This is a genomic window from Sorangium sp. So ce1153 (genome assembly GCF_051521595.1).
In the GTDB taxonomy this organism is placed as follows: Bacteria; Myxococcota_A; Polyangia; order Polyangiales; family Polyangiaceae; genus Sorangium.
In genome coordinates this window covers 8,050,720-8,166,062 of record NZ_CP150361.1, presented here as the reverse complement: position 1 = coordinate 8,166,062, position 115,343 = coordinate 8,050,720, and the positions used below count along the sequence as shown (strand labels likewise).

Sequence of the window (115,343 nt, the reverse complement as noted above, 5' to 3'; positions counted from 1 at the left end):
GCCGATGCGGAGCGCGTCCGCGCTCACGAGGAAGGTCGCGCGGTGCTCGCCGTGCTCGCTGTTCACCGGCACCCAGCTGATGGGCGCCAGCAGGCCTGCCTGCACCGCCTCGAGAAGGGCGTCCTCGCGCGCCGCGCAGGCGCGCTCGGGAAGGCGTGCGATCCAGTCCGTGCCCCGTACGACGTCTGCCATGCTGCCCCCGGCGAGCGCGCCCCGATCGGCCGCGGCCAGCGCGGCGCCGTCCGACGGGCTTCGTGGCTGATCGGCTCGCCCGATCATTGTGTGGAGCGCGCTGGATCCGCGCAAGGCGCGCGGGCGCGGCCGATCGCGCACCTCGACTCCTCTTTGCGCAGCTCGGCCGCCAGCCCTAAGCTCCGCCCATGTCGCCCTCGGCGAGCCGGTCCTCGTTGCGCCATCCCAGGCGGCTCCGCGCCTTCCGCCTCCTCCTGGTCGCCGGCGCCGCCGCCCTCGCCGCGCAGGTCGCCGGCTGCGGCTCCGGCGGGGCCCAGGTCTCCGGCGGGACCGCCGCCGAGATCGCGTCGATCGACGCGCGCCTGCGCGGCACCTTCCGGCTCGTCCGCTTCGACCCCGAGGTGCCGCTCGAGCCGATGCTCGCGTCGATGCTCGAGTTCCAGTACGCGCACCTGGTGATCCGCTTCGACGGCGATCGCATCCTCGCGGACTCGCCCGGCCTCCACGTCGACCGCGCCTACGAGATCCGCGAGCCCGCGTGGAACCGGTTCAAGCTGATCTCGTACGACGAGGCGGGGGTCGCTTACGAGGCGGTGTGCGAGTTCTCCGGGGAGAAGGAGCTCATCGTCCACGCGCAGACGCCGCCCTGGAAGGGCGTGGCCACGCTTCGACGGGCGCAGTAGCGGCGCAGCAGCGGGCGGGCGGCCGCGCCGCCCGGGCCTCCACGTGGCCGACCGCCGGCCGGATCTGGTGTACAAGTCGGCGCGACGTGGCCGAATCGAGAGCGCAGCAGAGCAGCGATCCGCACGGGTGGCGCCGGGAGGGGAAGGATCTGACCGCGGCGGTCGCCGGCGGGGCGATCGTGGGGATGCCCCTGCTGTACACGATGGAGATGTGGTTCCACGGGATGATGCTCCCGGCGTGGCACCTCGGCGGGATCCTCGTGTTGACGCTGGTCGTGACCTTCCTTTGCTCGCTGGAGTCCGGCTTCCGGAACGAGGACACCCTCCTCGGCGTCGCCATGGAAACGGTGACGTCGGTCGGGATCGGCATCGTCCTCTCGGCCGCGATCCTGGCGCTGATCGGCGAGATCACCCTGGATCGCGCGCCCCGCGAGGTCGTCGGCAAGGTCATCCTGCAGGCGGCCGCGGTGAGCCTCGGGGTGGCGTTCGCGAACGCGCAGGTCCGGGACAAATCCCGCACGGGGGATGACCAGGAGGAGCAGAAGCCCCCGGAGGGGGACCCGGAGGCGCTGCAGCTCAGGGCGGACCTGCGGGACTTCTCGGCGGCGGCCGCGGGCTCGCTGCTGTTCACGTTGAACATCGCGTCGACGGAGGAGGTCGTGATGATCGCGTCGCGGCTCTCCCCCTGGCGGCAGCTCGCGATGCTCGGGGTGAGCGTGGCGCTCTGCTACATCATCCTGTTCGCCTCGGGGTTCGAGCGACACGAGGTGTACGTCAAGGGCGTGTTCCAGAGCCGGTCGTTCGAGACGCTGATGACGTGCGCGGTCTCGCTGCTGATCGCGCTGGCGCTGCTCTTGTTGATCGGCGAGCGCGAGGCGACGAGCGACCTCCCGACGCTGGTGGCCAGCGTGGTCACGCTCGGCCTCCCGGCGATCGTCGGCGGCGCGGCGGGGAGGTTGATTGTGTGAGCGCGGCGAAGGGGAAGGGGCAGGAGCCCGGCGAGGGGCAGGAGCCCGGCGAGGGGCAGGAGCCCGGCGAGGGTCGCAAGGGCCGGCGGATCGGAAGGCGCCTGGCCGAGTGGGTCTCGCTCGCGGTCAGCGCGGCGTTGATCCTCGCCCTGGTCGTGTTCCTTGTGTACGAGGGGCTGACGAGCTCCAAGGGCTCGGTCGTGCCGGAGGTCCGGGCGCTGCCTGAACGCGCCGAGCAGCACGGCGAGGCGTGGGTCCTGCCGGTCCGGGTGAAGAACGCAGGCAGGCAGATGCTGGGCGACCTCGGCGTGGAGCTCCGGTACACGCCGCCGGGCGCCCGCGAGCCGGAGCGCGTCGAGGCGACGATCGACTACCTCGGCAAGCGATCCGAGCAGGAGCTGTACTTCTATGTGCCGGGCGATCCGCGCGGCATGTCGGTCGAGGCGCGGGCGCTGCACTACCAGGTGAAGTGAAGGCCTCGCCCACGGCGCGCCGCCGTCGGGCGCGGCGCGCGGTGGCGCGGTCACCCCCGCCGCGCCTTCCTCTCCAGCCACGCCCGCTCGCCCCACGGGCACGCGAACTCGAGCGGCTTCGTCAGCACCCAGAGCACCGGCAGCGGCGGCGGCGCCGGCGGCGTGGGCCCGGCGCCGTCCGTGAAATAGATCACCCCCGACACCCGGCGCGCCGCCAGGAACTCCGGCGCGAACACCGGCCGCAGGTCGGTCCCGCCGCGGCCGGCCACGTCGCCGAGCCGACCCTCGAAGGCGTACACGCGCGCCACCTCCGTGTCGCACTCGGCCACGGTGATGCGCGCGACCTCGCTCATCGCCTGGAGCTGCCGCGCGATCTCCTCCAGCTCGTCGCGGCGCATGCTCATCGACGTGTCGATCGCCACGAGCACCGACGGCTTCGCGATCGCCCGCGGCGCGTACGTCCTGCCGGGCACCTCGCCGATGCGGCCCGGGAAGCGCCGGTTGGGCCGCGCGTACGTGTGCACGGGCGCGCGCTCCCGCGCCACGAACATCCGCAGCGCTGTCTTCCAGTCGAGCGGGTGCGCGCGCGGGCCGAGCACGTCGGTGAGCTCCTCGACGAGCCGGCCGGGCGTCTTGCCCGCGAGCAGCAGGCCGGGCAGGTCCGCGGGGTCGCCGTCGCCCGCCAGCGCGTCCGCCTCCTCGGCGGCGCGCAGCAGGAGCTGCCGCGTCTGCTCCACCGCGCCCGGCTCCCGCGACGGGCGGCGGAGCACGCGGTGGTCGTCGACCGCCTCGCCGCCCCGCTGCGGCAGCTTGCCCTCCCGCGCGGCGCTCACGAGCAGGTCGTAGCGCTCGAGCGTGCTCTGGCCGCCGCGCAGGCCGATCGGCGCGTAGGGCTGCCAGCGGATCGGGTCGGGCAGCGGCTCCTCGATGTACTCGTTGGCCGACATCTCGAGGGCGAGGTCCATCAGCTCGGGCTCGTCCGCGCCCGCGAACTTCGGGTGGCAGAGGTGCCCGAGCGCCACGTGGTGCACCTCGTGCAGCAGCACGCCCCGCAGGAACACGGGCTCGCTCATGAACGACTCCACGTTCACGTGGAGGAAGAAGCGGCCGTCGAACAGCGAGACCGCCATGCGCTTCACCGACGGGTCCGCGACCGGCGCGAGCCGCGCGAGGATCGCCGCGTAGCAGGGGTACCGCTCCAGGAACCCCGGATCGCGCACGAACGCGTCGAGCCACGCCGCGAGCGCGTCCTTGCGCTCGCCCTCGCCGCCGGGCCCCGCGGGCTCCGGCGCCGCGGCGCCGCGTGTCGAAATGTCCAGTATTTTCGCTGGCTTATCCTTTTTCTGCGCCGGCCTTCCGGCCCCCCCGGCCCCCTTCATTGCGGCCGGATCGGCGTGACGCCGTGCTTCTTCAGCGCCCCCGCCAGCCGCAGCGCCCAGCGCTCGGGCAGCTGCGCGAGGAGCTGCCCGAGGCACGCCCGCGCCACGTTGCTCCGCCGCACCTCCACGAGCTTCGCCTGCTGCGCGAGGTGCGCCGACAGCGCCGTCACCACGAGCCCGATCCGGTGCTGCCGCACCGGGTCGGCGCGCCACGCGAGCACCTTCTGCTCGGCGGGGCTGCCCGCGTAGTTCTGGAGCAGCTCCTCGGGCCGGACGTCCACGAGCTGCGTCGCCGTCGCGTTGCCGCCGAGCGCGTCCTGGAGGCGCTCGCGGTGGTCGCCGGGCAGGTCCGCGAGCAGCGCCTCGAACGCCGCCAGCGACAGCTTCCGCTGCGCCGCGAGCACGCCGACCTCGGGCCCCTCGAGCAGCGGCGCGAGCCGCGTCGTCACCTCGTCGAAGCGGTCGGTCTCCCCGCGCTCGCGCGCCGCGCGCAGCGCCTTGCCCGCGGGCGAGGTCGGCCCGTAGTCGGCGAGCAGCGCGCGCAGATCGAACGGCAGCCGCGTCGACCACGACTCCTTCGACGCGAGCAGCAGCTCCACCCAGCTCGGGGGCAGGTAGCCGCCGAGCGCGTCGCGCAGCAGCACGCCGTCCGCGAGCTCCTCGGGGCGGAGCGCGCCCAGCACGTGCGACGCATACGTCCAGGTGCGCGGCGGCACGTCGTCCAGGATGCGCTCGTGCGCCTGCGCCAGCGCGATGACGCCCGGGTGGATCCCGCTCTCCTGCGCCCACGCGAGCCACGACGCCCGGTCCGCGCGCACGCTCAGGTTGAGGAACCTCGCCCGCAGCGCGCGATCGAGGGGCGTCACCTGGTAGTCGGCCGACTCGGGGTTCACGGCGGCGAAGCACACCCAGCCCGCGGGCAGCTCGTACTCGTGCAGCCGCCGGGCGCTGAGCAGCTGGAGCGCCGGCTGCTGGATGTACCGCTCCGCCCGGTTGAGCTCCTCGAGCATCAGGATGCCCGCGCCGTCCTGCGGCAGCACCGAGGGCGCCGCGTACGCGGTCCGGTTGTCCCGGATGACCGGCAGGCCCACGAGGTCGGGCGGCTCGAGGAGGCTCAGGTCGAGCACGACGGTGGCGATGCCGAGCCGCTCGGCGAGCTGCCGGACGAGCTCGCTCTTGCCGATCCCCGTCGGCCCCTCGAGCAGCACCGCGCGCCGGGCGCGGTAGGCGAGCTCGAGGACGGCCTCGAGCCGCGGTCCGACCGGGATCGGCGCGGAGCGCCCCTCGAGGAGGCTGGGTGAGGTCGCCGCGGCCGGCCTGCCCGGCGCGTTGCCATCGGATCTGGGCTTCGTCACGGAGTTGAAGGAGTTGTGCGGGGCGGGAGGCGCGAAGAGGGGACCGCCAGGGCCCGGGGCGCAGGGGCCGGCGCGTGCTCGGCCTTTTCCGTGCCCGGCGGGCTCTCGGCTCTCTCCTGCCAGGTGGACCCGAGCTCTAGCAGCCGCTGCGCGGCCTGTCATTCGCCAGCGACGAGATGGGAGGCGCCGCGCTCAGGCGCCGAGGAGCAGCCCCAGGGCGGTCGCGAGCGCGGCGTCGCTCCACGACGACAGCCCGCGGGGCAGGAGGACGGTCACCTGGTACGGCTGGCCTCCGCAGCTGCGCGGCCCCTCGTAGTACCGCCCCGACCGGGTGAGCTCGTAGCTGCAGCGCCCGATGACGCCGGCGATCTGCCGCTCGTCCACGCGGTAGTCCGAGAGGGCACCGCGGACGAGGCCGCGCGCGCGGAGCCCCGTGTCTGCCCGGGTCACCGAGAGCGCCAGCGGCGCGCCGCCGACGATGCCTGTCGCGCCCTCGCGGGTCGCGGTGACGCTCACCGCCTGGTTGAACGCGACGCCGCGGACCGCCTGCCCGTCGCGCCCGCCGTCCGCGGCGTACACGCCCAGGTTCACGTCCGGCCCGAGGACGCGCCCCGGCTCGATGTCGGCGCTGACGAGCTCCCCCCTGGCGGTGAGCAGGATGAACTCGCCCGGCCCCGCGGCGCCGAGGATGTCGGTGCGCGCGGCGTGATCATCGCCGGCGGCCGCCCCGCAGCCCGCCGCGAGCGAGGAGCCGAGCGAGAGACAGAGCACAGGGAGCAGCCTCGACCGCATTGCAACACCTCCGCGGCGCGTCGACGCTCCCAACATGATACCTGCGCCGCGCGCCCGGTAGATGCAGAGGCCCTGTACCGCCGGGATCGCGTCCCGCTGGATCCGTTCCTGGTCTCACCGGGAAAGCATGAATCAAGGGGCCAGAGAGGCGCGATCGCGCGCGGGGTGGCCGCGCCGCGCTGCGGGGGGGGGGGCACGGTGCCGCGTGCGGTGCTGCCGTGGTAGCCTGCAGCGCATGTCCACCTCCGCGAGCCGGACGCCTACCCGCGCCACCGTGGCGGACCTGCTCGCCATCCCGGAGGACCAGCGCTACCACGAGATCATCGGCGGCGAGCTGATCCGGAAGGCCACCCCGAGCGGTGAGCACGGCGGGACCCAGGCGGCCCTCACCGGCGTTCTGTTCGACCCCTTCAACCGTCGCCCCGGCGGTCGCCGCCCTGGCGGCTGGTGGTTCCTCACCGAGGTGGAGGTGGAGCTGGAGCCCGGTGAGGTCTACCGCCCGGACGTGCTCGGCTTCCGCCGCGAGCGCGTCCCCGAGCGCCCGACGGGCAACCCGCTGCGCGTGCGGCCTGACTGGGTGTGCGAGGTGCTGTCGCCCACCAACGCGCGCCACGACACGGTGAGGAAGATGCGTGTCTACCACCGCTGCGAGATCCCCCATTGCTGGATCCTCGATCCCAGGGAGGAGACGCTGGCGGTTCATCGATGGACGCGCGAGGGCTACCTGACCGCGCTGCTCGCGGAGCGCGGGGAGCGGGTCCGGGCGGAGCCGTTCGACGCGATCGAGCTCTCGGTGGGGGTGCTCTTCGGCGACGACGCCGAGGAGTGACGTGCCGATCCTGCTCGGCTGGCGGGCGCAGCCGCGCCCTCAGCAGGCGCTCACCGAGGCTGCTCGACGGGGGCGCAGGTCGACACCCCGGCGCCGACGATGCGGAAGCCGATGTTGGTCATGTAGGCCGTATCGATGGAGCCGTCGGAGGGGCGGTAGCGGCTCACGTTCGTCGTGCGCGACGGGGAATTGCCCGGGGCGGTGTAGAAGTAGAAGTCCCCGCCCCAGAAGGTGAACGCCCACGCGCTCGGGGTCTCGATGCCCGGCAGCGGCGTCGCCTCGATGATCTCGCCGGTCTCCTTGTCGATCTCGGCGAGCTGGACCGGCGAGGTGGTGAAGAAGCCGAAGAGGCGCCCATCTCCGGTGCCGGTGAGCTCGGCCGATTCGCCGCGCAACGAGCCGCTGAACTCGCCGACCGGCGTCACCGACGTGCCGTCGATCTTCCCGAGCCCGATGCCCGGCGTGCTCGTGGTCCCGGCCACGAACAGCTCCTCCGCGTCCGGGCGGGAGAGATCGCTCGAGAAGCCCATCCCGAGCCGGGCCCACCCTTCCGAGAGCGAGGTCCCGGTGGGCTCGCAGCTCGCGTCCTCGGTGCTGACCTTGAACAGCGTCCCCTCGCTGTCGTCGCCATAGACGTAGTTGACCCACGCCACCGCGTCGCGGTCCACCGCCATCGAGTTCGGTTGCATGTCGGTCTGGCAACCGAGGACCCCGATCCTCGTGAATTCCTTGCGATCGGGCCTGAAGCTGTAGAGCTCGTTGTCCTGTGAGAGCACGTACACGAAGGACGCCCGCTCGATGCACCCCTTCTCCGTATCCTCACCGCCGCTGCCCGCGCCGCTCCCGCCGGTCCCGGCGCCGGCGCCGAACGTGCCGTCGTCGCCGCCCGCGCCGCTCCCGCTATCGCCGCCGGGGGTCCCCGAATTCGTCCCCCCGGAGGTCTGGTCCGTGTCCGTCGCGGACGTGCCGCCCTCGGACGCGCTGCAGCCGCTCGCCGCGAGCGCCATCCAGAAGCACCATCGTGCGATTCGCATATCCGCTCTCCCTTTCGCGTGATTCGCTCTTATAGCCGCGAAGCGAGGCCCCCGGTACACGAAGTCGCTCGTCTTTTCCACATGGCACCGACGTGGCGCCGCGCGCTCTGCGAGGGACGCAGGCGCGCGCCCGCGTCAAACGAGGTTCATGGCGGGCGGGTTCATCAGGGCACGGGGATGACCTCGTTGGACTGACAGCAGAAAAATGATGCGCTCTTCGGCGTCGCCTCGCCCTGGGCGACGCCGCCGGTCGGCGCGCAAGCGCCTGGCTCGTCCCTGAGCCACCGGGCATCCATGCTCTCGAGCCGCAGATCCGGCCCCGCGACGCACTTCGGCCCGGCGAGCGTCACCGTCTCTGCGCCGAGGAGCTGCTCGCAGCTGCCGTCCTCGTGGACCGACACGAGCGCGGAGCAGGCGCTGCCCTCGATCGGGCCGCACCCGCACGGCGTGCAGCTGCGCGTGTCGTCGAAGCCCTGGTAGAGCTCGCGCAGCTCGGGATACTCCGCCGGGCACGCCGGGACGCCGGGGCGGAGGTAGCGGACGCACACGGCGAAGCCTGCCGGCAGCGGCGCCGGCGACGCGACGCACATGTCCGACGAGTCCTCGCACGTGCGCTCGTCCACCGAGCCCACGCAGCCGCGCGCCCGGACGCTCCAGGGGACGGGCAGCTCGGGCGGCGCTCCGGCTGGATCGAGCGCCGGCGCGCAGCCGCTCACCGTCGGCGCCGGGATGAGCAGCGAGCCGAGCTCGTCCGAGCTCACCGCGGCCGGCGCCGTGCACGCGCCGTCCCACCCCGCGGGGGCGTCGAACGACGTGGCCCCCGTCCCGTCGCACGCGGCCGAGGCGCTCCCCACGAGGCTCCGCGGCAGCTCACAGGACGGCTCGGTGCAGCGGCACGCGGGGCAGGTGTGCGCCTCCTCGAAGCCGCCGTACCCGTCGAACACGAGATCCGGCGCCTCGGCCGGGCACGCCGGCACGGACGCCTCGTCGGTCGTGTCGCCGGTCCAGAGCAGGATGGGATCGGCGAACCCGAGGGGCGGCGGGAGCACGCACCCGCCCTCGCACTTGGCGCACGGATCATCGCACTCGTAGAGAGGGCGGCCGCCGCACGGGTCCTCGCACGTTTCTATCTTCATCCCGACCGAACCGTTGAAAAAGCAGCTCGCGAGACACCCGGCGGCGGCGACCGCGATCACGAAACGAGCTTTCGTCATGGGCATGGCCCTTCTCTGGCTTTGTGTCGGTTCACCCAGGACCCTTACTAGGACTGACGCAGACAGGAAAGCTCAATCCTGCTCGCCGACTCGATGTCTCGATGTCTCGGTGTCTAGACTGCATTCCGGATGGGCGGTCCGGATTATCAAATGTCGTGTGCTGCGCGTGTTGGTTGAGATTCTCGCCCTGGGTGCCGGAAAGCGCCCGTGGAGGCCTGGGCGGCTCCAGAGGCGTATCAGGCGACTCCGGACGGGCGACTTCGCCCGGGGGGCGCTGCTCGACCGGGGGTAGTGGTCTCATTTGCCCAGAGAGAGTTCACATGAAGGCGGGAAGGCGGGAAGATCATTGAGCTTTTCTTCCCGCCCTCCCGCCTTCATGTTCAAATCCGACCACCACCCGACCGGGTGGAGGCGGCGACGGGGTACTAGCGGCGCGAGCGCTCGAGAGCGTCCACGGCGTCCAGCTCCGCCCGGATCTGCGCGCGGTCCTCGCCGGAGAGCGGCAGCTCGTCGAGCTCGGCGCGCAAGGCGCGCGCGCGCGCCTCCTCGCCCAGGGCGACCGAGATCTCGAGCCGGGCGGCGAGGGCGCGCGCGCGCTCGATCGGGGCGGCCGGCTCGCTCCGGGCGAGCGCCAAGTCGAGGACCCTGGCGGCCATGTCGTCGTCGTTCCTGAAGTCGCGCAGCCGCGCCGCCGTGCGCAGCGCGCGACCGAGGTGGGAATCCGAGCCCGCCCCGGCGGCGCCCTCGTCGTAGTCGTCCGGCGCATTCCGCTTGATGAAGACGACCGAGTTGCCCGCCACATCGACCACCGTGAAGCGACTCTGCCCCTTCTTCATGCGCGAGATCCGGGGCAGACCGGCGGTGGGCAGCTTGCCGTACGCCCTCCGCAGGCCCTCTGCGAAGGTCTCGTGGAGGTGCTCGACCTCGGGGACGATCACCAGGCACGTGCTGTACGCCGCCCGGGGATCCAGCTTCTTGATGCCCATGAAGTGCAAGTGGACCTCGCCGCGGCGCGTGGCCGCGTACACGTTCGGCTTCGTCTGCTGGTGGGTCACCTCGAAGCCCAGGGCGCCGTAGAACGCCAGGGTCTCGGGCATCGACACGCACGGAAGCACGGGAATCGTCATCACCTCGCTCATCGTATTGACCCCTCTTCCTTCCCGCGCGCTCGTCACGCGCGTTCGTCACGCGCGCTGGCCCGCCCGCCCGCGGAAGCGGCGGAAGAACGCGCGCACGTCGCCGATGAACAGGTCGGGCTCCTCCGTGGCCGCGAAGGTGCCCCCGCGATCGAACTCCGACCAGTGTACGATGTTCGTGTTGTCGCGGGCGGCGAACCTGCGGACCGGAGCGATGATGTCCCGGGGGAACACCGCGACGCCGGTCGGCAGCGTCGAGGGCTTCACGTCGGCGGCGAGGTCCGCCTCGTCCGGGGTGTCCGGCGTCTCCACGAACGAGCGGGCCGACGAGCCAGCGGTGTTGGTGAGCCAGTACAGCATCACGTTCGTGAGGATGCGATCGCGATCGATGGCGTCCTCGGGGGTGTCCTTGCAGTCGGTCCACTCCTTGAGCACCCCCACGATCCAGGCGAGCTGGCCGACCGGCGAGTCGGCGAGCGCATAGGCCAGCGTCTGGGGCCGGGTCGACTGGATCTTCTTGTAGCCGTACAGCTCCCGCATGTAGTAGTCGGCCGCTCCCAGCCGGGCCTGCTCGGCGTCGGTCAGGCCGACCAGCTCCTCGGGATCTCCGGAAGGCCACGAGACGAGCCCGTTGGTGTGCACGCCGATCACGCGCTCCGGGTCGACGAGGCCGACCTCGCGGGAGATCCACGTGCCCCAGTCGCCCCCCTGGGCGCCGTAGCGCGGGTAATCGAGCCGGCGCATCAGCTCGGCCCAGGCGCTGGCGATCCGGCGCGCGCCCCACCCGGCCTCGCGGGTCGGCCCGGAGAGGCCGTATCCCGGCAGCGAGGGGATGACCAGGTGGAACGCGTCCTCCGGATCTCCGCCGTGCGCGCGAGGATCGGTGAGCGGGCCGATGACGTCGAGGTACTCCACGACGGAGCTCGGCCAGCCGTGCGTCACGATCAGCGGCAGCGCGCCGGGCTCGCGCGAGCGCACGTGGAGGAAGTGGATCCTCTGGCCGTCGATCGTCGTCGTGAACTGCGGGTGCTCGTTCAGCCGCGCCTCGTGCCGGCGCCAGTCGTAGGCGGTGCCCCAGTACGCGGCGAGCTCCTTCAGGTACGCGAGCGGGACACCGTACGACCAGTCCCTCGACGACAGCGAGGGCAGCTCGTCGGGCCAGCGCGCGCGGGCGAGCCGGTCGCGCAGGTCGTCCAGCGCAGCCTGCGGGGCGTCGATGCGAAACGGCCGGATGTCGCTGTCCACCACGGGCAGGGTCAAGTTCATGCGTACCATATACCGTACAGAGTACGGTTCGTCAACCGGAGGGCGCTCGGCGGGCCACGGGATCCCAGGTTTGCAAGCACGCTCTCAGGATCGAAAGGCTCGGGGGTGTCCTTAAGGGGGTAAACGCAGGAAACCTGTCAGGCCGAGCCCTGGCCCGCGTCCTGCTATCAGGGGAGACCAGAGCGCCCGTGACGGCTTCCCCCCCCCGCCGTCGAATGGGCGCTCTTTTTTTTTGTCTCCGTGGCGCGGAGCCGGTCGCCGGTTGGCGGTCGCGCGGCGCGGCAGACGTTCCGTCGATGGTGCGACGAGGCTCGTCTCGGTGGCCCACCGGGCGTGGCGCCGCCCTGGCTTTCGCCGGGCGGCTGGATTTGCTAACTCCCGGCGTCCTGGTGCTGCAACTCTCCCCGTTGCCGGCGGCGCATCAGCGAACTCCGCGTGAGATCCCCCAGCGCACTCCTCGCCATCACGCTCGCCGTCGCCGCCAGCTTCCACGCGGGCGAGGCGCGCTCCCAGCCCGCGACCAGCCCGGCCGATCCCGAGCCGGCCCCGTCCCCTGGCGCGGCTCCACCGGCGCCCGCCGCGCCGCCGGCGCCTCCGGTCGACCCGCCACCGGCCGCCGCGCCCGCCGCGCCCGCCGGGATCGAGGTGACCGTCGAGGGCAACCGGGCCCCGCCGGGCTCGGTCTCGCTCTCGCGGCGCGACATCCGCGAGCTGCCCGGCGCGCTCGGCGACCCCTACCGCGCGATCGAGGTCCAGCCCGGCGTGACCACCATCGCGAGCGGCATGCCGTACTACTACATCCGCGGCGCGCCCCCGGGGAACATCGGCTACTTCTTCAACGGCATCCAGGTCCCGCTCCTGTTCCACGTGGGCGCCGGCCCCAGCGTCATCCCGGCCTCCATGGTCCAGCGCGTCGAGATGCACCTCGGCCCGTATCCCGCGGACATCGGGCGGCTCGCGGGCGCGGCGATCGAGGCCGAGAGCGCGCCGCCGTCCGACGTCTGGCGCGGCGAGGGGAGCCTCCGGTTCGTCGACCTCGGCGGCGTCGTCGAGGGGCCGATGGACAGGGACACCCAGGTGCTCGTCGGCGGCCACTACGCCGCCGGCGCGGCGCTCGCGTCGGCGCTCGTGCCGAGCGTCGACGCGAGCTACGCCGACTACCAGGCCCGGATCGTCCACCGGCTCGGGCCAGAGGAGCGCTTCACCGTCCTCGCGTTCGGCGCGTACGACTACCTTGCCAGCATCGACGAGGACGACGGCGCCGACGCGCGGAACGTCCTGCTCGACAGCGACTTCCACCGCCTGGACCTGCGCTACGACCGCGACGACGCCGCCTCGGGCGCGCGCGTCCGCGCGGCGCTCACCCTCGGGCTCGACGAGTCGCGCGGGGTCGGCGTGGAGAGCGCGCAGGCCTGGAAGCTCAACGCGCGGATGAGCCTCGTCCGGCCCCTCCTCGGCGGGCGCGCGCTCCTGCGGGCCGGGGTCGACGCCGCCGTCGACCGCTACGACGTGACGCCGCGCCCCAGCCCGCCGGGCGAGGAGCCCGCCACGCCGGACGACGAGCCCGCCGAGGGCACGGCCCAGCTCGACGAGAGCTTCCCCGAGCTCTTCCGCAGCCGGCTCGACCTCGCCCTGGGCGCGTGGGCCGACGCGCTGCTCGTGCTCGGCGAGCGGTCGACCCTCACGCCCGGCGTGCGCGTGGACCACTACACCTCGCTCGGCCGGACCGCGGTCGCCGTGGACCCGAGGGTCGTGGGCCGCTTCGGCGTCGGCGACCACGTACAGCTCATCCCGGCGTTCGGCCTCGCCTCGCAGCTGCCCGGCCTCGCCCCGCTGCCGGCGCTCCAGATCGGCGGCATCCCGGGCGGCCTCCAGCGGAGCCTCCAGTCGAGCTTCGGCGTCGAGGTGAGCGCCGGCCCCGTCAACCTGGGCGCCACGGTGTTCCGACAGGTGACCTTCGGCCTGAGCGATCCGATCGGCACCGGCCGCGGCACGAACCTCAGCACGGAGCGGTTCCTCACGCGGAGCCTCGGCGACACCTACGGCCTGGAGCTCGGCGCGCGCGGCGCGCTCCGCCGCGACATGTTCTTCCTCGCGTCGTACACGCTGTCGCGCTCCACCCGCACGCGGGGCGGCACGACGATCCCCTCGGCCTACGACCGGACGCACGTGGCGCACGTCGCGCTGCTCTACGACCTCGGCAAGGGCTGGCGCGGCGGCATCCGCCACGTCTTCTACACCGGCTTTCCGGCCGACGAGGCCTCCCCGGGCCGCCCCCCGCGCGAGCACCCCGAGCGAATCCACCCGTTCTACCGGCTCGACCTGCGCCTGTCGAAGCGCTGGGCGCTGAGCGAGCGGAGCTACCTCGGCCTGGTGTTCGACCTGCAGAACGCGACGCTCACGAAGGAGGTGTTCGACGTGAGCTGCGATGAGAGCGGGTGCACCCCGAAGGCGATCGGGCCCATCACGATGCCGGGGCTCGCGATCGAGGGCGGGTTCTGAGAGGAAGGCGCCGCGCTCGCGGGCGCTCGCGCTCGCGCTCGCGGGCGGGCTCTCTGCGCTCAGAGCGAAAGCGCGCGCATACGGTGCTCGAGAAGATCGGCGGACGCTCGCATCAGGCGCTCGGCGATGACGTCGACATGGCGGTTGCGCCAGTCTTCCAGATCCGTCCCCTTCGCCCATTGGTTGAAGGCGCCCATGGCCGGCCCGCAGTGGACCTGGTAATTCACCCGGTGCTCCTCGTCCCCTCGCCGGGCCAGCTCGGAGCTGTGGGTGAAATACCGCCGGAAGACCAGGGCCATCCTGTGCTTCGGGTCGCGCTCTGCCCTGGTCGCCTCCGCCGGACGCGTCCTCAGCCGGAGCGACAGCGCATCCCGCCAGACCTCGTCGAGATCGCGCCTGAAATAGTGCTTTTCAAGCTGATCTCTGGTCCTTCCGTCGAGCGCGTCCAGGGACGGATGGTGCCGGTAGAGCTCGTACAGGCGATTGGCCCGCGCCGGGAACAGCACGCCACGCTTGAGGACCTGAACCCGGCCTCCCAGCTCGAACAGGTCGCCGGCGGGCGCATACGCGGTGTCGTGCACGCTCGCGGTCTGCAGCATGTCCTTGACCCGGTCGCTCGTGCTCGCCTCCGGCGAGCACTGGTTCACGGAGTTCGTGACGATGAAGTCGGCCCCCAGCATGAACGCGGACGCGATCGCCTCCGGAGCGCCGAGGCCGCCGGCCGCGCCGACGCGGATCGGCCTGGCGTACCCGGACCGCGCCATCATGTCATCGCGCAGCCGCGCCATGGCGGGCATCAGCACCGCTGTTATTCCCATGTCCGTGGGGCCGCCGGAGTCGGCGTGCGCGCACAGGTCATCGCTGACGGGGAGCTCTCGGCCGAGCGCGCCCTCCTCGCGCGTGAGCCGCCCATCCTTCACGAGCTGATCGAGGACGTGATCCTCAGCAGGGCTCATGAACGCACGGGCGACATCGAGGTTGGAGACCCTGGCGAGCACGCGTCGAGGCGCCACCGCCCTGCCGCGGTGATCGCGGTAAGCTCCCTTGAGGCGATAGTAGACCAGGGCAGGCGTTATCTGCAGGTAGGCGACCGCTTCGATGTACCGGATATCGTGCTTGAGGTAGAGCGCGACGCTCTGCCATTCCAGAGGCGGATCGTCCAGGTCGCACCACAGGCTCACCCCGTAGCTCTCACCGTCGCGGAGCTCGCGCTGGATGTGGAGGATCGACTCCTCGACGGCATCCAGCGCCACCCCCTTGGTCCCGAGGTAGCCGATCAGGCCCGCCTTGCCCATGCGCACGACCACCTCTTTGGAGGAGATCCCATCGATGAGCGAGCCCGCGACATAGGCGTAGCGCAAGCGGTAGTCCTCCCGAAACGAGGCGCTGCCCAGCACGTCGAGCGACATCCGCCTGGTCCCCCTCGCCGCGGGCGCCGAAGCTGCGGGCGGCGCCGGTCGGGGCGGCGAGGGGGCCGGCGGCGACGCTGCGGGCGGCGCCGGTCGGGGCGGCGAGGGGGCCGGCGGCGACGCTGCGGGCGGCGCCGGTCGGGGCGGCGACGCTGCGGGCGCCGAAGCTGCGGGCGGCGCCGGTCGGGGCGGCGAGGGGGCCGGCGGCGCCCCCTTCGCCGCGGGCGTCGCCAGCTCCCAGGAGCCGCGCCCGACGTCCGGCGGCCGGCCCTCCGCAGACGACCCCCGCCGGTCCAGCCCGCTCGCGCCATCCTCCTCGACGACGAGCGGCTGAGCGTCTCGACGGATCTGGGAGTACAGGCCGGTCAGGACAATGCCGTGGCCGCACTCCACGAACTCCTTGACGCCCCTGCCCATCAGGTAACGTATCGACTCGCTCCACCGGACCGGACTGGCGATCTGCTCGCCCAGGGCCGCGCGGATGCGATCCGCCTGCAAGGGACGGGCAGTCACGTTGGAGATCACCGGGATCTTCGGAGGCGCGAACTCATAGCCCTCCAGGAAGCGACCGAACTCGACCATGGCCGGTCGCATGAAACGGGAATGGAAAGCGGCGCTCACGCGCAGGACGGCATACTTCTTCGCCCCGGCCGCCTCCAGGGGGACCTGAAGGCGGGCGATCTCGTCCTTCGCGCCCGAGATCACCACCTGAGATGGGCTGTTGAGGTTGGCGATGTCGATGGCCGTGGCGCCGTTCTGCTCGAGGAGCTCGCGAACCCGCTCCGCGTCCAGACCGATGACCGCGGCCATCCCGCCGCCGCGGGCAGCGCCCATCAGCTCTCCGCGCTTCTTCACCAGCGCAAGGCCGGTCTCGAAGTCGAACACCCCCGCAGCGAACAGGGCGCTGAACTCGCCCAGGCTGTGGCCGGCCAGGAAATCGGGGGGAGCCTCCACCTCGCGCCGCTTCAAGTACGACAGGGCGTTGACCACGTAGAGGGCCGGCTGCGTGAACTGCGTCTCGTTCAAGCGCTGATGAGGATCGTCCTGGCACAGCGCCCGGATGGAGTAGCCCAGAACTCCATCCGCCCTGGCCGCGAGCGCGGGGAAGGCGTCGAACAGCTCCCGTCCCATGCCCTTCGCCTGAGACCCTTGCCCGGGAAACATGTACGCTTTCATTGAATCTTCCTCGACCCCCGAGGCCACCGCAGGGTTCTTGCAGACCAACGGACGCGCGCCGGCAGGGAGCCCCTGCCGTCGCGCCGCGCGGAGGAGGCGCGCCGCGCCGCCGCGACGTGCCCGCCAGGGCCTCGTCGCGGCGCGCGCGGGCTACGCCCAGCTCTGCGTCTTGAACGACGGCACCCAGGGACCTTTCTCGTGGGCATCACGGAGGATGCCCTCCGCGTGCGTCTCGCGCACGGACGGGACCTGGAACATCCGACACACCTCTTCCACCTGGAGCGGGAGCAGCTCCTCCCACGGGGCGCTGAGGGGGATGCGCGAGCGGCGGCCGCGGATCCACACGTCGCGCAGGTAGGATACGTTGCGAAGCTTTTGGTCCTGCGGCGCCGTGACCGCCGCGAGCCCGGTGATGAACGAATACACGACCCCGCTCCGGTACGGCGGGTAAACCGCCGCGAGGTAGAGACCCAGCGCCACTTCGCCCGCGAGGTCACGCCCGTACCCCGTGAGCGCATGGGCGACGTCGTGGAGCACCGCGCCGCGGAAGCTGAACCACTGGCGAAGGGGATCCGGCGCCACCTCATGGAAGGTCGGGACCGCCTTCATCACGTGGATGATTCCATTCACCTCGTACCCGTCTCGCTCCGTCATCTCCTTGTAGGTGCGGCCCAGGCTGCCCTCCGGCATCGATCCGAGTAGATCGGTGTCGGCCAGCGTCGCGGCCAGGTCGGGCTGCTTCAGGATCAGCGCGCGCGCCCCCGGCTCGGCGAGGAAGTCTTGAAACATGCGCTCGGTGGCCCCGCCGTCGAGCGACAAGATGAGCTCGTAGGAGAGCTCGGCCGTGAAGGGCTTTTGTGTGCACTCCTTTGCGAGCCGAAACGCCTTGCCCCACTCCAGCCCGCGCGGGGGCAGCGGAGCGGTGTGGGGGAGCTCATCGTGGATGTTCAGGTGTCGCGCCGTCGATGTCATGCAGAATCCCGTCCGTTAAAGAGCCTTGTCGGCTGATTGTCTGTCAGGTTTCTCGATAGTCAACGCAGTGCGGGGCGCTCGGGCGCCGCGCTCGCGGGGCACGGGCGGCCCGCTCGCCTGTCATGCCAGCGCCTCGCGGACGTGGGCGACCACCTGGTGGAGCGCCGGGGGCTCCAGGAGGTCGACGTGGGCGCAAGGCAGCTCGACGACCTCCAGGCCTCCGCGTATCCACTGGCGCCACGGGGTCACGTAGTCATAGGAGGAGAAGACGTCCAGGATGGGCAGCCCCAGCGGGTTCGCTCCGCCGAAGAAGCCTTTCTCGGCCTTGAAGAACAGGACGTCCACGGCGTCGAGGATCCGGGGTTGGTACTTCCTGCAAGCGAGGTCGAGGTGCTTGTAGACCGCGATGTTCCCGTTGAGCATCCTGTAGATCTGATCGCGGCTGAGCGCGGTGCGGCTCCGCTCCTTGATCAGCTGCACCGCCCGTGGGAGCTGCATCGGCGGAGGGAGCCCGGCGAGGTCGTCGGGCTTGATGGCCGTGTCCCCATCGCGATCGAAGCTGACGAAGGAGTTGGCCATGAGCAGGAGCGGCAGGATCGGGTCGATGTCGCCCGGCGTCTCCTGCGCGAGCCCGGCAACGGCGGGGTAGGTGTCGAGCATGACCACCCGAGAGACGCGCTCCCCCAGCGAGAGGAGCTGCCGGGCCATCTCGAAGGCGATGATGCCGCCGGAGGACAGCCCACCCACGACGTAAGGCCCGTTCGGGCGGAGCTGCCGCAGGCAGGCGACGTAATAGGCCGCGGTCTCCTCGATGCTGGTGAAGGGCATGGCGAGCCCGTCGACGCCCCGGGCCTGGAAGGCGAAGAACGGGTAGTCTGCGCCGAGCGCAGCAGACAGGGGATAGAGCGGCTGCGCGAGCCCCGGCGCGCCGTGCACCCAGAACGAGCTTCCGCGTGAGCCGCGCGGGTTGATGACGACGAGCTCGTCGGGATTGGGCCCCGGCTCGAGCGGCGGGGCGAAGCTGTCCGCGCCGGGCAGGACGTCCGCAGCGCGCGGATCAGGCACCCCGGCCTCGCGGAGCGCCGCCGGGGTTGCGGAGGCCGCCGGGGTTGCGGAGGCCGCTGGGGTTGCGGAGGCCGCCGGGGTTGCGGAGGCCGCCGGGGTTGCGGAGGCCGCCGGGGCTGCGGAGGCCGCCGGGGTTGCGGAGGCCGCCGGGGCTGCGGAGGCCGCCGGGGTTGCGGACGCCGCCGGGGCATCGGCGATCGACGGCGAGGTCGCCGTGAGGGGCGCGGCGGACGGGAGCCTTGCTGCGCCGTTGTTGCTCACGAGACCATGAACGTGGGCCGTGAGCTGGTTCAGGGTGGGATGGGTGTGCGCGGCGCTGAGCGGCACGCTGGACCCGTACCGCTGTTGCACCGACCGCATGAAGGCGGCAGAGAGGCGGGAATCCATGCCGTAGTCGCGGAATGCCTCGTCGCCATCGATGTCCATGGCCTGCATCTTGAGCACATCGCAGAGCATCGCCGTGAGCTCCTGCGCGACGACCTGCCGGGCCACGCCGCCCGGAGGCGCGCTGCCAGGCTCCTCGGGCAGCGCCGCGCTCGGAGGATCCGCGCTCCGCACCGAAGGCGCCGCGGTCGCGCTCCGGGCGGCGCCGTTCGGCAGCGCCTCCTCGTCGAGCCAGTGGCGGTTGCCGGCAAAGGGGTAGTGAGGCAGCGACAGGGGCCTCGGCGTCGATCCGCCGTAGAGCGCCCGCCAGTCGATCGGGGCGCCGCTCACCCAGAGCCGGGCCAGCTTGTCGTGGCGACCGTCCTCCACGAGGATCGAGAGGAACGCCTGGCCCTCGCGGCCGTCGAGCATCAGGGCGGAGATCGACGCCGCGCCGCTGCCCACGTGGAGATCGTCGACGTCCGTCAGGCCCTCGGCGAGCTGCTTCAGCTTCTTGATGAGATCGCCGAGGCTCGTGGTCACGATCGCCGAGCGCTCGTTCATGGCCTCTCGCCCGACCTGAAGGGTATAGGCCACGGCGGTCAGGTCGCGATCGGCGAGCGCCTGCCCGTCGTCGCCGCGCGGGCGCGAGCGGCGCTCCAGGTCGTCCGCCAGCGCCGCGGCGTACGCGCGCAGCTGCCCCGCGGTCCGGGCGGAGAGGGGGACGATGACCGCGCCGGCAGCCGCGCCCTCGTCCCTCCGGTCGTCCGGGGGGGGCTCCGCCGCGTACTCCTCGACGAGGAGGTGGGTGTTGGCGCCGCCTGCCCCGAACGAGCTGATCGCGGCGCGGCGCGGGAGATCCGCGGTGCCCCCCTCGCCGGCGAGGGGCGGCGTCGTCCACGGGGCGAGCTCTCGCTGGATATAGAACGGGCTGTCCCTCAGGTCGATGCTCGGGTTGTGCGGCTCGGCGTGGAGCGTGGGAACCAGCGTCCGGTGCTGGAGCTGGCAAAGCACCTTGGTGAGCTGAGCGATGCCCGACGCGGCCTCCGGATGGCCGATGTTGGACTTGACGGAGCCCACGGCGCAGAAGTGCTTCCGGGCGGTGAACCGGCGGAACGCCTGCGTGAGACCCGCGAGCTCGATCGCGTCGCCCATGGAAGAGCCGTTGGCGGCGACCTCGATATAGCCGATGGTCCCGGGATCGATGCCCGTTCGGCGCAGGGCTGCCGCGATCAGGTCGGCCTGGGCGCCGGGGCTGGGGACGCCGTACCCGGCGGTCTTGCCGGCGTGGTTGGTGAAGCTCCCCTTGATGACGCCATAGATGCGGTCGTTGTCCGCGACGGCGCGATCGAGCGGCTTGAGCACGACGGCGCCGACCGCCTCGCCGGGCACGTAGCCGTCCCCGTCGCCGAGGCTCTTGCTGGCGGCGCCGCTCCCGAGCAGGCCCAGGCGATCGAGGGCGACGTACTTGTGAGGGTGGAGGTGAAGGTTGACGCCGCCGGCCAGCGCGAGGCAGCACTCGCCCCGGCGCAGGCTCTCGCAGGCCAGGTGGAGCGCGGTGAGGGACGAGGCGCACGCCGTATCCACGGCGAGGCTCGGCCCGTGCAGATCGAAGAAGTAGGAGACCCGGTTGGCGATCGACCAGAAGGACGACGAGGCCCCGGCGTCAGGCGTCCGGGCGAGCGTGGAGTACTGCTGGTACATGCTGCCGACGAACACGCCGGCCCCCACCCCGGCGCGCGCCTGCTCCTCGGCGAGCCGCTTGCGGGTGTAGACCGCGTCCTCGAAGGCGCACCAGGCGACCTCCAGGAACAGCCTCTCCTGGGGATCCATGCTCGCCGCCTCGCGCGGTGAGATGTTGAAGAGGAGCGCGTCGAAGCGATCGACGCGATCGAGGAAGCCACCCCAGCGCTGGCGGGTCTTGCCGGAGCCTCCCGCGGGGTCGAAGAGCGCGGCAGCGTCCCAGCGATCGGCCGGCACCTCGGTGATGCTGTCGCGCCCCTGGCGCAGGTTGTTCCAGAAGGCGTCGATGGTGTCGGCGCCGGGGTAGCGGCCGCTCAGGCCGACGACGGCGATGTCGAAGCTATCGAGAGGTGCGGCCGGCGTGCGGGCGGGAGCAGGCGCGGCCGAGCTCTCTCTCGCCGGCGCGCGACGCGCTGCGGGCTCTGCGGGGAGCGCGCCCGGCGACGCCGTGGGCTCCACGCCTCGCCGCGGGAGGTCGAGGCGGCGGAGGAGCGCGTCGCCGCGGTGGGCGACCAGCCAGTCGGTGAGGGCTGCCAGGGTGTGGTGCTCGAAGAGGAGGGTCTTCGGCAGCTCACCGAGGAGCGCCTCGAGCCGCGCGGAGAGCTGGGCGATCAGCATCGAGTTGAGGCCATAGCGGTCCAGGGGGACCTCGGGATCGAGGCTGCGGCGCGGGATCTCGGCGACCTCGGCGAAGGAGGAGGACAGCAGGCCGAGGGTGGCCTTGCGCAGGGCGGGATCCGCCGTGGCAGGCGCCAGGGGGGAGGGCACGTCCTCGCCGGTCCGGCGCGAGGGCACGTCCTCGCCGGTCTGGCGCGAGGGCACGTCCTCGCCGGTCCGGCGCGAGGGCACGTCCTCGCCGGTCCGGCGCGCGACGGCGGGGGCCGCAGCGTCTCCGCCTCCGGCGGGCCGACCGAGCCAGTGAGACGGGCGGGCGAAGGGATAGGTGGGGAGAGGCACGCGGCGCCGCGTGCCCTCGCTGTAGAGGTCGTGCCAGGCGATGGATGCTCCGTTCACCCAGGCCCGCGCCAGCGCAGGGAGCGGCGCGTCCGGGGACAGCGGCGCTCGATCGCGCGGCGACGAGGCGCGGCCCCGGAAGACGCGCTCGCCGTCGTCGCCGTGCCCGCCGAGGAAGCCTTGCAGGCGGGCCTCGAGCTCGTCCAGGTCGCCTGCGAGGATGGCGAGGCGCTCGTCCATCGCGCGGCGGCCCACCTGGAGGGTATGAGCGATGTCCGCGGCCGCGATCGGCGACGCGAGGTCGAGCGACCGCGCGGTCGAGCGCTCATGCAGGTGCTCCGCCAGCGCGCGGGCATGGGCCTCGAGCTGCTCGGCGGTGTCCGCGGAAAGCACGAAGAGCTCGGGGCCGGCCGTCGCGGGGGCCGGGGCCCGGCGACGAGGCCGGTACTCTTCCACGACGGCGTGAGCGGACGATCCGGTGGCGCCGAATGCATTGATGAGCGCCCGCCGCGGGGGCGCGTCCGCCCCGGCGGCCCTGGGCCAGGGGGACAGCTCGCGGCTGATCCGGAAGGGCGTGCCGTCGAGCTGGATCAGCGGGTTGCGCGGCTCCGTGTGCAGCGTCGGGGCGATCTCGCCGTGCTCCAGCTGGAGGATCACCTTGGTCAGCTGGGACAAGGCCGAGGCGGACTCGAGGTGGCCGATGTTGGGCTTGACCGACCCGAGGACGCACGGCGGGCCGTCAGGGCTCCGCCCCTCGAACGCCTGTTTGAGCGCGTCGATCTCGGAGGCGTCCGCGATGCCGGAGCCGGTGGCGGCGCACTCGACGTAATCGATCTCCGACGCGGCGACCTCGCCGTCCGCGAGGGCGTCACGGATCGACCTGGCCTGAGCGCGCGTGCTCGGCATGCCGTACCGCGGCGCCTTGCCGGCGTGGGCGAGCGCGGTGCCCCTGAGGACGCAGCGGATGTGCTCGCCTCGCGCCTCGGCCTCGGGCAGGCGCCGCAGCAGCACGGCGCCGACGCCCTCGCCGGGCACCCAGCCGGTGCCGCCGGCGCCGAAGGCGCGCGTCTTGTCGTCGCTGGAGGTGAGATTGAGGCCTTCGAGCAGGTCGGGGTGGAACGGGTGACCAAGGAGGTTGACCCCGCCGACCAGGGCCACGTCGCACTCGCCGAGCCGGAGGCTCCGGCTCGCCAGGTGGAGCGCGGTCAGGCCCGAGGAGCAGGAGGTGTCGATCGCCACGCTCGGCCCGTGGAGGTCGAAGAGATAGGAGATCCGGTTGGCGATGGAGGAGTGGAACGCGACGGCCTTCGCGCGGCGGTCCCGCTGCCACGCCTCCAGCCCCACGCTCTGGTAGTCGCTCCACATGGCGCCGACGAAGACGCCCACCCGGGGGGCAGCGCGACGGAGCTCCTCGGGGGTGTACCCGGCGTCCTCCAGGCACTCCCAGGCCACCTCGATGAACAGGCGCTCCTGGGGATCCATGAGCTTCGCCTCGGCGGGCGAGATGCCGAAGAAGAGGCTGTCGAAGCGGTCGAGCCGCTCGAGATAGCCGCCCCACCCCGGGGAGGCTCCGGCGCCTCGGGGCTCGTCGCCCTGCGGGGCGCTCGCGCCGAAGCGCCCGGCGGGCGGCCGGGTCACGGCGCTCTGGCCGCTTCGAAGCGCTCGCCACAGCTGATGTGGCGTGTCCGCGCCGGGGTAGCGGCCGGCGAGGCCGATGACCGCGATCTCGCGCGAGCCGGCGGGAGCCTCGCGCTCGCGGCGGGAGGCGTCCGCCTTCGCGGCGGTCGCCTCGTGCGAGCCGTCCGCCCCCGCGCGCTCGAGCAGCCTCGCGCGGCCCTGCCGCCCGCCACCTTCGTGATCGACGCGGCCCCCGAGCATGCAGGCGATGTACCGGTGTCCACTCCCGAGCTTGAAGTCGGCGCGGATGGCGTCGAAATCGAGCCCTCCCATGGCGCACAGGCCAACGTTCGCCTCCGCCTGATGGCTCATGAGCGCCTGGATCATCGCGCCTGCCTCGATCGCGGCGAAGGTGAGGGTCTGATCGCCGTAGATGGGCTGGATGGCGTCGGTCTGGGCGATGAAGAACAGCCCGAACCCGGCGCGGTCGAAGTGCTCGCGGTTGTAATAGAAGTGGTGTATCCGGCGGATGGTGGGCCGATCGCTGATGAGCACGAGCTCGTTGCGGTCCGGGTGGTAGTAGTAGATCCCGGCCGAGAGGCGCTCGATCGCGCCCTCCTTCACGTGAACATAGGTCTGCACGGCGTAGGTGCCGCCGGCGGAGGGATAGCAGAGCTGGGTCTGCTGGCCGCCCGGGTACCGCCGGAGGACGGCGAGGAGGCGCGAGAGGTCGTCGAACGAGGTGGGCTCGGGCCGGTAGTCGCGGCGACTCCCGCGTTGGCGGTAGAGGGGCGGGGCCACGGGAGCGTCGGCCAGCGCCACGGTCGGGAGGCCCTCGAGGCCGTGACGCAGGTGGAGCTGCTGTTGCTTGAAGCGTTCCCGATCTTCCCTGGAGAAGAAATCGATCGGGCCGGGGGCCGCTCCGGCGGACGCTGGGGGCGCGGGCGTCGCGGGAGGCGCGGGCGTCGCGGGAGGCGCGGGAGGCGCGGGCTCGGGCGCGACGGCGGCCGTCCGCTCGGCGACGTGCCGCGCGATGGCGTCGAGGGTCGGCTCGGCCAGGACGACCTCGACCGGCAGCCCGACGCCGAAGCGCTCCTCGATGTGCTGTGACGCCTGCACGATGGTGAGCGAGGTGGCGCCCAGCTCGAAGAGATCTGCGCCGGGATCGAGGCGGGTGAGGTGCAGCGCCTTGCCGAGGATGCGCTGGAGCTCTTCCTGGGCGGCCTCTCTCGAGACGCCCGCTGGCCGCCGGGCCGGGGCGGCGCCCGGAGGCGCCCCGGCCGGCAGGGGCTCCGGCTGGGCTGCGGGAGACGGCACCGGCCAGGGCAGGGCCTTGCGGTCAAGCTTGCCGTGGGCCGTCACCGGGATCTGGGCGAGCGCCACGAAGCGGTTCGGAACCATGTAGTCGGGCAAGCGCTCCTTGAGGTAGGCCTTGAGGGCGCCGGGCGCTGGAAAGGGCCGGTCGCCCGTGACCAGATAGGCGACGAGCTTGGGGTCCTCCGTGTGAGCGTCCTGCACGGCGACCACGGCGCCCTGCACGGCCTCGTGGGCGCTCAGCGCCGCCTCGATCTCCCCGAGCTCGATGCGGAACCCACGCAGCTTGACCTGGGCGTCGAGCCGGCCCAGGTACTCGATGTCCCCGTCGTCCAGGTAGCGCGCGCGATCCCCGGTGTTGTAGAGGCGGGCGCCGGGGTTGAAAGGGCTCGGGACGAACCGCTCGCGCGAGAGCTCGGGCCGGTTGAGGTAACCGCGGGCGAGGCAGACGCCGCCGATGTAGAGATCACCCTCGGCGCCCGCGGGGACGGGCCGCAGCGCGCCGTCGAGGATGTGGATCTCGACGTTCGAGATCGCGCGGCCGATCGGCACCTTGCGATCGGGCCGGCGCTCGCACGGCCAGTAGGTGACGTCCACCGCGGCCTCCGTCGGACCGTAGAGGTTGTGGAGCCTGGCCGGGGAGCGGCGCAGGAAGGTGTCCATGACGTCGTAGGACAGGGCCTCGCCGCTCGTGAACACCTGGCGGAGGTGCGTGGGGAGCGCCGGCTCCTTGAGGAAGAAGTTCAGCATGGAGGGGACGAAGTGACATGTGGTGATCCGCTGCTCCTCCATGACCCGGACCAGGTAGGCGACGTCCTTGTGCCCCTCCGGCCTGGCCATCACCAGGGTCGCGCCGGCGATGAGAGGCAGAAAGAACTCCCACACGGAGACGTCGAACGTATAGGGGGTCTTCTGCAGGACGCGGTCGTCCGACGTCAGCCGGTACTCGTCCTGCATCCAGAGCAGCCGGTTGCAGATCGCGTCATGAGGGATCATGCACCCCTTCGGCTTGCCGGTGGATCCGGAGGTGTAGATGACGTAAGCGAGGTGATCCGGCCCGGCGGTGGGGCCGAGGTCGTGCTCCGCCTCGCCGTCCAGGAGGTGCCGCTCGGTGGAGAGGCACAGCTGGGCGCCGCGGAACGACGAGAGCCGGCGGCGCTCCTCCGCGAGCAGGAGGACCGAGAGGCCGGCGTCCTCGGCGATGAAGTCGATCCGCTCGCGAGGGTACGTGGGGTCGATGGGCACGTACGCCCCACCCGCCTTGAGGATCGCCAGGAGGGCGATGACCATCTCGGTGGATCGGTCGGCGAGCACGCCGACCAGGGTGTCGGGCCCGACGCCGAGCCGCTTCAGGCGGCGCGCCGCCTGGTTGGCCCGGCGATTGAGCTCCCGGTACGTGAGCCGGTCGCGCTCGAAGATCAGGGCGACGTGGTCGGGGCACAGGCTCGCGCGCTCCTCGATCAGCCGGTGCAGGGTCGTCCGGTACCGGGCGGCGCCGGGCGCGGGGTCACGGCTCTCCGGCGCGGGCAGGGGCGCGGGCAGGGGCGCGGGGCTGGCGGGGGCGCGCGGCGGCGCGTCGAGCCGGGGCTCGTGCCAGGCGGCGTGGTCGCGGGCCAGCCGGTTGAGGATGCGGCAGTAAGCGTCGAACATCGATTCGATGAGCCCCTCGGGGAAGACGCCCTCGACCGAGTCCCAGTGGAGCCGCAGCGCGTCGTCGGCCTCCATGCTGATGTTGTCCAGGTAGACCTGGGGTGTCTGGGTGATGCGGTATCCCAGAGAGACGGTGCCGGGGAGGTCGCCCCTGAGGCTGGGCCCGAGGCCGGTGAAGACCACCGGGAACGTGAGGAACTGCCTGTTCCGGGACTTGATGGCGATCTGCTGCAGCACCCGGGAGCCGCTGACAAGGCGGTGCTCGCGATCCTCGGAGAGCGTGCGCTCGAGGTGCTGGACGCGCTCGGCGAAGGTCTCGCCCGGCGGCGAGACGATCCAGCTCACCGCGGTGAAATCGCCGACCACGGCGCCGATCTCCGGGTGCACCGGCGGCCGATCCCAGCGCACCACGACCACGGTGAAGGGTCGCCGGCTGGAGCGGCTGCCCAGGACCTCGAAATAGGCGCCCAGCAGCACGGCCTCGGCCGACACCCCGAGGACCGCGGCGCCCTCCTGAAAGCGCGACCACTGCTCCAGGATGCCGTCGAACTGCCGGCGCCGCAGGCGGTCGCCCCGGCTGTCGGGCAGGCGCATGCCGAGCTCGGGGCCGCCGGGGAGATCGGCGAGCCTCCGGCGCCAGTAGGAGACGCCGAGCGCGTGGCTCGCGGTGCGCTCGTGGTCCTTGAGCGCGAGCTGGTAGTCGCGGAAGGAGAGCTGCGGCGCGGCGCACGGCCCCTCGGGCCGCTCGTACAGGGTGAAGAGCTGCTTCAAGACGAGGTGGATGCTGGTCGCGTCGGCGAGGAGCAGATCCATGCTCAGGTGGAGGACGGCCCTCGACGGCTCGGTGAGCGAGAGCCGCAGATCGAAGAAGGGCCACTGATCCAGGGGGAACACCCGGTTGACCATGGTCTCCCGCGTCCCGGCGAGGGCCTCTGCGCGGGCGTCGGGCGACGCCGCGCGGAGGTCCGAGACCTCGATCACGTAGCGCGGGACCTCGGCGCGGATGCTCTGGGTGCCGTCGGCGTGAATGACCGCGCGCAGCATCTCGTGGGCGTCGATGACGCGCCGCCACGCCCGATCGAGGCGGGCGAGGTCCGGATCGCGGAGCTCGATCTCCTGGTACATCTGGCAGCTCACGCCCCCGTTGGCGGCGAACGCGGTGCGGCCGACGAAATAGGCCTGCTGCAGATCGGACAGGGGGAACCTCTGGTAACGATCCTCCGGCCGGGCGATGATCTCGAGACCCTCGGCGACCGGCGCCGGGGAGGGCCCGGGGGGCTCGCCGCCGCGCGGGGGTTGCGGGCGCAGGATCTCCTCGCGCCGTCCCGGCGACGTCCAGCGCGAGGGCTCCGCCGCGAGCGCCTCGAGCAGCCTCGAATACGCGTCGAAGAGGGCGTCGATGCACCCAGGCGCGAAGACGGCGTCGACGACATCCCAGGTGAAATGCAGGCCGCCGTCCTTCTCGTAGACCTGATGGTCCAGGTAGACCTGCGGGGTCTGGGTGACCGAATAGGCGATCTGATCAAGGAAGCTCCGCCCCTGCTGCCGGGCTTCTCTGCTCACGTTGTGGAGGACGCTGGTGAAGACCACCGCGCTCGCTGGGGGCGCCGCGCGCCTCGCCCTGAGGGCGCGGAGCGCGGAGATGCTGTCGGCGCGGTCATGGTCCATGTCGCGCCAGAGCTGTCGCTGGCTGCGGTGGACCTTCTCCTGCAACGTGAGGTCGGGGGCTCCCTCGACGAGGAAGCGGTGGGTGGAGATGAGCGGGCCGAGCAGGAGCTCGATGTGCGGGTGGATCGGCGGGCGATTGAAATACGTGAGCGTGAGGGAGAACGGCCCGGGCGCGCTGTGGGAGGCGAGGGCCTCGGAGAAGAGGGTGAGGAGCAGGGCCGTCGTGGAGACGTCCAGCTCCCGCGCCTTGTCCTTGAGCGCGCGCCACGGCGTCTCCGCCAGCCGCCCATGGATGCGGCGCCGGGGGTAGCAGGCGCGGCCCGCGGGCCGCGTGGGGCGCTCGGCGCGAGGCAGCGCCGGGCCCCCGGGCATCTGGGCCAGCTTCTCGCACCAGTAGGCGAGATCCCCCTGGTAGGCCGGCGAGCGCTCGAAGTCCCTGGAGGCCAGGACGTAATCGCGGAAGCTGAGCTCGCAGACGGGCAGGGTCGCGTCAGGATCGCTGTAGAGTCGATACCACTGCGTGAGCAGGAGGTTGAGGCCGGCGGCGTCGAGGACCCACTCGTCGATGCTGACGTGGATGACGCTGCGCTCGTCGCTCGAACGGGTGATCCGGATCTCGTGGAGCGGCCACGCCCCTGGCTCGTATACCCGGTGGGACATGCTCGCGCGCACGCTCTCCAGGTGCGCATCCAGCGCCGCGCCCGGGCGCCCGCGGAGGTCGTCCACCGGGAAGCGCTGCGGTTGCCGGGGCTCCTGGACCTGCTGGGTGCCGTCGGCGCGGACGACGGTCCGGAGCATGTCGTGGTGGACGACGAGCCGGTGGAAGGCGCGCTCGAGCCGCGGCACGTCGAGGTGCGCCTCCTCGATCTCCAGGTAGATGTGGCATCCGACATGATCCCCCGCCCTGTCGAGCTGCTTGGCCACCAGAAAGGACTCCTGGATCGGCGTCAGCGGGAAAGGGAGGAAGCGATCCCCCGGGCGCGCCGTGATGACGGGCCGGAGCGAGGCCTGAGCGCGAGCCGCGGAGCCGTCGGGGTCCGCCTGCCACGAGGCGCGTCGGTCCCGCAAACGCATGAGGACCTGCACCTTCTCCTCCGCAGACAAGTTGGCAAACTCCTGGATGCTCATCGCGCTTTCCATCGTCATCGTTCCTCTTGCAGGATGGCGTAGAGCCGAGTCAGCTCCTCGCTCGGTACGCCGGCCAGGTCGTGCCCGAACGCCAGGAACCGTTCCCGGAGCACCGCGCCCGAGAGGGCCTTGAGGGAGGTGGACAGGTCGGCCCCGGCGGGGCCGCTACGCGCCTTCGCCGGGCTCTCCGGCGCGCGGGCTCCTCGTCGAGAGAGGTAATCGCCGAGCTCGGCCACGCTCTTCTCGCCGCTCATGGCCTCCATGGGGATGGTCATGGCGAGCTCTCCTTCCAGCGTGACCTTGAGCTTGGCGGTCAGGATCGAGTCCAGGCCCAGGCGCCGCAGGGACGCGCGGGCAGAGACCTCGCCCTGATCGAGGCCCAGCGTGGATTCCAGCCGCGCGCACAGGTAGCTATCCAGCTCCCGGGTCTCCGCGCTGGGATGCGCGGGCGGCGCGGGCGGCGCGGCGGCCGCGGGGGACGCCGGCGGCGCGGGGGACGCCGGCGGCGCCGCGGCGGGCCGGGGCGCCTCGGACGAGAGCGCTGCGGGGCTCGACGAGGCCTCGTCGGTGAGCACCGGGTCCAGCCAGCACCGCCTGCGGTCGAACGGGTAGGTCGGCAGCGGGATGCGCCGCGCGTCGCGGCGGGGATAGAGGGCGTCCATGTCGATGGCGGCGCCCGCGACCCACCTGCGCGCCGCCTCTTCGGGCGTGCGGATCGCCTGGGCGGGAGGCGCGACCGCGCCGCTGGCCGTGTCGCCGTCCGTCTGGCCGATGAAGACGCCCGGCGCGGGGACCTCGGGATCGCGCAGGTAGGCGTCGAGCGCCGCGATCAGCGCCTCCGCGGTGTCCGCCACCACGGCGAGGCGCAGCTCCAGGGCCTCGCGCCCCACCTGGAGCGTGTAGGCCACGTCGTCGAGGCGCAGGTCGGTCGCCTCGGCGAGGAAGCTGCGCATCCTGACGACCAGCTCGCGCAGGCTCTTGCGGCTCCTCGCGGAGAGCACGAACAGCTCGGGCAGCCCGGCGGGCGAGCGGCCCGGCGCAGCGTCGCGCGGCGGCGGGCGGTGCTCTTCCACCACGAGGGTGGCGTACCCCCCGCCGGCCCCGATGGAGTTGATCATGGCGCGCCGCGGGACCTCGCGGCCGGCGATGACCGGTCGCGGCCAGTCCTCGAGGCGCTCTTGCAGGTAGAACGGGGTGTCGTCGAGGTGCAGGTTCGGATTCCTCGGCTCGGCGTTGATGGTCGGCGCCAGCGCGCCGTGCCGGAGCTGGAGCAGCACCTTGGCGAGCTGGGAGACGCCGGAGGCCCCTTCCAGGTGGCCGATGTTCGATTTGACGGTGCCGAGCGCGCAGAAGCCCGTGTCCGCGGTGAAGCGCCGGAACGCCCTGGTCAGCGCGTTGACCTCGACGGGGTCGCCGAGCGGAGCGCCGTTGGCGGCCGCCTCCACGTAGCTGATCGTGCGAGGGTCGAAGCCCGATCTCTCCAGCGCCTCCACGAACATGTCCGACTGGGCCTTGAGGTTCGGCGCCGTGAAGCCCGTGCTGGCGCCGCCATGGCTGATGGCGCTGGACCGGATGACCGCGTGGATGTGGTCGCGATCGCGGACCGCGTGATCCAGCGGCTTGAGCAGCACGGCGCCGACGCCCTCGCCGGGGATCATGCCGTCGCTGTCGCCGAACGGGCGGCTGAGCCCGCCGCCGCTCATGAACTGGAGCTGGCTCAAGCCCAGGTACTTCTCCGGGATGAGGGAGAGGTTGACGCCGCCGGCGATGGCGAGATCCGTGCGCCCGAGGAGCAGGCCCTCGCACGCGAGGTGGATGGCGGTGAGCGACGACGCGCAGGTCGTGTCCACCGCAAAGCAGGGCCCGTGGAGGTCGAAGAAGTGCGACACGTGGTTCGCGATGTGGGCGCCGAAGGCCGAGAGCAGGAGGCTGCGGGTCGCCTCGTCTCCGGCGAGCATGGCGTAATGATGGTAGATGGCGCCCACGTACACGCCGACCTTGCCGCCGTCCTTCGACAGCATGGCGCGGGTGTAGCCGGCGTCCTCGAGCGTCTCATACACGCTCTCCAGGAAGAGCCGCTGCATGGGATCCATGAGCCGAGCCCGCGCGGGAGGGATGTTGAAGAGCAGCGGATCGAACTGGTCCACGTCGCGGAGGAAGCCGCCCCATTTGCTCTCGCTCTTTCCAATCCGGCCCTTCTGAGGGTCGAAGTAGCGATCCTTGTCCCAGCGCTCGGCGGGGATCTCCTCGATGCAGCTCTCGCCCGCCTTGAGCCGCGCCCAGAGCGCGCGCAGGTCCTCGGCCTGGGGGTAGCGGCCGCTGACGCCGATGATGGCGATGTCGCCCCGCGAGGCGCCTTCCTGCGGTCTGCGCGGCGCGGTCGCGCGAGTGGCGCCGGCGAGCCGGGAGCCGTTCTCGAGGAGCGCCGGCGGCGGAGCCGGATTGGCCGGCGTCGGCTCCGGAGAACGCGGAGCCTCCTTTCGAGCCCCGTTCGTCCGGTCGTGGAGCTCTCGGGCTCCGTTCGTCCGGTCGTGGAGCTCTCGGGCTCCGTTCGTCCGGTCGTGGCGCTCTCGAGCCCCGTTCATCCGGTCGTGGCGCTCTCGGGCTCCGTTCGTCCGGTCGTGGCGCTCTCGGGCTCCGTTCGTCCGGTCGTGGAGCTCTCGGGCTCCGTTCATCCGGTCGCGGAGCTCGGCGCCGTGCTTCCGCTCCAGGAAAGCCTCGATCTCTTCCACCGTCGTGTGCTCGAAGAACACGAGCGACGCCAGCTTCAGCCCGAGGCGCGCGCCGAGCTGATCGGCGAGCTGCGCCAGCGACACGGAGTCGAAGCCGTACTCGGCGATGTTGACGTCCGGCGCGATCGCGCCGCGCCGGACCTTGAGGACCTCGGTGATCGCGTCGAGGATCACCTCGCGCAGCGGCGCGCGCGCCGCGCTCTCGCGGACCGCCCCCTCCGGGGCGGCGGCCGGCGCCTCCGCCGGCGGGAGCGGCGCGACCGCCGTGCCGCGCCCCGCCGGGAGCGGAGGCGCGTCGAGGCCGAGGGCCCTCGCCACCCGCGACGGCTTGCCGTAGAACACCGTGACGGGCGACTGCCGGGCCTGGAGGATGCGCTCGAACGCGGCCAGACCGGCGGCCCTGTCGAGGTAATCCAGGCCGCTCATCCTCAGGTAGGTCCGCTCCGACTCGGCGCGACCGCCCATGCCACCCTCGCGCCACAGGGGCCAGTTCATGACGGCCGTGATCCCGTGCCGGAGGCCCTGCTGCCGCAGTCGCTCGCGGTGGGCGCCATAGGCCATCTGGAACCGGTTGCCGCTGCCGTAATCGCAGGACCCGAAGTCTCCGAGCACGGCTGACGTCGAGGAGAACACCGCGAAGAAGTCGAGCGGCTCGGCCGCGGTGAGCCGGTCGAGGACCACGCTGCCGGCGACCTTGGGTCGCAGGTTCTCGTGGAACTCCGCCCACGTCTTCTCGACGACAGGGCGCTCGTCGAGCACGCCCGCGGCGTGGATCACCCCGTGCAGGGCGCCGAAGCGCTCCTTGGCCAGGCGCACCGCGGCCGCCATCGCGACCTCGTCCGCGACGTCCGCCTGGCAATAGAGCCCCTGGCCTCCGGCGTCCCGGAGCCCGGCGAGCTGCCGCTCCTTGCCGGCGTCGAGGGGCGAGCGGCCCGTCAGGACCAGATTCGCGCGGCAGCGATGGGCGAGGTGCTGGGCGACCAGGTACCCGAGGCCGCCGGCGCCGCCCGCGATGAGGTAGACCCCTCCGTGGCGGAGCGGGGTCGGCGCGGCGTCGGGCTCGAGCGCGGCGGGCGCCGCGGTGCGGGCGAGCCGGTCCGGACCGCGATAGAGGATCTCCGCCCCGTTCCTGCCGCCGGCGCCCTTCGCGGCGCGATCGGCGAGCTCGGCCCAGAGGTCCTCGGCGAGGCGTTCGGGCTCGCGGTGGGTCCAGTGGATCGTGCTCGACCGCAGGCCCGGCAGCAGCAGGCCGAGGGACCTGCAGAAGCCGGGCGTGGCCTCGACGGCGAGGGGCGCCTCCTCGCCATGGAAGGCGAGGAGCAGGCGAGCCTTCGGAGCGGGGACGACGTTCGCGAGCGCGACGACGAGGTGGAAGAGCTCTTGTAGCTCCTCGACGCTCGCCGGTCCCTGTCCGGGCGAAGACGCTCCCTGGTCGAGGCCCGATGCATCCCACAGGCGGATGATCCCGTCGGGCAGGAGGTCCTGCTCCTTCAACGTGGTGATCAGCCCGCGGTAGTCGTCTCCATGGCGCGGGTCGATCGTGAGCGCCGGAGCCTCGCCGTCGCCGGACCTGCCGTTCGACGCGCTGCCCGGCTCGGCCTGCGCGCGAGGCGACCCGGCAGGGCAAACCCACGTCAGACGACCGCCCCGCCCGCGGACCAGGCGCTCGAACGCCCGCAGCCGGGGGGTGTCCTCGGCGATCACGAGGAGGTTGGCAGGCGGCGCGTCGGTCGGCGGGGGCGAGGGGAGCGGGGCGGGCTGCCAGAGGTCCCCGAAGAAAAGGACGGCGTTTTGCTCCGGCTCCTCGTCGGCGTCGACGAGCTTCCGTCCCGTGAACCCTTTGACGCGCACGAGCGGCGAGCCCGCCTCGTCCACGAGGAGCACGTCCATGACGGCGACCTCGCTCCGCTCTTCTCCGGCGGCGGGGCGCCGCACCTTCAAATGGGCGTAGCAGCGGCGCTCCAGCGGGCGGAAGACGACCAGCTCTTCCAGGTAGAAGGGCACCGGCGTGACGTCGTTGCCGGTCGCGCCCTTCCGCCTGTGCAGCATCCCGGCGTGGAGGGCCGCGTCCAGGATCATGGGGTGCAGTCCGCCAGCGAAGTCCTGGAAATCAGGCTCGGCCACGGTGAGCAGGGCCAGGGCCTCCTCGTCGTTGTCGTAGAAGGCCTCGATGACCTGGAATGCAGGGCCGTACTCGAACCCTTGCTCCCGCAGGGCCCGATAGCAGTCCTGACGCAAGAGAGGCTCGGGGCAGCGCGCCTTGATGGCGCCCAGGTCCACCGTCCGCTCGCCTCCGGAGGGCTCGGGCTCGACATGGATCTGGCCGCGCACATGGACGACGGCCCCGTTCTGAGTGCAGACTCGAAACTGGCAGCCTGCCTCTGTCGGCCGGAGGTCGAGGGTGGCCTCGACAGGACCGCGATCGACCTGGATCGGCTGCAGCCAGGTGACCTCGGTGAAGCGACCGACGCGGTCCTCGGCGGAGAGCTCGCCAGCCACACGCGCCATCTCCAGGTAGGCCGTGCCGGGCAGCAGGGCGCGGCCTCGGATCCGGTGGTCCGAGAGGAGGGTCTCCTCGCCGGTGAAGGTCGTGGCAAACCGCTGCTCTTTGAAGGTCGACGTGTTGCGGCTCAAGAGAGGGTGCAGCCGCGCCGTCGCCGCGACCTCGGCGGAGGTCGGGAGGCTGCTGCGCCGGTCCTCTGGAGACACCGTGAACCAGCAGCGCTCGCGCGCGAAGGGATAGGAGGGTAAAGCGACGCGGCGCGGCCTCGCGCCTTCGTGCAGGCGGGACCAGTCGACGTCGCTCCCGCCCACCCAGAGGGCGGCGATCCTGTCCAGATCGCCCTCATCGAGGAGGGCTCGCAGGAAAGAGGCGCCAGCCCGGCCGTGGATGAGCTGCCGGACATGGCCCGCTCTGGCGCTCCCCTCGTGGATGTGCTCCAGCCCGCGCGTCTCAGGGGCGCGCGGCGCCCCGCCCTCGGGCGCGCGGCCGCCGACGTAGTGCTCGAGCAGCTCGACGGCCTGCTCCGTGCCGTGGACCACGAGGGCCAGGCGCGCGTCCATGGCCTCGCGCCCGACTTGAAGGCTGTACGCGATATCGGTCAGCGACGTGGTGTGCGCTCGCGTCCGCAGGTGATCGAGCAGCCGCGCGGCCGAGACGCGCAAGCGCTCCGGCGTGCGGGCCGAGAGCACCAGCACCTGCGGGCGCTCGCTCGCGTCCGGCGGGGCGGCCGCGGACCTGTCGTCCTCGCCCGGCAGGTAGGCCTCCAGCACGAGGTGCGCGTTGGCGCCGCCAGCGCCGAAGGAGCTCAGGCCCGCCCGCAGGGGGAGCCGCTGGCCGCGCTCGTCGGCCAGGGCCTGCCAGGGACCGAGCTCCCGCTGTACACGGAACGGTGACCCGGCAAAATTGATGTTGGGGTTGGGAGGATCCGCGTGGATCGATGGAACCAGCTGCTCATGAGCCATCTGCAGCAGCACCTTGGTGAGGCCAGCGACGCCCGCGGCCGACTCCAGGTGCCCCACGTTCGACTTGACCGAGCCGATGGCGCAGTATTGACGCTCCTGGGTGGAGGCCTCGAAGACCTTGGCGAGGCCGGTGATCTCGATGGGATCGCCCAGCGAGGTGCCGGTTCCGTGCGCCTCTACATAGGTGATCGTGCGCGGATCGACGCCGGCCTGAGTCAGCGCAGCGGCGATGACGTCGGCCTGAGCGCTGGGGTTCGGGACGGTATAGCCGCTGGTCTTGCCGCCGTGGTTGAGGGCGCTCGCCTTGATGGCCGCATAGATGCGGTCACCCTCGGCGATCGCGCGATCCAGGCGCTTGAGCACGACGGCCCCCGCGCCCTCGCCGGGGACATAGCCGTCGCCGCCCTCGCCGAAGCTGCGGCACCGGCCGTCGGTGGCCACGAACTTGCCGCGGCTGAGCAGGATGTACTTCTGAGGGTGCAGAGAGAGGTTCACGCCGCCGGCCAGCGCCATCTCGATCTCGCCTCTCTGGAGGGCAGCGCAGGCCAGGTGAATCGCGGTCAGCGAGGAGGAGCACATGGTGTCCAGCGCGATGCTGGGGCCGCGGAAATCGAAGAAGTAGGACACCCGGTTGGCGATCGACGCGAAGGACGAGCCCGCGGAGGCGGTCCGACCCAGCGCCAGCGCCTCAGCGCCGAAGAGCTGGTAGTGACCGTACATGACCCCCACGAACACGCCCGTCGCGCGGTTCGCCAGCGGCGACCGAGCGTAGCCCGCGTCTTCCAGCGCTTGCCAGGCGACCTCCAGGAAGACGCGCTCCTGCGGATCCATGGAGTCGGCCTCTCGAGGCGCGATGTTGAAGAAGAGGGGGTCGAAACGATCGACGTCGTCGATGAAGCCGCCCCACTTGGCGTAGCTCTTGCCCGCTGCGCCAGGATCTGGATCGAAGTAGCGATCATGGTCCCATCGGTCGGCGGGGATCTCGACGATGCAGTCGCGGCCGACCTTGAGGTTCTCCCAGAACGCATCGAGGTCAGGCGCCATGGGATAGCGCCCGCTGATCCCCACGATGGCGATGTCGAGGCGCTCGGGGCTCCCGGCCTGCGGCGCCGGGAGGCGTGGAGCGGAGGCCGCGCGAGGGTCGGGCGCCGCGAGAGGAGGAGCCGCCGCAGGCCGCGGTGGCGGAGCGGCCGCGGGGGCGCCGTCGCCCGCGACGCGCCGGAGCGCCTCGACGTGGTGGCGAGCGAAGTAGCCGGCCAGGGCGGCGACGGTCTGGTACTCGAAGAGCAACGTCTTGGGGAGCTCGCCGAAGAACGTCTCCAGCCTGCGGGTGAGGCTCATCGCCATGATCGAGTCGAGCCCGTACTGATCGAGAGATTGCTCGGCGTCGATGCGGTGGATCGGCAGCTGCCACTGCTCGGAGAACACACGCTTGAGGAAGCCCACCGCGCGGGCTGCGTGCGCGCCGGGCTCGGCGGGCCCGACCGCGGCGGGAGCGCTGGCCGTCGGCGCGGCGCGCTCTCCGCTGAACAGAGCCAGGATCTTGCCGGGATCGCCGGTGAGGACGGCGATCTGCGGCCCTCCAGCACGCAGGCAGTCTTCCAGGGCGGCGAGGCCCTGCTCGGTCGCCATGGGCACCATCCCGGTCGCCCGCGTCATCCACGCGATCGCGTCGGCGTCGGGCCTCATCGTTCCTTCCTGCCAGAGCGGCCAGTTGACCGAGACGGTCAGCCCGCTCCGCCGGCCCACGTGCCGCTGCTCCTCGCGGAAGGCGGCGAAGGCATCCATGAAGGCGTTGCCGTAGGCATAGTCGGCCTGACCGGCGCTGCCGAGGATCGCGGCGACCGAGGAGCACAGCAGGAAGAAGTCGAGGTGGTCCTCCCGGGTGAGCTCGTCGAGGAGGAGCGTGCCTGTCACCTTGGGGGAGATCACGGCCGCGACGTCGGCCGGGTTCTTCTTGGCCAGCAGGGCGTCCCGCAAGGCGCCTGCGGCGTGGACGACGCCGTGGATCTCCCCGAACCGAGACCGGGCCTCGTGGAGCACGGCGGACGCCTGGTCTCGCTGGCCCACGTCGGCGCGCAGGTAAAGGACCTCGGCGCCCGAAGCTTCCAGGGTACGGAGGCGCGACGCCTGCAGGGCGGACAGCGGGGAGCGACCGCAAAGCACGAGCTTTGCGCGGTACCGCCGGGCCAGGTAGTCGGAGAGGATGAAGCCCAGCCCCCCGGCACCCCCGGTGATGACATAGACCCCCTCCTCGCGCAGCGGCAAGGGCCGGCTGGCGTCGGGCTGGAAGGGCTCGAAGCTGCGCGCGAGCCGCTGACCATCGTGGTAACGCACCTCGCTGGCGGGATCGGCGTCCGGGCTGCACTCGGCGAGCAACGCGTCGGCGAGGCCGCCGGGATCGACGTCGAGCGGCACGGCCACGGTCCTGCACAAAAGGTTGGGATCCTCGCGGCGCACGCTCCTCGCGAAGGCTGCCAGCGCGGCGTGGCGCGGGCTGACGGCGCTGCCCTCGGCCGGGTGCGCGTAGAGCACGCGAACGGTGTGCTCGCCTCTTCGCTCCTGCAGCGCGCGGCAGAGGTGCAACACCGCATCGAGGTGGCCGGTGTCGCCGGCGCCCCCTCGGTCGTCGCGCAGCGACCGGAGATACAGCACCGACGCGGGCACGCCGTGTCGCGACACGAACGCGTCGAGCAGCCGCCGATAGTGCTCTGGCCGGCTCGGATCGATGACATACCGGTCGTCGCTCGCGACCTGGAGCTCCGGCCCTGGACGGACGAGGCCGACCGGCGCCGTGAGACGCGCTCTGGTGGCCGTCCAGAGGCCGTCGTCGGCGTCGAAGAGCAGCACGGGGCCCTGCGGGGGGCGCTCGCCGGCCGGACGATCGATGCGCTGCGGACGCCAGCCGGGCCGGAAATAGAGCCGGTGAGCCGGGGCGGGCGCGACGGCCGCCGTCGCGAGGCGAACGGTGAGATCACGGATCTCGACGAGCACCCGACCGGCGGGGTCGACGAGCGTGACGTGCGAGACCCTGGCGTTCGTGCCCGGCGGCGTGGCCGAGAGGGTGGCGTAGGCGAAGAGCCGCGCCGGAAGCGGGTGGCGCAGCGTGACCCGGCCGACGGCGAAAGGGAGGTAGGGGGCTCGGGCCGCCTCATCGTCCAAAAGCCCGAGCGTGCACAGCAGGGCGGCGTCGAGCAGGGCGGGATGGAGGGCAAAGGTGGAGAAGTCGACGTGATGGAGCTCCGGGAGGCGTATCTCTGCAATGGCCTCGCCCTGGCCTCGGCGCAGCTCGTGGAGCGCGCGCATGCCGCTGCCGTGGTGCAGCCCGATCTGCTGGAGGCGGCGGTAGCACGCGTCTCCGCGGGTGATCTCCGTGCAACGCGAGAGGATGTCATCGAGCGGGAGAGGCGGCGCCGCGTCGTCGGGCTCCCCCTCGTCGAGGCGCACCCGCCCCACTGCGTGCGAGATCGCCGCGTCCCCGGCGGCGGAGGACACGGTGAAGTCGAGCCCGCCGGCGGATGGACGGAGCGCTATCTGGACCTCGCGCGGCTCGACGTCCACGACGACGGGCGCGGTCCAGACGACGTCGAGGATGTCGCGGACCGGCCGCCCGGACGCCATGTCCGCGGCGGCGCGGGCCATCTCCAGGAATGCCACCGCGGGGAGGAGCTTCTGGCCCTGCACGAGGTGATCGGCGAGATAGAACGCGTCGCCCTGGAGCCGGCTGGAGTACGTGTGCGCGTGCAGCGTGGAGGTGTTCGCGTGCACCAGCGGGTGCAAGCGCTTCTCTCCCGCCTGGCCGAGGGTGAAGGCATCTCCGCTCCTGGAGAACCAGTAACGCTCGCGGGCGAAGGGGTACGTGGGCAGCGGGATGCGCCGCCGAGCCCGGCCCACGTCGAGCGCGTCCCAGTCCACGTCGGCCCCGGCGACCCAGAGCCGGCCGAGCGTGACCAGGTCTCGCTTCGCGATGGCGGCGCGCACCCGGGCCTCGTCATCCATGGCCTCCTGGCGAGATCCGCTGCTGCCAGTCCGCCTGGATGCCTGGCCCGTGAAGCCATGAGACCCGCTCGGCGCGCCGTCCTCGCAGTAGCGCCGGAGCTGCTCGATGAGCTCGTCCAGGTCGGCGACGCGCAGCGCGAGGCGGTGCTGACGGGGATCGCGACCGACGCGCAGCGTATAGGCGAGATCGGTCAAGCGCACGGCGGGACGAGCCACGCTGCTATCCGGATCGGCGTGCGGCGCGGCCAGGTGTCGCAGGCGCTCTGCGAGGACCGCGACCGTCGTCCGTCCGGTCAGCGCCTCGCTGCCCACCGGCAGGCCGAAGCGGCGCTCGACGTCTTCGGTCAAGCACCGCACGTCGAGCGCGCCGAGCCCGAGCTCGGACATCTCGGCATCCTCGTCGACGTCATGCGGCGAGATGTCCAGGCGTCGCGCCACGATGTCCCGCAGCTCGGCACGGAGCTGCGCCGCGCCCGGCAGGCGCCAGTCCGGGGCTCGGGGCGATGCGAGCCGTCCAGGCTGCGAGCCTTCCAGGAAGCGCAGCAGCCGCTCGGCGTGCGCGTGAAGTCGCTCCTCGGTGTGCGCAGAGAGCACGACCAGCTCAGGCTCTGCCGCCGCGATCTCCGGGGCAGCAGCCGATGCCTCATACGCCTCGACGATCATGTGGACGTTGGTCCCACCAGCGCCGAAGGAGCTGATGCCCGCGCGGCGCGGGTGGACCTCGGTCACCCCGCCCTCGCGCACCTCGGGCTGGCGCCAGGCGTCGAGCGTGCGTTGGACGTAGAAGGGCGTGCCCTCGAAATGGATGTTCGGGTTGAGCACCTCTGCGTGCAGCGATGGCACGAGCTGCCGGTGGTGCATCTGCAGCGCGACCTTCGTGAGGGCCGCGATCCCTGCGGCGCCTTCGAGGTGGCCGATGTTGGATTTCACCGAGCCCAGGGCGCAGTACTGCCTGTCGCTGGTATGGGCCCTGAAGCTCTCCTCGAGCCCGCCGACCTCGATGGGATCTCCCAGCGCGGTGCCCGTGCCGTGGGCCTCCACATAGCTGATCGTGCGCGCGTGGACGCCGGCGCGCTCGAGGGCGCGCCCGATGACATCGGCCTGAGCCTTGGGGTTCGGCACCGTGTATCCATGGGTCTTGCCACCGTGGTTGACGGCGCTGCCCTTGATCACGGCGTAGATGGTGTCGCCGTCGGCCTCGGCCCTGCTGAGCGGCTTCAGCAGCACGGCGCCCACGCCCTCTCCGGGCACGTACCCCTTTCCGCCTGCGCCGAAGCTGCGGCAGCGGCCGTCCGGCGCGAGCATTTGAAGCTGGCATAGACGGGTGTACTTGCTCGGATGAATGGACAGGTTGACGCCGCCTGCGATGGCCATGGCGCACTCGCCCCGCCTCAGGCTCTCCACCGCCAGGTGCACCGCCAGCAGCGACGAGGAGCACGCCGTGGAGACCGTGAGGCTCGGGCCTCTCAGGTTCATCACGTACGAGATCCGGTTCGCGATCGAGGCGTGATCGGAGCCGGTGGGCACGTGGTTCCCGAGCGCCGCCTGCTCGAGGCCGAGCAGGCCGTAATCGTCCCACATCACCCCCGCGAACACCCCTATCCGGGCCGCGTCGTCGCGCACGCGCCCGTATCCGCCGTGCTCCAGCGTGGCCCATGCGGACTCCAGGAAGAGCCGCTCCTGCGGGTCCATCGTGGCCACCTGTTTCGGCGAGATCTGGAAGAAGAGCGGGTCGAACTTGTCGACGTCCTCGATGAACCCGCCAAACGCGCAGTAACTCTTGCCCTCCTTCCCGGGCTCGGGGTCGAAGTACCGGCGGTGATCCCAGCGCTCCGCGGGGATCTCTTCGACGCAGTCGCGCCCGGCCTTGAGGTTGGCCCAGAACGCGTCCAGGTCGGGCGCCATGGGGTACCGGCCGCTCATGCCGATGATCGCGATGTCTTCGTCCGCGAGGGTCGCTCCGGGCCGGGCGGGCGCTCGGCGACCAGCGTCGCGGCCCGCCCCGGCGACCGCGTGCTCATCCCATGCGGCGAGCACAGCGCGGGCCGGAGCGCCCCCGTCGGCCGGGGCCTCCGTGCCTCCAGGGCGAGCAGGCTCGCCGGCCGTCGGCGCCGGAGGTGCCTTGGCCTCCCGGTGAGGGCCCACGACCCGGCGCAGCTCGGCGCCGCGAGACGCGACCAGGTGATCGGCGACCGCGCGGAGGGTCCGGCGCTCGAAGAACGTCGTGCGCGGCAGCGGCGTCATGTCCTTGTCGAGGAGCGAATGAAGCTCCACGATCATGAGCGAATCGATGCCGTAGTCGTCAAAGCTGGCTTGCGCGTCGATCTGCGCTGCGTCCATCTTGAAGACGGCGGCGAAGTGGCCCCTGAGGTAGTCCTCGGCGGCCTGGGCCAGGTGTTCGTCGCCGGACGCGGCGCTGGAGGCAGCTTCGGTGTGAGCCGGTGAGGCTGCCGGCGGGCGCGGGTTCCTTCGCTCGATGACCCGCCGCATCCGCTCGGGATCCCCGTGGACCACGAGCAGCTGTGGCTCCGGCGCCGAGAGCGCCCGCGTGAAGAGCTCGACGCCCAGCGCCGGATCCAGCGCGCGCATGCCTGCGACGCCGGCGTACAGCTCCTGCTGCCCTTCGGGCAGGCTCATGCCCTCTCCGGCCCACAGCGGCCAGTTGATCGCCAGCGTCTTGCCGTGACGGTGCCCTCGCGCGCGCTGCGCCTCGCGGCCCGCGGCGAAGCGGTCCATGAACGCGTTCGCGTACGCGTAGCAGCCGGCGCCGAAATCGCCCATGACCGCGGCGATCGACGAGAACAGCACGAAGAGGTCGAGGGTGGCGAGGTGACGGCTGGCGGCGTCCAGGTTCAATGTGCCCTGGACCTTGGGCCCGAGGACCCTGGCGAAGGAGGCGGCGTCGGCCTGGGCGACGGGCGGCGCCTCGTTCGTGCCGGCGGCGTGGAAGATGCCGTGAAGCCCGCCGAAGCGCCGCTCTGCGGCCTGCACCAGCGCCCGCGCGGCCTCCGGGTCGCTCACGTCGGCTTGCACGTAGACGGCGTCGCCGCCCAGGCCGCGGATCTCGTGGATCAACGCGTCCTTTGCGGCGTCGCTCGGGGATCGGCCGCTGAGGACGAGCCGCGCGCCGTGGCGCCCGGCGAGGTGGCGCGCGAAGATCGAGCCCAGGTGGCCGCAGCCGCCGGTGATCAGGTACACGCCGCCGGTCCTCAGCGGCGCGGCGCCCTCGGGCCGTGCCGGCGCCTCAGCGAGCTGCCGCAGCGCGCGTGTCCACCGGGCCGTCGAGGAGGTATAACGGATCTCGCTCCCAGCCCCTGTGTCGCGGGCGCCGAGCTCGCTCGACACGATGTCGAGCAGCTCCTGGGCGCCGAGCCGGGCCGGCTCCGCCTGCACCGTGACGATCTCGACGTGCGGTGTCGCCGGGGCGAGCGCGGCGGCGAAGCCGGCCAGCGCCTCGTCGTGCGGATCGGCGACGCCGTCGCGGTGGCCGACGACAGACAGGCAGCGGACGCGCTGCGTGGCGCCCAGCGCGTCGAGGCCCTGGACCAGGTGGAGCAGCGCGTGGACCCCCGCGGTGAGCGCTTCCTCGGCGCCGGCGCCATGGCGCCAGAGGTGGACGATCCCGAGGCTGCCGCCGGACCACCGGCCGTCCCGCGACAGCGCCTCGAGAGCGCGCCTCGTATGGCTCGGATCCGCCGGATCGACCCGGTAGCCCTGCTGCGGGTCGAGCTCTCCGAACGTCGTTCCTGCCGAGAGGAGGCGCGTGGGGCGCACCCGGCTCAGCGCGCCGACGAGGCGCGAGGTCAGCTCGTCCTTCCGGCCGAGGACCAGGATCCGATCCGGCAGCTCTCCCGCCGCGGCGGCTGCGTGCGCGGAGGCGGCGGGCGTCGCTTCCCAGACCGGCTTGTACCAGAGGGTGTGGGCGGGCGCCGCTCGCTCCGCCTGGGGCACGGGCTGGCCGAGCGCGCCGCGCGCGACGACCCGCACGCTGTAATCGATGATCTCGATCAGGACAGCGCCGCCCGGATCGAGCACCTCGATACGGAACTTCAGGACCCGCTCCCCGCCAGCCCGGGAGTCCTGCGTGAGGACCGCGTGCGCGTAGCACGACGCGGCGGTGAGAGGCCGCCGGATCACGAGCCGGCCGAGGGTGAAGGGCAGGCGCAGGAGCGAGGGCTCGAGCTCATGATCGAACCCGAGGTGAGCGATCGCCTGCAGGGCGCCGTCCAGGAGAGACGGGTTCAGCCCTTCCTCGTCGCCGTCTGCCGCGGCGGCGTCGGGCATCCGCAGCAGGGCGACCGCTTCCCGCTCCCCGCAGTGGAGCGCCTGCACGGGCCGGAACGCGGGCCCGTAGTGGATCCCGAGGCCCTCGAAGAAGCGATAGAGCTCATCGCCCGCGATACGCCGAGGGCAGCGGTCCAGCAGCGCCTGCACCGACACCGCGGGGCGAGCGCCCTCGGGCGGATCCGTGGCGAGGTATCCGTGGCCGTGGACCACGGACTGCCCCTCGGCTTGCGAGTGGATATGGTAGACGACGGCCCCTCGCTCCGAGGCGAGGCTGATGCGCAGCGTGACGCGCTCGCCCGCGGCGATGACGGGCCTCGCCCACACGGCGTCGTGGATGCTGGAGACGCTCGCGCGTCCCGCGTGGCGGCCGGCGGCGCGGGCCATCTCCAGGTACACCGCCGCTGGCAGCACCGGCCGGCCGGCGACCACGTGGTCCCGGAGCACGGGGTCGGCGCTGGAGAAGGTCTTCTCGAAGGCCAGCTCGCCCAGGGTGGATACGTTGGTGTCCAGGAACGGGTGGAGAGGCCTTGCGACCCCAGCGACCCCAGCGACCGCCGGTCGCTCCGCGACCACGGGTATCCAGTAGCGGTCTCGCGCGAAAGGGTACGTGGGCAGCGCCAGCGGGTAGGGAGGCGGAGAGGGATAGAGGCGGCGCCAGTCGATCGCGGCTCCCGCGATCCATCGCCGCGCGATCGTGGTCAGATCATGGCTCGCCGTGGCCTCGTCGAGGGCGGCCCGGTCCGCCTCTCCGAGCTCGGGCAGCTCGTACGGCTTGACCGTGCCGTGGAACACGCGGGACGGCTCGCCGCCCTGGCGGCCTTCGCTGTAGGCCTGCAGATCGGCGATGAGCTGCCGGTGGTCGGCGGCGATGACGGCGAGCCGGGACTCCAGGGCCTCACGCCCGGTCTGCAAGGTGTACGCGACGCGCTCGAGATCGCGGAGCTCGGCGGCGGCCCCGTCGCCGTCGGCCCGGCTCAACCAGGCGGCGAGCTTGCCGGCGTAGGCCCGCAGGCGCTCCTCGCTCATGGCCGAGAGCACCACGAGCGCCTCGTCCTGGCCTGCCCGCGCGCGCGGCGGGTTCTCCCACTCCTCCAGCACGACGTGCGCGTTGGCGCCGCCGGCGCCGAAGGAGCTGACGCCCGCCCTTCGCGGGATCTCCCGGGCGCCGTCCGGCCCGGCGAGGCGCGGTCGCTCCCACGCGCTGAGCTGCTGGGGCACCCAGAAAGGCGAGCTGGCGAAATCGATGCTGGGGTTCAGCTGCTGCGAGTGCAGCGACGGCGCGATCTGCCTGTGCTTCAGCTGCAAGAGCACCTTGATCATGCCCACGACGCCGGCCGCGCCCTCGAGGTGGCCGATGTTGGACTTCGCCGATCCGAGGGCGCAAAACTGCCTGTCCTTGGTGTCGCGGCGGTAGCTCTTGGTCAGGCCGGTGACCTCGATCGGGTCGCCCAGCTCGGTCCCTGTCCCGTGGGCCTCCACGTAGCTGACGGTGCGCGCGTCGATGCCGCCCTGGCGCAGCGCGTCCGAGATGACCTCGGCCTGGGCGTTCGGGTTCGGCACCGTGTACCCGTTGGTCTTGCCGTCGTGGTTCACGGCGGTGCCCCTGATGACGGCGTGGATGTAGTCGCCGTCCTCGATGGCCCGGCGCAGCGGCTTGAGGAGGAGCGCGCCCGCGCCCTCGCCGGGCACGTACCCGGCGCCCCCGGCGCCGAAGCTGCGGCACTTCCCCTCCGCGCTCAGGGCCTTGAGGTTGCTCATCTGGAGGTACTTGGAGGGGTGCAGCGAGAGGCTCACGCCGCCGGCGATGGCGTAGTCGCACTCGCCCCGCGTGAGGCTCTCGCAGGCGAGGTGGATGGCGACCAGCGAGGACGAGCACGCCGTGTCGAAGGCGATGCTGGGGCCGTGCAGGTTGAGCGCGTAGGAGACGCGGTTGGCGATAGAGGAGTAGTCGGCGCTCGCGATCACGGGATTGCCCTTGTGGAGCTCGTCCTGCCCGTGCTTGCCGTAGTCGCCCCACATGACGCCCGCGAAGACGCCCACCCGGTTGCGCTGGCCTGCGCCCTTCGGCGCCTCCGGCCCGCGCGCCAGCCGGTCGACGGTGTACCCCGCGTGCTCCAGCGTCTCCCAGGCCACCTTCAGGAAGAGCCGCTCCTGAGGGTCCATGCTGTGGGCGGCGCGGGGAGACAGGCGGAAGAAGAGCGGGTCGAAGCGATCCACATCGCTGATGAAGCCGCCCCACTTGCAGTAGCTCTTCCCCGGCGTCCCCGGGGTCTCGTCGTGGTAGCTGCGCCAGTCCCAGCGCTCGCGCGGGATCTCGGTGATGCAGTCGACGCCGGAGCTGAGGACCCTCCAGAACGCGTCGAGATCGTCTGCCTGCGGGAAGCGGCCGCCGAACCCGATCACCGCGACGCCGAGGTCATCCTGCCCGGGCGCGGCGGGCGCGGGCGGCGCGGGCTCCGGCCCTGCATCCAGGACGTCTCCTGTCGCGCTCTCCTCCGCTGGCGGGTGATCCTCGCCGGGCGGCGCCGCCGCCGGGGGCGCGCCGAGGAGCTGCTGGAGCCGCGCCTCGTGCTCGTTGACGAAGAAAGCGGCGAGCTCGGCCAGGCTCTTGTACTCGAAGAAGAGGGTGCGCGGCAGCGAGTCGAAATCCCTGTCGAGCAGCGAGTTCAACTCCATGATCATGAGGGAGTTGATGCCGTAGTCCTCGAGGTCCCTGTCCGCGTGGATCTTCTCCACGGGCAACTTGGTGGCGTGCGAGAGCATCCGGCGCAGGTAATCCCGGGTCAGGGCGGCGAGCTGCTCGCGCTGCAGCGCGGCCCGAGGGGCCGGCCTGGCTGGGCCACCCTGGCTCGCGGCGGACCTCGGGCTCGCGGCGGCGCTCCGGCGGTCCGAGCGCGGCGCCGCGGCGCCCCCGGCGTCAGGCCGCCGGCGCTCCTCGCCTTCCGGAGGCTCCGGCCGCTGCTCGCGCGCCTGCAGGATGCGATCGATCTTCCTGCGGTCGCCGCTCATCACGAGCAGCTGGGGGCGCCCGGCCCGGAGGGCGTCCTCGAAGGCCGCGATCCCCTGGGCGGCTTCGAGCGCGCCCATGCCGGAGAACTCGAAGTAGAGCGCCTTGTCCTGCTCCTGCAGCTTCATGCCCCCGTCCTGCCAGAGGGGCCAGTTGACCGACAGCGTCTGTCCGGCGCGCAGACCGCTGCGCCGCAGGTGCTCGCGCGCCTCGGCGAAGCGGTCGAGGAAGAAGTTGGCCGCGGAGTAGCTGCCGGCGCCGAAGTCGCCGACCAGCGCCGAGATCGACGAGAACAGGACGAAGACGTCGAGCCTTCGATCGCGCGTCTCCAGATCGAGGTGGAGCGTGCCGTGGACCTTGGGGCGCAGGACCCGCTCGAAGTCCGCGAGGGTGGCCCTGGCGAGCGGGGTGCGGTCCGCGACGCCCGCGCAGTGGAAGATGCCGTCGAGGCGGCCGAACTCCGCATCGACGGCGGCGATCAGGCGACGGGTGTCCGCCGCGTCGCCCACGTCGGCTTGCACGTACACCGCGCGACCGCCGAGCGACGCCAGCTCGGCGAGCATGGCGCGCCTGTCGTCGTCGAGCGGAGCGCGGCCGCTCAGCGCCAGGCGGGCGCGGTAGGTGCTCGCGAGGTGCCGGGCGAACAGCATTCCCAGGCCCCCCGAGCCGCCCGTCACGAGGTACACGCCTTCCGCGCGCAGCGGCAGGTCAGCCGTGGGCTCCGGATCGCGCGGGGCGGACTCGAACGGCTGGATCTCGTGGCTGTACCGGTGCCCGTCCCTGTAGCGCACCTCGCCGCCGTTGCGGTGATGAGGGGAGCTCAGCTCGTCGATGAGCCGGCGCGCGGCGGTGGCCGCGTCGCAGCGGTCCATCTGCACCGTCGCCAGCTCGAAGCGGTGATCGACCGTCGTGAGGGCCCTGGCGAGGCCGCTTACGGCCTCATGATGAGGACGAGGGCGCTTCTCGTCGGCGGTGAACGCGAACACGCAGCGGGTGGCGCCGGACGGGTTCGCCGCCAGCTTGGCCTGGACCAGCGCGAGCATCGAATAAAGGCCCCGCGCGAGCTCTTCGTCCAGCCGCTCTCGCAGGGTCGCGAAGGCGTCGTCCTCGCCGGCCGCCCCCGCGCCGCCGGCGCAGTTGCCCGCGTGCAGGATGTGCGTGGGCAGGGCGTGGCGCTGCTCCAGCGCCGAGAGCAGCCGCCGGTAGTCCTCCGGGTGAGCCGGGTTGACGCCGTAGGTGTGCGGATCGAGCGACGTGAAGCGCTCCGCGGGCCGGACGAAGAACAGCCGGTGCGCGCCCGAGAGCTGAGCCTTCAGTTGCTCGTCGAGCCCGCCGGACGCCGCTCCTTCCGGCAGGAAGACGAGGATTGTGTCTGCAGGGCGGAGATGGCTGGACATGAAAGTTCCTTCGGTGATCAAAGCGCTCTTTGGGTCCAGGCGGCGTGGTAGTAGCTGAGCGGCTGCGCGGCGGGCGCGCGGTCCTGCTCCTGCTTGAAGGCGCGCGCGCTGAAGTCGGTGATGCGCACAAGGGCCCGGCCCGTCTCGTCGACGATGGCCACATTGAACTTGAGGACCTCGCGCGCGCCCTCGCCGCGCCGCGACCCCAGGGTCGCGTACGCGTGGCAGACCGGGGGCAACGGCCCCAGGATCTCGAGCTGGCCGAGGGCGAACGGGATGCTCAGGGACGGCGCCTCTCGGCCGACGTCGAGCCGGATCCCGGTGATGGCTTGCAACGAGGCGTCCAGCAGGGAGGGGTGCAGTCCGAACCGGGAGAACTCCTGGCGCAGGTGATCCGGCAAGACCAGCGTGCCCAGCGACTCCCGCTCGTTGCCGCGCACCTCCTGGTTGACCCGGAACGAGGGGCCGTAATGAAAGCCGGCCTCCCGGTACCCACGGTAGAACGCGTCGTGATCCCTGAGCTCCCGGCAGCGGGAGCGTATGGCCTCGAGATCGTACCGGGGCGGGTCGCCGCGGCCGTTCGCGGGGGGCTCGTAGGCGAGCCGCCCGCGCGAGTAGAGCGCGGCGTGGCCCTCGCCCTCGTGGCGTATCTGGTACTCGACTCCCTGCTTGTCCGGGGTGATGGCGACCCGGACCTCGTGCCGCGGCCCGTCGAGCAGGATGGGCTTGATCCACATGACGTCGCGGATCACGCGGACCGGCCGGCCGCCCGCGAGCTCGCCGGCGGCGCGAGCGAGCTCCAGGTGACCCACGCCCGGCAGGATGACGTTGCCCGCGACGACGTGATCCTTCAGGTAGAAGACCCCGGCGTCGAGGTCCTTGCGGTACACGAGCCCATCCGGGCTGGAGAGCTCGGCGTCGATCATCGGGTGCGGCGCGGCGGCGGCGCTCGCCGGCGGAGGGGCGCTCGCCGGCGGGTGATGGACGCCGTTCTGGCCCGCGCGCCCCTTGCCTTCGTCGACGGGCACCCAGTACCGCTCTCTGGCGAAGGGATAGGCGGGCAACGGCGCGCGCCTCACGCGGGCGCCGCCGAACAGGGGAGACCAGTCGAGGCGCGTGAGCCCGGCGGCCCACAGCCGGGCGAGCTGCGGCAGCTTGCGGTTGCGGACGAGCGCCTCCACGAACTGCCGGCCTTCCTCGCCCTCGATGAGCATGGGCGTCGCGGCGTGCGGCGCGTCGCCCCGCCCGGTGAAGACCCCGTCGATCGCGCCCTCGCCGGCCCGGTGGCGGGAGAGCAAGGCGATGAGCTCCTCCGTGTCGGCCGCCACGCAGGCGAGCCGCGCGCTCATCACGTCACGACCGGTGAGCAGCGTATAGGAGATGCGCTCAAGCGAGGGGCGCAGTTCCGGAGCGGCGCCGCGGAGGTGGGCGACCAGCGCGTCGATGGCGTCGTTCAGGCGCTCCTCGTCCCTGGCGGAGAGGACGATGAGGTGAGGGCCGGGCCGCCCCTCGGCCGCGGGCGAGCCTCCGGCGTCGTCCTCGTCGAACGACTCGAGCACCAGATGGGCGTTGGAGCCGCCGACGCCGAACGAGCTGACCCCGGCGCGCAGCGGGAGAGCGCGCCCGTCCCCGGTCCGGGCGGGCTTCCATTCCTCCGTGCGCGTGACGATGCGGAAGGGGCTGCCCTCCAGCTCGATATAGGGGTTCAGGTCGTCGAGGTGCAGGCTCCCTGGCAGCTTGCGGTGCTTCATCGCCAGGAGGACCTTGAAGACGCTGGGGATCCCCGCGGCCGCCTCCAGGTGGCCGATGTTCGTCTTGACCGAGCCGAGCGCGCAGTGGGGCGCCGCGGGCGCGGGCCGGCCGTGGGCCTCGTAGAGCCGCTCGAACGCCATCTTGAGGCCGTTGATCTCGATCGGGTCGCCCAGCGCCGTGCCGGTGCCGTGCGTCTCGATGTAGCTGACCGTCGCGGGATCGACGCCGGCCTTGCGAAACGCCGCGACGACGAGATCGGCCTGGGCGCGCGGGTTCGGCGCGGTGAGCGAGTTGGCGCGCCCGCCGTGGTTCTCGGCGCTGCCCTTGATGACCGCATAGATGTGGTCGCCGTCGGCGAGGGCGCGGCGGAGCGGCTTGAGGAGCAGGGCGCCGGCGCCTTCGCCGCGCACGTACCCGTTCGCGCTCTTGTCGAACGTCTTGCACTTCCCGTCCGGGCTGAGCATGCCCGCCTTCGCGATGGCGAGCGCGGTGGTCGGGCTGAGGATGGCGTTGACCCCGCCGGCGATGGCCAGGTCGCAGGAGCCGGAGTGGATGGCCTCCACCGCGCGGTGGATCGCGATCAGGGCGCTGGAGCACGCCGTGTTGATCGGCTCGCTCGGCCCGCGCAGGTTGAGCAGGAACGAGATGCGGTTCGCCAGGATCGAGTGCGTCGTGCCGGTGAGGGCGTACGCCTCGGTCCGGTGCCCGTTCAGCAGATCGAGGTAGTCGGCCGCGGCAGCGCCGACGAAGACGCCGGTGTTGCTCTGGCTCAGCGCGGAGGGGCTGTACCCTGCGTCCTCGATGGCCCTCCACACGGTCTGCAGAAAGACCCGGTGCTGCGGGTCCATCAGCTCGGCCTCTCGAGGAGAGAGCCCGAAGAACATGGGATCGAACTTGTCCATGTCCTCGTAGAAGCTGCCCCAGCGCAGCCCCTTGCGGTTCGGTTCGCCGCTGTCGTGAGCGCGCCAGTCCCAGCGGTCGCCGGGCAGCTCGGAGACGAGGCTGCGGCCGGCCTCGAGGTGCTCCCAGAACGCGCTCAGATCGCTCGACCCCGGCAGCGCCCCGCTGATGCCGATGATGGCGACGGGCTCGTCGCGTGAAGAGGCGCCCGGCCCGGCGCCGGCGCCGACCGCGGGCGCGGCCCGCTCGGGGCGCCGAGGCTCACGCGCGCTCGACGCCGCCGGCTCCGGCGCCGGCCGCTCGGGCTCGGGGATCTCCGCAGCAGCGGCCGGGAGCTCGACCGCCGGCGCGGGCGTGACGCCGAGGCGCTGGGCCAGGTGATCGCCGTAGGCCTCGCAAAGAAAGGCGCCGAGCGAGGCCAGCGTCTCGTGCTCGAAGAAGCGCGCTGGCGTGAGGGCGAGCCCGTAATTGCGGTTCAGGTGATTGGCGAGGACGATGACGTTGATGGACTCCAGGCCATAGTCCATCAGCGGCGTCTCGTAGCTCAGCTCCTCGGGGGTGAGCTTCAGCACCCTGGAGACCGCTTGCAGCAAGAGCGCCCTGACCCGCTCCGCCAGCGCGGTCCGAGCAGCGGCGGCGCTGGACGGCGCCTCCGCGCGGGCCTCCACGGTGGCCCCTGTCGCCCGCGAGGCCGCAGGGCGCGGCGCGCCGGCGGGCGCGGTCGGCCCGGCGAGCCCCAGGCTGCGATGGATCCTGGCCTCGTCGCCGGCCAGGACGAGGACCTGGGGGTACGCCGAGGCCAGGGCGCGCGTGAAGGCGTCGACGCCCGCCTCGCTGTCGAGCGCGGTCATGCCGAAGGCGGACGCGAGCAGCGCCTGCATCTCCTGCGAGACGCCCATGCCGCCTTCTCGCCAGAGCGGCCAGTTGATGGACACGGTCTTGCCGGCGCGGCGGCCGTCCTGCCGCTCGGCCTCGCGCCACGCTGCGAAGTGGTCCAGGAAGCTGTTCGCGTAGCCGTAGTCCGTCTGGCCCATGTTGCCGAGGACGGCGGTCATGGAGGAGAACAGGGCGAAGAAATCCAGCTCTCGGTGGCGGGTGGCGTCGTCCAGGTGCAGGGCGCCGAGCAGCTTGGGCGCGAGCACCGCGGCCATCTGCTCGCGATCCTTGTTCCGCAGGTTGGCGTCGGCCGTGACGCCGGCGCTGTGGATGACGCCATGGAGCGCGCCGAACCGCGCCTCGACGCGCCCCAGCAGGGCAAACACGTCCTCGCGATCGGCGATGTCAGCCCGGATATAGGCGGCCTCCGCGCCCAGCTGCGTGAGGCGGCGGAGCAGATCCTCGCCGGCCGAGGTGAGGGGAGAGCGCCCGCAAAGGACCAGCCTGGCCTGGAAGCGGCGAGCGAGGTGCTCGGCGAACACCCGGCCGAGACCGCCGGCGCCGCCGGTGATCAGGTAAACCCCCTGGCTGCGGAGAGGCGCCTTCGCCTCCTCGCTGGGCCGCCACGGCCGGGCGCGCTGGATCTGCCGCTCTCGCCCCTCGTAGCGGACCGCGCCCTCGTGGGGGGCGGCCATCTCGGCGAGGAGGAGATCGCTCAGCGCGGCGGTGTCGAGCGGCTGCGGGGCGAGGCCGAGCGCCTTCAGGCGGAGGAGCGGAACGTCGAGCCGGAGGCTCTCGGCCAGCCCGCCCATGGCCGCATGGGTCGGGTCCAGCCGGTCACCGCGCCGCCTGAAGGCGTACAGGATGCCAGTGACCTCGCCGCCCTGGGCCGGGAGATGAGCGGCGAGCGCGCGGCACAGAGAGGTCACCTGGAAGAACGGGGCTGTCGCGCTGCCCGCCGCGGGAGATCGTGTGAGCGGCCAGAGGTGCACGACGTGGCGCGGCAGCAGGCCTCGCCGTCCACAGGCATCGATCAGGCGGCGATAGCTCGCCTCCTCGTCAGGGTCGATCTCGTAGCTCCCGTCGCCCAGCTCGCGGAACTCGGCGCCCGGCTTGACGAGGAGGACGGGACCGCAGCGGTCTCTCAGCCGCTCACGCACCCCCTCATCGGTGTCGAAGAGCAGGACCGGACCGCGGAGCTGAACGGTCGCCGGCTCGGCGGCTGCGGGCTCCCAGGACGGCTGGAGAAAGAGGATCGAGTCCGCGCGCTCCGGGAGCCTCGCCTCCGCGCCTGCCTCTGTCGACGGGCGAGCGGCCGGCGCGGGCTCCGGTCGAGGCGCCGGAGCGGGGCTCGCCGCGAGCGTTGTCTCGTGCTCGGCGCCGCTGCGCAGAGGCTCGTTCACCCAGTACCGGCGGCCTTGGAACGGGTACGTGGGCAGAGACAGCAGGCGTCGCGCCTGACCGGCATACAGCGCGGTCCAATCGAGGTCGTGCCTTGTCGCGTACACGTTGGCCAGCGCCTGCAGCTTCTCGCGGTAGGCGTCGGCGCGCGCTGGAGGCGTGTCGCGGAGCTCCTTCACCAGGTGGCCCGCCAGCTGCTCGAAGGCGGGATCCGGCTGCCCGGCCGGCGCCGGCGCGTCGTCCGCGGTGGGGTGGCGCGCGAGCCACGCCGCGAGCTGGTGACGCAGATCCCGCGTGTCGCGCGCCACGAAGGCGAGCCGCAAGGGGAAGTGCGTCCGGCCGACCCCGAGGGTATATCCGATGTCGCCCAGCTCGCGGTCGCCGCCACCGGCGTCGAGCCAGGCGAGCAGATCCACAACCTTCCGGTGGAGCGACGCCGGCGCCTTCGCCGAGAGGGGGACGAGGGTGTAAGGGGCCACCGTGGGCGCCGTGATCTCCGCCTCTGCCGGGGCCTCCTCGACGACCAGGTGTACGTTGGTGCCGCTCATGCCAAAGGAGCTGATGGCCGCCCGGCGCGGGTGGTCGCCGGCGGGGATCCAGTCCCTCGTCGCGGTGTTGACGTAGAAGGGGCTGGCGTCGAAGTCGATATGTCGGCTCGGCCGGTCGTAGTGGAGCGACGGCACGAGGGTGCGGTGCTTCAGGCAGCAGAGCACCTTGATGAGCGAGGCCACGCCCGACGCGGCGAGCGTGTGGCCGATGTTCGTCTTCACCGAGCCGACCGGGCAGAACCGCTTCTTGTCGGTGAACGCGGCGAACGCATCCGTGAGGGCGTTGATCTCGATGGGGTCGCCCAGCTTGGTGCCGGTGCCGTGGGTCTCGACGTAACCGATGGTCTCCGGGTGGACGTCGAGCTTGCGGTAGACCTCGATCTCGAGGGCTGCCTGCGAGGGGGTGCTGGGCGCCGTGATCCCGTTGCTCTTGCCGTCCTGGTTCGCCTCGGAGCCGCGGATGACCCCGTAGATGTGGTTGCGGTCGCGCAGGGCGGCGTCGAGCGGCTTCAGGACGACAGCCGCCACGCCTTCCGCCGGGACCAACCCATCGGCGGAGTCGTCGAAGGTGCGGCATCTGCCCGTGGGGGACAGCATGCCCGTCTTGCTGAGCATGACGTGGCTGATCGGGGTGGTCATGAGGGCGACTCCCCCGGCCAGGGCGAGCTCGCTGGCGCCGCTGATCAGGCTCTGGCAGGCCAGGTGAATCGCCACCAGCGACGACGAGCAGGCGGTGTCGATCGGGACGCTCGGCCCCTTGAGGTTCAGGAAGTACGAGATGCGCGCCGACAGGATGGACAGCGTGTTCCCGATGAGCCGGTAGGAGGGATCGGCTGACGCGTCGAGCTTGCTCACGTAGTCTCCGTCCTTGCACCCGACGAAGACGCAGCACCGGCGCCCGTTCAGGGCTTCGGCGCTGTACCCGGCGTCCTCGAGGGCCTTCCAGGCTTCCTGGAGGAAGAGGCGTTGCTGGGGATCGGTGAGCTCCGCCTCGCGCGGCGAGATGCCGAAGAAGAGCGGGTCAAAGTCGCCGATGTCGCTCAGGAACCCGCCCCACTTGCTGTAGCTGCGGGCGGCGGCGTCGGGATCGGGATCGTAAAACCCGTCGAGGGGCCAGCGCTCAGGCGGAATCTCGCCGATCGCGTCGTGCCCATTGCACAGGTTCCGCCAGAAGTCGGCGACGGTCTCGGCGCCGGGCAGCCGGCCGGAGATGCCTACCACCGCGATGTCCATGCTGCGGACAGGCCGCGCGGCGAGCGCTGGTGGCGGCGTCGGCGCGGCGGGCGCCGCGACGGCGGGGGCGCGCGTCTCGGTGGCTCCGCGGGGCGCGGGCAGGGACGCGCAGAGGTGGTCCACGAGCTGGTCGAACGCCTCGCACCGGAGGAGCTCCGTGGCGGTGACGCTCGTCCCGAGGACCTGGTTGATGCGGCTCGACGCCGCGACCGCCTGCTGCGCGTCCAGGCCGTACTCCGCCGGGTTCCCGCTCATGTCGAGCTCTCGCGCGTCGATGGCCAGCGCCTCGGCGAGGGCATCCATCGTGACCTGTCGGACCCGATCGATGGCGTCGAGCCGCGGCGACGCCGGCCGGTGAGCCGGCGTCGACGGCTCGACGGGCGCGCGCGGCTGTGCCAGCGCCGGCGGCTGGGCCAGCGGCGGCTGGGCCAGCGGCGGCTGGGCCAGCGGCGGCTGCGCCAGCGGCGGCTGCGCCAGCGGCGGCTGCGGCGCCGTTCCCGTCGCGGGGGCGGCGACCGCCTGTACGGGAGCGAAGTCGGCCGCGATGTGCGCGGCGAGCGCGCGCGCGGTTGGGTGGTTGTACAGGGCCGTGGTCCTCAGCTCGATGCCGAGCTCGCGGCCGACGACGCCGGCGACCTCCACGGCGAAGATCGAGTCGACGCCGAACGTCGTGAATGGCACGTCCGGGTCGAGCTCAGATCTGTTGAGCTGCAGCGTGTGCGCGAGACCCTCGACGATCCTGTCCTCGATGGCGCGCAAGGACATCGGCTGAGGGCTCGCGACCTGCTCCGCAGCGGGAACGGCGGGGGCCGGCGCGGCCGCCGCGGGCGGGGCCGCCGCAGGCGCGGCCGCCGCGGCGGACGGCTCCGGACGCGAAGCGACGTGCTCGGGGCGTCGCCCGCGGACCACGCCGTCGCTCTCGGCGAGGATCACGCTCTGGATGTTCCAGGAGGCGGCGCCGTCGCTGTGATCGAGCGGCGCGACGCGGCCGAATCCCTCTTCCTCGAGCAGGCCCTTCCACATCGAGGCGCTGAGCAGCGGGGACCACCTCATGCGCTCTATCTCGTCCTCGAACAGCCACCAGCCGTCCAGGAGACCCGCAGAGAGGGTGAGGAAGTGGACGACGCGAGTCATCTCGTTGAGGATCAGCCAGCCGTTGGTCTTGAGCAGGCTCTTGATGCTCTGCAGGGTGTTGCGCAGGTTCCTGGTGGCGTGAACGACGTTCGCCCCCAGCACCACGTCGAAGCGCGCTGCAGAGTACCCCTGCGCCGCCACGTCTTCTTCCAGGTTGAGCGGCTGGAAGGTGACGAAGGGGTGGCTCGGGCCGTACTGGCGCTTTCCGTACTGCGTGAAGGCGCGGGAGATATCGGTATAGAAGTACTCGATGTAGGCCCCGTAGGGATCGAGCGCCTTGAGCACGGATGCGCTGGTGCCGCCGGTGCCGGCCCCCACCTCGAGGATCGCGATCTTCTCGCCCTTTTGCAGCCGCGCGAGGCGAGCATCCAGAAACGAGAGCAGGCTCTTGATGACCAGATCGTTGAAATGGTCGGCGGTGAAGTTGCCCTTGTAGAGCCGGCCCATCAGCTCCATCGAGCCCTGCGGGAAGAGGACGTCGGTCGCCGCCACCTGCGCGCGGAGGAGCTCGGGGTAGCGCTGGTAGCACGCCCAGAGCAGGCGGACGTACGGCTCGATCTCCGGCAGGGCTGCGAGCTTCTGCATCTGCCGGTGAATGTCGCGCTGCTCGCGCGCCACCCGGTCGCTGATGATCAGGCCGTCCCCTTCGATACGGAGGTACCCGGCTCCCTCGAGGATCGCGAGCAGTGAATCGTAGAGCCGGCTGTAGCGGAGGGCGATGCCCAGCCGCTCTCGCAGGGCTGCCGCCGACTCGCGGCCGCCCGTCCGGAAGGCGCCCATGTCCTGGAACGCGCTCAGCAGCAGATCCTCGCTGAAGCGCTCCAGCTCGTCGAACGAGGGCTGGCAGCTCAGCAGCGCGCGGACCGCGCCGATCTCGGGCTGGATGCGCGGCACGCTCCGGGCGAGCAGCGGCTCGAAGCGCTCCGGGTGAACGGTCATCGTGTGGCTCAGCTCGTAACCGAAGAGGTCCGTGGTCTCGCGCGTGAGCTGCACGGCCACCACCTGCGGTAAGCGCTGCGCGAGGACGCGGCGCACGGCCTCCATCCCGTCCGCGGGCGCGATGGCGCCGACCCCGATGGCGCCGAACTGTTGATCGTGGACATCGGCGGTGCGGGCGACCGCGCCGACCTTGCCCCAGTATCCCCAGTTGATGATCCTGACCGGGTAGGGCGCGTGCGCGCGGTGGAAGAGCGCGTACCTGTCCTGGAAGGTGCACCCGGCGGCATACGCGCTGGCCCCGCCGTTGTTCAGGTAGGAGGCGATCGACCCGAAATAGAGGAAGAAGTCGAGCGGCTCACCGGCGACGGCCTGGTGGAGCGCGAGGCTGCCGGTGATCTTGGCGCGGACTCCGGCGGTGAACGTGGCCTCATCGGTCGTGGCGATGGGATGGTCGCCGAGGACGACGGCGGAATGGACGACCCCGTGGAGGGCGCCGAAGTGCGCCTTGGCGCGCGCGACAGCCGCGCGCAGGGAGGTCGGGTCGCCGGCGTCCGCCTGGAGGTAGAGGACCTTGCCCCCGCGCGCCTCGACGTCGCTGATCTGCGATCGAATGTCGTCGCCGAGCGGGCGACGGCCGAGCCACACGAGCCGGGCGCCATGGACCTCGGCGAGGTGCTGGCTGAACAGGTAGCCGAGGCCGCTGGCGCCGCCCAGCACCAGGTAGACGCCGCGCTGGCGGAACGGCTCGGTCGCGGGCGGCGTCAGCGGCAGGGCTGCCATCGAGCGCTGGAAGCGCTTGCCGCCTCGCAGGACCACCTCCTTGCCGCGCAGGCGACCAGGCTCGGCGATCACCGCGCCGATCAGCGCCTCCTCCGGTCGGCTGAGCTCTTCGGTCGCGATGTCGATGCAGCTGACCTTGAGCCGGGGGTACTCCTTGACGATGGAGCGGGCCAGACCGTGTATCCCCGCGGCCAGCGGACGCTCGGGATCCCCCGCCCGCACCGGGCAGACGTCGTTGGTGATGATCTTCAGGTGACACGAGGAGGACGCGAGCCCGAGGGCGTCGAGGGCCTTCACCAGGCGGAACAGGGACAGCAACCCTCGTTGCTGGCAGCGCTCGAGGGCGTCCAGATCGCCGGCAGCGGGCTCGTGCGCGGACATCCCGCCGAGGAAATACACGGCGTCCAGACGGTCGAGGCCCGCGGCGGCCAGGTCCCGGAGCGCCCGTTCCAGAGCGCCGGGATCCTCGGCTCGAATCTCCACCGACCGGGACGCCGCGAGGGATGGCCGTGTGGCGCGGGCCGCCGAGCTGCCCCGCGCGTCTGGGAGGTCGTGGGCCGCGGGCTCCGGCTGCGCGCCGAGGAGAATACGGGCGATACGGGCGCCGGGATGTTTCGCGGCCAGGGCGTCGGCGAGGCGCTCGCCCTCCGGCGTATGGATCACGAGCGCGGTCTGGACGGCTGCGCCGCCCGCCGCCGTCGCCGGGTCCAGCGGAGCCAGCGACCATTGCTCGTGGAAGAAGAACCCCTCGAGAGGGCCTGCTTCCGCGCGGGGCGTGGGCGTCTCCACGCGCGCGGCGGGCCCTCCGAGCGCGGGCCCTCCGAGCGCAGGCAAGGAGTGCGTCGGGGCGGAGTGCGTCGGGGCGGAGTGCATGGGCGCAGGCACGGCGTGCGCGGAGGAGGAGGATGAGCTCTCGACGCTGGGCAACCAGTAGTGCTCGCGAGCGAAAGGATACGTGGGCAGAGCGGTCCGCTTGCGGTCGCGACCCTGGTGAAGGTGCTCCCAGGGGATCGAGAGCCCCTGCATCCACAGGCCGGCGAGCTTGGGCAGCTTGCGGTTGCGGACGAGCTTCTCCAGGTACTCACGATCCTCGTCGTCCCCATCCATCGAGAACGAAGCGGTCTTGTGGCCCTGGACCTGACCGTGAAACACGCCGGGCACGTCGCCTCGACCGGCGAGCACGGCGTCCAGCTTGGCGAGCAGCTCCTCCCGGCTGGAGGCGATGATCGCCAGCCGCTGATCCATGGCCTGGCGCCCCAGCTGCAGCGTATAGGCCATATCGCCCAGGGAGGGGGATCCGGCCGGCTGCTCGCGCAGAAAGTCCCGCAGCCGCTCCGTCGCGGCGTCGAGCCGCTCGCGGTTCCTCGCGGAGAGCAGGATCAAGGCCTCCTCGCCCGCGGCGTCCTCGCCCGCGCCGCGGCGCACATGCGGCTCGTAGGCCTCGACGATGACATGGGCGTTGGAGCCGCCCGCGCCGAAGGAGCTGATGCCGGCGAAGCGGGAGCCCCCGCCGTCCGCCTGCCATGGGCGAAGCTCGTTCACGGGCTCGAACGGGACGTCGTTGAAATCGATGTTGGGGTTCCTTGTCTCGCTATGCAGGCTCCTGGGGATCGCCTGGTGCCGCATGGACAGGAGGACCTTGATCAACGCCGCGATCCCGGCGGCGGCCTCCAGGTGGCCGAGGTTGGACTTGACCGAGCCGATCGGGAAGCTCCGGCGCGTGGCGCCGGCCTTGCGGAACGCCTTGCTGAGGCCGGCGATCTCGATGGGATCGCCCAGCGCCGTCCCCGTGCCGTGGCACTCGATATAGCCCAGCTGATCGGGCGACACGCGCGCGCGTTGTAGCGCGTCGAACACGAGCCTCGCCTGGGCTTCCGGATCGGGCACGGTGAACCCGGTCGCCCTGCCGCCGTGGTTGAGCGCGGAGCCGCGGAGGATGCCGTACACGTGATCGCCGTCGCTCAGGGCGCGGTCCAGCGGCTTGAGGAGGACGGCGCCGACACCCTCGCTGGGCACGTAGCCGGTGCCGCCCTCGCCAAAGCTGCGGCAGCGTCCGTCGAGGGAGAGGAACTTGGACTGCGCCAGATAGAGGTACTTGTCGGGATCGATCGACAGATTGATCCCGCCGGCCACCGCCATGTCGCACTCTCCGTTCTGGATGCTCGCGCAGGCCTGGTGGACGGCGACGAGCGACGAGGAGCAGGCCGTGTCGATGGCGAGGCTGGGACCTGTGAAGTTCATCCAGTAGGAGACCCGGTTGGCGATCGCCCAGTAGAGCGAGCCCGGCCCGGCGTAGCGCCCGGTCTGGTGGGTGAGCCGGCCGCCGATGCGGCTGTATTCGTTCCACATCACCCCGACGAACAGGCCCACGGCGTCGTCCTTGTACGCGCGCGGATCGCCGTAGCCCGCGTGCTCCATGGTCGCCCAGGCGCACTCCAGGAACAGGCGCTGCTGCGGATCCATCAGCTCCGCCTCGCGAGGGGAGATGTTGAAGAACAGCGGGTCGAAGCAGGCCACGTCCTCGATGAAGCCGCCCCACTTCCCGTAGGTCTTGTCGGGCTGCGGGGTCTCCGCGAAATAGCGCCGGTGGTCCCAGCGCTCGGCGGGGATCTCCTCGATGCAATCGCGGCCCGCGCGGAGGTTCTCCCAGAAGGCGTCCACATCGGGGGACTTCGGGAAGCGGGCGCTCATGCCCACGATCGCGATCGCGGAGGATGGCCGCGGGCGCCGGACGGGCGGGGTAGCGGGCATACCCGGCGCCTCGCGCTCCTGCCTGCTCGCGACGGGCTCTGCCTCCGCGGCGTGGATCGCGACGTCCGGGGGAGCTGCCGGGGCGGGGGAGGGGGCGGCGGTTTGCGCGGCGGCCGGCGCGGGCGCGGCCGCGCCCGGGGGCGCCGGCGCCGGACCCCGGTCCTCCTCCCTGGGCGCGGCGACCGCCGAGGAGGCGCGCTCCGCGAGGTAGCGGGCCAGCCTGCGGATGTTCGGGCTCTCGAAGAGCAGCGTGGGCGGCAACGACCCGTAGACGTGCTCGAGCTGCTCCGTGATCTCCTGGAGAGCCACGGAGTCGACTCCCAGGGAAAAGAACGACTCCTCCGCGTCGATATCGCTCGAGTCCGCCTGGATCTTGGCGGCGACGAGCCGGCGGAGATCGCCCTCGATGCGCGCCGCCCGGGGTCCGTCCTCTCCCGCCGAAGCGAGGACCTTCTCACGAGAACCCGATGATTGCGACATATGTGCCATGCTCGCGTTTGCCAGCCCTTGTTCGTTATCTCGGTTTCGAGCCCGGCCATCACGCACCGGCTCGTGACGGACGGCGTGTGCAGCAGGTTGGGTCGACGGTCTCGCCAGGAGGTGCTCTGCAGCTCGAGCGAGGACGACCCCCTGAGGCGACGGGCAGCGGGTCATCAGCCGCTCGAGCGCCTGGAACGCCGCGCGCTCGCCGACGGGCGGGAGCCCACGCGCCGAGAAGCGACGTGCGATCTCGGGGGTCGCGCCCATCCCGCCGTCCTCCCACAGGGTCCAGTTCACGCCGAGGCTCCTGCCTGGCGCGCCGGCCCGGGCTCGGTGGTGGATGAACCCGTCGAGGAAGCTGTTGGCGGCGGCGTATCCCACCTGGCCTCGATTGCCGAGGAGGGAGACCACAGAGGAAAAGGTGACGAAGAAATCGAGCGGCTCGCCCTGGGTGAGCCGGTGAAACGACCACGTGCCCTGCACCTTCGGCGCCATCTCTCGACGCACCGAGTCCCAGGACTTGCCGGCGAGCAGCCTGTCCTCCACGACGCCGGCCAGCTGCACCACGCCGTGGATGGCGCCGAAGCGCTGGCGCGCCGTCGCCACGACCTCCTCGCACTGCAGTGGATCGCCGATATCCGCGATCAGATGAAGGACCTCGCTGCCGTCGCTGCTCAGCGCCGCGAGGCGGCGCTTCGCCTCGTCGCGGAGCTCCGAGCGGCCGACCAGGACGAGCCGAGCGTGGACCCGAGAGGCGATGTGCTCGGCGAGGCGGAGGCCGATCCCGCCGGCGCCGCCGAGCAGCAGATAGACCTGACCCTCCTGGAACGGCGAGGGCGCCGCGCCGGGCTCCTCGATCTGCGCGAACGCGCGCACGTGACGGGCGCCGCCGCGGTAAGCTACCCAGTCCACCTGGTCGAGCACGCCGCGCTCCTCGATGAGGTGGCTGGCGCACGAGCGCGGATCGGCGGAGTCGAGATCCACGAGGTGGACGCGGAGCTGCGGGTTCTCCTGGACCAGGGTCCTGGCGATGCCGCCGAGCACCTCGTGGCGGAACCCTTCTCCTCGGTCGTCGTGCAGCACCACCTGGCAGCGCCGCGCGCCGACGATCAGATGATGTTGCACCCCGCTCTTCACGAGGGCCTTGGCCAGCAGGAACATGCCGTGCGCGGCGGCCTCGTCCTCCGGGGCGAGCGCCGGCTCGAGCGGTCCAGGCGGCGAGGGCGGGAGATCGGCCGCGGGCGTGAGCGCTGCCAGGAAGTAGATATCCGCGGCCTCGCCGGCCGCCTCTCGCTCCACCCGGCGCAGCAGCGCCGAGAAGTCCTCTTCCTGGCCGTCACGCAGGATGAGCCGATCGTCGCCCGCCTGCGCCGGGGAGCGGCTGAGCCGCGCGACGGTGAGGTGCGCATAGCGCTCTCGCAGCGGCTCGATCCAGGCCACGGACTGCGCCTCCGAGCCGATGATCGCCACCGCGCGGCGGCTCAGGGCTGTCCCGCCGCGACCGGAGGGCGGCTGTCGCTCCCAGACGGGTCGATAGCACGCCGCGGTGAGCCTGGACGGGTCGTCCTCTCCGTGGCGCCGCTGTACCTCCGGGGCGCGCTCGGCGGGCGCTTCAGGCGAGCTGCCCAGGAAGCCTCGGGGCACCCTGCGGAAGAAGACGCCCTTCGCCCGGAGCAGGCCGGCTCCCGAGAGGTCGTGAACGCGCAGATCGGCGACCATGCCGTGGTCCCCGATCGCGACGTCGCGTTCATCGATGCAGACCAGGCAGCCGCCGTTCAGCGGAGCGAGCTGCTCGAGGAGCCCGATGGCCTGCGGCACGTAGATCGCGTCGCTCCCGCTGAACAGCCCGAGGCGCAGCCCCACGACGAGCGCCGCCTGCAGGAGGCCGTCGAAGAGCGCAGGGTCGAAGCCGGCCAGACGCCCGCAAGGGGCCGCCGCCGGGCGGAGCTCGACGACGTGACGCGTGCCGGCCCGCCCGACCGCGGCGATCACCTGCAGGCTCTCGCCATAGCGATAACCGACGCGCGCCAGCTCGCTGTAGAGCTCGGGGGCTGCCCGGCGTTCGCACCCGCGCGCCGCCGCGTCGAGGGCCTCCAGCGCGGGCGGGGGCTCGTGCCCGTAAGCTCCACGGCATACGCCGTGACCGGCGTGTTTCCCGCTGAACCGCCCGCGTTCAGGCTCGATCTCGAACGTGAGATCCACGGAGGAGTCCACCGGGACCGCGCGCTGAAAGACGACGTCCTTCAGGACGGTCGCCGGGCGAGGGTGACGCCCCTGCGACGCCTCCAGGGCCATCTCGATCAGGAGGGCGCCGGGCACGATCGAGCGCCCCGAGATGACGTGATCGGCGACCAGGCGGTCCGTCGAGGTGAGCGCTCGCTCCACCTGGCTTGCCCTCTCCTCGGACGTGAAGGTCGATCCTCGCGCCGGGGTCGCGCTCGCAGCGTCCGCGCGCGGCTCGGCGCTCGACGGGCGGCGCACGGCGGTCCACGTGGAGACGAGCGCGCCGTCGGTGCCCTGGGCGTCCGGGAGCGGCGGAGAGGCGGCGGCCTTTTCGGGGCGGCCGCTCATGTGCCCGGCAGCCCTGACCGGCGAGGGGGCGCCCTCGCCCTCCGGCAGCCAGAAGTGCCTCCTGTCGAAGGCGTAGCCCGGCAGCGGGATCTTCGAGAAGCGGCCGTCCGGAAAGAGCTCTTCCCACCGGATGTCGGTCCCTTCCAGCCACAGGCGCAGCGCCGTGCGCTGCAGGGGCTGATCCAGCACGGGGATGGCCAGCGCCGGCCCCGCTACCCCGGGAGAGGGCCGCGCCAGCTGCCCGAGCTCCAGGAACGCGACGCCGTCGTCGAGGGGCGGGCTCGCTGGCTCGAGCTCGATGATGCGCCGGATCCACCCCGGGAAGTCGCCGATCTCCCGCTCGTCGAGGCGCTCGCTGTGCCTCCGGAGCACGCCGTAGGGCTGATCGAGATCGAGCATCTCCTGGCGCTGGCGCAGGAACTCGGCGACGCCGTGGAGGTCCGGTCGAGGGTCGAGGACGAGCTGCACCGCCGCCTCGTGCGGGATGAGCCCGTCGACGACGAGGTCCACGAGCTCGCTCACCCGCGCGTCGCCGGAGGAGCCTGCCTCCGACAGCTGCCATCGACGGTTCAGCTTGCGCGCGGCGCTCTGCGCGACGATGGCCGCCAGCGACAGGCGCGCGTCCGGGGCGCGGAGCTCCTCCTGGAGCAGGCGCTCGGGCGTCGTGCCCAGGGACTGCAGCGCCGGCGACCACTCGTCCAGGAACTTCTTGAAGGTGAACTGAGCGCGCAGCAGCGCCCTGGCTCGCGCGAGCACGCCCTCGGCCGTCGTCGCGGGCACCGGCAGCCCCTCCACCAGGGAAGACAGGTACTCGGCGTCGAGGAGATACGGCATCAGGTAGGTCGATCGGACAGGATCGAAGAACGGCAGCGCGGGGCGGCGAGGCGGGACGCTTCGCCACTCCTCGCCGCCCTGCAGGCCCGCCACGATGGCGCTCAGCGGCAGGATCCCGCTCTGGGCGAGCGCCAACCAGATGCCGTGACCTTCAGCCGCGGTCGCCCACGGCCTCAGGTTCAGATCGACCAGCGCCGACATGTACGCGTGCGCGAAGAGGAACGCATGCACCGGCTCGTGGTGCTCGGGCGCGCTGTCGCCTTCGTAGAGCTGCGCCACCTGGCGCCCCGCATCGAGCTCCTGGAGGGAGCTCCGGATGGCCTCGATGTGGCGGCCGATCAGGTGGCGCGCGCCGAGCAGCGTCGAGACGGGCTCGCCTGGCTTGAGGGCAGGAGCGCCGAAGCGCGTGATCCAGCGAGGCGGCCTGCGCTTCTCCAGGCGGCCAGGCGCCTCCTTGATGAGTCGACGGAACTCTCGCTCGTCGCGCGCGTGGAAGCCGTGGCGGTACGCGAAGCTCTCCCGCCCGGTGGCCATGGTCGCGCCCACGTCGCGGAGCGAGGTCTCCCGGCTCTCCTTCTCGAGGAGCTCGTCGGCGAAGGTCGCCCAGCGTTGCAGGGTCCTCGTCAGGCAAGGAGCGGACTGGGCGGAGGCGATGAAGAGGGTGCCTTCGCGCTCCTCGGCGCGGTCGGCGGGGCCGCGCTCCGCGGACCGGCGCTCGTACGCGGACAGGAGGACGTGCGCGTTGGCGCCGCCAAAGCCGAACGAGCTCACCCCTGCCCGCAGCGGCAGGTCCCCGGCCGAGCGCCATTCGCTGCTGCGGGTCGCGACGACGAAGGGCGTCTCGTCGAAAGCGATGAGGGGATTCAGCGTCTTGACGTGCAGCGTCCGGGGTATCGTCCGGTGCTTCAGCATCATGAGCACCTTGATGACCCCGGCCACGCCCGCGGCGGCCTCGAGGTGCCCGATGTTCGATTTGACCGAGCCGATCCCGCAGTACTGGCGCTTCTGTGTGTGGCGGCGGAATGCCTGGGTGAGCGCCTCCAGCTCGATCGGGTCGCCGAGGGAGGTGCCGGTGCCGTGCGCCTCCACGTAGGTCACCGTCTCGGGGCTCCAGCCCGCGTCCTCGTACGCCTCGAGGATGACATCCCGCTGGGAGGCCACCCGAGGGGCGGTGATGGAGCGCGAGGCGCCGGTGTGATTGACCGCGGAGCCCGAGATGACGCCGTGGATATGGTCTCCTGCGGCGATGGCCTTGGAGAGCGGCCGCAGGAGGAGGACGCCCACGCCGTCCCCGGGGACATAGCCGTTCGCGTCCCTGTCGAACGTCTTGCACAGCCCGTCCGGGCTGAGCATGCGCGACCTGGAGAAGGAGATGTACTTCCAGGGGTGGAAATTGAGGCTCACGCCCGCGGCGATAGCGAAGTCGCTCTCGCCTCGCTGCAGGGAGCGCCGGGCCTCGTGGAGCGCGACGAGGGAGGACGCGCAGGCGGCGTCCAGGGCCACGCTCGCGCCGCGCAGCCCCAGGGTGTAGGAGAGCCGGTTGGCGAGGATCGCGCTGTAGCTCCCCAGCGCGGCGTAGCTGTCGATCGGTCGATTCAGGGCCGCGGATTCCTGGTGGTAATCGCTGGCCATGAAGCCCACGTACACCGAGGTCGTCCTGTCGCGGAGCTGCCTCAGGGGCACGCCGGCGTCCTCGATGCAGCGCCACGTCTCCTCCAGGAGCAGGCGCTGCTGCGGGTCCATGCTCTTCGCTTCGCGCTCGGAGATATTGAACAAGCGGTTATCGAAGTCGGCGATGTCGTCGACGAGCCCGCACCACTTGCTGATGCTCTTGTTGGGTTCGTCGAAATCAGGGGAATAGTAGATCCTCGGGTCCCACCTGCTCGACGGGATCTCTCGGATGGCGTGCTCTTCCCGCTCGAGGAGCTGCCAGTATCCCCGGTAGTCCGAAGACCCAGGAAACCGGCAGGCCATGCCGATGATGGCAATGCCATCCTGCTCTACGTGATTCCCGCTGCTCACCCAGTGTCTCCTTCGTAGCCGAGGCATGCGCATTGGCCAAAGCGCGGCCAGCTGCGCCGTGCGATCGCACGGCGAGGAGGGGGCGCGAACCAGGTCAAAGCGACGGCCGTGCGAGGATCGAACGCGTGTCTTCCCCCGGGCTGAATGCCTACACGGTGAGCGATCCTTCAGCTGTTATGCATGGTCCCTTCTCTTCTTCGCGCGTCTCGGCGCCCGTGCTGAGAATGCAGAACGCCACGAGACACGCGGGACCCTACCCGCGTAACGTTTACTTTCTCACGTTGTCCACCTGGGCTGTCGTCGGGAGCAGATCGGCCAGCGGCGCCGCGAGGCCCTCGACGGAATCAGGCCGGGTCGTCGTGTTATAGGCCACAAAATCGTGGTGTCAACGCGGTATGTGAGAATCCAATGAGCCCGCGCGAAGCCGACCGGCGGCGCCGAACGAGAGCGCTCGCCGGTCCTCATCCCGCCTCGTCGTGCGACCGTTTGTCGCATCCAGGTGTGGGCCTCTGTGCTGCGACAAACGCATTGACAGCGCCGGACATCGCATAGCGCACCTGCGTTTCCACTTCATGTCCGCTGCATTGCGCGCTGCTCGCGGTCCGCTCACGCGCGGAGGCGAGCGAGCGCGCGGGACGAGAGGGCGAGGCATGCCGGGGGCAGTGCAGGCTCGCGCCGCTCCGGCGCGGGACGGCGGCGCGCGACGGGGGCCACCTGGAGTCGATCATCTCACCGCGGACGTGTCCCACGCGAGGTTGGCCGGCGCGGCGCACCTGCGTGCTCACCCGTGGAGCACCTCGAAGAGCTGCTCCAGCATGCGGTAGGTCAGCCCCCAGACGACCCGCTCGTCCACGCGCAGGCAGGGCAGGTGGACGACGTTCCCCTCGTGCGTGTACGCGTAGGTCGACGCGCACTCTCCGCGCGCCAGCGGCCCGAGCGGCGTCCAGAGCGCCTCGGCCACCTCGTCGTTCAGGGTGAGCTCCGGCGTGGAGCGCAGCGCGAAGACGAACGGGGAGATGATCATCCCGACGCGCCGCCCGCGCACGACCGCGGGCAGGTCGGGCAGGCGCGCGAGCAGGGCGCCGTGCGCCGCGAGGTCGATCCCGACCTCCTCGCGCGTCTCGCGGATCGCCGTCTCGAGCAGGCTCGCGTCCGCCGCGTCGCGCCGCCCGCCCGGGAGCGCCATGTGCCCTGACCAGGGGTCGCGCGGGTGCTCGGCCCGGCGGATCAGGAGGAGCTCGGCCTCACCGGGGTCCTGGCCGCCGGCAAGCCCTGGCGCCGTCCCCGGAGGCCCCGCCGGCGCCCGGAGGATCGCGGCGACCGCGGCCTGGCGCTCCTGCGTCATCGCGTCGAGCGCGGCCTCGCGCCCGCCGAGGCGGGCCATGATGGCGGCGAGGTCGTAGGAGGGGAGCACGGCGCGAGGATAGCATAGTACCTACCGGTACTTACGGATTGCGCCGGGCAGGCGGTCCGGGCCCGCGCGCGCCACGTCGCCTCGCGCTGCTCCGCCTCGCCCTACTCCGCGGCGACGAAGCTGTCCCACATGTCGCAGACCTCCTTCCTCAGCCCGGCCTGCTGGGAGACGGTCAGATCGAGGACGATGTTCTCGTCCGTATCCGCGTCGTACCTCGGCCATTCCACGGCGTCTCCGCCGTTCGGGTCCCCGTCCTGCGCGTGGCGCGACCAGTACCCCGAGATCACCTGCGTCAGCTCCAGCTCGCGCTGGGTCAGCGGCTCCGGCAAGAGCACGCTCGGGTTGCCGAACACGTACCTGATCTCGGCCGAATGGAAGGACCCGAGATCGCCGAGCACCGAGCCCTCCGGCGCATAGGTGAAATGGTAAAGGTACGCCGCCGCGCCGGCCTTCGCGATCGCGCGCGCCGCCCGGCGCGCCGGGCACACGAACAGCGAGTCGCCCACGGCCGCGAGCGCCGCCGCCTGCGCCGACCCGTGGGTCGCGCTCGGGTAGCTCGCCACCACCTCCTCGCCGTGGCCGGGGACGAGCTGCTCGGCGAACGCCTCGAACTCCGCGTCGTCGGCGATCGAGGGCGAGTTGCCCGCGAGCGCGAAGAACAGCGTCGCCTCATCGTCGTTGCTGCCGAGGATCGTCGGCACCTTCTCGAAGCTGCCTTCTTCGAGGAGCTTGCCCGGCGTGTCGGGGAGGTTCCAGCCGTCGATGACCGGGTACCAGCGCGGGCTGCCGAAGAGCAAGTCGCCGCTCGGCGGCAGCGCGGTGATGACCTCCTCGGCCGACTTGCCCCGGAGGCACTCGAGCACGGAGGGCGCGTCGCTGCAGCCGAGCGCCTCGACGAACGCCTCGCCCTGCGCGGCGGCGGTCGCCTCGTCGAGGGCAGTGTCGCACGGCCCGCTCTCGATGATCGCGCGCTGGAACAGGCCCTTGCTCGGCGGTGACACCATGTGCTGGCAGACGCTGATGCCGCCGGCGGACTCGCCGAACAGGGTGACGTTGCCCGGATCGCCGCCGAACGCGCCGATGTTGGCCTTGACCCACGCGAGCGCGGCGCGCTGGTCCTCGAGGCCGTACCCGCCCGTCGAGGGGTGATCGGGATCCTCCGACTCGAGCTCCGGGAGAGCGAGGAACCCGAGCGGGCCGAGCCGGTAATTGAGGGTGACCACCACCGCGCCGGCCGTCTCGGAGAGGACCTGGCCATCGTAATCGGCCTCTCCGCCGCTCCCCATCTCGAAGGCGCCGCCGTGTATCCACACGAGGACGGGCAGGGACTGGGACGCCGGGCGCTCGGGGGCCCAGACGTTCACCGTGAGGCAATCCTCGCTCGATCTCGGATCGAAGCCCGGCGTGAGCAGGCCCATCTGCGCGCACGCGGGGCCCGCCTCGACCGCCTTCAGCGCCTCGGTCCACGGCTCGTGGGGCGCGGGCGGCTTCCAGCGCAGCGCCCCGGTGGGCGGCGCGGCGTACGGGATGCCGAGGAAGGCGCGCGTCGAGCCGACGACCGCGCCCTCCACCGGGCCCTTGTCGGTGTCGACGCGCAGGGGAGCCGCCTCGTCGGCGCTCCCGCCGGAACCCCCGGTGCCGCCGGTGCCGCCGGTGCCGCCGCCACCGCCGCCGGCGCCGCCGGTGCCCGCCGAACCGGGCTCACTCGAGCTGCAGGCTGCGGCGAGCAGGCCAAGGAGAATGGTGTATGACAATGAAGGTCGGATAGGCATGATCGTCTCCTGAAGAGGGCGTCGAGGGCGCGGGGCTGCGGAACTACCGCGCGGCTCGCCGGGGCAGTCTACTTCTCCATTCCACATCGCGGCGGCGCCGTCTCCTGCCCCGCGCGGGGCCGGCGGACCCAGGCCAGCGCGGCCCGCCGAGGCGGCCTGGGCCATGGCGCCGCGATGGCGCGCGCCGCGACCTGGCCGCCGCGCACCCGCGGCCTCTCTCGCCGCCGTCCGCGGGCGCGCCGGCGACGCCGTGGCGGGACGGGCGCGGGCGACCTTGACAGGATGAAGGGCGCTCTCGTCTCCTGTGCGCATGAAAGCTCTTCGCGAAGCCGGGATTGCGGGCGGCGCCGGACATCGGGAGGCGCTGGCCAGCAGGCCGCGGCGCCGCGCGGCCCGCGCCGCGAGGCTCGGCTGGCCCCGGCTGCTGCCGTGCGCGGTGGTCGCCGGCGCGCTGGCCGGGACCGCCTGCGGCTCGGACCCGGACCCGGGCGGCGCGGGGGGCGGGACGGGCGGCATGGCCGCGTCCAGCGCGAGCGCGGGGGGCGAAGGGGGCGCCGGCGGGGCCACCGCGACCACCGGCGCGGGGGGCGCGGGCGGCGGCGGAGGCGACGTCGCGCCGGTCATGCCGGAGATCCACCCCGAGGCGTTCGGCTCTCTCGACACGTCCGAGCTGACGGTGTTCGCCTTCAGCCAGGTCGAGGTGCACCAGTCGGATCCGCAGGTGATCGAGCTCGCGCCGGACATGGTGCCGAGGGCGTGGCAGCGCTGGCGCGACACCGGGCTCGCGGCCGACGATTACGACGCCGATTACCTGGCGAGCTGCCGCGAGCGGGGCGTCCGCTTCGTCGCGGGCAGCACCGCGTCCGTCGTCTTCGCGGATGAGGTCGAGAGCGAGGAGCAGTTCCTGGCGCAGACAACGCGGAACGCCGCCGGCGAGCTCGTCGCCCATGACCAGATCGTGGAGGGCGCCCACCGCTCGAGCATGGCGTCCCCGAGCTACCGCGCGCGCCTGATCGAGATAGGCAAGCTCCAGATCGATCTCGGCGTGGACGGGCTCACTTTCGACGAGATCAACGGGGGCTACGGGGGCGCGCAGTACGACGGCAACGAGGGGTTCGACGACCATCACGTCGCGGACTTCGGAAACTACCTCTGTCGCAAGCACGGCGCCCGCTCGGACGACTGGCAGCAGGGCTTCGGCGTCGCGCCGGAGGACGGCCTCGATTGCTCGGGGGCGCCGGAGACCGCCGGCAGGGGCTTCGATTTTCGCGGGTATCTGGCGCGCATGAACGCCACGGAGAAGCCCTTCGACAGCAGGAACAAGCTGCTCCTCACGGAGTGGGGCCGGACCGTCGGCAACCGCCCGGATCCGCAGGAGGGGACCTTCGTCGAGATCTACCCGGCGCTCGTCTACTGGCAGGAGGTCGTGCTCGAGCTGCGCCGCTACGCGCGCGAGCAGCACGGCCGCGAGATCTTCATCTCCTCGAACGGGATCGTCCCGTTCGTCGACCTCCAGAGCGTGGGCCTGTACGACTGGAACATCGACGGCGACGGCCCGCGGGGCATGGACTGGGTGCCGATCGTCGATGGACACCTGGACGGCGCCGCGTCGTTCCAGGCGGCGCTGCGAGGGCTCAAGGCGCGCTCGAAGCGGATTCAAGAGCTCGTCGGCGGCAAGGAAGTCCCGCTGATGCTGTTCCTGGACTGGCCCAACGACATGATGAATCGCTACTACGGTCTCCCGCTGGAGGAGCGGAAGGACTACTTCCGTATCTTCGCCGCGGAGGTCTACGCGAACGGCCTGTACTTCGCCCTGCCGCTGCACACGACCACGGACGAGAACACGGCGACGGCGCTCGAGATGATGGACTTCTTCGCGCGCTTCCGCGACTTCTACAGGTCCCACGCGGACCTCTACCACGGCGCGATCGACCTGACCGACCCAGTGCGCTTCTCGTTCGAGGGGTGCGCGTCCGCCGAGGATCCCGACGCCTGCGCGGGGGCGAAGAAGAAGAGCCACAACCTCGTGCGGCTCCCGGACGGCCGCACGGCGCTCCACGTCATCAACCACGAGTACAGCGCCGGTGTGGTGGGGCAGGAGGGGCTGACGGTGAGCTTCCCGGTGGACACGAGCCCCGCGCAGGTCACGGCCGCCTCGCTGGACTTCGAGGAAGATCGCGCGGTGCCGTTCACCTACGAGGACGGCGTGGTCACGGCCGAGGTCGGCTCGCTCCCGGCCTCCGTCGCGATCGTCGTCGAGTGAGCGACGCGGTCGGCGCCGGGTGAGCTCCGCCGCCGGCGCCACGCCTGCGCCGCGGCCGGCGCCGCCCGGGCGCCGCGGTCAGCCGCCCTGCCGGCCGGTCGCGGCGCCCTGCGCGACGCGCGCGACGAGGCGCCGCACGTCGGCCGCGTCCACCGGCTTGGTCAGGTGGTGATCGAACCCCGCCTCCCGGGCCCGCCGCCGGTCGTCCTCCGTTCCCCAGCCGGTGAGCGCCACGAGGACGAGCCCGGCGAAGCCCGGATCGGCCCGGAGCCGCCGGGCCACCTCGTAGCCGTCCATGCCCGGCAGGCCGATGTCCAGGAACACGATGTCCGCGCCGAGCTCCCGGGCCGCGGTGAGCGCCTCGGGGCCGGTGTGGACCGCCCGGGTGCGGTGCCCCGACATCCGGAGGAGCAGCGCCAGGCTCTCCGCCCCGTCGACGTTGTCGTCCACGACGAGGACGCGGAGCGCCGGCGTGGCGTCGCGCGTCGCCGGCCCTGACGACCGAGCGCGCGACGCGGGCCCCTCGGCGGCGGCGAGCGCCACCGCGGCGAGCGGGAACCGGACGGTGAACGTCGACCCCTGGCCAGGGCCCTCGCTCTCGGCGTGGACCGTCCCGCCGTGCAGCTCGACGAGCCGCCGGACCAGGGTCAGCCCGATCCCCAGCCCGCCCTGAGCCCGGTCGATGGAGCGGACGACCTGGGTGAACATGTCGAACACCTTCGGCAGCATGTCGGCCGGGATGCCGACGCCGTTGTCCATCACCCGGACCACCACCGCGGCCCCGTCCCGCTGGCCGGCGAGCCGGATGACGCCGCCCCGGGGCGTGTACTTGGCCGCGTTGTTGAGCAGGTTCGCGAACACCTGGGCGAGCCGGGTCGGGTCCGCGTCGAGCAGGAGGGGCTCCGCCGGGAGCCGCACCGCGAGCTCGTGCTCGGCCGCCTCGATCAGGGGCCGGCTCGTCTCCAGCGCGCTGTTCAGGACCGCTCGCAGGTCGACCCGCTCCCGCCGCAGCTCCACCTTGCCGCGCGTGATCCGGGACACGTCGAGCAGGTCGTCCACCATCCGGACCATGTGCCCGACCTGCCGCTCGATCATCGCCAGGATCTTCCCGTCCTGCTCGGCGCTCCCGGAGACCTGGAGGATCTCGAGGCCCGTCCGGATGGGGGCGAGCGGGTTGCGCAGCTCGTGCGCGAGCGTGGCCAGGAACTCGTCCTTGCGCCGGTCCTGGTCGCGGAGCTGATCGTACAGCCGCGCGTTCTCGATCGCGACGGACGCGATGTGGGCGAGCTGCACGAGGATCGCCTCGTCGCTCTCGGTGAACTCCCCCTCGTGCTTGTCGGAGAGCTGGATGAAGCCGAGGTCCTCGCCGCTCCGGCCGATGAACGGGGCGACCATCCAGCCCTGCGCCGGCGGGCGCGCGTCCCTGTCGCGGCCGACGCCCCCGTCGGCGAGGCTGGCGAGCGCCTGGTGGGCCCCGATGATGCGCCGGGCCTGCTCGGTGATCCCCTGGAGCACGCTGTCCAGGGACCCGGACGCGTGGATGGTGAGCGCGGCGTCGGCCACCTGCCGCAGGAGCCGGCCCTGCTCCCGCTCCCGATCGAGGAGCCGCGCGAGCCGCTCCTCGTCGCGCTTGCGGTCGGTGATGTCCACCGTCACCCCGTCGAACCGCCGGGGGGTGCCGTCTGGCGCGTAGGCCGTCCCGCCCAGCGCCCGGACCCACTTGATCGCCCCCGTGGCCGGGTCGACCGTGCGGTAGTCGATGTCGTACGGGATCCGGTCGCGGATCGACGTGTCGATGGCCCGCCGGGTCATCTCCCGGTCGTCGGGGTGCAGGCGGTCATAGAAGGCGCCGATGGTCACGCGGGCCTCCTTCGGGAACCAGAAGTGATCCTTCACCCGCTCGTCCCAGATCAGCTCGTCGAACGGCAGATCGCAGTACCAGAACCCGATCCCGGACAGCCGGACCGCGTAGTCGAGCCGCTCGTCTCGCTCCCGCACGCCCCGGGCCGCCCGGGCCCGCTCGATGGCCTCCCAGCACCGGCCCACGACGAGCTGGACGAGGCCGACCTCGTCGGGCGTCCAGCGCCGCGGGGCGTTCTGGTGGACCGCCATCGCGGCGGTGAACCTGCCGGACTTGTGCAGCGGGACGCAGATGACCGCCTGGATCGTCGTCGCCCTGTACGCCGAGAGGTCCTGCCCGGCGCGCGGGTCGACGTCGACGTTCGACATCACGTAGGGCTCGTTCGCGAGCATGAGCCGCACGCACTCGGGCCCGAAATCGGCGACCGGCCACCGGCCGACGATGCTCGGGACGCCCCGCGTGTAGTCGCCGGTGATGACGAAGACGCGCTCTTCCTCGACCTCGGCGTAGGCGCACCGGTCCGCCCCCAGGTGCTCGGCGAGCAGACGGGCGATCACGGCCATGACCTCGTCGGGGTCGGCGAGCGGCTGGGTGGCGGCGGCGAGGTCGGCGAGGAAACGGTGCCGGCCCTCGCTCACGCGGAGCGCCTCCGCGGCCCGCCAGGCGCCCTGCGCCCGGGCGAGGGCGCGGACCGCGCTGGCGGCGAACCGCGACACGCTGGAGAGGAGGCGCGCGTCCTCGGCGTCGAACTTCCGCTCCTCGGTGTGGGCGAGGAGCCAGACCGTGCCGATCGGCGTGTCGCCGTCGTGGAAAGGGACGGCCAGCGCCTCGACGACCGGCGGCTCGCTCGAGGCATCCTCCGTGAAGTAGTCGGCGGGATAAGAGAAGAGCAGCGCCTCGTCGCGGTCGAGGACGGTGCCGCAGAGGCTCGGGTTCCGGGGCATCGTGCCGCCGAGGTTGTGCGCGAAGGCTCCGGCGATGGCCCGCCACCGGAACACCTTCCGGCCGTCCTCCTCCTCGAGCACGCTGACGCCCGCCGAGTCGGCCCGGCAGAGCTCGAGGAGCAGCGACACGAGCCGCGGGAGGACGTCGTCGAGGGGCCCGGCCATCGCGGTGGCGAGGGCGAGCAGCGCCCGGTTCTCGGCCGCGTGATCCGGCAGCCGCGACGGGCGGCGGGCCAGCTTCTCGGTCACCAGCACTTCCTCGAGGCCGAGCGCCGTCGGCGAGAGCGGGGCCGCGCTGCCGTGGGATCGGGGGCTCATGGGCGAGCGCGCTCCGCCCGCGGGCCCGCGCGGCGCGGCTGGAGCGCTCCGGGGCCCCTCGCCACCCGCGCGAGCGGGCGCCGGTGGCGCGGGGGCAGGCGGCTGCGCTCCGGCAACCCCCGGTGGAGAGGCCAGGCGGAGAGGCCGAGGTGCTCGTCCACCTCCCCGGCGGGCAGAGGATCCCGGAGGTCGGGAGGGGCCGGCTGCGCGTGCATACCTGGTGAGAGCCTTGATGAGCCGAAGGGGGCCCAGGGTACCGGACCGCTGGCGCAAAGCAAATCGTGGCTGGCTGTCTGCGCAGGTAAGCGTATACAAAATTACACTTCGGTGGAGGAACGTGCGAGCGCCGAGGAGAGGGGTCCTTCCAGGCCTTCGACAGGCGTTGGACGGCCTGGCTGCTGTGCTCGCTCTCGACCCGCCGGGGAGCGCCGTTGAGCGACCCTGGTGCCTTGAAGGGCGCCTTTGCGGCCGGCGGGCGGCGGATTCGAAAGCTCCGGGCGGGAGCCGCTCGAGTCGAGCGGCTGCTTTGGGTAGAATATTCGCGAGGTCATGCCCGAGCTCCTGCGCAATGAGCACTACGTCGTCACCGTCGACTCGGTGGCGCAGCTCGCGCGGGTCACGCGGAGCGCGCTGCCGTCCGAGTCTCCTGCGCAGTTCGAGGAGAGGTGGATGGAGGTGAGCCGCGCGCTCGACCGCACCGGCCGCACTGGGCTGTCCCTGCTCGTGGATCTGCGCGCTGCGGTGGGGAGGAATGATCCGGAGTTCGAGGCGGCAATGCAGCGATTGAAGCCGATCGTGATGCGAGGCTTCCGGCGCGTCGCCATCCTCGTGCGGACGACCGTGGGAGCGCTGCAGATCCACCGCCATCTCCGGGAGGACGGCGTCGAGCGGATGATCGGCAGCGACGAGGCCCAGCTGCTCGAGTACCTCTCCGGCGCGCCGCGCCGCGGTCGCTGAGGGAGGCGCGGAGCCCTCGGCGGCCGCGCCGCGCGCCGGGCGGCCCGGGAGGATGCCTTGCTCGCGGCCGCAGCGTGGTTGTCCGAGGCGCGGAGCAGGGGGAGGCCGCTTTGGCTATTCCGCCGCGACGGGCTCCGCGGCCCTCTCTGCTCCGTCTGCTTTCGCGCGCGGCTCGGCCGACATCTCGCCGGTGAGCACCGTCAGCGCGACCTTGATCGCGAGGGTGAGCACCATGAGCCCCACGGCCCAGATGCCGGCCGTGATCTTCCACTCGGCCGTCGAGGGCACGTACTCGACGAGCTCGTGCAGGGTGCTCGGCACGAAGCCCGGGATGATGAGGCCCATGCCCTTCTCGATCCAGACGCCGGCGAAGGCGGCGACGCAGGCGGCGTCGAGCCAGGCCCGGCTCCTGCGGCTCGCCGGCAGGTGCAGGATCACCGCGGAGGCCACGTTGAGCGCCACGGCCGACCAGATCCACGGCACGAGCGCGCTCTTGCCGTGCAGGCCGAAGAACAGGTAGGTCACGGCCGCGCCGTGCGTGCCTCCGGTGTAGAACGACGTGAAGAGCTCCGAGCCCAGCATGAACAGGTTGAGCAGCACGGTCACGCGGAGCACCGAGGTGAGCGTGCGAATCGGCCCGTCGCCCACGCGGAACCGGGTCAGCCGGGCGACGAGCTGGAGCAGCAGGATCACGAAGGCGGGGCCCGTGATGAAGGCCGAGGCGATGAAACGGGGGGCGAGCAGGGCCGAGTTCCAGAAAGGCCGGCCGCCGAGGCCCGAGTAGAGGAACGCCGTCACCGTGTGGATCGAGACCGCCCAGCCGATCGACAGGAACACGAAGGGCAGGTACCACCTCTTGTCCGGCCTCTCGCCGAGGTAACGCGTGTAGATGAGGTAGCCCGAGATGTGCAGGTTGATGAACAGGTAACCGTTGAGGACGATCACGTCCCACGTCAGCATCGAGATGGGCCAGTTGAACCGGCCGAGCCCGGGCAGGATGTGCCAGAACCGGTCCGGGCGCCCCATGTCAGCCACGATGAACAGGAGGCACACGACGATGGCGGCGATCGCGAGCAGCTCGCCCAGGATCACGACGTCGTGCATCTCGTGGTCGTCGTAGAGATACGCCGGGATCACCATCATGACGGCGCCCGCCGCGAGCCCCACGCCGAAGGTGAAGTTCGCGATGTAAAGGCCCCAAGAGACGTGGTCGCTCATGCCGGTGACCCGCATGCCCTCGGCGAGCTGGTGCGCCCAGGCGTTCGCGCCGACGAGGGCGATCGCCGTGAGCACCGTCATGAAGAGGTAGAAGCGCCACGTGCCCTCGAAGCTCTGGCCGATGACCCGGAGCAGAAAGCGTGGGTAGGTGACGGCGTGCGTGTCCTTGCGCATCGTGGCTCCGCTCGCTCAGACGTCGAAGAAGTAGAAGAAGCGCGGCCGCGTGCCGAGCTCCTCCTTGAGGACGAAGATCCGCTTGTTCTCGAGCACCCAGCGGATCTCGCTCTGCGGATCCAGGAGGTTGCCGAAGACGCGCGCGCCCGTGGGGCAGGCCTCGAGACAGGCAGGCATCCGGCCCTCGCGCGTCCGGTGGAGGCAGAAGGTGCACTTCTCCACCACGCCCTGGGGCCTGATGCGGTTCGACAGGTAGCCCTGGTCCGGGTTGATCTCGTCCGCCGGCACCTCCGGTCTGGTCCAGTTGAAGCGCCGCGCGTGGTAGGGGCAGGCGGCCTCGCAGTAGCGGCAGCCGATGCACCAGTTGTAATCGACGGCGACGATGCCGTCGGGCTCCTTCCAGGTCGCCTGGACGGGGCAGACCTTCACGCAGGGCGCGTTGTCGCACTGCTGGCACTGCACCGGCAGGTAGTACTTGCCCTTCGCGGGCACCGCGTGCTCGTACGTCGCGTTGCCCTTCTCCATGTCGAAGCTGCCCTGCTCCATCTCGAGCACGCGGATATAGGAGTTGTTCGTGCGCCGATCGTGGTTGTTCTCCACGTGGCACGCCTCGGCGCACTTGCGGCAGCCGATGCACACGCTCAGGCTGAGCGCGTAGCCGAACTGCACCCCTTCCTGCGGGCGGACATCGCGGATCGTGACCTCGCGGCCGTACTCCTCGCGGGTCTGCTGCTCGAGGCGATGGATCACCGCCGCGAGCTCCTCCCTGGTGAGCTCCTTGTAATGGCGCTGCAGGAACTGATCGAGCGAGAGATCCTTGCTCCATGCGCGCAGCGGCTCCATCGCGTGAGCGAAGGCGGAGGCGCCGAGCGTGCCTCCGAGCACCTTGAGCGCGACGCGCCTCGAGGCATGGGTCATCGGTGGGCTCCTTCTCCTGTGCCGTGGCCGTCCACGAAGCGGTCGCGCGGGGGCAGGACGGGCGTCGTGGGCTGGAACGCCGGCACGTGCGGATCGTGGCAGTCGACGCAGTGGTTGCGCACCCGCGCTCCGCCCGCGTAGCTGCCGCTCATGCCGCCGTGCGCCCCCTTCTCGTAGTCGCGGAGCTGCGGGCCGTGGCACTGCGCGCAGAGCTGCATGGCGTCGCGCATCGGGAGGAGCGCGCCGTCGGCCTTGCGCAGCGTGTCCTGGTCGCCGATCACGTGGCACGAGGCGCAGCGCATCCCGCCGTGCTCGAACCTCAGCCCGACGTGGAACTCGTCGAGCTCCGCCGCCGAGGCCGGCAGCGCCTCTGGCCTCCGGAGCGAGTGGCACGTGACGCACGCCGCGCGGATCGGCCGGCCCAGCGAGTCCCGCCGGTCCGTGGGGACGCCCGAGAGCCTGTCAGGGTGATGGATGGTCGCGGCGGCGACCGGCGTCGCGTCGAGCGCGGGGCGCAGCTCCAGCGGCTGGTCGCGCTCCTTGCAGCCGGCCGCGTGGGCCAGGCACAGGAGGCCAAGCACCGCGGCGGCCCCGGAACGATGAAGAGAGGAGTGCACGGTGCCGCCCCCATCGCACGCCACGTGCCACCGCGTGCGTCCGGGGCGATCCCGCGACCGCGGCCCGGCGCGGTGCAGGACGCGCGCCCGGATGCACGGATTGCGCGTCGCTCGCTCTCCAGGCGCCGGGGCTCTCCGGCCGGGCGCCTGGGCGCGGGTCACGATTCGCCGGTTTTGTCCTGGGCGCTCTCGCGTGGCGCGGGCCTTGCGAGCGTGAGCGGGTGCCGATGCCCATCAGTGCTCTTGTCATCACCCTCTCGGATGAACCCGGCGCGCGGGAGCGCGCGTGTCGCTCGCTCGCCGGCGAAGCCGCGCTCTCGCTCGGTCTTCCGTCCGGCTCCAGGCTCCCCGCCGTCGCCGACACAGAGACGCTGCTGGCGGGAGAGGAGCTCGTCGAGCGGGTGCTCCGCATCGATGGCGTGGATTTCGTCGACGTGGTGTCGGTCGACTTCTCCGATCTGGAGGCATGATGGAACGCCGTGAATTCCTGAGGTACTCCGCGATGAGCGCGGCGACCGTGGCCGCTACCCGGCTCGCGCTGGGCAAGGACGGGGTCGCCGCCGCCGAGGCCGCGCCCGCGGCGCACGCCACCTCCGACGTGGTCTGGAACAAGGCGCCATGCAGGTTCTGCGGCACCGGCTGCCACGTGCAGGTGGGCGTGAAGGGGGGCCGCGTGGTCGCGGTCGCGGGCGACCAGAGCGCGGACGTCAACAAGGGCCTGCTCTGCGTGAAGGGGTACCACGTCGGCCTCGCCCTCTACGGCAGAGACCGGCTGACCAGGCCGCTGCTCCGAAAGAACGGCAAGCTCGAGCCCATCGGCTGGGACGAGGCCATCGAGATCATCGCCCGGCGCGCGACGCAGAACCCGGCCGGCTTCGCGCTCTACGGCAGCGGCCAGTGGACGATCCCCGAGGGGTACGCCGCGAACAAGCTCGTGAAGGCGGGGCTCGGGAACAACCAGATCGACCCGAACGCGCGCCTCTGCATGGCGTCGGCGGTGACGGGCTTCCTCTCGACCTACGGCGTGGACGAGCCGGCCGGCTGCTACGAGGATCTGGACAGGTGCGATGTCCTGCTCATGTGGGGGAACAACCCCGCCGAGATGCACCCCGTTCTCTTCTCGCGCGTCGTCGACCGGCGCTCGCGGGGCGAGCAGGTGCTGCTCATCGATCTAACGACGCGGCGCACGCGCACCTCGGCCTTCTGCCAGCACACGCTGTACTTCAAGCCGAACACCGATCTCGCGATCGCGAACGGCATCGCGCACCTGCTCGTCGAGCGCGGGACGTTCGACCGGGCGTTCGTCGAGAAGTTCTGCAACTTCCGCCAGCGGACCGAGCACCCGACCCTCGACGGGCGGCCGATGAGCTTCGCGGAGTACAGGGCGGCGCTCGCCGAGTACACGCCGGAGCGGGTGGAGGCGATCTCGGGCGTCGCCGCGAAGGACATCCGGATGCTGGCGGATCTCTTCGGGCGCCGCGATCTGCGGATCACGAGCCTCTGGTGCATGGGGATGAACCAGCACACCCGCGGCACCGCGATCAACGACCTGGTGCACGGCGTGCACCTCCTCAGCGGGCATTTCGGCAAGCCGGGCGACGCCCCGACCAGCCTGACCGGCCAGCCGTCGGCCTGCGGCACGGTGCGCGAGGTCGGCACCCTCGCCAACGGGCTCCCCGGCGGCCTGGTCGTCACGAACGGTGAGCACCGGCAGAAGGCGGAGCACCTCTGGAACCTGCCCGAGGGGAGGATCAACGCGAAGCCCGGCTACCACACGGTCGACCTCTGGAAGCGCTTCTCGACCCCGAAGGAGCAGGGGGGCGACATCGACACCATCTGGGTGATGGTGACCAATCCAGGCCAGTCGTTGCCGAACACGAACGAGCTCTTCGACCCGAGCCGCAAGATCCCCGGCAAGTTCCTCATCGTGTCCGACGTCTACCCGACGGCCACGGTGCGCGCCGCGGATCTCGTCCTGCCCTCGGCCATGTGGGTCGAGAAGAACGGGATGTTCGGCAACTCCGAGCGGCGCACGCAGCAGTGGTTCAAGATGGTCAATCCGCCCGGCGAGGCGCGGGATGACGCATGGCAGATCATCGCCGTGGCGCGCAAGCTCCACGACATGGGCTTCGCCGGGATGAAGGACAAGGACGGGCGTTTCCTGTTCGACGTCCGGAAGGACGGCAAGGAGGTGCCCGTCTGGGACTACCGGCATTACCACGACGTCAACGTCGACGAGCACCTCTTCGAGGAGTACCGCAAATTCACCCGCTTCAAGCACAAGGACCTCGCGCCCTACCGCGAGTACGTCAAGGCGCGGGGCCTGCGCTGGCCTGTGGTCGAGCAGCCCGACGGCTCGTGGCGGGAGACGCGGTTCCGCTTCTCGAGGTTCGACGATCCTTATGTCACGAAGGACGAGATCCAGTTCTACCACTCGGTGACCCGGGATGACCGGGCGCTCATCTGGTTTCACCCCTACGAGCCGCCGCCCGAGTCGCCCGACGGCGACTATCCCTTCTGGCTGTGCACGGGCCGCGTGCTCGAGCACTGGCACACGGGCTCGCTCACCATGAGGATACCCCAGCTCCAGCGGGCGATGCCGCAGTCGTACCTGGAGATGAACCGCGAGGACGCGCGGAAGCTCGGCGTCGCCGACGGGGAGGTCGTGGTCCTGGAGAGCCGGCGCGGCGCGCTCGAGCTGCCGGTCTGGATCGAGGGCCGGGGCGCGCCCCCACCTGGCACGGTGTTCGTGCCGTTCTTCGATGAGACGGTGATGGTGAACCGCGCGACGCTCGAGGCGCACGATCCGCTCTCGAAGCAGCCGGACTACAAGAAGTGCGCGGTCCGGATCCGGCGCAAGGCGCAGGGCAAGCAGGGAGAGGCGCGATGAGGCGCGCCCGCGGCCTGCACGTCGGCCTCGCGGCGGTCGTCGCCATCACGGCGGCGGGCTTCTTCTCGGGGCTCCGCGGCACAGATCGCGGGGTGGCGGCGCTGCGCGGCGATCCGCCGCCGCCGGCCGCGAGCGTCGAGGCGCGCGGCTATGCCGACATGCGCGAGCGCGCGTACGGCCCGAACGCGGGCATGTACGAGGGCGCCTTCGCCCGGCTGGAGGCGGCGGACGCCGACCTCTACGCGCCCGTCGAGCAGTCGGAGGCGGACCGCGAGGCGGCGCTCGACAGGCGCGCTTCCCGCCGCGCCTATGACGGCGCGCCGCCCACGATCCCGCACCGCATCGAGCAGCTCGGTGCCCCGGATTGCCTGTCGTGCCACGAGGGCGGGTTGCGCGTCGCGAACCTCACCGCGCCCAGGATGAGCCACCGGCGCTACGAGAGCTGCACGCAGTGCCATGTCGTCGGCGACGACCCGAGGCCGCTCGCGGAGACGCCGCCGGCGCCCGACAACAGCTTCGCGGGCATGGAGTCGCCGCGGCGGGGAGCCCGCGCCTACGAGGGCGCCCCGCCCACGATCCCGCACCCGACGCTCATGCGCTCGGAGTGCTCGAGCTGCCACGGGGTTCACGGCGCCCTCGGCATGCGCTCGACGCACCCCTATCGGCAGAGCTGCACCCAGTGCCACGCCCCCTCGGCCGAGCTGGATCAGCGCGCGCCCAGGCCCCTCGGCGCTTGGCCGCCGCCGAGCATGGGAGCGGACAGGCCATGATCGCCGGGATGCCGAGGATGCGCCGGCGGGATCTGCTCCGGATCTTCGCGCCGGGACCCGGTGCGCCGCGGGGCTCGACGGCGGCGCCAGCGGCGCCGTCCTCGACCGCGCCGGCGGTGTCCTTCTCGCTCGAAGCCTTCTATGCGCAGCGGGAGGGCTCCGGGGCGGCCGCGGGGCAGACCATCCCCACCTTCGACGTCACCGCCCGCGCCGAGCTCCCCGCGCCTCGCGCCGGCGCCGGCTGCGGCCTCTGCGTCGAGGTCTGTCCCGCGCCGGTCAACGGCTTCTCGGTCGTCCAGCGCGCCCTGCCAGGAGGAGCCACACGCCATGGTTGAGACGGAGGTCGATCCCGAGATCCCGCTCCCGCCCTTGCAGGAGGCGGCGCTCGACGAGGCGACCCTCGATCGGCTCTTTCTCGACATCGCCGAGGCCGCGGAGCTCGTCTCGGTGTCGCTCAAGGCCGACGCGACGGCCCGCGCCGGAGACGTGCCGAGGGCCGGGAGAGACGAGCTCGTCCTCGCCCGCCGCGCGCTCCGCGATGGGACGGCGCTCGGCGCGCAGATCCGTTATCGCTTCGCGGGCTCGGAGTGGTGTGACACGCTGCTCCGGATGCCGTCCGGCGTGCGCCTCGTGCGCGTCCGGATGGAGGACGCCCTGGGCGCGTGCGCTGCGCCCACGTCGCTCCGTGGTGCCACGAGAAGAGAAAGAGAATGAAATACGGAGGCACAGCGGAGAGAAAAGAGGAAGACCAGCTCCATGTGCGCTGTGGTCCTCTCGTCGTCTCACCGGGGCAGAGCCGGGGGAGCGGGCGATGCGGGGCGCTCGGAGGTCCGGCCTCAGAGGCCGACGGTGGCGCGGAAGAACTGGCCACTTCCCTCGATGACGTAGCTCCCTGAGGCGAACGGGACGAAGATCGAGCCGCCCTGGCGGAGGTCGCGGGCCGCGCCGCGCGCGTCGACGAGCGCGGCCTGTCCCCGCGTGCACAGCACGATCTCCGGGCCGCGCCGCTCGTCCGTCTTCCAGGAAGACGCGGCGTCGAGCTCGATGCGAGAGAGCCGGAACTCCGGCGCGGGGGTGTCGTAGAACGACTCCGCGCCGGCCTGGCGCGGCACGACGGGCTCGACGCGCCACGGCGAGAAGTCGAGGACGCGCACGAGCTCATCGACGTTGACGCGCTTCGGCGTGAGCCCGCCGCGGAGCACGTTGTCGGAGCTCGCCATGATCTCGATCCCGACCCCCTGCACGTAGGCGTGCAGCCGGCGCGGCGGCAGGTAGAGCGCCTCGCCGGGCTCGAGGTGAACGTCGTTGAGCAGGAGCGCGATCGCGACGCCGACGTCGCCCGGGTAGAGCTCGTGCAGGCGGAGCGCCCAGCCGCAGGCCCTCGCGAGCCATCCGCCGGCCTGCGCGCGCGCCCGGCACGCCTCGACCACCGAGGCGACGAGCTCCCGCCGCGCCGCCGGATCGAGCCCGAGGAGGCCCTGGACGAGGCGCGAGACGGCGGCCGCGTCGACCGGCGCGGCGCCGCGGGGGACGAGCGCTTCCCCGGGGCCTCGGGCGAGGAGCTCGAAGACCTCCGGCAGGGCCGCGGCCGGCCGGAAGCCGCAGAGCGCGTCGAAGGGGGTGAGCGCGCAGATGAGCTCGGGCTTGTGGTGCGGGTCGCGGTAGGTGCGCTCGGGGGCGTCCACCGGGATGCCGGCCGCGTTCTCCGCGTCGAACCCGCGCCGCGCCTGCGCCTCGTCCGGGTGAGCCTGGAGCGACAGGGGCTGATCGGCCGCGAGCACCTTGAGCAGGAAGGGGAGCCGCGCGCCGAAGCGATCGATCGTCGGCCCGCCCAGGAAGGCTCCCGCGCGGCTGGCGATCGCGTCGATGAGGCGCTCTCGGCCGCCGTCGACCTCGATGCACGAGGAGGCTGCCGGGTGGGCTCCCATCCAGAGCTCGGCCTGAGGCCCGTCGGAAGGCCCCTGTCCGAGCAGCGCCGCGATGGCGCCTCGCGAGCCCCAGGCGTACTCCTGAACACGGTTCTCGAGCGAAAACATGGCTGGCTCCTGTGCGGCGCACCCTACCTGACGGCCCGGGCGAAGTCAGCGATCGAGCGCGTGGGCGATGCCGCTCTCCGGCGTCCCCCGCGTGACAAGGCTGCTGAGGTCGACCCCGAGCTCGACCAGGGTCTGGGCGATCTTGTCGGCGCCGGTGGCGTCGGTGGCTGACGCGGCGCGCGGCTCCGCTTTACGTGGTCCGGCGAGCGACCTACGCTCGGCGCATGACAACGACCAAGGACGCTTCGAGGTTCACGCCCATCCTGGCGAGGCTGCGCGACGCCGTGCTGGCCTACCCCGAGGCGGTGGAGGAGTTCCCCTGGGGCGACCGGGTCGCCAAGGTGCGCGGGAAGATCTTCGTGTTCCTCAACACGCACGAGGGGAAGCTCGTCGTGACCACGAAGCTCCCGCAGTCTGGCGAGGCTGCGCTCATGCTGCCGTTCGCCGAGCCGACCGGGTACAACCTGGGCAAGAGCGGGTGGGTGACGGCGCGCTTCGGGCCGAAGGACAGGGTGCCCGAGTCGATGCTGCTCGAGTGGATCGAGGAGAGCTACCGCGCGGTGGCGCCGAAGCGGCCTTTGCAGGTGCTGGACGGCGCGGCTGCGGCCCCCGGGAAGAAGGGCGCTGCGGCGAAGGTGGCGTCGGGCAGGAGGGCGGCGCCGGCAACGAAGGCAGCGCCGGGGGAGAAGGTCGCTCCGGCGAGGAGGGCGGCGCCGGGGAAGAACGGGTCGCCAACCAAGAAGGGAGCGCCGGCGAAGAAGGGTGTGCCGGAGAAGAAGGGGGCGCCGGCGAAGAAGGCTGCGCCCGAGAAGAAGGGGGCGCCGGTGAAGAAGGCTGCGCCCGAGAAGGGGGCGCCGGCGAAGAGGGCTGCGCCCGAGAAGAAGGGGGCGCCGGTGAAGAAGGCTGCGCCCGAGAAGAAGGCTGCGCCCGAGAAGAAGGCTGCGCCCGAGAAGAAGGCTGCGCCCGAGAAGAAGGCTGCGCCGGTGAAGAAGGCTGCGCCCGAGAAGGGGGCGCCGGCGAAGAGGGCTGCGCCCGAGAAGAAGGCTGCGCCCGAGAAGAAGGCTGCGCCCGAGAAGAAGGCTGCGCCGGTGAAGAAGGCTGCGCCCGAGAAGGGGGCGCCGGCGAAGAAGGCTGCGCCCGAGAAGAAGGCTGCGCCCGAGAAGAAGGCTGCGCCCGAGAAGAAGGCGGCTCCCGCGCCGCGAGCGCAGACCTCCCGGAAGCGCGGCTAGCGGCGTGCTCTCGACCGCTCACGCCTGCACACCCACGGAACGACATCGATGCGACAAAGCGAGCAGTCCCGGGAAGCGTCATCGGATCCACGCCAGCCCGCCGCGCGGCGTCCCGCGCCGCGCTGGCGCCGGCTCCGGGCCCTCGTGCTCGCCAGCGCGGTGCTTTACCTCATCGTGGTCGCATCGCTCTGGCTCGCCCTGCCCATCGTGGGCGACCGGTGGTGGCCTGGGACGCTCTTTCTCTTCGGCCCCCGCCAGGTCATCGCCCTCCCGCTCCTCGTGATCGTGCCCGCCGCGCTCCTCGTGCAGCGCCGCGCGCTCATTCCGGCGGCGCTCGCGTCGGTGATCGTGGTCGGCCCCATCCTGGGGTTCTCTGTCTCGCTCCGGGCCCTCGTCGGAGGGGCGGACCGCGGCGACCTGCGCGTCGCGTCCTTCAACACAGGCAGCCGCGCCATGAGCATGGAGCGACTCAAGGGCTTCGTGTCCGAGGCCCGGCCCGACGTGCTCGCCCTTCAGGAGTGCTCGATACCCGAGCCGGAGCTGGCAGCAGCCTTTCCGGGGTGGTTCGTCCACGTCGACCGCGGGATGTGCCTCGTGAGCCGGCACCCTCTCCTCAAGGCCGAGTCCAGGGACCGCAGCGACGTGTGGCGTGAAGGTGGCCACGGCGCCATCCTCCGTTACGCGATCGCGCTGCCGGACCGTGCGGCCGGTGCGGCTCCGGTCGGCTCTTCCGGCCCCGGCGCCGCGCCGGAGGCGCCCCGGCCAGCCGCGCAGGCGCCCCCTGGCGCGCGCACCTTCAGCCTGCTCAACCTGCACCTGGAGACGCCCCGCGAGGCGATCGAGGCGCTGATGCACGGCCTCTGGAAGCAAGCCGCGGAGCACGACCGGGTCATCGCGTTGCGCACCTGGGAGTCCGAGCTCGCGAGGAAATGGGTCGACGAGGCACCTTATCCGGCCGTCATCGTCGGCGACCTCAACATGCCCGTCGACAGCGCCATCTACCGGCGCTTCTGGGCGGGCTTCGAGAACGCGTTCTCCCGCGCCGGGCTCGGGTTCGGCGCGACGAAGCGGACGCGCTGGTTCGGTATCCGCATCGACCACGTGCTCGCGGGGCCGGGCTGGACGACCGAGCGCGCGTGGATCGGCCCTGATCTCGGCTCGGACCACCTCCCCATCCTCGCCGACCTGCGCTGGACCGGTGGCGCGCCCGGGGGAGACGCCCAGCGCTAGAGTCCACCTCCGTTCACCGGCGACGGCGGCGCGGCACCCGCGCGCGTCAGGAGCGGCCCGGGGCGCTGACCGGTCCGATTTGTGAGCCGCGGCGCCGCGCGAGAGGCACTGTTGCTTGGAGGCTGCTCCACGGTGTGCGCACGCTCACTCGGCAGCGAGGAGCAGCGCGCCGCCATGGGGCGATCCGGCAAGGAGCAACGAGCAGGAAGCGTATGTCCCACATCGCCTCTTGACGCGACGCAGGAGCACCGGAGGCGTCAGTAAGGCTCCGCCTGACGCCCGAGATGCCGAAAGAAAAGTTTACCTCGGTTGCACATCATGGGGAGTTGAAATTCACGTTTCGAGACATGGCAGAAGTGTGTTACTAGATCTCATGCTTCTTTCCCCGCTCCTGGAGGTCGTCTCCGGGGTTGCGGGTGTTATCAGGTTTACTTAGCCAGGAACTGGTCGCGAGTCGGCACCTTACGTTCGGCTCCCGCGACGCTCGTCACTTGCGGCCTCATCGCCCCGGCCCGTTGCCCGGTCCCGGGCGTCCGGGCCTGCTGGGCCCGGGGAGGCCAGAAGAGCGTACCGCGAGGGACTGTCTTGCTCCGACTCACCATCTCTCCTGGCGTTCCTTGGGAGGACAGAATGAAGAGCTCGCTTTTGGGGATGCTTGCGGATTCGGGCTTCCGGCTTGGGCTGTGCGTCGCTGCGGTGCAGGCGGCCACGCTGTGCAGCTGCGTGGCGTCGTCGGAGGACACGGGCCAGAGCGATGAGGTCGAGGTCACGGACGAGGAGGCGTTCGCGGCCACCGCGAGGCCGGTGGACACGCACGGCAGGCTCCAGATCGTGGGCAAGGAGCTCCGGAACCAGTACAACGCCCCGGTCCAGCTGAGGGGCATGAGCCTGTTCTGGAGCCAGTGGGGCGGCTCGTTCTACAACGCGAACGTCGTCAACTCGATCGCGGACAGCTGGGGGGCGACCGTCGTCCGCGCCGCGATGGGCGTCGAGTCGGGCGGATACCTCACGAACCCCGCGGCCGAGAAGGCCCGGGTGAAGGCCGTCGTGGACGCGGCGATCGCCAAGGGCATCTACGTGATCATCGACTGGCACGATCACAGCGCCTCGTCTCACACGGCGCAGGCCAAAGCGTTCTTCACGGAGATGGCACAGACGTACGGTAACCAGCCCAACGTCCTCTTCGAGATCTTCAACGAGCCGGACGGCGAACCCTGGAGCGAGATCAGGACCTATGCGAACGAGGTGATCGCCGCGATCCGCGCCACGGGCTCGAACAACGTGATCATCGTCGGCACGCCGACCTGGTCGCAGGACGTGGACATCGCCGCCAACAACCCCATCACCGGCTACTCGAACATCGCGTACACGCTCCACTTCTACGCCAACACGCACCGGGACAGCCTGCGCGCCAAGGCGCGGACGGCGATGGACAAGGGCCTGGCCCTGTTCGTGACCGAGTTCGGCACCTGCGACGCCTCCGGGAACACCGGGCTCAACCTCACCGAGTCCCAGACCTGGATCAACTTCCTGAACACCAACAAGATCAGCTGGGCCAACTGGTCGCTGTTCGACAAGAACGAGACGGCGTCCGCGCTCGTGCCCGGCGCCAGCACCAGCGGCCCCTGGCCGGACGCGCAGCTCACCGAGTCGGGCAGGTGGGTCAAGGCAAGGATGCTGGAAGGCAGCGGCGGCTCCGGCGGCAGCAGCAGCAGCAGCAGCAGCGGGACGGGCGGCAGCGGCGGCGCGGGCGGCAGCGGCGGCGCGGGCGGCAGCGGCGGCACGGGCGGCGGGACCACGACCTCCGGCTTCCAGTTCACCGTGCCGTACTCGAGCGTCAACCGCTGGTGGATCCAGGTGAAGGTCGTCGAGCCGGGGCACACCATCCGCAGGGTCACCGCGAAGGTGAACAGCAACACCTATGAGCTCCCCCTTCAGTCGTGGGGCGAGTACGCCATCAGCAAGGAGGTCCCCGCGGGCACGCGGGTGGTCTTCACGGCCACCGACGAGCGAGGCACCTCCGCGACCCACACGTCCAACCCCTGGCCGTGAGGTACCTCCCGCGGCGCGAGTAGCTCAGGAAGGCCCCCGCGGGGGCCTTCCTCGTTTCGAGCGAGCGCCGCCGCCGGGCGGCGATGCCTGGAAAGCCGCGGACCCCCCGCGAGCGCGCGGCGGCCCGGAGCTCAGCGCCGGGCCGCCGGAACGGCCGCGGCGAGGTTGCCGCCGACCGCCGTCCGGAGCTCGGCGAGCGCGGTCCGGTAGTCGCGCACGAGGCGCAGGAGCTTGACCCGCGCGGCGTCACGACGCTCTTCGAGGCTCAGCGCCTCCAGCGCGTTGATCTGGCGATTGTCGAGCGCGCGCGCGACCTCGACCCCGGCGCGCTCGGCGGCCGGGAGCGCGCGGGCCCTGAACTCCTCGACCAGCGCCCCCGCCGCGCGCACCTCCCGGAGCCGATCGCGCACCTCCCGCGCGACCCGCTGGACCTCCGCGGCGAGCATCCGCTCGGCCGCGACCGCGTCCGCGTCCGCGGCCTTGATCGCGCTGGAGTGCGTGTCGAAGAGCGGCAGCTCGAGCCCCGCCTCGAACGTCCAGCCGAGCGGGTCGCGCGTGGCGGGCGTGAACTCGTAGCCGACCTCGATGAACGAGAGCCACGGCCAGCGCAGCGCGCGCGCGAGCGAGCCCTCCGCGCCCGCGGCGTCGACCTCGGCGGCCGCCGTCGCGATCTCCGGGCGGCTCCGCAGCGCCGCCTCGACCAGCGCGTCCTCGGGCAGGAGCGCGACGAGCGGCGCCGACCCGAGCGGCTCGCCCACGAGGCGCACCGGCGCGTCGGGGTCGAGCCCGACCCGCTCGAGCAGCGCCCCGAGCGCGGCCCGGCGGCGCGCGCGCGGCTCGGCGCTCTCCTCCGCGGCCACCGCGGCCGCCAGCGCCGTCATCGACTCGTCGACGGCCGTCCCGCGCGCGGCGCCGACCAGCGCTCGCTGCTCGTCCGCGAGCTTCCGGCGCGTCGCGGCGACCGCGTCGAGCGCCTCGATCTCGGCGTCGATCAGCAGCACGTCGTCGAACAGCCAGCGGACCTCGGCCTCGAGCTCGAGCTCCGCGGTCCGCGTCTCCGCGCGCGCGACGGCCACGTCCGCGCGCGCGGCGTCCGCGGTCGCGCCGGCCTCGCCGGGCCTGGGCGGGCGCACGCGGACGGCTGCGCTGATGCGCGGCTCGCGGTCGAGATACTGGTCGAGGCGGATCTGAGAGATGCGGATCTCCGGGTTCCGGTAGGTGCCCGCCGACTCGGCGGCGACGCGCGCCCGGGCCGCGCTCTCGCGCGAGCTCATGGCCGTGAGCGTCGCGCTCCGCTGCTTCGCCATCGCCACCGCGTCGTCGGCGGTGAGCTCGCGCGGCGCGGCCCCGCGCGCCGCCGCTCGGCCCGCGCCCTCGCGCTCGCTCGCCTTCGACTCCGCCTTCGCCGCACGGTACAGCGCGACCGCCCGGTCGCCCGCCTCGAGGCGCGCCGGCGCTGCGCACGCGGCGAGCGAGAGGCACGCGATGGTCGACAGCACCGACAGCGTCCGTGCGCCGATCAGTCTTGCCATGGCAGCTCCAGGAACGAGGGCGCCTCGGCGCCTGCGTCAAACACGACGATCAGGTTGCCGGACGACAGCGAGAGCGAGATCCCCTCGGGCTTCAGGCCCGGGAAGCGCCGCACGAGCAGGGGCGAGAGGACGCCGGCCTGGGGGCGCGGGACGCGGAAGAGCGCCCCCGCGTCGCCGTCGGCGGTGGACGGCGTCGACGTGATCGCGAGCGAGCCGTCCGGGAGGAAACTCAGATCGGAGATCCCGCCCGGCGTGGGCGCGCCGCCGAGCTCGACGTCGACGCGCGCGCGCGCCCACAGCGAGAGCCCGGCACCTTCGAGCCGGTTCGCGTCGAAGAGCGCGCCCGGCGCATCGAGCTTCCAGATGAGCGCGTTGCCCTGCGCGTCGAGCGGCGACTTGAGCCCGAAGTAGAGCGCGCCGTCCCGGTAGGCCATGCCCTCGATCTCGAGCGGGCGCGTGCCGCCCGGCAGCCCGAGCCCCGCGAGGACCGCGGGGCCCGCGGCGTCGAGCAGCTCCGCGAGGTGGACCTCGCCGTCGACGCGGAAGCCCCGGCCGTCCGGCTTCAGCCGGAGCAGCGCGGTGCGCGCCGTCTTGCGCTTGCCCTTCGCGCTGTAGCCCTGCGACGAGAGCAGGTACACGTCGCCGCCGTCGCCCGCCGTGATCGACTCGATGTCGACGAGCTGCTTCACGCCGGTCACCGGCACCGGCTCCGGGGCGACGGCGCCGGCGGCGGACATCGCGAACAGCCAGGGCGCGCCCTCGTCGTCCTCGTCCTTCTGGCCTGTGTCGTCGCTGACGAGCAGGTATCGCCCCTCCGCGGGGCGGGGCAGGACGCCGGACGGCTCGAAGCGCGACCGCTGCCGCAGCGCGGCCGGGACCGTCATGCGGAGCGTCTCGGCGCCGGCGCGCTGCGCCGCCGCGGGCACGACCGGCGACGCCGACGCCGCGGGGTCGCCCTGCGCGGCCTGCGCGACGGGCACGGCGGGCAAGCCCGGCGCGGCGGGCAAGCCCGGCGCGGCAGGCCCCGTCGGGCGCTCGAAGGTGACCTCGAACGCCTGACCGGCGAGTAGATCGACCGGCTGATCGAGCGCGATCTGGACGTCGCGGCCCCACGCCGGGAGGTTCAGCGAGGCCCAGCAGCGCGTCGGCAGCTCGAGCACCACCGGGCCGACCGTGACGGCCCTGCCGATGAGCGGCGCCCCGCTCCGGCCGCGCACCCAGGCCTTCGCGACGTAGCCCGCCTGGACATCGAGCGCCGCGCGCTCCGGGACGCAGGCGACGATCCGGCCCCTCGAGCTGACGATCTCGACGATCGGATCGCCCGGCACGGCCACGTCGCCCGGCCGTTTGCGGATCGCGGAGACGCGCCCGGCGTGCGCCGCGCGCAGCACGGTCTGGGAGCGCAGCTGCTCGAGCTGCTCGATGTCCCGCCTCGCCACCGCGAGATCCGCCTCGATCTTCGCCGTCTGCGGGCCCGCCTGCTCGCGGAGCTTCCTCCGGCGATCCTCGGCCGCCGCGATCTGCGTGCGCAGGAGCTGGATGGTGCGGGGCTTCTCGCGCGCGATCGCCGCGACGCCTGCGCGCTGCACGTCGAGCGAGCCCAGATCGTCGATGCTCGCCTGGCGGTCATCGACCATCCGCTTCACCCGGGAGATCTCGCCGGCGAGCACCTCGCCCTCGGCGCTCGCGCGGCGCTGCTCTTCGACCTCCCGCGCGAGATCGCGCTGCAGCCCCTCGACGTTCGTCGCGATCTCCTCCTCGAGCCGCGCGACCTCCGCGGGGATCATCGCCTGGAGGCGCGCCTCCTCGGCGCGCGCCACCGCGAGCTCGGCGTCGACCGAGCCGCTCTCGAGCGTGACGATCACCTGGCCCGGCGCCACCTCGGCCCCGACCTCGACGTCGATCGACTTCACGCGCCCGGCCTCGATGACGGCGATAGCCTCGATGTCGGCCTGCGCGAAAGCGAGGATTCCGTCGCTCGGTCCCGCGGAGAAGTGCAGCCACGCCGCGAGGCCGAGCGTGCCCAGCATGGTGAGCGCGGGGACCGCGGCGGAGAGCGCCGCTCTGGTTCGGCCGGAGAGGTTCATTGATCAGAGGTCCAGCGTCGGTTCCTGGAGCATCAAGCTCACGTCCTCCACCCCGGGCACCCCCTGCAGGCTCGTCACGAGCTGGACCCGCAGATCGGGGTGGTGCACGCTGATCTGGTAGGCGTGCTCCATGACGGTGCCCTGCGCGGCCTCGCGCAGGGTCACGAGCGAGAAGGTGCGGCAGTGCTCGCGGAGGATGCGCGCGATGCTGCCGGCGATCTCCGCGCCCGCCTGCCCGGCCGGCGCGACGAACCGCAAGAGCCCGTCCGGCTGCCGGCGCGACCCGTACCCGGTCACGTGCAGCAGCAGCGACGCGGCCGAGAACATCACCGCGCCGGCGATCGCCGCGCCGTAGGCCTGCGCGCCGCTCGCCATCCCGATCGCGAGCGACGCGAAGACGAACACGACGTCGCGCGGGTCGCGCATCGTCGTGCGGAACCGGATCGCCGTGACGCCCCCCGCGACCCCGATGCCGGCCGCGATGTTGTTGCCGACGGCGAGCATCAGCGTGCACGTGATGATGCTGCCCATCGCCATGCTCTGGACGATGGTCCGCGAGTACGAGAGGCCGCGGAACGTGAGCATGTAGACGCCCGCGATGCCCTGCGTGAGCCCGAAGGCGACGAGGAGGGCGACGACCGCCCGGCGCCACTCGACCGTCCCGCCGTTCGACAGGGTCGACAGCCAGTCCATCACGGCTGCAGCCCTCCGTCGAACCGGGCCGCGCGCGCTTCCGGGAGCGTGAGCTGCGCGTTGACGCCGTAGCAGTACTTGGAGAACGAGCGCCGGACGAGCTCGAGGCGCCGCACGAGCGCCGCCATCCACGGCGGGGGCCTGCGCTCGAACTTGAGCTCGAGGACGCAGACCGGCTCGGGCGTCGCGGTCTGGACCGGGTGGTCGACGGGGCGCCACCCGCGGGCTGGCGCCTCGAGGTCGAGCGTGTCCCGGCGCTGGCACACGATCTTCCGATCGAACGTCAGGCGCGCGTAGGTGTCGATGGTGCTCTCGTACGCCTCGCGCTCGTAGTCGATGAGCAGCACGGGCCGGAGATCGTGGCGGTGGACCGCGCCGAGGAACTTGTCCGCACCCTTCCGCGCGTTCGGCGCGAGCTTGTCGAGCGCGGCGGGGCGGCCGCGCTCGAGCAGCTCTTGCCAGCCGGCCGCCGGCGTCACCGCGCGCGATTTCACGATGACGTCCTGCACCCGCCGCTTCACCTCGAGGAAGACCGGGCTGGTCTTCCCGGGGTAGCTGCGCACCCGCACCTTGAAGCGGTCCCGCTGCTCGCGGTCGTTGGCCCAGTAGAGGTGAAACCCGCTCGTGTCGAGGTAGAGCGAGCGGATGCGGTAAACGCCGTCCGCGTCTGCGTACCGATCCCGCCGGCAGATCCCGCGCACCGCGTCCCGGATCGCCGGCACGAGCCGCTCGGGCACCAGGTACTTGAACTCGTATCGTTCGATGACGTCCAGGATTCGGCCCTCCTCGACCGTCAAGGCCAAGCCTGCGACGCCGGCGCGCACGTCGCAGAATTGTTACGGTAGTTAAGTTATGATGACACAAATGCGACCGCACGCCGCAAGCGGAATCCTGCGCAAGCCACGGAAATCTCCGTGCTTTCCCCGTGCATTCCATTGGCCCCGCAGAGCTACAGCAGGAGCGATGGTGCGCCGCTCAGCGCAACTCGGGCTCGCGCTGGCGCTGCTCGCCTCGGGCTGCCAGGGCTCGACGCCGCCGCCCGCCGTGCGGACCTCGGGCTGCCCCCGCTGCGGCGGGGTCACGCAGGCAGGCGCGCTGCCGCGGGGCGACCTCGACGAGTGCTCGGGCGCCGTCGCCGGCAGCACGCACCCGGACGTACTTTACCTCCACAACGACTCCGGCGACGGCCCTCGCTTCTTCGCGATCGGGCTCGGCGGCGCGCTGCGGGAGGAGATCGAGGTGGCGGGCGTGGAGGCGATCGACTGGGAGGACGTCGCGCGCGGGCCGTGCGGCGCGGGCGACGGCAGCTGCCTGTTCTTCGGCGATATCGGCGACAACGACCGCGAGCGCGACGGCTATGCGATCTACGAGGTGAGGGAGCCGGACGCGCTCGGGGGAGCGTCGCGCGCGCTGACCGCGGCGGTGATCCCGATCCAGTACCCCGACGGGAGCAACAACTCGGAGACGCTGCTGGTCCACCCGGTCACCGGGGCGATCACCCTGGTGACGAAGGTGAAGGACGACGAAGCGTCGGGCGTCTACGAGCTCGCGACGAGGCCCGGCCCCGGCGTGCGGGCGACGCTCGTCGAGGCGGGCGCGATCCTGCCGCCGACGGGGAGCGAACGCTTCACCGGGGGCGACGTGCGCGCGGACGGCACGGGCGTGCTGCTCCGGACCTCCACGCACGTCTTCTTCTATCCCATGACGCCGGACCAGACCGTGGCGCAGGCGCTGGCCGGCATGCCCTGCCAGATGCCGGTGGCCGACGAGGAGCAGGGGGAGGCGGTCGCGTGGCTGCCGGGCGGATGGGACTACGTGACGATCGGCGAAGGCAAGCAGGCGCCGATCCACCGCGTCTCCTGCGAGGCGCCCTGAGCGGCGTCGCCCTCGTGCGCGCGCCCGGCCGGACCGCCGCGTCGGACGGGCCGGGGCGCGCGGCGGGGCTCCTCAGTCGCCGCGCGCCGCGCCGTCGAGGAGGCGCTCCATGCGAGCGCGCATGCCCGAGAGATCGCGCTTGAGGACCTCCAGGTCCGCCCTCCAGTCGAGCAGCTCGGGCCCGTGCGGGCCCTCCTCATGCTCAGCGTCTTGTCGGGATCCCACGGGATGAGGCGGAACGTGCCCGAGGTGGGCTCTTCGTAGAAGAAGAAGTTGTGGTTGGTGCTGGGGCCGTCCTCGCCGACATAGAAGGTCGTGACGCCGTCCCAGTTCAGGATCGTCGTCGACGGCCATGTAGCGTTTCCGTGTAGAGACCGCAGGTGGTGCGCTCGTGGACGTGGGTGGGGTCGCGTATCATCGCATGAAGGTTCAGGCGCTTCTGCCGGTAGAAGCGCTGGTGCCCTCGTGATAACAACGCGATATGATTGCGATCTACACGCCACGACGCGCGAGCATGGTTTTCTTGAGCCTCTTGCTGCTCGGCTGCGGCGACAGCGAGGACGACGGGAAGGGCAGCGGCGGCGCCGGCTCCGCCAGCACGAGCGCCGGCGCCGGCGGGGGAGGGGGGAGCGGGGGAGAAGGCGGCAGCGGAGGTGGCCCGGCAAGCCTCGACCCGCGCGTCGAGGCGTGCTTGCGGATCAACGCCTGTGACGCGGACGGCGGGACGCCGCTGGGCATCCACGCCTGCCTCGGCCACGAGCTCGATCAGCGATGGGCGTGGGCGACCACCGGGCCGAGGAGCCTCGGCCTCGCGGCCATGGACTGCAAGCTCGCGGCGGCCGACTGCGCCGGCGTCCGCGCGTGTACGCCGGCCGCCGAGGCGTTCGCCGAGGCATGCAGGGACAAGGCCGGCGCCGACCTGTGCGAGGGCGATACATGGGTCTTCTGCGACGAGCTGGGCGCGCCGCTCGCCGCGATGGACTGCGCGGCCGCCGGGCTCTCCTGCTCGTCGGATTTCGTCGCCGGGTGCGGCGCCGAGCCGTGCGATTACGCCACCACGTCACCCTCGTGCGACCCCGCGGACAGCGACGTGCTCATCGAGTGCAGCGCCGCCGGCGTCCTGACCCGGGTCCACTGTCCGAGCCAGTACAACCTGGTGCTGGTGAACAGCACCGAAGGGGAGAAGGTCTTCTCGATCGCCGGGGAGACCTGCGGCTTCGACGAGCAGCGCGGCGCCTTCGGCTGCGTGGGCACGGGCGAGGCGTGCAGCTTCTTTTCCCAGCAGTGCGACGGCGCCGTCCTGGAGACCTGCGCGGGCGGCAAGCTGAGCCGCCGCGACTGCGCCGCCGAGGAGCCGGACGGCCAGGGCTGCGGCTTCATCCAGAGCGGGCAGTTCGCCGGCGCGGCCTCTTGCGGGCTGGTCGGCGGCGCGTGTGACCTCGGCGACAACGAGGCGTGCGACGGGGCGGTCCTCCGTTTCTGCGACCTGGGGAAGCCCGCAGAGGTCGATTGCCGGGCGGCGGGCTACACCGGCTGCGCCACGGCCGAGCAGGGCGGGCGCACCGTCGCTCACTGCACGCCGTGAGGACGCCCCCAGATCTCTCCGCAGATGGCGCCCGGCGAGGAGGCGCTTGATCGGGCCGACGACTGCTCACGCGCGAAGGCCCTTCTCGGCCGTGAGGGTGTGTCGGCCCATTCACAAGATGTCCGGAGCGCGAGGTGGGCAGTGTGATCCCCTACCTGTTCCATGACGCTGTCGTGCCCACGTGCTGCGCGAGCTTCGCTGATCCGACCGCGCTCGGATTTCATGAGGAGCGACGGGAGCCCTGTGCCATGGTGCCCGCCTGGCCTTCCGTGAAAGCGGAGCAACCTTGACAGCGGAGCGGCCCTTTGCGCTCCCGGGCCCCGCTCGCCACGTACACGGAAGGCCGCCCGGAAAGAACCGCATGCTCAAGGTGCCCGACCTCCTCGCCGTCCTCCAGCAGATCGTGCGACGGGCCATGGCCATCCCTCCTCGGGCGCCGCGCGGCAGCCTGCTCCTCCGTGAGGGGCGCCGCTTCGCGGTCCGGGCGCTCCTGGGGTTTGACGGGCTGCGCGCGCATGCGCTGTACGTGCCGGCTGCTGCGGCGCTCGCCGGCGGCGGCGCCGCGCTCGCCCCGGAGGCGGCGCCTGACGCGGCGCGCGGGGGTTGCGTCGTCGACGCGCACGCATGGTACCGGGCGTACTCGCCTGGCCCCGTCGCGACCGAAGGCACGATTCCCGAGGGCGCAGGCGTGCTTGTCGCGCCCATCCAGGTGTGCGGAGAGCTCGTTGGCTACCTCGCCATCGAGCAGCCGACCCTGCAGCCGCCGGACGCGGAGCGCCGCGCCATGATCGAGAGCATCGCGGACGCCGCCGGCGACGCGCTGGAGCGGAACAGGCTCTATGACGACAAGGCGAGATCAGCGCAGGAGATCCGCCTGTTCGAGAAGCTGCTGAACGCGGCGGGCACGACGGTCGAGCTGCACGACCTCATCGAGACCATCGCCCATGGCATCAAGAGCGTGCAGCTCGATCCGGACTGGAAGGAGGTGGAGCTCTGGGTCCTCGAGGAGGACAGCCCCGCGCCGGACCGGGGCGAGCTCCGCGCCCGCGTGTACCGGGCCCCGTCGTCGGAGCCGACGACCTACTGGCAGAACATCCGCGCCGGCGCCGTCAGCGCCGGGCGCCCCCTGGGCGTCGCCGTGGACTTCCGGACCGGGCACGGCGGCGACGGCGAGGGCTCCCAGCGCGCCCTGCTCGACGAGGCGATCCGCCGGCGCATGTCCGGCATCCTCATCGCGCCGGGCAACCCCGAGAGCGCGGAGGAGGCGTTTCGACAGGCAGCGGACGCGGGCATCCCGGTCGTCGTGATCGACGCGCCGCCGATCGCGGGAAGCCGGGCGCAGCTCTACATCGGGACGGACAACGTCGCGTCGGGCAGGCTCGCGGCCGAGATGATGATGCGGCTGCTCCCGGGCGGCGGCGCGGTCGCGGCCCTCGGCGCCGTGGACCTCGCGCGGAACGTCGGCGAGCGCGTCGACGGCTTCCGCGCGGCGGCGCTCGGGCCGCCCCTGTCGAACCTCACGGTGCTGCCGACGATCGCGTGCGACTGGGATCTCGCGAACGGGATGAGGCTCGCTGCGGCGGCGCTCGCGGAGCGGCCCGACATCGCCGGCGCCTTCGGGGCCGCCGCGGACAACGGGCCCTCCTGGGGCTTCTCCGCGAGGGCCGCGGGCAGGGGCGGCGATCTCAAGGTCGTCGGGTTCGACCTCATCTCCAGCACCGTCGCCCTGCTCCGGCAGGGCGCGATCCACGCGACGATCGTGCAGCGCGAGTACGACATGGGCTTCCGCGGCGTCGAGGTGCTCCACCGGATGAACGCGCAGGGCATCGCGCCGACGCTCGCCGAGCTGCCGCCCTCGCGCGTCCTCCACACGGGCGTCGATTGCGTCACCCTCGAGCGGACGCCGTGGTCCACGACGCTGAGCGACTACCTCACGCGCGACGCGGCCCGCCGCGTCGCGAACGAGCGGGGCGGCCGGGACCCCTCCGCCGCCCACCCGACCGAGATCATGCTGATCGGGTTCCCGCCCCCCTCGCGCACCGTCGTCGAGGACCAGGTCTCGATCCCGGCGCGCTCGCTCGTGGGCCGCGCGCTCGGCGCGGGCAGCCCGCTCGTGATCGACCCGGACGAGGGCGACGCGCGCGCGGACGCCGCCGTCTCCGCGGCGCACGCCGGCGCGCGCACGCTCGTCGCCCTGCCCTTGCAGGCCCGGGGCAGCGTCCTCGGCGCCCTCGTCCTGAGCAGCGAGCGCAGCGCGGCGTGCGGCGAGGACGACGTGTCGTTCCTGGTCCGCGTCGCCGGCACGGTCGCGGTCGGCGTCGAGAACGCCCGGCTGTTCCGCCGGATCTCCGAGCGCAGCGCGGCGCTCGAGCGCGCCAACCGGCAGCAGGCGGCGCTGTTAGAGACGATCCGCGAGCTCTCGAGCCCCGTCGTGCCGATCGCGGAGGGCATCCTGGTGATGCCCGTGATCGGCGTCATGGACGCCGAGCGCTCCGGCCACTTCATCGAGTCGATGCTCCGGGAGATCGACGCGCGGCGGGCGCAGGTGGTGCTGATCGACGTCACCGGAATGGCGATCGTCGACGCGGCGGCGGCGTCGCAGCTCGTCCAGGCGGCGCGGGCGGCCGCGCTGCTCGGCGCCGAGGCGGTGCTCGTCGGCGTGCGGCCCGGCGCCGCGCAGATGATGGTCGAGCAAGGCCTGGACCTCGGCGCGATGGTGACGCGCAGCAACCTGGCGCAAGGCTTCAGGTACGCGCTCGCACGGACGCGCGGCCGCGCCGCGGCGCGCGGCCGCGGCGCGGCGCGCGGCTGATCGCGGCCGCGCTACCCCGCCCCGGCGGCGGGCGGCGACTCGGCCGGGCGCGGCGCCGCGAGCCGCGCGTCGCCCGCGCGCCGCGCTCGCCGCTGCTCCTGGACGATGTGAACCACCTGGTCGAAGACCACGGCGACGAGGATGACGCTGCCGATGATGACGAACGTCCAGTTCGGGTCGAGGCGCCAGATCCGCCGCACGCCGCCGTCGTTGTACAGGACCTGGAACATGTTGATGCCGTTGTCGATGACCCGCATGATCGCCGAGCCGACGAGGATCCCGAGCGCGCCGCCCTCGCCGCCGCGCAGCGAGCAGCCACCGAGCACGGCGGCGGCGATCGCGTAGAGCTCGTAGCCGATCCCGACCTGCTGCGACATCTGGCCGATGTACGACGCGTAGCAGACGCCGGCGATGCCCCCCGTCGCGGACGAGATCACGTACGTCGCGACCTCCACCCGGGTCACGTCGATGCCCGAGTACTCGGCGGCCTCGCGGTTGCCGCCGAGCGCGTACATGTAGCGGCCGAGCACCGTGAAGTGCAGCACGTAGGCGCCCACGGCGAGGACCCCGAGAAAGATGACGACCGGGTACGGGATCAGCGCGTTGCCTCGGTAGTGCAGGAGGCCGTCGTTGGCGAGGCGGAGGAACGGAGAGCTGCCGAAGCTCAGCGTCCCGCCCTCCGCCACCGTCTGCGAGACGCCGCGGATGAGGAGCATGCCGCCCAGCGTGACGACGAACGGCTGCAGCTTGAGCCGCGTGATCAGCAGCCCCTGCGCGAGCCCCACGAGCACCGCGGCGGCGAGCGCCACCGTCACGCCAAACCAGAGCGGGTAGCCCAGGCACCCCATCCCGGGCGACGAGATCTTGGCGATCAGGACGCCGGTGAGGCCGACGACCGAGCCGATCGACAGGTCGATGCCGCCGGTGATGATGACGAGCCCCATGCCCATGGCATAGATGCCGAGCATCGCGATCTGCCGCGTGGTGTTGATAACGTTGGACTGCCCGAGAAAATCGGGGTTGGAGATGTAGAGCCCCGCGCACATCAGGACGAGCACGAGGCTCATGCCCAGCTCACGTCTCATGCCGTCACCTCACCTTCCGTGCCTTCCGCTTTCCCCGTCATCAGCGTGGCAATGCGCTCCTGGGTCAGCCCCTCGCGCTGGAGCACGCCCTTGATCCGCCGCTCGTGCATGACGACCACGCGATCGCTCATGCCGAGCACCTCCTCCATGTCGGAGCTGACCATCAGCAGCGTGATGCCCGCGTCGGCCAGCGCGGCCATGTGCCGGTAGATCTCGGCCTTGGTGCCCACGTCGATGCCGCGGGTCGGCTCGTCCAGGATGAGGACGCGCGGGCTCATCGACAGCCATTTCCCGAGGACGATCTTCTGCTGGTTGCCCCCGGAGAGGTTCACCGCGCGCTGGTCGAGCGTCGGCGTCTTGATGCGGAGCCGGTCGACCTCGGCGCGCGCGACGCGGCGCTCGGCGTCGCGGCGGAGCCAGCCCCACCGGCTGTAGCTGGCGAGGTTCGGCAGCGACGTGTTCTCGACGAGCGTCATCGGCAGCACGAGCCCGTGGCGCTTGCGGTCCTCGGGCGCGAGGTACACGCCGCGGTCGATGGCGTCGCGCGTCGTGCGCGGCAGGTAGGGCTTGCCCTCGAGCGTCATCGCGCCGCCGAGCGCCCGGGTCGCCCCGAAGATCGCCTGCATCAGCTCGGTGCGCCCCGAGCCGACGAGCCCCGCGAACCCGAGGATCTCCCCGCGCAGCGCGGTGAAGCTCACGCCCGCGGGCGCGCCGGGCGCGATGAGGTCGCTCACCACGAGCACCGGCTCGCGCGGCGGACGCTCGCGCTTCTCCGGGAAGTAGTGGCCGCTGAGCTCGCGCCCGACCATCATCGCGACGATCCGGTCGTGCGTCGCCTCGGCCCGCGGGAGGTCGCCCACGTGCTTGCCGTCGCGCAGCACGGCGATCCGGTCGGACAGGCTCAGCACCTCGTCCATGCGGTGGGAGATGTAGATGATGCCGATCCCCTCCGCGCGGAGCTTGCGGACGATGCCGAAGAGCTCCGCCGACTCACCCGCGGTGAGCGACGACGTCGGCTCATCCATGATGATGATGCGGGCGTTCACCGAGAGCGCCTTGGCGATCTCGACCATCTGCATCTGCCCCGCGGTGAGTGCCGAGACGGGCGTCGTCGGCGTCAGCGAGAGTCCGACGCGCCTCATGAGCGCCGCCGCCCTCGTGTTCAGCTCATCACGCCTCAGCCGGACCAGCAGGCGGCCGTTCGACCCCTCGTTGCCAAGGAAGATGTTCGCGGCGATATCGAGGTTCGACGCGAGCATCAGCTCCTGGTGGACCAGCGCGATGCCGAGGCGCTTGGCCTCGCGCACCCCGTGCAGCGCGACAGGCGCTCCGTCGATGACGATCTGCCCCTCGTCGGGTGGGTACGCCCCGCCGAGGATCTTCATGAGCGTGCTCTTGCCCGCGCCGTTCTCTCCCATGACGGCGAGCACCTCGCCGGCGCGCAGCGAGAGCGAGACGCCGGCCAGCGCGGTGACGCCCGGGAACCGCTTGACGATCCCCCGCATCGCGAGCAGGGGGGCGGGATCGGGGCCGGTGGGGAGTTCGGGGGGGAGCGTCATCCAGAGGAGCGAGCGCTCGAGCGAGGCGCCAGGACGCTCACGCCGACGGCGTCGCGGCCCTGGCTGGCGAGCTCCCAGAAGCTCTTCTGATGATTCACGGCAGTCCTCCTCGGTTCGTCCACACCCAGCGTGCGTCGATGACGACGTCGCGGCTCCGCGACATCGGTGATGCCCCGGAGCGATGCTAACGACTCACCTCGACGATGTCGCGCCTCTTGTGAGCGACCCAGGCGGATCATCGCGGCGACGCGCCGGGTCGCCACTCTCGGCAGGCGCGGGGTGCGCGAGCTCACCAGATCTCGACGGCGAGCGGCGCGAGGCACATGGAATGGTCGGTGCGAATCTCCTGCTTGTGGGGTCGCAGTTGAGGATGTGACCGCGAGGCGGCGACGTGGTGCGCGACAGGCGCAACCGGGGGTTATGTCGGGATCGAGCGGACACGGAGGAGGCCGAGAGCTCTCGTCCGCGCCCGGGCGGCGATGTCGCGCTCGCGGCGGCGAGGTGCCGCGCGCCGAGCGACGCTCGGCGCTGGCCCCCCTGGATCCACCCCTGTGGTCAACCCTTGTCGCGGGAGGCGGTGTGCACGGGAGTCGGGCTCCCGAGCCGAGGCCTGTGGATCTGCAGGCTCAGATCGGGCCGGCGGTCCCGAGCGAACGGCGGCAGCGCCTCGGCTTTGCCGCTCGCGGCGGAGCGCTGGATGGCCTGCATGACGCGGACGTCCGCGAGGCCCTCGACGCCCGACGGCTCGGGCTCCGTGTCCTCCTGGATGCAGCGCGAGAAGTAGACCAGCTGGGCGGCGAACTGGTCGCGATCCTCGAAGGTCTGCTCCTGGGTCTTGCCGTCGATCGTGAGATGATGCCTTATCGGGCCTGCGTAGAAATAGGCCTGCTCGACGCGGAGGTCGCCCCTGGTGCCCGTGATGCGGTACGACGCCACGGTCGCGAGCCCCTGGCTCACGGTGAACGTGGCGACGCCGCCGCTCGGAAAGCGCAGGGTGGCCGTGGTCGACTCGTCGACGCCCTGGGCGGGCCCCTCGCCGAGCTGCTGGCTGGCGCCGACCACCTCGATCGGCTCTTCTCGGAAGAGGTGGCGGGCGGCGTTGATGCAGTAGCAGCCGAGATCGAAGAGCGCCCCTCCGCCGAGCTCGCGGCTGGTGCGGATGTCGCCGGGGAGCACCGTGTGCGAGAATGACGAGGTGAATGCCCGGACCTGACCGAGCTTGCCAGAGCGGACGATGTCGATCGCCCTGAGGTTCGCCTCCTCGAAGTGGAGCCGGTAGGCGGTCATCAGCTTCACGCCGGCGAGCCGGGTGGCCTCGATCATCGCCGTGCAGTCCTCCTCCGTCATCGCGAGCGGCTTCTCGCAGAGCACGTGCGCGCCCGCGCGCGCGGCGCGCTCGGTGAACTCGCGGTGCAGGGAGTTGGGGAGCGCGATGAACACGGCGTCGACCCGGGCGCGCTTCAGGACGGCCTCGAGCTCGGCGTAGCCGCCTCGCTCCGCGACGCCGTAGCGCTCGCCGAGCACCTCGAGCTTCTCGGGGCTACCCGAGACGAGGGCGACGAGCTCCGAGCTCTCGGCGGCGCTCGCGAACGCCGGGAGGATCGCGACCTGCGCGATGTTGCCGAGGCCGATGACGGCGTAGCGGATCTTCCTGCGCTCGTGTTCCATGGCCCCCGGGCATACCGTGGGGGAGCCGCGGAAGCCAGGGTGGGTAACGAGGCGTGCCTCCGGGATCCCTCTCCCCAACCCCCGATCCAAAACATCGCCAATCCGGGCGAAAGCCTTGACCTGCAGCGGTCGCGGCGCCGGCGCTAGGGATCGGAGGTGGCGAACGAGATCGTGGTTCCGCTGCTCACCCGGCGCGCGCGTGGTGCGCCTCACGCGCGTCACGCCAAGCGAGCGCGCTCTTCGGCACGCTCACCGTGGAGCTGGCGGGAGCGGTCTGCTCACTTGACGTCACGGCACGTCACTCACCTGGAGACGGAAAACGATGGCCAACATCGTCGATGACATGACGAGGCGATTGCTGAGCGACGCGGGCATCAGCGCAGGGATGCGCGTGCTCGACGTCGGCTGCGGCCGCGGGGACGTCTCGCTGATGATCTCGCGGCTGGTGGGGGAACAGGGGCAGGTCCTGGGCCTGGACCGAGACGTGAGCCCGGTCGCGGCTGCGCGCGAGCGAGCGCGCGAGCTCGGCCTCTCGAATGTCGCGTTCGCGGAGGGCGATCTCGGCGAACCCTTGCCCGAGCACGGCCTGTTCGACGCCGCCGTCGGGCGGCGGGTGCTCATGTACCAGCGCGATCCCGTCGTCGCCCTCCGCGGGCTCGCCCGCGCCGTACGGCCCGGTGGGCTCGTGGTGTTCCAGGAGAACGACGCGTCGATGGGGCCGGCGTCCTCGAAGCCGCTGCCGCTGCACGACCGTGTGCGCGGCTGGATCTGGCGCACCGTCGAGCGCGAGGGGGCCAACATCCACATGGGCTTCGACCTCGCGTCGGTCCTCGAGCGGGCCGGGCTCACCGTGGAGCACGTCCGCGCCGAGGCGATCGTGCAGACGCCAAGGACGCTCTTCCCCACCGGGCTCATCGTCCGCGCGATGCTCGCTCGCATCGTGCAACAAGGCGTCGCCTCCGCAGAGGAGATCGAGGTCGACACCCTCGAACAGCGCCTCGCGGAGGAGCTCCAGAAGGCGAACGCCACCTATGTTGGCGAGATGGTCTTCGGCGCGTGGGCGCGAAAGCCAGCGTAGCCTCTCGAGGTGAACGTCGTCTGTCCAGGAGGGGGCGGGTCGCGTCCTTCAAAGGAGGCCCGGCGGCCTGTCCGCCGGGCGAGCACACCTCGCCAGGCGCCCGGGCCACCACGAGCCGTGCACGCCGAGGACGCGCGCGCTCACTCGCCCGCCGGGCTCCCGGGCTGGTAGGGGCGCGACGGGGTGACCCCGCTGACGAAGAAGACGCCATCGAAGGCACGGAGCGGGCTCAATTTCTGGAAGCTGCCCTGCCAGCGGCTGTCGATGTCGTCCTCCAGCCACGCGCGCGCCTCGCCGGACGCGGTGCGCAGGTCGAGCAGCAGCGCGCTCGAGGAGCGCGCCTCCGCGGCCTCCGCCAGCGCCTTTTCCAGGCACCGATCACACTGGCTCGTGGGGATGAAGTCGGGGGGCCATTGCTCCGGAGGAAGCGGGGCTCCCGTCGGGCCCAGGATCGTATCCATCGTCCCCGCGATGAGGACATAGTCGTCCCCGAAGCGCTCCGCGATGAACTGGCCCGCGCCCTTGGTTCCCAGCTTTCCGAGGGCGAGGTCTCCCACGGTGACATCGACCTCCGTCTTCAGCAGGTGGAAGTTGTGGGCGTAGACCATCGTCTTCCCGTGACGGGACTGCACCCAGGCGAGGTTCTCGGCGAGCGCGAGCTCTCGAGTCTCCCTCCCTTTGAAGTACACCTTGTAGGCCTCGACGTCATCCAGCCGCATGAGGTGGCGCCGGTCGATCGTGAGCTCCGGCAGGCGGTCCTTGTAGATCACCTCGAGCACCCTCATGTTCTCGTCGAAGTAGACGATCGCCGGGTGCGCCTGCCTCGACCGGAGGTCCCGGAGCATCTGGCTGGCCAAGAGGCCCGCGTGAGAGGCCCACGCGTGCTCCTCGCTCGAGCTTGCGCTCGTGTAGGCTGCCTCGTTCGCCGCGAGGCGCTCGTTCAGCCGCTCGACGCCGTCCTCCAGCGCGGCCTGATCGTCCTCGCTGAGCTGCTCGAAGCTGACCGAGGTGAAGCCGTCCAGGTAGTTGCCCGGGATGTGATCCTCGCCGAGGCGCTCATAGTACCGTTGAACCTCCTCGGTCACCTCGTTCGCCCTCCCGGCGAGCGAAAGGAGCTCGCTGAGCTCTGCCTCCGCGTACGCGGGGTCCACCTTCGCGAGATAAGGCGCGAGGAGCTCCAGCGCGGTCACCGGAGCGTCTCCGCGGACGGTCAGGTCCATCCCGTAGTAGTGGACGTTGTCGTCCGCGTCTCGCTGGCTCGCGTTGTACGTCCTCATCCATTCGAGCATGCCGCGGACTTCCTCGTACAGGCCGGCTCCGTGGGTGAAGCCGCCGAGCATCGCGTCCTCGACGGTGACGTCCGGGTCTCCCTGGACGTACCTCTCGGCCAACCGCCCCTCGATGATCCCGGACTCCAGGACGATCGCGCGGAAGCCCTTCCTCTCGACCAGGTACTTGAGCAGCCTGATCCGCATCTGGTTCAGCTCGTGCAGGACATGGGCGCTCTCCCCGAGCCCCGCGACCTTCGCCGATCCGAGGAGGTCGCCGAAGGCCTCCATGTCGGCGTCGTCCTCGACGGGATCCGTCGTCGTGATGGGCGTGGCCTCGCGAATCACCCAGGCGGTGCCGCCGGCAGGCGGATCGAGCGGCTCGCCAGCGGGCTCTTGCCCGCGCGGGTCCGTCTTGCCGGGCGAGGAGAAGCTCGCGCTGGCGATGCGCGAGGGGCGCGGGGTGCTCGCCTGGGATCAGGCGCTCTGGCAGTGGGGGGTCGAGCTCCAGGGGCTTGGCTACCTGCTGGCGGCGTTCCTGACGGTGCGCCGCTACCGCGCTGCGGTCGCCGGTGAGGTCTCGAACGTCGACCGGATCAACCTCCGCTGGCTGCAGTGGCTCCTGGGCGCGTTGCTCGTCCTCTGGCTCGGGTCGATGTTCGCGCGGATCAGCCCCGTTCCCGTGCTGGGCTATCTGCACACCGGGCTGATGGTCCTCATCTACATCATCGCCTACAGGAACGCGTCCGAGCCGCAGGTCGTCCCGGCGCCGGGCGGCGGCGCCGAGGCGAGGGAGCCGGCCCCGCTGGCGAGGGCGGGGGAGGCGAGCGGGGCCGCGAGGCTCGAGGAGCCCGGGCCCGCGTCGAGCCCGGGCGGCCCGCCGGAGGCGCTGCTCATCGCGCCGGGGGCGCCGCTCATCGCGCCGGGGGCGCTGGGCGGGGCGGGCGCGGCGGGCGCGGCGGAGCACGGGTCGGCTGTCGCGGGGAGCGCCGAGGTGCGGCCGGCGGCGGTCAAGTACCAGAAGACGCGGCTCAAGGAGAGCCAGGTGGCGCAGATCGAATTGCAGCTCACCGCCCTGCTCGATCGCGAAAAGCCGTATAGAGACCCCGACCTCACGCTCTCGGGGCTGGCGCGGCGCCTCGGCGTGCCGTCACACCACCTGTCGCAGGTCCTGAACGACCGTTTCGGCAAGAGCTTCCACGATGTGGTGAACCTGGCCCGCGTCGAGGAGCTCAAGCGGCGGCTGCTCGATCGAGACCTGTCGGCGGAGAAGATCCTCGCCCTGGGGATGGACTGCGGCTTCAGCTCCAAGTCGACGCTCAACGCCAACTTCAAGAAGCATACGGGCCTCACCCCCAGTCAGTTCCGCGATCAGGTCCTCCGGACGGCGCGGCGCGCCGCGGATGAAGGACGTCGCGCCGGCGATGCGACGCCTCCGTGAACACCGCTGCCCTTTCCAGCGCGAGCTCGGTCGAGGCCTGGGGAGCCGGTCGCCGGCCGGCGCCGGCCTCGCTCAGCTCAGCGTGTCGAGCACCTCGGCGAGCGACCCGGCGACGATGGCGCGTTCAAGCCACCGTTCCAGCGTCTCCGGATCCTTCTCGGCCAGGATGCGCTCCCGCGCGGCGTCCGGCACGGCGATGCCGCGAACCCGGAGCGCGGTCAGCACCGCACGCGCTGCCTCCTCGGCGCGCCCCTCGTTGCGCCCCTCGTTGAGGCCTTCCCTGCGGCCTTCCTTTCGCTCCTCGGCCCGAAGCTTCCGCTCGTACTCCTCGAACCACGCCCGGATCTCTGCGCTCACCTCGTCCTCCTTCTCGATCGTCGGCTCCTGGGTTCCGAGCCGGAAGTGTACCAGCAGCGGCTTGGCGATGCTCTTCTCCCAGGCATCGTCCGGCAGCGCCGCCAGGTCGGCCAGCGCCTCGCGCAGGAGGCGGCCTGAGCCGAGCAGCCGCAAGAGCAGCGTCGCGCGCGTCCGGGGCAGCTCCGCGAGCACCACGACGCGCATCACCAGGCCCGGCACGGCGTGGTAGACGCCTGCCTGCACCGGCTCGCACCGGTAGGCGTCGAGCACCGTCTCAGGACGCCCGGGGCTGATGACGACCAGCGCCGGGAAGTCCACCGCCGGCTGCGGCGGCGCGTCGGCGTCCGGGTCCGGCGCGGCGGAGCCGGCTGCAGCGCGGGCGCGGCGTTCCAGCTCGTGGTGCCACGTCAGCTGCTTGCGCAGGCACCGTCGCACCAGACGCAGGCTCGGCGTGCCGCGGAACGGCTCGAATAGGCTCGGCTCTGCCGCGAGCTCGCCGAGCAGGCCCATCCCGGCGCGCTCGGCCTCGCGTGCGGGGTCAGGCACGCTGTAGACATCGATCTTCTGTGTCGCCGCCAGGACCTCTACCTCGGTCTCCGCCGCCGAGACGAGGCTCAGTCCGTCGCGCAGCAAGCTCTTGGCGAAGTGGTCAGAGCGGTTGTGCATCGGAGTGCGACTCTAATCCATGGCCGGGGCGTGAGCCAGCGGTGTTTGAGCGGAGATGCGAATTCAAGAATGTGCGATTCATGATGCGACCATCAAGCTACACCCGTAATCGATCATGACAGGACAGGCACTTGCCGGCATGGGCAGTCAGTCGTGTGGGAATCGTTGAGGGGGCGTGATATTTTTCGTGGGCCGGTGAGGAATGAGCGCGTTGCCCGGATCGTCGGTGAACGCTCCCGCCCCATCCGGGCCGGTGAGCTCGAGATCCACGAGCGCCTCCGGCGTGCGACGATCCCGGAAGGAGCGACGCTCCCGGCGATCGCCGCCGCCGCCTCCGACAGGCCGGTAGACGGCGACCTGCTTGATGCGGAGCGGCCCCGCAGGAGGAGAGGCATCTGCTCGTTGCAGGGCGAGAAGGCCGAGAGCGCCCTCCTGCTCGGCCGCCGTTGCGCGCCCCGCGCGGGTGCTAGGGTGGCGCTCATGTCGAACGTGCTCCGAGCGACGCTCCTGAGCCTCTTCGGCAGCCTCGCCCCCGGCTGCGCCTCCCCGGGCCCGCCCGCCGCGACGGCGACGCCCGAGGCGCCCGGGGCGCCCGCAGATCTCGTGATCAAGGCCGGCGTCGTCCGGACCATGGACCCCGCGAAGCCGCGCGCCGAGGCGGTCGCCGTGCGCGGCGAGCGGATCGTCTACGTGGGCAGCGCGGCCGACACGAAGGCCTTCGTCGGGCCGGGGACGCGCGTCGTGGAACTGCCGGGGCGCGCGGTCGTGCCCGGGCTCGTCGACGGTCATGGCCACCTCTACGGGCTCGGGATCGCGCTGGAGACGCCGAGCGTGCGCGGCGCGAAGAGCGTCGAGGAGGCGGCGGCGGTCGTGGCCGAGGCGGCGAAGGCCCGCCCGAGGGGCGAGTGGATCACCGGGCGCGGCTGGGACCAGAACCTCTGGCCAGGCGCCGCGTTCCCCACGCACGGCCCGCTCGACGCGGCGGCGCCGGAGCATCCGGTGGCGCTGCGCCGCGTCGACGGGCACGCGCTCTGGGCGAACGCCGCGGCGATGCGCGCGGCCGGGGTCGGCAGGGGCACGCAGGATCCGCCGGGCGGGCGCGTCCTGCGCGACGCGGCGGGCGAGCCGACGGGCGTCTTCATCGACAAGGCGATGGACCTCGTCGAGGCCAGGATCCCGGCCGACCCGCCCGCCGTGCGCGAGCGGCGCATCCTGCGCGCGGCCGAGGAGGCGCTCTCGTGCGGGCTCACGGGCGTGCACGAGATGGGCATCGACGACGAGACCGTGACGGCCTACCGCGCGCTCGCCGCCGCCGGGCGGCTGCCGATCCGCGTCCACGCGTACCTCGCGGGCGAGGGGAGGCTCGAGGGGCTGAGGGGGCGCGCGCCCGACGTGGACGCGACGGGCACGGCGATGTTCGTGCTGCGCGGGGTCAAGCTCTTCGCCGACGGCGCGCTCGGCTCGCGCGGCGCGGCGCTCCTCGAGCCGTACGCGGACGAGCCCTCGACGAGCGGGCTCTTGCTGATGGAGCCCGACGCGCTCGCGCGCGCGGCGCGGCTCGTCGCGGACGCGGGCTTCCAGCTCGCGGTGCACGCGATCGGCGACCGCGCCAACCGCGCCGCGCTCGACGCGTTCGAGGCGCTCGGCCCGGGGCGGGCGGCGGCGCTGCGGTTCCGGGTGGAGCACGCGCAGATCGTCTCGCCCGACGATCTGCCGCGCTTCTCGGCGCTCGGCGTGATCGCCTCGATGCAGCCGACGCACGCGACGAGCGACATGCCGTGGGCGCCCGCGCGGCTCGGCGCCCATCGCCTGAAGGGCGCGTACGCCTGGAGGTCGCTGCGCTCGTCGGGCGCGCGCCTCGTGTTCGGCTCGGATTTCCCGGTGGAGGACGCCTCGCCGCTGCTCGGCATGTACGCGGCCGTGACCCGGCAGGACCTCTCGGGCCAGCCCCCGGGCGGGTGGATGCCCGAGGAGCGGCTCGACCTCGACGAGGCGCTCCTGGCCTTCACCGCGGCGCCCGCGTACGCGTCCTGGGCCGAGGGGCAGAGGGGCCGGATCGCGCCTGGCTACGTGGCCGATCTGACGGTCCTCGGCCGCGATCTCTCGCCCGATCGCTCGCTCGTCGATACGCCGATCGACATGGTGGTCGTGGGCGGCCGCGTGGCGCGCGCCGGCGCCCCGGCGCTTCGTCCGGACCGCCATCCGATGTCACGGCCGACGCAATGAAAGCAGGAAGGATCGCATGCTCGCACGCTACCAGATCGTCCGCGGGCGCCGTCGGGACGGCGATCCGCTGCCGGAAGGCAAACGGTACGACACGCGCAAACACACGCAACACGTCCTGAGGCCCACCCCGGAGATCGTCGAAGAGTTCCTGTCCGACCCCTCGCAAGCGGGCTTCCAGCGGTTTCGCGCCGCCTACATCGCTGTGCTCGATGAGCGGTTTGCGGAGCAAGCGGGGCGCTTCGACGCGCTCGCCGAGGAGGCCCGGCAAGGGGACGTCTTCCTCGGCTGCAATTGCCCCACGGCTCGTCAACCCGACGTTCGGCGCTGTCACACGTGGCTGGCTCTGGAGTACTTCGCCCGCAAGTACCCGGACCTGGACGTGAGGTTCGGGGCGCGGTGAGCGGTGTCCAGGCGTGCCCACGCCGCTTGAGCGGCTCGGGCATCGCACGGCCGACTGGCACGCTTCCGCCGTGACATGCCGCGCCGTCGTGTCGCAGAATGCAACATGCTGCATCCTGCGGCGGTTCCGCGGTCAACGCTGGATTTCCACCGGGCGCGAACGGCCTGCGCAGCGCCGCTCTGGCACGATCAGGGGAACACGACCTGGAGCGAAGCTCCTCTCACCCGCGGACCAGGGGGCAGGATGGTGTCGCGAGCGCGCCGGAGTGGGGCCATTTTGGTGAAATCCAGGCTAGCTCGCCGCGCCCGATCTGGGCTAGGGTGCGCGCCACGGAGCTCGCCCGCGAGCCGACCTTACCCGTATCCAGGGTATTCGTCGTGCTCGCGCTGAGCGTGCCACCCAGCGACCTGGGCCCGTGACCGCGGCCCATGGAGTCTCGACCATGAACGATATTTCCGACAACCGAAGCGCGAGGCGCCGTCCGGGCCCTCGCTCCTGGCCCGGCGCCCATCGCGCGTCGCGGCGACCCACGGGCCTCGGGCCTCGAATCGCCCTCACCTTGCTCGTCGGCGTGAGCCTTGGCTCTGCGGCCTGCGGCGGCGTCACCGCGTTCGAAGGGGGAAGGGCGTTCGCCATCGTGGGCCAGCCGCCCCCGCCGCCCCCGCCGCCCCCGCCGCCCGAGAAGAAGCGCGTGGAGGTGACGGAGAAACAGATCGTCATCAACGAGAAGATCCAGTTCGAGCACGACAAGGCGGCGATCCGGACGGAGTCGCACAGCCTGTTGAACGAGGTCGTCGACACGATCAAGAAGCACCCGCACATCAAGAAGATCGCCATCGAGGGGCACGCGAGCTCCGATGGGGCGGACGACCACAACCTCAAGCTCTCGGATCGCCGCGCGAAGGCCGTGATGGAGTACCTCGTCAAGCACGGGATCGCGCAGGGCATGCTCACCGCGAAGGGCTTCGGCGAGACCAAGCCCATCGCGGACAACGACTCGGAGGAGGGGCGCGAGAAGAACCGCCGGGTCGAGTTCAACATCGTCGAGCAGGACACCGCGAAGGCCGCGGAGAAAGGGGAGTAGATGCTGGTCCGGGGTCGATCCACGAACGCTGCTCCCGGCAAGGAGGCGCGCATGAAGCAATGGCTCTTCGGTATTGTCCTGGTGACTTCGTCGAGCGCGTCCGCAGGGTGCTCCTTCGCCCTGCGCAGCCCGGAGATGTACCGAGACGACACGACCGCGCTGCTCTCGACGAGAGAGGAGCAGATCCGGTCGTGCTACGACGCGGAGCTCGCCCGGAATCCCGGCGCCGAGGGCAAGGTCACCCTCACCTTCCTCGTGCTCGAGGACACCGGCCGCCTCACGGACATCGTCGTCGACGAGGAGGGCACCACCGCCTCGAAGGAGGTGACGAGCTGCGTCGTTCAGTCGATCGACGGGCTCGTCCTGACGCCGGCGGATCAGAACAAGGGCAAGGGGAAGTTCGTCTGGGAGTTCACGCCCCGGACCCCGAAGGCGTAGCCGCGGGGTCCAGGGGCGGGTGGGGGAGCTCCCCCGCCCGGCCGGATCGAGGGAGCTGACGGGGCGCCACGAGGAGCGAGGCTTCCTCGGGTCTTCCTGGCAGGGGGAGCTCCCTGCCGGTGCGCTGTCCGCGCCTCGCTGTCAGTGCGCTGTCGGATCGTTGATGCGCCCCGCGAAGAGGAGCGCCCCTGTCGGTACGTCGCGGATGAAGAAGAAGAACGGGTGATCGAGGACGAGCGGCGCTTCGGCGGGCTCTCCTCCCCCGCTCCCGGTGGCCATGCATCATCTCGGCGGTGACGCTCGTGCTGTCGCCGCGCCGGAAGGGCCCGGGCTTCGTCGCTGCCTCCTTGAACGGCTCGCTCCACGCGGCGTCGAAGGAGATCGCGTTGACGAGCACGAAAGCTCATTGTCGTTCGCATGCCACTGGCCCTGTGCAGGCCGTATGCCAGAGAGCTTCCGCTTGGAAACGAGCATTTATCAAGAGGTATTGCCATGCGGAGGCGCGGAGTGAGAAACAGATTGTGCCCCGGTGAGCCGGATTGACCCGCTACCCGCGCGGCGCGCGACCCAGCTTCCTGGGAAGCCGATCGACGCGCGTGGCCTTTCCTTTGCGATAACAGGAGCGAGCAAGTCGCAAGGGCTTCACTCGGTCCGTGATCGACATCATGGGTGTTGGCTGACGTGAGCGGTCGCGCGCGCGGCGACGGGCGCGGCGACGGCCAGCGCCGGACGAGCCCGCCAGAGTCGCACGATGAGCGCGCCGGCCGCCGTCGACGAGGCGAGGGCCGTCACCGCCACCCAGCCCCACTGGGCGAGCAGCACGCTGCCCAGCGCGGCGCCGAGGGCCATGCCGACGAACATGCCGACGAAGAGCACGGCGTTGAGGCGGCTGCGCGCGCCCGGCTCGATGCCGTAGACGATGGTCTGGTGCGCGACGAGCGCGGCCTGGATGCCGAGGTCGAAGGCGACGGCGCTGGCGCCGAGCAGCCACAGCCTTCCGTGGGCCGACAGCATGGGCGACAGCGCCATGGCGGCGAAGGCCACGAGCGCCAGCCCGGCGCCCATGCGCGTCACCCGTTCGGGCCCGCTGCGGTCGGCGATGCGGCCGGCCAGGGGCGCCGCCACCGCGCCGGCCGCGCCGGCCAGGCCGAAGGCGCCCGCCACCGAGCTGCCGAGGTGGAACGGCGCGCCGTGCAACATCACGGCGAGCGTGGACCAGAACGCGCTGAACCCCACCGACAGCAGCCCCTGGGCCAGCGCCGCGCGGCGCAGGGCTCCATGGCGCTTCCACAGCCCGGCCAGCGAGCCGAGCAGCGCGGCGTAGCTCAGCTGCGTGGTCGGCTCGAAGCGCGGCAGGCTGCGCCACATCGCCGCGCCGAGGAGCGCGATGCTGGCCGCGGCGGCGACGAACACGGTGCGCCAGCCGAGGTGCTCCGCCACGAAGCCACTGACCACGCGGGACAGCAGGATGCCCAGCAGCAGGCCGGTCATCACGGTGCCGACCACCTTGCCGCGGTTCGCCTCGGGGGCGAGCGTCGCGGCGGCGGGCACGATGTCCTGCGCCAGGGTCGCGGCCAGGCCGGTGACGAGGCTGGCGACCAGCAGCGCGCCGATGCCGTGCGCGGCGCCGCCGAGCAGCAGCGCGGCCGCCAGCACGGCCGCCTTGGCCAGGATGATGCGCCGCCGGTCGTAGCGGTCGCCGAGCGGCGCGAGCAGCAGGATGCCCAGCGCATAGCCCAGCTGGGTCAGCGTGGGCACGAGGCCGAGCGCGCTGTCCGAGGCGCCGATGTCGACCCCCAGCACGCCGAGCATGGGCTGGCTGTAGTAGAGCGAGGCCACGGCCAGGCCCGCTCCGGTGGCCAGCAGCAGCACCAGGGCGCCGGGCAGGGGCGGCGCGGAAGCGGCGGGCAGGGCGGACGGCGACGGGGAGGCGGCGGCTGTATGCGTCGACTGAATGGTGAGCATCGTGAAGCGAGTATGCGGAGCCTCTCCGTGACGTTGTAGTAGCGTGAGACGCACGATGGTTATACGTTTGGCGTATGACTGTGCCGGCGCCGCCCACGCCCTTGCCTTCGTCGCTGGACCGCATCGCCTTGATGCAGACCTTCGTGAAGATCGTCGAGGCCGGCAGCCTGTCGGCCGCGGCGACCCTGCTGGGGACGACGCAGCCCACCGTGAGCCGTCGCCTGCAGGCGCTGGAGCGCTCGCTGGGGCTGCCGCTGCTGCAGCGGTCCACGCACACGATGAAGCTGACCGAGGACGGCGAACGCTGCTTCGAGCGGGCCAAGGCGCTGCTGGCCAGCCTGGAGGCGTTCGACGCGGACATGCGAGGCGACCGCGACCAGCCCGACGGGACGCTGCGCGTCGTCGTGCCGCACGCCTTCGGCCAGCACCAGCTGGTCGGGCCGCTGGCCGACTACCTGCGCCGCTACCCGCGTGTCTCCGTCGAGTGGCTGCTGCACGACAGGCAGCCGAACTTCATCGCCGACGGCGTCGACTGCGCGATCCTGGTCGGCGCGGTGGCCGATCCGGCCGTGGTGGCGATCCGCCTGACCGAGGTGCCGCGCATCGTGGCCGCCGCGCCCTCGGTGCTGGGCCGGGCCGCGCCGCCGGTTCATCCATCGGACCTGGCCGACTTGCCCTGGCTGGCGCTGCGCACGTACTACCGCGACACGATCACGCTGACGCATTCGTCGGGCGGTGAACGGATCGAGCTCGCGATCCGCCCGCGCATGAGCACCGACAGCCTGTATGCCCTGCGCAGCGCCGCGCTGATGGGCCTCGGCGTCTGCGTGTCCTCGTCCTGGCTGGTGGCCGACGACCTGGCGCAGGGGCG

At 71.9% G+C, this 115,343-nt stretch carries 58 protein-coding genes and 2 pseudogenes (2 of these 60 only partly in view); 25 read left to right on the top strand and 35 right to left on the bottom strand.

What is annotated here, in order from left to right; translation table 11 throughout:
* Nucleotides 1–192: the 5' end (the start) of a hypothetical protein gene (locus tag WME85_RS29275; RefSeq protein ID WP_437825906.1), read on the bottom strand. It extends 552 nt beyond the left edge of the window; only the first 192 of its 744 coding nucleotides appear in the window; its start codon is at nucleotides 190–192; its stop codon lies beyond the left edge, outside the window.
* Nucleotides 193–407: 215 nt separating this feature from the next.
* On the opposite strand from WME85_RS29275, the gene WME85_RS29270 reads away from it, so the two are divergent.
* From WME85_RS29270 to WME85_RS29260, 3 genes are all read left to right on the top strand, one after another.
* Entirely contained in the window at nucleotides 408–875 is a 468-nt protein-coding gene (locus WME85_RS29270; RefSeq protein ID WP_437825904.1) for a hypothetical protein, read from the top strand.
* Nucleotides 876–961: 86 nt separating this feature from the next.
* Complete coding sequence (locus WME85_RS29265) at nucleotides 962–1,843, top strand: TIGR02587 family membrane protein (RefSeq protein WP_437825903.1); 882 nt, start codon at nucleotides 962–964, stop codon at nucleotides 1,841–1,843.
* Entirely contained in the window at nucleotides 1,840–2,316 is a 477-nt protein-coding gene (locus tag WME85_RS29260; RefSeq protein WP_437825901.1) for a hypothetical protein, read from the top strand. The genes WME85_RS29265 and WME85_RS29260 overlap by 4 nt, the downstream gene beginning before the upstream one ends.
* A gap of 50 nt (nucleotides 2,317–2,366) precedes the next feature.
* On the opposite strand, the gene WME85_RS29255 is transcribed toward WME85_RS29260, so the two are convergent.
* The 3 genes from WME85_RS29255 to WME85_RS29245 all read right to left on the bottom strand — a co-directional run bounded on the left by WME85_RS29255 (nucleotide 2,367) and on the right by WME85_RS29245 (nucleotide 5,842).
* Nucleotides 2,367–3,695 carry a vWA domain-containing protein gene (locus WME85_RS29255; RefSeq protein WP_437825899.1) on the bottom strand — a complete coding sequence of 443 codons (1,329 nt, stop codon included), beginning with the start codon at nucleotides 3,693–3,695 and terminating at the stop codon, nucleotides 2,367–2,369.
* Complete coding sequence (locus tag WME85_RS29250) at nucleotides 3,692–5,050, bottom strand: AAA family ATPase (protein ID WP_437825897.1); 1,359 nt, start codon at nucleotides 5,048–5,050, stop codon at nucleotides 3,692–3,694. The genes WME85_RS29255 and WME85_RS29250 overlap by 4 nt, the downstream gene beginning before the upstream one ends.
* 192 nt (nucleotides 5,051–5,242) lie before the next feature.
* Nucleotides 5,243–5,842, bottom strand: coding sequence for a hypothetical protein (locus tag WME85_RS29245; protein WP_437825896.1), 600 nt, complete (start codon nucleotides 5,840–5,842; stop codon nucleotides 5,243–5,245).
* A 235-nt stretch (nucleotides 5,843–6,077) separates the two neighbouring features.
* On the opposite strand from WME85_RS29245, the gene WME85_RS29240 reads away from it, so the two are divergent.
* A complete protein-coding gene (locus WME85_RS29240; RefSeq protein ID WP_437825894.1) occupies nucleotides 6,078–6,671 on the top strand; it encodes a Uma2 family endonuclease in 594 nt (197 codons plus the stop codon).
* A gap of 50 nt (nucleotides 6,672–6,721) precedes the next feature.
* On the opposite strand, the gene WME85_RS29235 is transcribed toward WME85_RS29240, so the two are convergent.
* From WME85_RS29235 to WME85_RS29220, 4 genes are all read right to left on the bottom strand, one after another.
* Complete coding sequence (locus tag WME85_RS29235; protein WP_437825893.1) at nucleotides 6,722–7,705, bottom strand: hypothetical protein; 984 nt, start codon at nucleotides 7,703–7,705, stop codon at nucleotides 6,722–6,724.
* Between the two features lie 164 nt (nucleotides 7,706–7,869).
* Nucleotides 7,870–8,919 carry a hypothetical protein gene (locus WME85_RS29230; protein WP_437825891.1) on the bottom strand — a complete coding sequence of 350 codons (1,050 nt, stop codon included), beginning with the start codon at nucleotides 8,917–8,919 and terminating at the stop codon, nucleotides 7,870–7,872.
* A 425-nt stretch (nucleotides 8,920–9,344) separates the two neighbouring features.
* Complete coding sequence (locus tag WME85_RS29225; protein WP_437825889.1) at nucleotides 9,345–10,046, bottom strand: hypothetical protein; 702 nt, start codon at nucleotides 10,044–10,046, stop codon at nucleotides 9,345–9,347.
* 57 nt (nucleotides 10,047–10,103) lie between these two features.
* Nucleotides 10,104–11,321, bottom strand: coding sequence for an epoxide hydrolase family protein (locus tag WME85_RS29220; protein ID WP_437825887.1), 1,218 nt, complete (start codon nucleotides 11,319–11,321; stop codon nucleotides 10,104–10,106).
* Between the two features lie 435 nt (nucleotides 11,322–11,756).
* Here WME85_RS29220 and WME85_RS29215 point away from each other — a divergent pair, with 435 nt between their 5' ends.
* Complete coding sequence (locus tag WME85_RS29215; RefSeq protein WP_437825885.1) at nucleotides 11,757–13,823, top strand: TonB-dependent receptor plug domain-containing protein; 2,067 nt, start codon at nucleotides 11,757–11,759, stop codon at nucleotides 13,821–13,823.
* A 59-nt stretch (nucleotides 13,824–13,882) separates the two neighbouring features.
* On the opposite strand, the gene fabD is transcribed toward WME85_RS29215, so the two are convergent.
* The 7 genes from fabD to WME85_RS29180 all read right to left on the bottom strand — a co-directional run bounded on the left by fabD (nucleotide 13,883) and on the right by WME85_RS29180 (nucleotide 69,158).
* A complete protein-coding gene (gene fabD / locus WME85_RS29210; RefSeq protein WP_437825883.1) occupies nucleotides 13,883–16,408 on the bottom strand; it encodes an ACP S-malonyltransferase in 2,526 nt (841 codons plus the stop codon).
* Nucleotides 16,409–16,558: 150 nt separating this feature from the next.
* Nucleotides 16,559–17,380: a Coq4 family protein gene (locus WME85_RS29205; RefSeq protein ID WP_437825881.1), complete on the bottom strand. Its 822-nt coding sequence runs from the start codon at nucleotides 17,378–17,380 to the stop codon at nucleotides 16,559–16,561.
* Nucleotides 17,381–17,500: 120 nt separating this feature from the next.
* On the bottom strand, nucleotides 17,501–28,900 hold the full coding sequence (locus tag WME85_RS29200; protein WP_437825879.1) for an amino acid adenylation domain-containing protein: 11,400 nt from the start codon (nucleotides 28,898–28,900) through the stop codon (nucleotides 17,501–17,503).
* Nucleotides 28,897–47,769 carry an SDR family NAD(P)-dependent oxidoreductase gene (locus WME85_RS29195; protein ID WP_437825877.1) on the bottom strand — a complete coding sequence of 6,291 codons (18,873 nt, stop codon included), beginning with the start codon at nucleotides 47,767–47,769 and terminating at the stop codon, nucleotides 28,897–28,899. Before WME85_RS29195 ends, WME85_RS29200 begins: the two co-directional genes overlap by 4 nt.
* 17 nt (nucleotides 47,770–47,786) lie before the next feature.
* Nucleotides 47,787–65,990, bottom strand: a complete 18,204-nt coding sequence (locus WME85_RS29190) for an SDR family NAD(P)-dependent oxidoreductase (protein WP_437825875.1) — start codon at nucleotides 65,988–65,990, stop codon at nucleotides 47,787–47,789.
* A 781-nt stretch (nucleotides 65,991–66,771) separates the two neighbouring features.
* Complete coding sequence (locus tag WME85_RS29185) at nucleotides 66,772–67,404, bottom strand: NUDIX hydrolase (RefSeq protein WP_437825874.1); 633 nt, start codon at nucleotides 67,402–67,404, stop codon at nucleotides 66,772–66,774.
* Between the two features lie 101 nt (nucleotides 67,405–67,505).
* On the bottom strand, nucleotides 67,506–69,158 hold the full coding sequence (locus WME85_RS29180) for a carboxylesterase/lipase family protein (protein WP_437825872.1): 1,653 nt from the start codon (nucleotides 69,156–69,158) through the stop codon (nucleotides 67,506–67,508).
* 328 nt (nucleotides 69,159–69,486) lie between these two features.
* Here WME85_RS29180 and WME85_RS29175 point away from each other — a divergent pair, with 328 nt between their 5' ends.
* The gene (locus WME85_RS29175; protein WP_437825871.1) at nucleotides 69,487–71,439 is read left to right on the top strand and encodes a hypothetical protein; all 1,953 of its coding nucleotides are present in this window, start codon (nucleotides 69,487–69,489) and stop codon (nucleotides 71,437–71,439) included.
* Nucleotides 71,440–71,517: 78 nt separating this feature from the next.
* Here the strand turns inward: WME85_RS29175 and WME85_RS29170 are convergent, their stop codons facing one another.
* On the bottom strand, nucleotides 71,518–74,562 hold the full coding sequence (locus WME85_RS29170) for a GAF domain-containing protein (protein WP_437825868.1): 3,045 nt from the start codon (nucleotides 74,560–74,562) through the stop codon (nucleotides 71,518–71,520).
* Between the two features lie 549 nt (nucleotides 74,563–75,111).
* Between WME85_RS29170 and WME85_RS29165 the strand changes: the two genes are divergently transcribed.
* Nucleotides 75,112–75,519, top strand: a complete 408-nt coding sequence (locus WME85_RS29165; RefSeq protein WP_437825867.1) for a hypothetical protein — start codon at nucleotides 75,112–75,114, stop codon at nucleotides 75,517–75,519.
* 114 nt (nucleotides 75,520–75,633) lie between these two features.
* Here the strand turns inward: WME85_RS29165 and dsrP are convergent, their stop codons facing one another.
* Genes dsrP through WME85_RS29150 form a run of 3 tightly spaced genes read right to left on the bottom strand, consistent with a single transcriptional unit; the run spans nucleotide 75,634 to nucleotide 78,446 of the window.
* A complete protein-coding gene (dsrP, locus tag WME85_RS29160; RefSeq protein ID WP_437825865.1) occupies nucleotides 75,634–76,911 on the bottom strand; it encodes a sulfate reduction electron transfer complex DsrMKJOP subunit DsrP in 1,278 nt (425 codons plus the stop codon).
* A 15-nt stretch (nucleotides 76,912–76,926) separates the two neighbouring features.
* Nucleotides 76,927–77,829, bottom strand: coding sequence for a 4Fe-4S dicluster domain-containing protein (locus WME85_RS29155; RefSeq protein ID WP_437825862.1), 903 nt, complete (start codon nucleotides 77,827–77,829; stop codon nucleotides 76,927–76,929).
* A complete protein-coding gene (locus tag WME85_RS29150; protein WP_437825859.1) occupies nucleotides 77,826–78,446 on the bottom strand; it encodes a hypothetical protein in 621 nt (206 codons plus the stop codon). Before WME85_RS29150 ends, WME85_RS29155 begins: the two co-directional genes overlap by 4 nt.
* A gap of 227 nt (nucleotides 78,447–78,673) precedes the next feature.
* Between WME85_RS29150 and WME85_RS29145 the strand changes: the two genes are divergently transcribed.
* From WME85_RS29145 to WME85_RS29125, 5 genes are read left to right on the top strand one after another with little or no spacing between them, the layout of a single operon-like run.
* The gene (locus WME85_RS29145) at nucleotides 78,674–78,916 is read left to right on the top strand and encodes a hypothetical protein (RefSeq protein WP_437825857.1); all 243 of its coding nucleotides are present in this window, start codon (nucleotides 78,674–78,676) and stop codon (nucleotides 78,914–78,916) included.
* Nucleotides 78,917–78,948: 32 nt separating this feature from the next.
* Complete coding sequence (locus WME85_RS29140) at nucleotides 78,949–81,336, top strand: molybdopterin-dependent oxidoreductase (RefSeq protein ID WP_437825856.1); 2,388 nt, start codon at nucleotides 78,949–78,951, stop codon at nucleotides 81,334–81,336.
* A complete protein-coding gene (locus WME85_RS29135; RefSeq protein WP_437825854.1) occupies nucleotides 81,333–82,106 on the top strand; it encodes a diheme cytochrome c precursor in 774 nt (257 codons plus the stop codon). Before WME85_RS29140 ends, WME85_RS29135 begins: the two co-directional genes overlap by 4 nt.
* Before the next feature lie 8 nt (nucleotides 82,107–82,114).
* A complete protein-coding gene (locus WME85_RS29130) occupies nucleotides 82,115–82,441 on the top strand; it encodes a hypothetical protein (RefSeq protein WP_437825852.1) in 327 nt (108 codons plus the stop codon).
* The gene (locus tag WME85_RS29125) at nucleotides 82,434–82,820 is read left to right on the top strand and encodes a hypothetical protein (RefSeq protein ID WP_437825850.1); all 387 of its coding nucleotides are present in this window, start codon (nucleotides 82,434–82,436) and stop codon (nucleotides 82,818–82,820) included. The genes WME85_RS29130 and WME85_RS29125 overlap by 8 nt, the downstream gene beginning before the upstream one ends.
* Nucleotides 82,821–82,942: 122 nt before the next feature.
* Here the strand turns inward: WME85_RS29125 and manA are convergent, their stop codons facing one another.
* On the bottom strand, nucleotides 82,943–84,142 hold the full coding sequence (manA, locus tag WME85_RS29120) for a mannose-6-phosphate isomerase, class I (RefSeq protein ID WP_437825848.1): 1,200 nt from the start codon (nucleotides 84,140–84,142) through the stop codon (nucleotides 82,943–82,945).
* A 45-nt stretch (nucleotides 84,143–84,187) separates the two neighbouring features.
* Entirely contained in the window at nucleotides 84,188–84,373 is a 186-nt protein-coding gene (locus WME85_RS29115) for a hypothetical protein (protein ID WP_437825846.1), read from the bottom strand.
* Between WME85_RS29115 and WME85_RS29110 the strand changes: the two genes are divergently transcribed.
* The 3 genes from WME85_RS29110 to WME85_RS29100 all read left to right on the top strand — a co-directional run bounded on the left by WME85_RS29110 (nucleotide 84,367) and on the right by WME85_RS29100 (nucleotide 88,653).
* Nucleotides 84,367–85,371, top strand: a complete 1,005-nt coding sequence (locus WME85_RS29110; protein WP_437825844.1) for an MmcQ/YjbR family DNA-binding protein — start codon at nucleotides 84,367–84,369, stop codon at nucleotides 85,369–85,371. The genes WME85_RS29115 and WME85_RS29110 overlap by 7 nt on opposite strands.
* 48 nt (nucleotides 85,372–85,419) lie before the next feature.
* The gene (locus WME85_RS29105) at nucleotides 85,420–86,601 is read left to right on the top strand and encodes an endonuclease/exonuclease/phosphatase family protein (protein ID WP_437825841.1); all 1,182 of its coding nucleotides are present in this window, start codon (nucleotides 85,420–85,422) and stop codon (nucleotides 86,599–86,601) included.
* Nucleotides 86,602–87,252: 651 nt separating this feature from the next.
* Nucleotides 87,253–88,653 (top strand): glycoside hydrolase family 5 protein, encoded by a 1,401-nt coding sequence (locus tag WME85_RS29100; RefSeq protein ID WP_437825839.1) that lies wholly within the window; start codon nucleotides 87,253–87,255, stop codon nucleotides 88,651–88,653.
* Nucleotides 88,654–88,784: 131 nt separating this feature from the next.
* Here the strand turns inward: WME85_RS29100 and WME85_RS29095 are convergent, their stop codons facing one another.
* Genes WME85_RS29095 through WME85_RS29080 form a run of 4 tightly spaced genes read right to left on the bottom strand, consistent with a single transcriptional unit; the run spans nucleotide 88,785 to nucleotide 93,762 of the window.
* On the bottom strand, nucleotides 88,785–90,185 hold the full coding sequence (locus WME85_RS29095) for a TolC family protein (protein WP_437825837.1): 1,401 nt from the start codon (nucleotides 90,183–90,185) through the stop codon (nucleotides 88,785–88,787).
* Nucleotides 90,173–92,272, bottom strand: coding sequence for an HlyD family secretion protein (locus tag WME85_RS29090; RefSeq protein ID WP_437825835.1), 2,100 nt, complete (start codon nucleotides 92,270–92,272; stop codon nucleotides 90,173–90,175). Before WME85_RS29090 ends, WME85_RS29095 begins: the two co-directional genes overlap by 13 nt.
* A 3-nt stretch (nucleotides 92,273–92,275) precedes the next feature.
* Nucleotides 92,276–92,965, bottom strand: a complete 690-nt coding sequence (locus WME85_RS29085; RefSeq protein ID WP_437842376.1) for a DUF4956 domain-containing protein — start codon at nucleotides 92,963–92,965, stop codon at nucleotides 92,276–92,278.
* Nucleotides 92,965–93,762, bottom strand: coding sequence for a polyphosphate polymerase domain-containing protein (locus tag WME85_RS29080; RefSeq protein WP_437825833.1), 798 nt, complete (start codon nucleotides 93,760–93,762; stop codon nucleotides 92,965–92,967). The genes WME85_RS29085 and WME85_RS29080 overlap by 1 nt, the downstream gene beginning before the upstream one ends.
* A 166-nt stretch (nucleotides 93,763–93,928) precedes the next feature.
* On the opposite strand from WME85_RS29080, the gene WME85_RS29075 reads away from it, so the two are divergent.
* Nucleotides 93,929–94,840 carry a hypothetical protein gene (locus WME85_RS29075; protein ID WP_437825831.1) on the top strand — a complete coding sequence of 304 codons (912 nt, stop codon included), beginning with the start codon at nucleotides 93,929–93,931 and terminating at the stop codon, nucleotides 94,838–94,840.
* Nucleotides 94,841–94,912: 72 nt separating this feature from the next.
* On the opposite strand, the gene WME85_RS29070 is transcribed toward WME85_RS29075, so the two are convergent.
* Nucleotides 94,913–95,065: a hypothetical protein gene (locus tag WME85_RS29070; RefSeq protein ID WP_437825829.1), complete on the bottom strand. Its 153-nt coding sequence runs from the start codon at nucleotides 95,063–95,065 to the stop codon at nucleotides 94,913–94,915.
* A 298-nt stretch (nucleotides 95,066–95,363) separates the two neighbouring features.
* Between WME85_RS29070 and WME85_RS29065 the strand changes: the two genes are divergently transcribed.
* Both WME85_RS29065 and WME85_RS29060 read left to right on the top strand, forming a co-directional pair.
* Nucleotides 95,364–96,425, top strand: a complete 1,062-nt coding sequence (locus tag WME85_RS29065; RefSeq protein WP_437825827.1) for a hypothetical protein — start codon at nucleotides 95,364–95,366, stop codon at nucleotides 96,423–96,425.
* A 361-nt stretch (nucleotides 96,426–96,786) separates the two neighbouring features.
* Nucleotides 96,787–99,237, top strand: a complete 2,451-nt coding sequence (locus WME85_RS29060; protein ID WP_437825825.1) for a substrate-binding domain-containing protein — start codon at nucleotides 96,787–96,789, stop codon at nucleotides 99,235–99,237.
* An 11-nt stretch (nucleotides 99,238–99,248) separates the two neighbouring features.
* Here WME85_RS29060 and WME85_RS29055 read toward each other — a convergent pair whose 3' ends face one another.
* The 3 genes from WME85_RS29055 to WME85_RS29045 form a co-directional block, all read right to left on the bottom strand.
* Nucleotides 99,249–100,322: an ABC transporter permease gene (locus tag WME85_RS29055; protein ID WP_437825823.1), complete on the bottom strand. Its 1,074-nt coding sequence runs from the start codon at nucleotides 100,320–100,322 to the stop codon at nucleotides 99,249–99,251.
* Entirely contained in the window at nucleotides 100,319–101,881 is a 1,563-nt protein-coding gene (locus tag WME85_RS29050; protein ID WP_437825821.1) for a sugar ABC transporter ATP-binding protein, read from the bottom strand. The genes WME85_RS29055 and WME85_RS29050 overlap by 4 nt, the downstream gene beginning before the upstream one ends.
* Nucleotides 101,882–102,436: 555 nt before the next feature.
* Nucleotides 102,437–103,549, bottom strand: a complete 1,113-nt coding sequence (locus WME85_RS29045; protein WP_437825820.1) for a Gfo/Idh/MocA family protein — start codon at nucleotides 103,547–103,549, stop codon at nucleotides 102,437–102,439.
* Between the two features lie 322 nt (nucleotides 103,550–103,871).
* On the opposite strand from WME85_RS29045, the gene WME85_RS29040 reads away from it, so the two are divergent.
* A complete protein-coding gene (locus WME85_RS29040; RefSeq protein ID WP_437825818.1) occupies nucleotides 103,872–104,627 on the top strand; it encodes a methyltransferase domain-containing protein in 756 nt (251 codons plus the stop codon).
* 140 nt (nucleotides 104,628–104,767) lie between these two features.
* Here the strand turns inward: WME85_RS29040 and WME85_RS29035 are convergent, their stop codons facing one another.
* On the bottom strand, nucleotides 104,768–106,243 hold the full coding sequence (locus tag WME85_RS29035; protein WP_437825815.1) for an erythromycin esterase family protein: 1,476 nt from the start codon (nucleotides 106,241–106,243) through the stop codon (nucleotides 104,768–104,770).
* Here WME85_RS29035 and WME85_RS29030 point away from each other — a divergent pair.
* Nucleotides 106,227–107,336, top strand: a complete 1,110-nt coding sequence (locus WME85_RS29030; protein WP_437825813.1) for a helix-turn-helix domain-containing protein — start codon at nucleotides 106,227–106,229, stop codon at nucleotides 107,334–107,336. The two genes, WME85_RS29035 and WME85_RS29030, sit on opposite strands and share 17 nt — an antisense overlap.
* Before the next feature lie 72 nt (nucleotides 107,337–107,408).
* Here WME85_RS29030 and WME85_RS29025 read toward each other — a convergent pair whose 3' ends face one another.
* Both WME85_RS29025 and WME85_RS29020 read right to left on the bottom strand, forming a co-directional pair.
* Nucleotides 107,409–108,359 carry a hypothetical protein gene (locus WME85_RS29025; RefSeq protein ID WP_437825811.1) on the bottom strand — a complete coding sequence of 317 codons (951 nt, stop codon included), beginning with the start codon at nucleotides 108,357–108,359 and terminating at the stop codon, nucleotides 107,409–107,411.
* 207 nt (nucleotides 108,360–108,566) lie between these two features.
* Nucleotides 108,567–108,781, bottom strand: a pseudogene (locus tag WME85_RS29020) (DUF2403 domain-containing lipoprotein); the annotation flags it as partial.
* Nucleotides 108,782–108,839: 58 nt separating this feature from the next.
* On the opposite strand from WME85_RS29020, the gene WME85_RS29015 reads away from it, so the two are divergent.
* The 4 genes from WME85_RS29015 to WME85_RS29000 all read left to right on the top strand — a co-directional run bounded on the left by WME85_RS29015 (nucleotide 108,840) and on the right by WME85_RS29000 (nucleotide 112,507).
* Nucleotides 108,840–110,585: an amidohydrolase gene (locus tag WME85_RS29015; RefSeq protein WP_437825810.1), complete on the top strand. Its 1,746-nt coding sequence runs from the start codon at nucleotides 108,840–108,842 to the stop codon at nucleotides 110,583–110,585.
* A 16-nt stretch (nucleotides 110,586–110,601) separates the two neighbouring features.
* Complete coding sequence (locus WME85_RS29010; RefSeq protein WP_437302281.1) at nucleotides 110,602–110,985, top strand: hypothetical protein; 384 nt, start codon at nucleotides 110,602–110,604, stop codon at nucleotides 110,983–110,985.
* A 571-nt stretch (nucleotides 110,986–111,556) separates the two neighbouring features.
* Nucleotides 111,557–112,069 carry an OmpA family protein gene (locus WME85_RS29005; RefSeq protein ID WP_437825808.1) on the top strand — a complete coding sequence of 171 codons (513 nt, stop codon included), beginning with the start codon at nucleotides 111,557–111,559 and terminating at the stop codon, nucleotides 112,067–112,069.
* A gap of 51 nt (nucleotides 112,070–112,120) precedes the next feature.
* Complete coding sequence (locus WME85_RS29000; RefSeq protein WP_437825806.1) at nucleotides 112,121–112,507, top strand: AgmX/PglI C-terminal domain-containing protein; 387 nt, start codon at nucleotides 112,121–112,123, stop codon at nucleotides 112,505–112,507.
* Nucleotides 112,508–112,648: 141 nt separating this feature from the next.
* On the opposite strand, the gene WME85_RS28995 is transcribed toward WME85_RS29000, so the two are convergent.
* From WME85_RS28995 to WME85_RS28985, 3 genes and pseudogenes are all read right to left on the bottom strand, one after another.
* Nucleotides 112,649–112,786 (bottom strand): serpin family protein, encoded by a 138-nt coding sequence (locus WME85_RS28995; RefSeq protein WP_437825805.1) that lies wholly within the window; start codon nucleotides 112,784–112,786, stop codon nucleotides 112,649–112,651.
* Nucleotides 112,787–112,835: 49 nt separating this feature from the next.
* Nucleotides 112,836–112,904 (bottom strand): annotated as a pseudogene (locus WME85_RS28990) (hypothetical protein); the annotation flags it as partial.
* A gap of 266 nt (nucleotides 112,905–113,170) precedes the next feature.
* The gene (locus WME85_RS28985; protein ID WP_437825803.1) at nucleotides 113,171–114,472 is read right to left on the bottom strand and encodes an MFS transporter; all 1,302 of its coding nucleotides are present in this window, start codon (nucleotides 114,470–114,472) and stop codon (nucleotides 113,171–113,173) included.
* Nucleotides 114,473–114,603: 131 nt separating this feature from the next.
* Between WME85_RS28985 and WME85_RS28980 the strand changes: the two genes are divergently transcribed.
* Nucleotides 114,604–115,343 carry the 5' portion of a LysR family transcriptional regulator gene (locus tag WME85_RS28980; protein ID WP_437825801.1) on the top strand. The gene runs 160 nt beyond the window's last position, so the window shows 740 of its 900 coding nt (coding positions 1–740); it begins with the start codon at nucleotides 114,604–114,606; the stop codon falls past the right edge of the window.

Excerpts from the sequence above, each read along its gene's own strand:
- WME85_RS29050 (WP_437825821.1), bottom strand. The coding sequence starts at position 101,881 with ATGACGCTCCCCCCCGAACTCCCCACCGGCCCCGATCCCGCCCCCCTG.
- WME85_RS29225 (WP_437825889.1), bottom strand. The coding sequence starts at position 10,046 with ATGACGATTCCCGTGCTTCCGTGCGTGTCGATGCCCGAGACCCTGGCG.
- WME85_RS29135 (WP_437825854.1), top strand. The coding sequence starts at position 81,333 with ATGAGGCGCGCCCGCGGCCTGCACGTCGGCCTCGCGGCGGTCGTCGCC.
- WME85_RS29170 (WP_437825868.1), bottom strand. The coding sequence starts at position 74,562 with ATGAGCCCCCGATCCCACGGCAGCGCGGCCCCGCTCTCGCCGACGGCG.
- WME85_RS29140 (WP_437825856.1), top strand. The coding sequence starts at position 78,949 with ATGAGCGCGGCGACCGTGGCCGCTACCCGGCTCGCGCTGGGCAAGGAC.
- WME85_RS29235 (WP_437825893.1), bottom strand. The coding sequence starts at position 7,705 with ATGCGAATCGCACGATGGTGCTTCTGGATGGCGCTCGCGGCGAGCGGC.
- fabD (WP_437825883.1), bottom strand. The coding sequence starts at position 16,408 with ATGAAAGCGTACATGTTTCCCGGGCAAGGGTCTCAGGCGAAGGGCATG.
- WME85_RS29125 (WP_437825850.1), top strand. The coding sequence starts at position 82,434 with ATGGTTGAGACGGAGGTCGATCCCGAGATCCCGCTCCCGCCCTTGCAG.
- WME85_RS29090 (WP_437825835.1), bottom strand. The coding sequence starts at position 92,272 with ATGAACCTCTCCGGCCGAACCAGAGCGGCGCTCTCCGCCGCGGTCCCC.
- WME85_RS29130 (WP_437825852.1), top strand. The coding sequence starts at position 82,115 with ATGCCGAGGATGCGCCGGCGGGATCTGCTCCGGATCTTCGCGCCGGGA.
- WME85_RS29195 (WP_437825877.1), bottom strand. The coding sequence starts at position 47,769 with ATGTCCAGCCATCTCCGCCCTGCAGACACAATCCTCGTCTTCCTGCCG.
- WME85_RS29175 (WP_437825871.1), top strand. The coding sequence starts at position 69,487 with ATGAAAGCTCTTCGCGAAGCCGGGATTGCGGGCGGCGCCGGACATCGG.
- WME85_RS29220 (WP_437825887.1), bottom strand. The coding sequence starts at position 11,321 with ATGAACTTGACCCTGCCCGTGGTGGACAGCGACATCCGGCCGTTTCGC.
- WME85_RS29205 (WP_437825881.1), bottom strand. The coding sequence starts at position 17,380 with ATGACATCGACGGCGCGACACCTGAACATCCACGATGAGCTCCCCCAC.
- WME85_RS29015 (WP_437825810.1), top strand. The coding sequence starts at position 108,840 with ATGTCGAACGTGCTCCGAGCGACGCTCCTGAGCCTCTTCGGCAGCCTC.
- WME85_RS29095 (WP_437825837.1), bottom strand. The coding sequence starts at position 90,185 with ATGGCAAGACTGATCGGCGCACGGACGCTGTCGGTGCTGTCGACCATC.
- WME85_RS29255 (WP_437825899.1), bottom strand. The coding sequence starts at position 3,695 with ATGAAGGGGGCCGGGGGGGCCGGAAGGCCGGCGCAGAAAAAGGATAAG.
- WME85_RS29010 (WP_437302281.1), top strand. The coding sequence starts at position 110,602 with ATGCTCGCACGCTACCAGATCGTCCGCGGGCGCCGTCGGGACGGCGAT.
- WME85_RS29230 (WP_437825891.1), bottom strand. The coding sequence starts at position 8,919 with ATGACGAAAGCTCGTTTCGTGATCGCGGTCGCCGCCGCCGGGTGTCTC.
- manA (WP_437825848.1), bottom strand. The coding sequence starts at position 84,142 with ATGTTTTCGCTCGAGAACCGTGTTCAGGAGTACGCCTGGGGCTCGCGA.
- WME85_RS29155 (WP_437825862.1), bottom strand. The coding sequence starts at position 77,829 with ATGACCCATGCCTCGAGGCGCGTCGCGCTCAAGGTGCTCGGAGGCACG.
- WME85_RS29145 (WP_437825857.1), top strand. The coding sequence starts at position 78,674 with ATGCCCATCAGTGCTCTTGTCATCACCCTCTCGGATGAACCCGGCGCG.
- WME85_RS29165 (WP_437825867.1), top strand. The coding sequence starts at position 75,112 with ATGCCCGAGCTCCTGCGCAATGAGCACTACGTCGTCACCGTCGACTCG.
- WME85_RS29245 (WP_437825896.1), bottom strand. The coding sequence starts at position 5,842 with ATGCGGTCGAGGCTGCTCCCTGTGCTCTGTCTCTCGCTCGGCTCCTCG.
- WME85_RS29055 (WP_437825823.1), bottom strand. The coding sequence starts at position 100,322 with ATGAGACGTGAGCTGGGCATGAGCCTCGTGCTCGTCCTGATGTGCGCG.
- WME85_RS29110 (WP_437825844.1), top strand. The coding sequence starts at position 84,367 with ATGACAACGACCAAGGACGCTTCGAGGTTCACGCCCATCCTGGCGAGG.
- WME85_RS28995 (WP_437825805.1), bottom strand. The coding sequence starts at position 112,786 with ATGGCCACCGGGAGCGGGGGAGGAGAGCCCGCCGAAGCGCCGCTCGTC.
- WME85_RS29085 (WP_437842376.1), bottom strand. The coding sequence starts at position 92,965 with ATGGACTGGCTGTCGACCCTGTCGAACGGCGGGACGGTCGAGTGGCGC.
- WME85_RS29200 (WP_437825879.1), bottom strand. The coding sequence starts at position 28,900 with ATGACGATGGAAAGCGCGATGAGCATCCAGGAGTTTGCCAACTTGTCT.
- WME85_RS29045 (WP_437825820.1), bottom strand. The coding sequence starts at position 103,549 with ATGGAACACGAGCGCAGGAAGATCCGCTACGCCGTCATCGGCCTCGGC.
- WME85_RS29025 (WP_437825811.1), bottom strand. The coding sequence starts at position 108,359 with ATGCACAACCGCTCTGACCACTTCGCCAAGAGCTTGCTGCGCGACGGA.
- WME85_RS29105 (WP_437825841.1), top strand. The coding sequence starts at position 85,420 with ATGCGACAAAGCGAGCAGTCCCGGGAAGCGTCATCGGATCCACGCCAG.
- dsrP (WP_437825865.1), bottom strand. The coding sequence starts at position 76,911 with ATGCGCAAGGACACGCACGCCGTCACCTACCCACGCTTTCTGCTCCGG.
- WME85_RS29040 (WP_437825818.1), top strand. The coding sequence starts at position 103,872 with ATGGCCAACATCGTCGATGACATGACGAGGCGATTGCTGAGCGACGCG.
- WME85_RS29060 (WP_437825825.1), top strand. The coding sequence starts at position 96,787 with ATGCTCAAGGTGCCCGACCTCCTCGCCGTCCTCCAGCAGATCGTGCGA.
- WME85_RS29100 (WP_437825839.1), top strand. The coding sequence starts at position 87,253 with ATGCTTGCGGATTCGGGCTTCCGGCTTGGGCTGTGCGTCGCTGCGGTG.
- WME85_RS28985 (WP_437825803.1), bottom strand. The coding sequence starts at position 114,472 with ATGCTCACCATTCAGTCGACGCATACAGCCGCCGCCTCCCCGTCGCCG.
- WME85_RS29075 (WP_437825831.1), top strand. The coding sequence starts at position 93,929 with ATGGTGCGCCGCTCAGCGCAACTCGGGCTCGCGCTGGCGCTGCTCGCC.
- WME85_RS29240 (WP_437825894.1), top strand. The coding sequence starts at position 6,078 with ATGTCCACCTCCGCGAGCCGGACGCCTACCCGCGCCACCGTGGCGGAC.
- WME85_RS29000 (WP_437825806.1), top strand. The coding sequence starts at position 112,121 with ATGAAGCAATGGCTCTTCGGTATTGTCCTGGTGACTTCGTCGAGCGCG.